The sequence below is a fragment of the Microcoleus sp. MOSTC5 genome (genome assembly GCF_036701825.1).
Classification (GTDB): Bacteria; Cyanobacteriota; Cyanobacteriia; order Cyanobacteriales; family Microcoleaceae; genus Microcoleus; species Microcoleus asticus.
Genome location: NZ_JAUBRK010000013.1, coordinates 1 through 115,343 on the forward strand (window position 1 = coordinate 1; position 115,343 = coordinate 115,343).

General features: G+C 43.6%; 93 protein-coding genes and 3 pseudogenes. 48 read left to right on the forward strand and 48 right to left on the reverse strand.

Features of this window, described 5'->3' with window-relative positions; genetic code table 11:
• Positions 1-428: hypothetical protein (locus QUA54_RS09125; protein ID WP_333414245.1), on the reverse strand; the 428-nt coding region annotated here is incomplete at its 3' end.
• A gap of 198 nt (positions 429-626) precedes the next feature.
• A complete protein-coding gene (locus QUA54_RS09130; RefSeq protein ID WP_333414246.1) occupies positions 627-755 on the reverse strand; it encodes a nucleotide-binding protein in 129 nt (42 codons plus the stop codon).
• Positions 756-826: 71 nt separating this feature from the next.
• On the opposite strand from QUA54_RS09130, the gene QUA54_RS09135 reads away from it, so the two are divergent.
• On the forward strand, positions 827-1,054 hold the full coding sequence (locus QUA54_RS09135) for a hypothetical protein (RefSeq protein ID WP_333414247.1): 228 nt from the start codon (positions 827-829) through the stop codon (positions 1,052-1,054).
• Positions 1,055-1,338: 284 nt separating this feature from the next.
• On the opposite strand, the gene bla is transcribed toward QUA54_RS09135, so the two are convergent.
• From bla to QUA54_RS09155, 4 genes are all read right to left on the reverse strand, one after another.
• On the reverse strand, positions 1,339-2,304 hold the full coding sequence (gene bla, locus QUA54_RS09140) for a class A beta-lactamase (RefSeq protein WP_333414248.1): 966 nt from the start codon (positions 2,302-2,304) through the stop codon (positions 1,339-1,341).
• A 554-nt stretch (positions 2,305-2,858) separates the two neighbouring features.
• Positions 2,859-3,953, reverse strand: coding sequence for a poly(ethylene terephthalate) hydrolase family protein (locus QUA54_RS09145; RefSeq protein WP_333414249.1), 1,095 nt, complete (start codon positions 3,951-3,953; stop codon positions 2,859-2,861).
• A 157-nt stretch (positions 3,954-4,110) separates the two neighbouring features.
• Entirely contained in the window at positions 4,111-5,607 is a 1,497-nt protein-coding gene (gene tnpC / locus QUA54_RS09150) for an IS66 family transposase (protein ID WP_333414250.1), read from the reverse strand.
• A gap of 938 nt (positions 5,608-6,545) precedes the next feature.
• The gene (locus QUA54_RS09155; protein WP_333414251.1) at positions 6,546-6,734 is read right to left on the reverse strand and encodes a hypothetical protein; all 189 of its coding nucleotides are present in this window, start codon (positions 6,732-6,734) and stop codon (positions 6,546-6,548) included.
• Between the two features lie 90 nt (positions 6,735-6,824).
• Here QUA54_RS09155 and QUA54_RS09160 point away from each other — a divergent pair, with 90 nt between their 5' ends.
• The 3 genes from QUA54_RS09160 (at position 6,825) to QUA54_RS09170 (ending at position 9,648) form a co-directional block, all read left to right on the forward strand.
• Entirely contained in the window at positions 6,825-7,016 is a 192-nt protein-coding gene (locus QUA54_RS09160) for a hypothetical protein (protein ID WP_333414252.1), read from the forward strand.
• Between the two features lie 150 nt (positions 7,017-7,166).
• Positions 7,167-7,871 (forward strand): thermonuclease family protein, encoded by a 705-nt coding sequence (locus QUA54_RS09165; RefSeq protein ID WP_333414253.1) that lies wholly within the window; start codon positions 7,167-7,169, stop codon positions 7,869-7,871.
• Positions 7,872-8,046: 175 nt separating this feature from the next.
• A complete protein-coding gene (locus tag QUA54_RS09170) occupies positions 8,047-9,648 on the forward strand; it encodes a leucine-rich repeat domain-containing protein (RefSeq protein ID WP_333414254.1) in 1,602 nt (533 codons plus the stop codon).
• A gap of 490 nt (positions 9,649-10,138) precedes the next feature.
• Here QUA54_RS09170 and QUA54_RS09175 read toward each other — a convergent pair whose 3' ends face one another.
• Positions 10,139-11,131, reverse strand: coding sequence for a DUF4339 domain-containing protein (locus QUA54_RS09175; protein WP_333414255.1), 993 nt, complete (start codon positions 11,129-11,131; stop codon positions 10,139-10,141).
• Positions 11,132-11,331: 200 nt separating this feature from the next.
• On the opposite strand from QUA54_RS09175, the gene QUA54_RS09180 reads away from it, so the two are divergent.
• Together QUA54_RS09180 and QUA54_RS09185 are read left to right on the forward strand one after the other, a co-directional pair.
• Positions 11,332-11,793 (forward strand): hypothetical protein, encoded by a 462-nt coding sequence (locus QUA54_RS09180; protein WP_333414256.1) that lies wholly within the window; start codon positions 11,332-11,334, stop codon positions 11,791-11,793.
• A 421-nt stretch (positions 11,794-12,214) separates the two neighbouring features.
• Positions 12,215-13,417, forward strand: a complete 1,203-nt coding sequence (locus tag QUA54_RS09185) for a leucine-rich repeat domain-containing protein (protein ID WP_333414257.1) — start codon at positions 12,215-12,217, stop codon at positions 13,415-13,417.
• A 96-nt stretch (positions 13,418-13,513) separates the two neighbouring features.
• Here the strand turns inward: QUA54_RS09185 and QUA54_RS09190 are convergent, their stop codons facing one another.
• Positions 13,514-13,693: a hypothetical protein gene (locus tag QUA54_RS09190; RefSeq protein WP_333414258.1), complete on the reverse strand. Its 180-nt coding sequence runs from the start codon at positions 13,691-13,693 to the stop codon at positions 13,514-13,516.
• Positions 13,694-13,927: 234 nt separating this feature from the next.
• Between QUA54_RS09190 and QUA54_RS09195 the strand changes: the two genes are divergently transcribed.
• The 4 genes from QUA54_RS09195 to QUA54_RS09210 all read left to right on the forward strand — a co-directional run bounded on the left by QUA54_RS09195 (position 13,928) and on the right by QUA54_RS09210 (position 16,044).
• Positions 13,928-14,176 carry a hypothetical protein gene (locus tag QUA54_RS09195; RefSeq protein WP_333414259.1) on the forward strand — a complete coding sequence of 83 codons (249 nt, stop codon included), beginning with the start codon at positions 13,928-13,930 and terminating at the stop codon, positions 14,174-14,176.
• 238 nt (positions 14,177-14,414) lie between these two features.
• Positions 14,415-14,714 (forward strand): hypothetical protein, encoded by a 300-nt coding sequence (locus QUA54_RS09200; protein WP_333414260.1) that lies wholly within the window; start codon positions 14,415-14,417, stop codon positions 14,712-14,714.
• 273 nt (positions 14,715-14,987) lie between these two features.
• Positions 14,988-15,659: a Cap15 family cyclic dinucleotide receptor domain-containing protein gene (locus QUA54_RS09205; protein WP_333414261.1), complete on the forward strand. Its 672-nt coding sequence runs from the start codon at positions 14,988-14,990 to the stop codon at positions 15,657-15,659.
• Between the two features lie 10 nt (positions 15,660-15,669).
• On the forward strand, positions 15,670-16,044 hold the full coding sequence (locus QUA54_RS09210) for a mCpol domain-containing protein (protein WP_333414262.1): 375 nt from the start codon (positions 15,670-15,672) through the stop codon (positions 16,042-16,044).
• Between the two features lie 384 nt (positions 16,045-16,428).
• Here QUA54_RS09210 and QUA54_RS09215 read toward each other — a convergent pair whose 3' ends face one another.
• The 14 genes from QUA54_RS09215 to brxE form a co-directional block, all read right to left on the reverse strand.
• Entirely contained in the window at positions 16,429-17,772 is a 1,344-nt protein-coding gene (locus QUA54_RS09215; protein WP_333414263.1) for a CBASS cGAMP synthase, read from the reverse strand.
• A gap of 4 nt (positions 17,773-17,776) precedes the next feature.
• A complete protein-coding gene (locus tag QUA54_RS09220; protein ID WP_333414264.1) occupies positions 17,777-18,799 on the reverse strand; it encodes a CBASS cGAMP-activated phospholipase in 1,023 nt (340 codons plus the stop codon).
• 848 nt (positions 18,800-19,647) lie between these two features.
• A complete protein-coding gene (locus QUA54_RS09225; RefSeq protein WP_333414265.1) occupies positions 19,648-21,195 on the reverse strand; it encodes an ApeA N-terminal domain 1-containing protein in 1,548 nt (515 codons plus the stop codon).
• Positions 21,196-21,596: 401 nt separating this feature from the next.
• A complete protein-coding gene (locus QUA54_RS09230) occupies positions 21,597-21,830 on the reverse strand; it encodes a hypothetical protein (protein WP_333414266.1) in 234 nt (77 codons plus the stop codon).
• Positions 21,831-22,605: 775 nt separating this feature from the next.
• Complete coding sequence (locus QUA54_RS34430) at positions 22,606-22,743, reverse strand: hypothetical protein (protein ID WP_445300764.1); 138 nt, start codon at positions 22,741-22,743, stop codon at positions 22,606-22,608.
• Positions 22,744-22,870: 127 nt separating this feature from the next.
• The gene (locus tag QUA54_RS09240; protein WP_333256721.1) at positions 22,871-23,074 is read right to left on the reverse strand and encodes a hypothetical protein; all 204 of its coding nucleotides are present in this window, start codon (positions 23,072-23,074) and stop codon (positions 22,871-22,873) included.
• The gene (locus QUA54_RS09245; RefSeq protein ID WP_333414267.1) at positions 23,067-25,190 is read right to left on the reverse strand and encodes a DEAD/DEAH box helicase; all 2,124 of its coding nucleotides are present in this window, start codon (positions 25,188-25,190) and stop codon (positions 23,067-23,069) included. Before QUA54_RS09245 ends, QUA54_RS09240 begins: the two co-directional genes overlap by 8 nt.
• A gap of 2 nt (positions 25,191-25,192) precedes the next feature.
• A complete protein-coding gene (gene brxD / locus QUA54_RS09250; protein ID WP_333414268.1) occupies positions 25,193-26,512 on the reverse strand; it encodes a BREX system ATP-binding protein BrxD in 1,320 nt (439 codons plus the stop codon).
• A 17-nt stretch (positions 26,513-26,529) separates the two neighbouring features.
• Positions 26,530-29,394, reverse strand: coding sequence for a BREX-6 system phosphatase PglZ (gene pglZ, locus QUA54_RS09255; protein WP_333414269.1), 2,865 nt, complete (start codon positions 29,392-29,394; stop codon positions 26,530-26,532).
• Positions 29,391-33,368 (reverse strand): BREX-6 system adenine-specific DNA-methyltransferase PglX, encoded by a 3,978-nt coding sequence (pglX, locus tag QUA54_RS09260; protein ID WP_333414270.1) that lies wholly within the window; start codon positions 33,366-33,368, stop codon positions 29,391-29,393. The genes pglZ and pglX overlap by 4 nt, the downstream gene beginning before the upstream one ends.
• Before the next feature lie 26 nt (positions 33,369-33,394).
• Positions 33,395-37,021, reverse strand: coding sequence for a BREX system P-loop protein BrxC (gene brxC / locus QUA54_RS09265; protein ID WP_333414271.1), 3,627 nt, complete (start codon positions 37,019-37,021; stop codon positions 33,395-33,397).
• Between the two features lie 43 nt (positions 37,022-37,064).
• Positions 37,065-37,703: a BREX protein BrxB domain-containing protein gene (locus tag QUA54_RS09270; RefSeq protein WP_333414272.1), complete on the reverse strand. Its 639-nt coding sequence runs from the start codon at positions 37,701-37,703 to the stop codon at positions 37,065-37,067.
• Positions 37,700-38,527, reverse strand: a complete 828-nt coding sequence (locus tag QUA54_RS09275; protein ID WP_333414273.1) for a BrxA family protein — start codon at positions 38,525-38,527, stop codon at positions 37,700-37,702. The genes QUA54_RS09270 and QUA54_RS09275 overlap by 4 nt, the downstream gene beginning before the upstream one ends.
• Positions 38,528-38,532: 5 nt before the next feature.
• Entirely contained in the window at positions 38,533-39,120 is a 588-nt protein-coding gene (gene brxE / locus QUA54_RS09280; protein ID WP_333414274.1) for a BREX-6 system BrxE protein, read from the reverse strand.
• A gap of 1,082 nt (positions 39,121-40,202) precedes the next feature.
• On the opposite strand from brxE, the gene QUA54_RS09285 reads away from it, so the two are divergent.
• Positions 40,203-40,904, forward strand: coding sequence for a site-specific integrase (locus tag QUA54_RS09285; RefSeq protein WP_333414275.1), 702 nt, complete (start codon positions 40,203-40,205; stop codon positions 40,902-40,904).
• A 49-nt stretch (positions 40,905-40,953) separates the two neighbouring features.
• The gene (locus QUA54_RS09290) at positions 40,954-41,997 is read left to right on the forward strand and encodes a GIY-YIG nuclease family protein (RefSeq protein WP_333414276.1); all 1,044 of its coding nucleotides are present in this window, start codon (positions 40,954-40,956) and stop codon (positions 41,995-41,997) included.
• 72 nt (positions 41,998-42,069) lie between these two features.
• Here the strand turns inward: QUA54_RS09290 and QUA54_RS09295 are convergent, their stop codons facing one another.
• The 5 genes from QUA54_RS09295 to QUA54_RS09315 form a co-directional block, all read right to left on the reverse strand.
• Positions 42,070-45,177 (reverse strand): hypothetical protein, encoded by a 3,108-nt coding sequence (locus QUA54_RS09295; protein ID WP_333414277.1) that lies wholly within the window; start codon positions 45,175-45,177, stop codon positions 42,070-42,072.
• A gap of 50 nt (positions 45,178-45,227) precedes the next feature.
• The gene (locus QUA54_RS09300) at positions 45,228-46,058 is read right to left on the reverse strand and encodes a hypothetical protein (protein WP_333414278.1); all 831 of its coding nucleotides are present in this window, start codon (positions 46,056-46,058) and stop codon (positions 45,228-45,230) included.
• Positions 46,059-46,086: 28 nt separating this feature from the next.
• The gene (locus QUA54_RS09305) at positions 46,087-46,296 is read right to left on the reverse strand and encodes a hypothetical protein (RefSeq protein WP_333414279.1); all 210 of its coding nucleotides are present in this window, start codon (positions 46,294-46,296) and stop codon (positions 46,087-46,089) included.
• 647 nt (positions 46,297-46,943) lie between these two features.
• Positions 46,944-47,678: a DUF72 domain-containing protein gene (locus tag QUA54_RS09310; RefSeq protein WP_333414280.1), complete on the reverse strand. Its 735-nt coding sequence runs from the start codon at positions 47,676-47,678 to the stop codon at positions 46,944-46,946.
• Between the two features lie 55 nt (positions 47,679-47,733).
• Positions 47,734-47,862 carry a hypothetical protein gene (locus QUA54_RS09315; RefSeq protein ID WP_333414281.1) on the reverse strand — a complete coding sequence of 43 codons (129 nt, stop codon included), beginning with the start codon at positions 47,860-47,862 and terminating at the stop codon, positions 47,734-47,736.
• Positions 47,863-47,985: 123 nt separating this feature from the next.
• Here QUA54_RS09315 and QUA54_RS09320 point away from each other — a divergent pair, with 123 nt between their 5' ends.
• From QUA54_RS09320 to QUA54_RS09360, 9 genes are all read left to right on the forward strand, one after another.
• The gene (locus QUA54_RS09320; protein WP_333414282.1) at positions 47,986-48,492 is read left to right on the forward strand and encodes a hypothetical protein; all 507 of its coding nucleotides are present in this window, start codon (positions 47,986-47,988) and stop codon (positions 48,490-48,492) included.
• On the forward strand, positions 48,470-49,210 hold the full coding sequence (locus tag QUA54_RS09325; RefSeq protein WP_333414283.1) for a hypothetical protein: 741 nt from the start codon (positions 48,470-48,472) through the stop codon (positions 49,208-49,210). Before QUA54_RS09320 ends, QUA54_RS09325 begins: the two co-directional genes overlap by 23 nt.
• A 352-nt stretch (positions 49,211-49,562) precedes the next feature.
• The gene (locus tag QUA54_RS09330) at positions 49,563-49,754 is read left to right on the forward strand and encodes a hypothetical protein (RefSeq protein ID WP_333414284.1); all 192 of its coding nucleotides are present in this window, start codon (positions 49,563-49,565) and stop codon (positions 49,752-49,754) included.
• A gap of 129 nt (positions 49,755-49,883) precedes the next feature.
• Positions 49,884-50,303, forward strand: a complete 420-nt coding sequence (locus QUA54_RS09335; protein WP_333414285.1) for a GFA family protein — start codon at positions 49,884-49,886, stop codon at positions 50,301-50,303.
• 377 nt (positions 50,304-50,680) lie between these two features.
• Entirely contained in the window at positions 50,681-51,124 is a 444-nt protein-coding gene (locus tag QUA54_RS09340) for a hypothetical protein (RefSeq protein WP_333414286.1), read from the forward strand.
• A 92-nt stretch (positions 51,125-51,216) separates the two neighbouring features.
• Complete coding sequence (locus QUA54_RS09345) at positions 51,217-52,176, forward strand: PD-(D/E)XK nuclease family protein (protein ID WP_333414287.1); 960 nt, start codon at positions 51,217-51,219, stop codon at positions 52,174-52,176.
• Positions 52,173-54,596: a hypothetical protein gene (locus QUA54_RS09350; protein ID WP_333414288.1), complete on the forward strand. Its 2,424-nt coding sequence runs from the start codon at positions 52,173-52,175 to the stop codon at positions 54,594-54,596. Before QUA54_RS09345 ends, QUA54_RS09350 begins: the two co-directional genes overlap by 4 nt.
• The gene (locus QUA54_RS09355) at positions 54,593-55,006 is read left to right on the forward strand and encodes a hypothetical protein (protein ID WP_333414289.1); all 414 of its coding nucleotides are present in this window, start codon (positions 54,593-54,595) and stop codon (positions 55,004-55,006) included. Before QUA54_RS09350 ends, QUA54_RS09355 begins: the two co-directional genes overlap by 4 nt.
• 3 nt (positions 55,007-55,009) lie before the next feature.
• Entirely contained in the window at positions 55,010-56,170 is a 1,161-nt protein-coding gene (locus QUA54_RS09360) for a hypothetical protein (protein WP_333414290.1), read from the forward strand.
• A gap of 241 nt (positions 56,171-56,411) precedes the next feature.
• Here QUA54_RS09360 and QUA54_RS09365 read toward each other — a convergent pair whose 3' ends face one another.
• Complete coding sequence (locus QUA54_RS09365) at positions 56,412-56,597, reverse strand: hypothetical protein (RefSeq protein WP_333414291.1); 186 nt, start codon at positions 56,595-56,597, stop codon at positions 56,412-56,414.
• A gap of 213 nt (positions 56,598-56,810) precedes the next feature.
• Between QUA54_RS09365 and QUA54_RS09370 the strand changes: the two genes are divergently transcribed.
• From QUA54_RS09370 to QUA54_RS09390, 5 genes are all read left to right on the forward strand, one after another.
• A complete protein-coding gene (locus QUA54_RS09370) occupies positions 56,811-57,155 on the forward strand; it encodes a hypothetical protein (RefSeq protein ID WP_333414292.1) in 345 nt (114 codons plus the stop codon).
• A 26-nt stretch (positions 57,156-57,181) separates the two neighbouring features.
• On the forward strand, positions 57,182-57,481 hold the full coding sequence (locus QUA54_RS09375) for a hypothetical protein (protein WP_333414293.1): 300 nt from the start codon (positions 57,182-57,184) through the stop codon (positions 57,479-57,481).
• Between the two features lie 73 nt (positions 57,482-57,554).
• Positions 57,555-57,908, forward strand: coding sequence for an HNH endonuclease (locus QUA54_RS09380; RefSeq protein ID WP_333414294.1), 354 nt, complete (start codon positions 57,555-57,557; stop codon positions 57,906-57,908).
• A gap of 21 nt (positions 57,909-57,929) precedes the next feature.
• Positions 57,930-59,804 carry a DUF5906 domain-containing protein gene (locus tag QUA54_RS09385; RefSeq protein WP_333414295.1) on the forward strand — a complete coding sequence of 625 codons (1,875 nt, stop codon included), beginning with the start codon at positions 57,930-57,932 and terminating at the stop codon, positions 59,802-59,804.
• A 297-nt stretch (positions 59,805-60,101) separates the two neighbouring features.
• Positions 60,102-61,493 (forward strand): hypothetical protein, encoded by a 1,392-nt coding sequence (locus QUA54_RS09390; protein WP_333414296.1) that lies wholly within the window; start codon positions 60,102-60,104, stop codon positions 61,491-61,493.
• A gap of 549 nt (positions 61,494-62,042) precedes the next feature.
• Here QUA54_RS09390 and QUA54_RS09395 read toward each other — a convergent pair.
• Positions 62,043-63,068: a hypothetical protein gene (locus QUA54_RS09395; RefSeq protein WP_333414297.1), complete on the reverse strand. Its 1,026-nt coding sequence runs from the start codon at positions 63,066-63,068 to the stop codon at positions 62,043-62,045.
• 491 nt (positions 63,069-63,559) lie between these two features.
• Between QUA54_RS09395 and QUA54_RS09400 the strand changes: the two genes are divergently transcribed.
• A complete protein-coding gene (locus QUA54_RS09400) occupies positions 63,560-63,772 on the forward strand; it encodes a hypothetical protein (protein ID WP_333414298.1) in 213 nt (70 codons plus the stop codon).
• Positions 63,773-63,885: 113 nt separating this feature from the next.
• Here QUA54_RS09400 and QUA54_RS09405 read toward each other — a convergent pair whose 3' ends face one another.
• Both QUA54_RS09405 and QUA54_RS09410 read right to left on the reverse strand, forming a co-directional pair.
• On the reverse strand, positions 63,886-64,449 hold the full coding sequence (locus QUA54_RS09405) for a thermonuclease family protein (RefSeq protein ID WP_333414299.1): 564 nt from the start codon (positions 64,447-64,449) through the stop codon (positions 63,886-63,888).
• Positions 64,450-64,563: 114 nt separating this feature from the next.
• Positions 64,564-65,832, reverse strand: a complete 1,269-nt coding sequence (locus QUA54_RS09410; RefSeq protein WP_333414300.1) for a transposase — start codon at positions 65,830-65,832, stop codon at positions 64,564-64,566.
• A gap of 429 nt (positions 65,833-66,261) precedes the next feature.
• Here QUA54_RS09410 and QUA54_RS09415 point away from each other — a divergent pair, with 429 nt between their 5' ends.
• From QUA54_RS09415 to dnaN, 5 genes are all read left to right on the forward strand, one after another.
• Positions 66,262-67,497 carry a hypothetical protein gene (locus QUA54_RS09415; RefSeq protein ID WP_333414301.1) on the forward strand — a complete coding sequence of 412 codons (1,236 nt, stop codon included), beginning with the start codon at positions 66,262-66,264 and terminating at the stop codon, positions 67,495-67,497.
• A gap of 214 nt (positions 67,498-67,711) precedes the next feature.
• Complete coding sequence (locus QUA54_RS09420) at positions 67,712-68,098, forward strand: hypothetical protein (RefSeq protein WP_333414302.1); 387 nt, start codon at positions 67,712-67,714, stop codon at positions 68,096-68,098.
• 86 nt (positions 68,099-68,184) lie between these two features.
• Positions 68,185-68,565, forward strand: a complete 381-nt coding sequence (locus QUA54_RS09425; RefSeq protein ID WP_333414303.1) for a hypothetical protein — start codon at positions 68,185-68,187, stop codon at positions 68,563-68,565.
• 268 nt (positions 68,566-68,833) lie between these two features.
• Positions 68,834-70,261 carry a DEAD/DEAH box helicase gene (locus QUA54_RS09430; RefSeq protein ID WP_333414304.1) on the forward strand — a complete coding sequence of 476 codons (1,428 nt, stop codon included), beginning with the start codon at positions 68,834-68,836 and terminating at the stop codon, positions 70,259-70,261.
• 398 nt (positions 70,262-70,659) lie between these two features.
• Complete coding sequence (gene dnaN / locus QUA54_RS09435; RefSeq protein ID WP_333414305.1) at positions 70,660-72,162, forward strand: DNA polymerase III subunit beta; 1,503 nt, start codon at positions 70,660-70,662, stop codon at positions 72,160-72,162.
• 236 nt (positions 72,163-72,398) lie between these two features.
• On the opposite strand, the gene QUA54_RS09440 is transcribed toward dnaN, so the two are convergent.
• Complete coding sequence (locus tag QUA54_RS09440; protein ID WP_333396543.1) at positions 72,399-73,235, reverse strand: SGNH/GDSL hydrolase family protein; 837 nt, start codon at positions 73,233-73,235, stop codon at positions 72,399-72,401.
• A 598-nt stretch (positions 73,236-73,833) separates the two neighbouring features.
• On the opposite strand from QUA54_RS09440, the gene dnaX reads away from it, so the two are divergent.
• Positions 73,834-75,249 (forward strand): DNA polymerase III subunit gamma/tau, encoded by a 1,416-nt coding sequence (gene dnaX, locus QUA54_RS09445; RefSeq protein WP_333414306.1) that lies wholly within the window; start codon positions 73,834-73,836, stop codon positions 75,247-75,249.
• Positions 75,246-76,202, forward strand: a complete 957-nt coding sequence (gene holA / locus QUA54_RS09450; protein ID WP_333414307.1) for a DNA polymerase III subunit delta — start codon at positions 75,246-75,248, stop codon at positions 76,200-76,202. Before dnaX ends, holA begins: the two co-directional genes overlap by 4 nt.
• A 253-nt stretch (positions 76,203-76,455) precedes the next feature.
• Here the strand turns inward: holA and QUA54_RS09455 are convergent, their stop codons facing one another.
• Positions 76,456-76,653 (reverse strand): hypothetical protein, encoded by a 198-nt coding sequence (locus QUA54_RS09455; protein ID WP_333340758.1) that lies wholly within the window; start codon positions 76,651-76,653, stop codon positions 76,456-76,458.
• Between the two features lie 3 nt (positions 76,654-76,656).
• Positions 76,657-76,782 (reverse strand): hypothetical protein, encoded by a 126-nt coding sequence (locus tag QUA54_RS09460; protein ID WP_015179671.1) that lies wholly within the window; start codon positions 76,780-76,782, stop codon positions 76,657-76,659.
• Positions 76,783-76,922: 140 nt separating this feature from the next.
• On the opposite strand from QUA54_RS09460, the gene QUA54_RS09465 reads away from it, so the two are divergent.
• Positions 76,923-77,369: a DUF6932 family protein gene (locus tag QUA54_RS09465; protein WP_333414308.1), complete on the forward strand. Its 447-nt coding sequence runs from the start codon at positions 76,923-76,925 to the stop codon at positions 77,367-77,369.
• The gene (locus QUA54_RS09470; RefSeq protein WP_333414309.1) at positions 77,366-77,899 is read left to right on the forward strand and encodes a helix-turn-helix transcriptional regulator; all 534 of its coding nucleotides are present in this window, start codon (positions 77,366-77,368) and stop codon (positions 77,897-77,899) included. Before QUA54_RS09465 ends, QUA54_RS09470 begins: the two co-directional genes overlap by 4 nt.
• Positions 77,900-78,233: 334 nt before the next feature.
• On the opposite strand, the gene QUA54_RS09475 is transcribed toward QUA54_RS09470, so the two are convergent.
• Positions 78,234-78,836 carry a hypothetical protein gene (locus QUA54_RS09475; RefSeq protein WP_333414310.1) on the reverse strand — a complete coding sequence of 201 codons (603 nt, stop codon included), beginning with the start codon at positions 78,834-78,836 and terminating at the stop codon, positions 78,234-78,236.
• Between the two features lie 508 nt (positions 78,837-79,344).
• On the opposite strand from QUA54_RS09475, the gene QUA54_RS09480 reads away from it, so the two are divergent.
• Positions 79,345-81,978 (forward strand): DEAD/DEAH box helicase, encoded by a 2,634-nt coding sequence (locus QUA54_RS09480; RefSeq protein ID WP_333414311.1) that lies wholly within the window; start codon positions 79,345-79,347, stop codon positions 81,976-81,978.
• Positions 81,979-82,205: 227 nt separating this feature from the next.
• Positions 82,206-83,387, forward strand: coding sequence for a hypothetical protein (locus tag QUA54_RS09485; RefSeq protein WP_333414312.1), 1,182 nt, complete (start codon positions 82,206-82,208; stop codon positions 83,385-83,387).
• A 12-nt stretch (positions 83,388-83,399) separates the two neighbouring features.
• On the opposite strand, the gene QUA54_RS09490 is transcribed toward QUA54_RS09485, so the two are convergent.
• Positions 83,400-84,467 carry a hypothetical protein gene (locus QUA54_RS09490; RefSeq protein ID WP_333414313.1) on the reverse strand — a complete coding sequence of 356 codons (1,068 nt, stop codon included), beginning with the start codon at positions 84,465-84,467 and terminating at the stop codon, positions 83,400-83,402.
• Between the two features lie 333 nt (positions 84,468-84,800).
• Between QUA54_RS09490 and QUA54_RS09495 the strand changes: the two genes are divergently transcribed.
• The 3 genes from QUA54_RS09495 (at position 84,801) to QUA54_RS09505 (ending at position 86,907) form a co-directional block, all read left to right on the forward strand.
• A complete protein-coding gene (locus tag QUA54_RS09495) occupies positions 84,801-85,232 on the forward strand; it encodes a helix-turn-helix transcriptional regulator (protein WP_333103620.1) in 432 nt (143 codons plus the stop codon).
• A 128-nt stretch (positions 85,233-85,360) separates the two neighbouring features.
• Positions 85,361-86,068, forward strand: a complete 708-nt coding sequence (locus QUA54_RS09500; protein WP_333414314.1) for a hypothetical protein — start codon at positions 85,361-85,363, stop codon at positions 86,066-86,068.
• A 161-nt stretch (positions 86,069-86,229) separates the two neighbouring features.
• Positions 86,230-86,907, forward strand: coding sequence for a response regulator transcription factor (locus tag QUA54_RS09505; RefSeq protein ID WP_333414315.1), 678 nt, complete (start codon positions 86,230-86,232; stop codon positions 86,905-86,907).
• 81 nt (positions 86,908-86,988) lie between these two features.
• Here QUA54_RS09505 and QUA54_RS09510 read toward each other — a convergent pair whose 3' ends face one another.
• Both QUA54_RS09510 and QUA54_RS09515 read right to left on the reverse strand, forming a co-directional pair.
• Entirely contained in the window at positions 86,989-88,152 is a 1,164-nt protein-coding gene (locus tag QUA54_RS09510; RefSeq protein WP_333414316.1) for a hybrid sensor histidine kinase/response regulator, read from the reverse strand.
• Positions 88,149-90,083: a type IV secretion system DNA-binding domain-containing protein gene (locus tag QUA54_RS09515; protein ID WP_333414317.1), complete on the reverse strand. Its 1,935-nt coding sequence runs from the start codon at positions 90,081-90,083 to the stop codon at positions 88,149-88,151. Before QUA54_RS09515 ends, QUA54_RS09510 begins: the two co-directional genes overlap by 4 nt.
• Before the next feature lie 82 nt (positions 90,084-90,165).
• Here QUA54_RS09515 and QUA54_RS09520 point away from each other — a divergent pair, with 82 nt between their 5' ends.
• Complete coding sequence (locus QUA54_RS09520; protein ID WP_333414318.1) at positions 90,166-91,230, forward strand: DUF5895 domain-containing protein; 1,065 nt, start codon at positions 90,166-90,168, stop codon at positions 91,228-91,230.
• Between the two features lie 3 nt (positions 91,231-91,233).
• On the opposite strand, the gene QUA54_RS09525 is transcribed toward QUA54_RS09520, so the two are convergent.
• The 6 genes from QUA54_RS09525 to QUA54_RS09550 all read right to left on the reverse strand — a co-directional run bounded on the left by QUA54_RS09525 (position 91,234) and on the right by QUA54_RS09550 (position 96,883).
• Complete coding sequence (locus QUA54_RS09525) at positions 91,234-91,872, reverse strand: hypothetical protein (protein ID WP_333414319.1); 639 nt, start codon at positions 91,870-91,872, stop codon at positions 91,234-91,236.
• 396 nt (positions 91,873-92,268) lie between these two features.
• On the reverse strand, positions 92,269-94,356 hold the full coding sequence (locus QUA54_RS09530; protein ID WP_333414320.1) for a hypothetical protein: 2,088 nt from the start codon (positions 94,354-94,356) through the stop codon (positions 92,269-92,271).
• A 333-nt stretch (positions 94,357-94,689) separates the two neighbouring features.
• A complete protein-coding gene (locus QUA54_RS09535) occupies positions 94,690-94,911 on the reverse strand; it encodes a hypothetical protein (protein WP_193976750.1) in 222 nt (73 codons plus the stop codon).
• A 411-nt stretch (positions 94,912-95,322) separates the two neighbouring features.
• Entirely contained in the window at positions 95,323-95,619 is a 297-nt protein-coding gene (locus QUA54_RS09540) for a type II toxin-antitoxin system RelE/ParE family toxin (RefSeq protein WP_333058482.1), read from the reverse strand.
• Positions 95,619-95,873: a type II toxin-antitoxin system ParD family antitoxin gene (locus QUA54_RS09545; protein ID WP_333058483.1), complete on the reverse strand. Its 255-nt coding sequence runs from the start codon at positions 95,871-95,873 to the stop codon at positions 95,619-95,621. The genes QUA54_RS09540 and QUA54_RS09545 overlap by 1 nt, the downstream gene beginning before the upstream one ends.
• Positions 95,874-96,205: 332 nt before the next feature.
• Positions 96,206-96,883, reverse strand: a complete 678-nt coding sequence (locus QUA54_RS09550; protein ID WP_333414321.1) for a hypothetical protein — start codon at positions 96,881-96,883, stop codon at positions 96,206-96,208.
• 713 nt (positions 96,884-97,596) lie between these two features.
• On the opposite strand from QUA54_RS09550, the gene QUA54_RS09555 reads away from it, so the two are divergent.
• Positions 97,597-99,453, forward strand: a complete 1,857-nt coding sequence (locus tag QUA54_RS09555; RefSeq protein ID WP_333414322.1) for a bifunctional 3'-5' exonuclease/DNA polymerase — start codon at positions 97,597-97,599, stop codon at positions 99,451-99,453.
• Between the two features lie 453 nt (positions 99,454-99,906).
• Here QUA54_RS09555 and QUA54_RS09560 read toward each other — a convergent pair.
• The 4 genes and pseudogenes from QUA54_RS09560 to QUA54_RS09575 all read right to left on the reverse strand — a co-directional run bounded on the left by QUA54_RS09560 (position 99,907) and on the right by QUA54_RS09575 (position 105,329).
• A pseudogene (locus QUA54_RS09560) lies at positions 99,907-100,857 on the reverse strand (IS630 family transposase).
• 82 nt (positions 100,858-100,939) lie between these two features.
• Positions 100,940-101,083, reverse strand: a pseudogene (locus QUA54_RS09565) (IS1 family transposase); the annotation flags it as partial.
• A 63-nt stretch (positions 101,084-101,146) separates the two neighbouring features.
• Positions 101,147-101,994: pseudogene (locus QUA54_RS09570) on the reverse strand (IS630 transposase-related protein).
• A gap of 620 nt (positions 101,995-102,614) precedes the next feature.
• Positions 102,615-105,329 carry a CHAT domain-containing protein gene (locus QUA54_RS09575; RefSeq protein ID WP_333414323.1) on the reverse strand — a complete coding sequence of 905 codons (2,715 nt, stop codon included), beginning with the start codon at positions 105,327-105,329 and terminating at the stop codon, positions 102,615-102,617.
• A 326-nt stretch (positions 105,330-105,655) separates the two neighbouring features.
• Between QUA54_RS09575 and QUA54_RS09580 the strand changes: the two genes are divergently transcribed.
• The 5 genes from QUA54_RS09580 to QUA54_RS09600 all read left to right on the forward strand — a co-directional run bounded on the left by QUA54_RS09580 (position 105,656) and on the right by QUA54_RS09600 (position 115,209).
• Positions 105,656-109,897: a two-partner secretion domain-containing protein gene (locus tag QUA54_RS09580; RefSeq protein WP_333414324.1), complete on the forward strand. Its 4,242-nt coding sequence runs from the start codon at positions 105,656-105,658 to the stop codon at positions 109,895-109,897.
• Positions 109,898-109,912: 15 nt separating this feature from the next.
• Positions 109,913-111,646 carry a ShlB/FhaC/HecB family hemolysin secretion/activation protein gene (locus tag QUA54_RS09585; RefSeq protein WP_333414325.1) on the forward strand — a complete coding sequence of 578 codons (1,734 nt, stop codon included), beginning with the start codon at positions 109,913-109,915 and terminating at the stop codon, positions 111,644-111,646.
• 497 nt (positions 111,647-112,143) lie between these two features.
• Entirely contained in the window at positions 112,144-112,932 is a 789-nt protein-coding gene (locus QUA54_RS09590) for a response regulator transcription factor (protein ID WP_333414326.1), read from the forward strand.
• A gap of 24 nt (positions 112,933-112,956) precedes the next feature.
• A complete protein-coding gene (locus tag QUA54_RS09595; RefSeq protein WP_333414327.1) occupies positions 112,957-114,906 on the forward strand; it encodes a CHASE2 domain-containing protein in 1,950 nt (649 codons plus the stop codon).
• Between the two features lie 84 nt (positions 114,907-114,990).
• Positions 114,991-115,209: a DUF2281 domain-containing protein gene (locus QUA54_RS09600; protein ID WP_333414328.1), complete on the forward strand. Its 219-nt coding sequence runs from the start codon at positions 114,991-114,993 to the stop codon at positions 115,207-115,209.
• Positions 115,210-115,343 lie beyond the last annotated feature (134 nt).

Consider the following 115,343-nt stretch of genomic DNA (forward strand, 5'->3'; position numbering starts at 1 on the left):
TCTCGCCGTTTGCTCCATTCAACAAAGGAACTGCTGCCTTTAGCAGCAGCAGTTTCAATAGTTTCGGCACTTACTCCTAACCGTTTTGCTAGGTCAGCAGCTTTCAGGGGGCGCAGTGTTATTTGGGGCTGTTCTGCTCCAAAGTTTTTGGGAGAAGTTTTATTGAATTGGCGTTGAATTTCTGCTGTTTCCAAAGCTGCGACTCGCCCATGTAAATCGGCAATTTCAGATCGCAGTTGGGCGAAAGTTTCCCTGGTTTCGGAAGCTACCGTTTCGGCCGAAAGCGCTGGGACTGCTTCAAAGAATTGCTTGATGATTTTGGCGAGCGCGGCACTTTCCGTTAGATACTGCTCTACCATGTAGTCGCGCAACTTTTGGTGGTAGTAGGGTGGCAAATAGCCCACAATTCTGATGTTCTTGGTTGCCATTGGCTCTGGTTCGGGATGGAAAAGATGCAGACCGGAGTATGCCCTTACTGTGCTTTAAAGGCATACTGTAAGCGACGCTATTTTTTCTAAAGTATGCCTGTGTGTGCTACTATAGCACAATCAATTCTTAGTATGGGTTTTAACGGGGTTGTCATCCGTCATATCTACTACTTTGAACGGCAAGGAACCCCGCGCTGCTCAATCCAACGCACTGCGGTTGAGGTCGCTGTCTACCAACAAAGCGGGCGCTTTGCTTTGCAAGTAAGCCGCCAAATGCAGCGCTGTGGTAGTCTTTTCGACTCCGCCCTTGAATGAGGCGACTGTCACGATCGTAGGTTTAATTTTGAGTTCATCAGCCTTATTTTACACTTTAAACATCTGAACGTCTAGACAACTGAATGTTTGAATGTTTAAATTTGCTCATTACTCATCCCGTTCAATCCAAGGAAAGTAGCCTGACTCACCGACTTCAAGCACCCGATAAAGAAGCCACGGTCAGATTTACCGTGGATATGTCCGAATCTCTGCACCGCAAACTGTCGATGTTGGCAGCCAGGACAGGGCGCAAGAAAGTGGATATTGTGAGGATGTTGTTGGAGGATGGGCTTAAGGAGGTTGAGGGGTAGGGACGATCGTCCTAACCCGCATCAAGGTAGCGGAAAACTTCTCCAAACCTTCGGAATCTCGTAGCGGGCTGGCGGCATAGTGGCTAGCACGCTAACCGTCCGCCCTATCAGAGAAACCTTACAAACCAGAGCAAAGAGAATGCGTTACTTTGTGTAGAAGGGCATTGGTGACTAAAAATGTGCTCAACGTCTAGTGGCATCAAAGGTTTAGAAATCATAAAAGTTTTTTATGAGTTCCACTATAAAAGAGAGCGATCGATCTTTAACACCTTCGCCTTCAGCAATTATTTGCTCCATTCGTCCCATGCTGCCTTCGCCACTTTTGCGATGACTTCCTCGCGTACCGCATCGTTTGCCCTAGAGTCTGAAACAAAAACAGAGATCGCCATATGCCGTCCGTTCGGGAGCGTCACAAGTCCAACATCATTGGTTGCAGGCGTCACTCCATTTACAGTAGACGAAGTACCCGTTTTGTGGGCTACAACCGTCCCATCAGGCAACAGTCCTTTAATGCGCTTTGGGCCTGTAGTTGTTTCTGTCATCAATTGCAGCAGTAAAGCTTGACTGGATTTTGAAAGCCCTTTTCCCTCGTGAAAGGTGCGCAACAAAACGACGGCAGCATCAGGTGTTGCATAGTTGCGGTACTTCACTGCTGTGCCTTGCGCCAGCTCCTTCTCCGTGTGAGCAACAACGATATCGTTTACGCCAAGACCGCGCAAATACTCAGTGACAACCCTTGGTTCACCAAGGAGTTTTAAGAGCACATCACAAGACGTACCGTCACTTTCAGAAACCATGTACTTTAATAGTTCAGCCAGACTGAATTCCATTCCCTGCGATGAATCGTCGAGAATCCGACTACCCTGGAGGATATCGCTGGCTTCTACACGAATTTTCTGGTCTAGCTTCAGTTTTCCTCGGTCTACTTGAGCCAGAAGGGCCATTGCAATAGGAAACTTGTAAACGCTTTGCATCGGAAATTGCTGATTTCCATTCAGAGTCACTGACTCTCCGGTTTCTAGAACTGTGGCTTTCACTCCAACACGCCCTAGAGCTGCTTGAGAAATTTGTTCGATCCGATCGCGTAATTCGTTTGTGCGCTCGGCGTTGGATATTGTGATACCGCTCGGTGCACTTGTCTCGTTGTTGGGGGTGTCTTCTCTATTACTGGAGTTAACGCTGGTGCAACCAAGAGTCAGTAAAAACAAGCAAAATGTGTAAAGCCAAGCTTTTTTAATTGTTGGAATCATGTCAATAGTTTTCGGTTAGGGTTAAGCCGTATTAAGGATATAAAAAGGGTAAATTAAAACTTCAATGTTATGAGAGCGGGTCATTTGTAGGCTCGAAAGGTAATAAACAGTGGATTGGGTGGCTAGAGATGGTTTGACCAAAGAAATTGTTGGGGTATATATTGGCAGCAGAGATGAGTTGGGAGCTAAAGAATTATGGAATTCTTTACCATCTGTTCCAGAGTCAATGTGCTGGCTCGTTACACAAATTTCTGACAGGTCTACTCGACAATTGTTCCGACCCAAATACACAAAAACCTAGCCAAAAATAGTGTCTTAACAAATTATATAGAAAGATTTTATAATACAATGCGACAAGGAATATCCATGTTAGGGAGAAAGTTCTCTGGTTTTCTCAAAAAATATCTAATTATATTGGGGCTATCTGGTATCTTACTCATAATTACAACGCATCCTTAACTTGTTGAAACCAGTCATAGTATCCTGACTGTGCAGCACTACCCCCAAAGGAATGTCCTGACTTTAATAACACGAAATTTTAGTCATCTCCGTAGCTATTTACTACCCGCCAGAGTAGCTTTCCGTTTTCTCCAACGATCACCAAGTCCTACAATACCAAACATTGCCAATCCTGCCATAGAAGATGGTTCTGGAACTGCAACGCTGGTGACGCTGACATTCGGATCGAGGCCATCACCTTGAGAGTAAATATAATCAAATGCAGCTCGATCTTTCAGCATATTTGCACGCAAAAACAGGGCGCTCCAACGGGCGCTCGTTTCAATCCCAACGGATCGAGTTAATGTAGCAGTATTGAGGTCGGGGTTCGCACCAGCAGGGTTATTAACATTGGTAATGCCGAAATGATTTGCGCCCGTAACAGCAATCAAAGTTTTGGGTGGTGTTTGAATTTGGTCAAAGGTGCTTTGAGATCGATCTGGAAGGGCGACACCATCGATATCGCCTTGAATCAACGCCACGGCAATGCCATCATTAGCGATAGGGACAAATTCATTTGAAATCGGATTGCGTAAGTTGGCTCCAAAAAATGCACCTGCTAATAGTTCTTTTGGGCGCGTAAATGGCTCTTGACACAAATACAATTCTGGGAGGCATTTATTACCAATCACTGATAGCCCCACTGCACCACCGAAAGAATGACCCAATAAACCAAGGCGCTGTGTATCGACAACAGACGAAATCGGAGAGGTGGTCTTTGTCTTTTCGATCGCCATTTGAGACAAAACCGCCCCAATTTGCGAAGTTTCTGCCAGCAAGCTAGGCGGTGAGTTGGGATTGATGGGCAAAGGGCGAAAATGGTTCGGAACGACTACGACAAAGCCGTACCGCGCCACCTGGCTAGCGTAATCTGAATAAAAGGATTTATCTACAAGCGCACCTTGCAATAAAAGTACAATGGGGAAAGAGTAATTACCCGAATTAATATCAGATAATTTAGGATAATAAATGTCGGCTAAATCGTTATTAGCAGATATCGTTGTACTGTAAAAGCTGGTTTCTTTAAATGGCGGTGAATAATCGATAGTTGCGGCGGAGGTTTTCCCACCAAATACCACAATAAAGGCAGCTATTATCCAAACAATTGATAAGTTTTTGGTAGATAATAAATAACGTTTATAATTGAGCATTAATTTTAGTTTAAGAGGGCGTACATAAGCTATCAAACAGTAACTGCTCACCGCAACTATCGTTGCGGTATCGCCAAGAGAGGCAAAATTTGAGAGCAGCCCCAATCAAGGCTGGATGAAAAGAGGTGGAATTACCAGCCTGAAATTAACAAATAGTTCAGTAAAACTGTAAACCCGGAGGACTGCGACCCGCCAAACAAAGCAACTGATAAAGTTGAGCGATGGCTTCTTGTCCTTGTAATCGTACTGTTTCCAAAAAACTAAACATTTGAGCCACTAACTGAGCGCCCCAATCACTACGCGCACCACCACTCACCTTCCGATGTACTACAACTGGACGCAAAGCTCGCTCGGCATCATTATTATCCGGTTTAACTTCTGGATAATCTAAAAAAGTGAACCACTCCGTCCAATGACGTTGAATCCGGTTGGCTAATCGTTGAGCATCGGCAGGCCAACCTTTAATAGGTGGATTAGTCAAAACAGCAAGCAATTTGGCTTCGAGTAAAAGACGTTCTGCCGCCATCACTTCTCGACTCAATTGACCAGCATGATACTCCCGATACAGAGTTCTAGCAGTGGTTAAAATCTCACCCACTGCTTCTGCTAACAGCCGATTACCCTCAAAACGACTGAGCGTGAGCGCTTCTAAGTCCCGTTCCAGGTGGGTCAAACATTTCTGTTTGGCTGCTGCTGACTGAGGGTTGTAAGCACTAAAACAATCGCTACTGAGAATACCTTCAAAGTTTTCTCCTAATAACTGCTTGAGTTCGGCACTACTGCGAGTGGGAGCTAATAGGAGTACACAAACCTTATCACTGGTAGCTACCCATAACCAATATTTGATGCCATCAATGCAGTAAGTGGTTTCATCAACACAACGCACTCCTGGTTGTTGCACGTAGGTAAGCCACTGCTGATAAATTGGCTGCAAGCATACTTTGAAGTAGCGCTGCATTTTGGCGAGAGAACCTTGAGAAATAGGAACTCCCAAGACGTGTTCCACGAAATATTCTTGTTTTCTCCAGGGTAAGTTACCACCATACCCCAGCCAACCAACTACGCTACACAATCTACCACCGTAGCTAAATCCTTCGATTACGCCTGGTGGTAGCTGAGAGTATCCTGACCAACCACAATCGGCACACTGGCATAACCGACGGCGGTATTCCCTGATTTCTACAGGTTGGTCTACCAACTCTGCTACTTGTTGCACTTTCCGGGCGGAGGCTGTAACTGGTTCTACTGCTGCTTGACACATCGGACAAGTTTCTAGTTCTAGCTCGATGATTTGGTCAGCCTGACCAAATCCATTGCGAGTCTTTCCTGGGTGGTCGTATTTTGGACCGCGTTTAAACCCTTTTTTTCGCTTGCTTTTGTCGCTCGGCTTTTTGAGTTGGTCTGCTGAGGGAGGAATGGAACTATTTGATGAGTCGCGGTTTTTTAGCTGATCTAACGCTTCTTTTAACTGTTCAATCTCCTGTTGCTGCTCTTCTATAAGCTGCTGTTTTTCGGTCAGTTTTCGTTGTTGCTGTTGAAGCTGCTGCTGTTGCTTGAGTAGCCATTCTCCCAAACACAAGACTGTGTGCGCCATTTTTTCTACTGCAATGGCTATCTCTACTGGTTGGCTGAAGAGTGTGGCTGTGTTGAGCATAGAAGCTACTATACTCTATTTTCTCCTCTTTGCCTCTATCCCTGGTTTGGCTTACTCCCTGTTTGAATTTATCTAGGCTCAAACCTCACCATTTGCAATACCGCAACGCAGTTGCGGTGAGCAGTTACATCAAACAAGAACGCAAGTCGGCGACGGCTGGTAAGTAAGGACTCAGGAACTATGTAAGCTGGATGAGAGGTGGCTCTTAGGAGTACCAAGCTATCTTTCCAAGAGTTTTGGAGTTTTAGCCGTTTAAAATCTTAGCGATTTACAGCTTTTGTGGCTTGTTTTGTGCTGCTAGTCTAGAAACACTGCCTTAAATGTACGATCCAGACCAATCGAGTAAAATCTACCTAAAGGTGTAAACTTAACTTTAACTTTAGTTAGATACGAAATATCGTTCATATTGCATGAGTTCGCTAAAGTGCTCTGTTGACTGTAGCAATTCCTAGCCAGGTGAGAAGTTAGATGGCTGATACTGATAAATCAGGCGTCAGATCCTCCGTCTGCTATATGCTAAATCCGTTGAATGACTTTATTCAGTCCAATTCCCAGCTACCATCGGTTAAAGGAGATGAGAGCGTCGCATAGAATCTGTTAATCAAGGACTTGATGAATGCAACTAGAAGATGAGTAGTATTTGGTTGCGCCTAATGCTCCAAAGCAGAAGCCAAATGTAGAAAATATCCTTGGCGTAGGAGCGAAGCGACTTGCAAGCTGGCATCTTGGCTATTCCCCTTGAGTCGCCAACGATCGCTCATAATGGAACGAAAGCGAGCAAAGTTTATTATCGTTGAATTTGGGCAAGCGCTCCCATTTAGCAAGAACAGCAGTACATAGCTCCTGTCGTTGTAATGTTTTTGCTTCGATTCAATTTACCAAAGCTATCAAGGTCAAGCAGATTGACATGGAATGTCCAGGGTGCAAGGGACTCACAATCATTCACGTCCGCGCTGTTCCGGGTGTCCACCAGCAATATGATGTGGAATGCCCCGTTTGCGGTGGCACTGGAGAGCTTCCAGACACCGCCGAATTCCCAAACCATTGCCCTGCTTGCGGCGAACCTGTCCGCGCTGGGGAGACGTGGTGCGATCGCCATAAACCAGCAGAGCAACTTGAGTAGGCATTAAACTCAGATAAGTGTCAAGAAAGAAGAATTATATTCTTTAGAAACTGATTTTGTAGCAAAAAGCTTCATAATTACTTTAGTTTTGCCAATGAATATTCCTCCCAATCAATCTAACAACCCGGCATTTGAGAGACAGAGTTGGTTTAGCAGCCGCAAAGCTCTGGAATATATTAGGTATTGTTTGAAAGCAGCCCGTCAAGACATCCGCATTGCTTCAGGATTTTTTACGATTCGCGGTTGGGGATTAATCCGACAATATACTACAAACAAAAATACGTAAATATTCAGACTTTTGAGTTGGCTTAAGCCGTAGTAAATGCGAAGTGTTGGGCAGTAAAAAACGGGAGAACTCGATCGCCCGAAGCCCGAAGCACCGCAGCAATTACAGCAATTGAGCACCTAGCAAACACTAAACGGAGTCTAGTAATTGATGTTCACTGCACCGATCGTCCCAGCAATTACGGCTCAAGTTTCCCAATTGCCAAACACTCAAGTTATTAATGCCCAAGTGCTTAGCATCGGAGACGGCGACACTCTCACGATCCGCAACGCCAACGGACAAAACATAACCGTCAGGTTGGCTTGCATTGACACGCCTGAAAGAAATCAACCGGGAGGAAAAGAGGCAGCGGATCGTCTTAGTGCGCTTCTTCCAAGAGGTACATCAGTAAAAGTTCTTCCCGTAGACAAAGACCAGTACGGGCGCACGGTTGGAGTCGTGTTCAGTGACAGAAATATTAATCTGCAATTGCTGAAAGAAGGGCAAGCGTGGGTCTACGAGGAGTACATCAGCAACTGTCGCACCAGCGCTCAACAATTGCGGCAAGCTCAGAGTTCGGCTCAGCAGCAACGTCTTGGGCTATGGAGTCAAACTAATCCTTGCCCTCCGTGGGATTATAGAAAAAATCAGTGTGGAGTAAAGCCCGCTGCTGCCCCCCAAAAATCTGCACCAACTCCACAAAGACCTGTACCCAATCAACAAACTAATTGTGACCCGAGTTACCCCGACGTGTGTATCCCCCCCGCACCACCTGATTTAAATTGCGGCGACATTCCTCACCGTCGCTTTCGCGTACTACAGCCAGATCCACATGGGTTTGATAGAGATAAGGACGGCATAGGTTGCGAGAGATAAAGGAAACCTGCCATTCCTATAAATGGATAGGCGGGGATACTCAATTTTCCCAGTCTAGGGCTTGAACCTGGTACGACTCGCTCAGGATACTGCCGTCTCCTAATTTTTGCTGGCTTTCTCCATCAAACAAAAATTATTGTCACAATAAAAAGAATTCTACCGAGAGACAAAAGAGATGAAGCAAGAGGAAGCAATGCGACGAATTGACAGGGTAGCCCAGAATAATTTGACGAAACTGGATTTGTCGGGATTAGACTTAGAGGAATTGCCGCCGGAAATTAGTAAATGTACGCAGCTTGAGACGTTAGTATTCGCGGCATACCAGCCAAACAAGTTTGAAGCAAGGAGATATTGGATAACTAAGTTTCCTGATGCTGTTCTTAAATTAACTAACTTAAAAATACTTAAGCTTAGTGACCATGAGATAACCGAAATCCCAGAGACGATCGGACAACTATCCAATCTAACAAAGCTTCACCTCGGTAACAATAAGATAACCAAAATTCCAGAAGCAATAGGGCAACTGTCACATCTGAAACTGCTTTACCTCGGTGACAATAAGATAACTAAAATTCCAGAGACACTCGGGGAACTATCCAATCTGACAAAGCTTTACCTCAATAAAAATCAGATTACCTTCATCCCAGAAACCATCGGGCAACTGTCACATCTGACACTGCTTGACCTCCATATCAATCAGATTACCGAAATCCCAGAGGCAATCAAGCACCTGGTCAATCTGACAGGGCTTGACCTTAGTTGGAATCAGATAATAAAAATCTCAGAGGCTGTTGGGCAACTATCCAATCTGACAAAGCTTTACCTCGGTAGCAATAAGATTACAAAAATTCCTGAAGCGATCGGGCAACTGTCCAATCTGACACGGCTTTGCCTCGGTAACAACCAGATTACCTCCATCCCAGAGGAGATCGGGCAACTGACGAATCTGACAGGGCTTTACCTCTATAACAATCAGATTACCTCCATCTCCCAGAAGATAGGGCAATTGTCCAATCTGACACTCCTTTACCTCGACAGCAATCAAATTACCTCCATCCCAGAGACTATAGGGCAACTGTCCAATCTGACAGTGCTTGACCTCCGCAACAATCAAATTACCTCCATCCCAGAGACTATAGGGCAACTGTCCAATCTGACACTGCTTGACCTCCGCAACAATCAGATTACCTCTATCCCAGAAACCATCGGGCAACTGTTGAATCTGACACATCTTTACTTCCGTAACAATCAGATTACCTCCATTCCAGCGGAATTCGGGCAACTGTCCAAGGTGAGATCGCTTGACCTCAGTAAGAATGAGATTGGCTCCATCCCAGAGGAACTCGGACAACTATCGAATCTGACACAGCTTTACCTCAATGAGAATCAGATAACTAAAATCCCAGAGGTTTTCGCGCAATTGTCGAATCTGAGATGGCTTGACCTTAGTGAAAATCAGATAACCAAAATCCCAGAGGCAATAGGGCAACTGTCCAATCTGAGAAAGCTTTACCTCAATAACAATCAGATAACTGAAATTCCAAAGGCACTCAGCCAACTGTCCAATCTGATCGAGGCTGACTTCGATAACAATCTAATTACTCACATCCTAGAGCCGATTAAGCTTGTATCATTGAGTACACAGGATTTCTTTAGCCAGAAAATTATTCCCCCAGAGTCACTTAAGGCTCAGTTTAATTGGCGAAAGGGTGAGTACCTTCACCCTTACCTTATGGAAAGTCTAGAAGGGTTCAACGAAGCGTGGGAAAAAGAGTAGGCACGATTTGCCCCACTTTGGATAACTAAGTTGGGAAATCTCCCAAAATATATTGGTATGAAGGTAGGTTAAGTGCAGACTCTCTAAGGTGTCTCAAGGGTGAGAGAGTCTGCGATCGTTGCAAATAGCTCAGGAAAATCAATTTCTTCATCTAGAATTTGAAACCCTTATAGCCATCAGGACATAAGCGTTTCCCCGCCTAACCTCCCCCTACAAACTCAAGTACCTCACCCTGCACCGAACGCTTTTTTTGGTAGGGATTAGAACAAGACCGACTAGGATCGCCGGACAATTAGAACAAAACCTAAAAGCACTCTAAACCTTTTTTAGACGGGAAATAGTGGTATACCCGCCCTGTCAGGGCAAAAATTGTAGAATTAGGTGCTGAGTGCTGGCACGGGTTGCGATTCTGGCAGAAGTGCGATCGGAACTCCTTCACTCAGGATGCTTTCAAATTTCTAATGTGTTCTACTTGGAAATCAAGGTCTATCTATTGTTGTGTAAGATATTTGGTTAGTTCTGAAACTTCACCAGCGCGTTGCCAGTCACCCTCTCCTCGCCTAACTTTTGTGCGAGCCGTAATTTTCTGAATTTCCCAGAGTTGCAATGCGGTGTACGGCCCCTCGGCTTTACCAGAGCGGAACACGTACCAGTTAGCAACTTCGGGGGCTGCTAGTCTCGCAGGTCGCATTCGAGTTGATCCAGCGTCGGCGCTCAGTTGGTTGAGGTCTTGTTCGATTGGATTTGGAGCGGGTAAGTTTGTGGCAGCAGGCGATCGCCTTTTTTGCTTTGCAACAGGTGCGGTGGAATCCTGCGAGCGCCTTTCTTGCTTGGCTGCCCGTCGCCGACGCGCCCATAGATCGTATTGATAAAGTAGAAGCACTGAAGCAACCCACAGCCAAAATACAATAAACCAAACATTTACCAGTGGCTCAAAACCTTGAGACAATACCTCGGTTATCGGTTGGTTGAATTTTGCGCCAGTCATAGCAGCACTAATAAGCGCTGCGACCGTATTTAAAACTTGATAAGTTACGGCGTTATCTATTTGGCTTTTTTCAATTCCCTCTGGGGCCGCCGCATAGAAAAGGAAAACCAGGCAAGTTAGAGTAATTATTGCTGCTACTAGGGAAGCAATAAGGGCGTTGATTCCTTCTCTCAAAGAGTCCCAGTTTGGTTTGTTCCATGCCTTAACTGGCTTGGTAGTGGCAAGTTTTCGGTGTAACTCTTGATGACCCAGAAAAGATTGAGGATACCGAGGCGCGGCCCAAAAGGAAATTCCTGTAAGACAATGATGGTAAACAGTCATCCACGCTGCTGAACCCGCCCAGCTTCCAAGTAACCAAAAAACAATGCCTCCACCTGACATCGGCATTAACTTCGCTAAAAAATTCGAGGTACTGCCATAGGTTACGGTTAGTGCGATCGTCCTCAAACATGAGATAGGATGAGGAAACCACGCGGGCCATGATGGAATTTTCATGAGTTTGCAGTTTTGATAGGGATATCAAGATTGTCTCAAGCTTTAGTCCCAAGTGGTGAATTCAACCTTCCAGGTCAGCGCCTGGGAGGTTGAACTATTTTGATACAATGGGTTAGCGAAAAACTAACTTACAACCGTAAGCTGTGGGCGGAGACAGCTTGGTCTTTCGGTCGCCACGTCGAATTACAAAAAATAAAATTATGAAATTTAAAGGGTTTGACAAACAGTCTAAAAAACTGAAAAAATACAACCAATTAGATAAGCGCTTCACAAGTGATGGCACTGAATTTACTATGGAAGATGTACCGGATAACGGGGTCATAATGATTATGGACGAAGTTATGTATTTTCCTGAAGGTGTATTAGCTGGCAAAATTTATTATCCAACATCTATAGAAGGTAAAATATTATATCCATCTGCCCCTTATTCTAAATGGCCAGAAATTTGTAGCTGCTATGGTGTTGAAATGCCTGATACTGCAACAGCGGGAGTTGAGGGAGAAGCAATTGGTTTTTGGGAGTGGGTATATCAAAAATGTCTGCCTGTTACTTTGTTAGATTGTCCTTGGGAAGTTCTTAGATTATTGTCTAAAAATGTTTTGGCAGCCTATCGTGTTCCTTTTACAAATAGAGCTAGAGAAAACAGAGACTTTAGAAAATAATTGAAGGGGTTTAAGGAAACCACGCGGGCCATGATGGAATTTTCATGAGTTTGCAGTTTTGATAGGGATAACAAGATTGTCTCAAGCTTTAGCCCCAAGTGGTTTGTTCAACCTTCTAGGTCAGTGCCTGGGAGGTTGAATTGTTACTCGCACCGCAAGAGTATGACAGTCCGAGCCCAGACAGTACCAGATGTGCGATTGTGTGAGTTATGGCAACCGTTCGATAGCTCAAAACCTAGAATTTAGCAGAAGACTTTCTCATTACTGACGAACCGACAACCGCAGGTATTTCAGTCATTATCACGTTAATTGAAGGATGCGGGATGCTCAGAAAGCTTGAGGTTAATCACCCTGACTTCTTCCTGACTTTACACTAAGTGAGCTACTGATTAAGATTGAAGCAAATACAAAAAGGGTGGTTATGTTCGATCGCGCTCAATGGTTTTTGGCTGGTATGTCGATCGCACTTTCAGTTCAGTTAAGTCAGCCAGTTGCAGCAGCCGTGCCCGTTGGCAAAACCGTACAAACAGCACAAACTAAGAGTAAGGAGGCTGCCCACAAAGCTTTCAAAGAAGGAGTACAACTATCCCAGCAAGCAACGGCGGAATCTTTAAAAGGTGCGATCGTAGCATTATCGGGAAATGCACTTGGAGCGAAGGCTGAAGAAACGCGATCGGGAAACAGAACATTTGCGGATTGGTGTCGCCAAAAACCTAATTTGAGTCCTGAAGCTAAACATACTGTTGAGGTGCTATTGCAGAAAGCGGGAACTACTGAGTGCGAGGCGGCCGATCGGAAACTTTCTCTTCTCACGGAACTAAAACTCTACAAAAATCAAATCAGTGACATCAAACCGCTAGCATCTTTGACTAAACTGACTGCGATCGAACTCTGGAACAATCAAATTAGCGATCTCAAACCCCTAGCATCCTTGACTACATTGACTCGGCTCTACCTCCACAACAATCAAATCAAGGACATCCAACCGCTATCATCCTTGACTAACCTGACCGATCTCTTCCTCTACAACAATCAAATCAAGGACATCCAACCCCTAGCATCCTTGACTCACCTGAGTAGGCTCAAACTCGAAAACAATCAAATCAGGGACATCCAACCGCTAGCATCCTTGACTCACCTGGCTGTTCTCGACCTCGACGAAAATCAAATCAGCGATATCAAACCGCTAGAATTTTTGACTAAACTGACTGAACTGGGGCTCACCAAAAATCAAATCAGCGACATCAAACCGTTAGCATCCTTGACTAAACTAAATTGGCTCTGGCTCATGAAAAATCACATCAGCGACATCAAACCACTAGCATCCTTGACTAACCTGACTGGGCTCGGCCTCGGCGAAAATCAAATCAACGACATTAAACTGCTAGCATCTTTGACTAACCTAATTCTTCTCGACCTCCTTAACAATCAAATCAGGGACATCAAACCGCTAGCATCTTTGACTAACCTGACTACTCTCTTCCTCGATAATAATCAAATCAACGACATCAAACCGCTAGCATCTTTGACTAACCTGACTTGGCTCGGCCTCAGCGGAAATCCAATCGCTCCCAAAACTTGCCCGCTCAAACCAGAGTCTATCTGTAAGTGGCCCAAAAATTAAATGCTAAAAATTTACAGTTCAAAAAATTAGAGGTACAAGATTATGACACTTATAGTTTCAGACAAACATAAAAATTTATAAAAGTCGATCGCCCAATCAAAACATCCCATCCAGCAACTCGGTAACGTCCTGTTGGTCGCGACCCCGGTTGTCATCGTAGATCATTAAAGTGTTGAGATTCTTGTGCCGACTGAGTTTCTGCACCTTCCGCACGTTTCCGTCTGTTGCATCCAGTGCCGCCGTGATAACACTGTGTCTGATGCGGTGAGGGAACATCTGCTACTGGCGTTGCTTAATCAGGGTATGAAAAAAATAACTTGAAAATCCCCAAGCTTTGTGGATACTGGTTTCCATGACTGGCATATTTAGCCTTTCATACCATAAATCAGCAACGCCTGGTTTTGGTCTAACTTTTTGTGTCACACTTACAATTACAAACTTGAGATTGGATCTGACTACAGACCAAATCCATATCCTCAGTTTGATTATTCATTTATCTTTTTTTTCAACATGAATATCCACAACAATCGGTCTGTTTTTAGCAAAACAACAGCAATTATATTTCTGTTGTTAAGTTGTCACACTTGTGCAGTATTACCTTTATTATTAAAGCCTTCAAGTCCAATAAATTCGGATAGGACTTCTGATAGTAAAAAATTTGATAAAGACAAGGATAAAGACAATGATAAAGACGATGATAAAGACGATGATAAAGACGATGATAAAGACGATGATAAAGACGATGATAAAGATGATTAGTATTGACTGAATTTATAAATGGTGAAACTTTAAGTTTGTACAAAAATGTAATTGTATATTTTCGACTTTTTAAATTGGGATATGTTAGTTTTTTGATGTTGCTTCAATGGTTACAGGGCTTAGGCGGGGAAATGTGATAACCCGCTAAAGCTGTAGCGATTTTCACCCCTAGGCCGGAAAATATAACAAGGCTGACAAAGTATCAGAAGAGCAACGCATTAAACCAACGAAACTACCTATGACAATTGGCAAGCTTGAACTCATCATCAAAATTAACGAACTCCCTACCAACGTAGAAACTAACAAAGACAACTGGAAAACATTTCAGCTTGACTGTGACGATCGGATAGTGTCCGTTACTGTTAAGCCAAAAATATGGAAGAAGCTTGAGGATGCTGCTGCCAACTATCCCATGTGGGTGGCTGCTATCGGTGGCAAGATGGGCGAATCAACATCTAACGGCTTTGTGCTATCAGACCCAAATATCCAAGTCTTTGAGAAAAAACCGAACGAACCTAAACCTGAAGCAGGACAGTGAGAGCAGTTGCAAGTCCAGGGTCAGAATATGACGGTATTCTGACCTCGCTTTCGCGGTTGCAAGTCAGGGATGGGGAAATACTATATTTGTGTAGTATAATATAGGATTAACGTTCCGATTGCGGGTTTGTAGACTATAGCTGGTACTTCAAGCCATTAAATAGCGTATCTCCGTGGCACACCCATCGTAAAAAAATAGCTGGTTGAGAACTAGCAATATTTGGTAGGAAGCACCAGCACTAGGTGCAAATTTATTTTGTAATATGGAGCTTATATGAACTATAAGGAACAAAATGCGATAATTATTACTTCATATATTGTTAGCATTTCAGCAAGCTTTATAATCACGAACTTTATTACCAACTTTTCTGGATTAGAGGTTGTGATCAGCCATCTAAATGTCCCTACTATCCTTATTTCTGGACTAGAGGTTGTGATCAGCCATCTAAATGTCCCTACTATCCTCACGTTGTGGTGGTTCTTTTACTTTAAATACGGCTGGACACTGCCTGGTATCAAGCGGATAATATTTCGTGTAAATCTTAATGGCACTTGGTTTGGGAGCTACAAATCATTAGACAGCAAAAATCAAGAAGCCAAAGGGGAAATAGGTATTAGAATTAAACAAGACTTTTTGACTATTAGCTTAAAATCCTTTACCGAAAAGTTCAATAATTACTCTTATAGTGAAGAAGTTAAGTATGAGGAAAAAAGTGATACATACGGAGTAGTTTATGTTTACTCCCAAAAAGAAAACAACATTTTAGACACATCCCAGAGAAACGGAACGAGTGAATTAATGTTAAAGAAGAGGGATGATACACTTTATCTTGAGGGAATATTTTGGACATCTCATGGAACCAAAGGCGAACTTTCTGTTAGAAGGATTACAGAAAAGCAGATAGATACGTTTAAGGAAACAAAAAGCATATTTGAATCTAAATAGAGGGAAATGAATGCAGTATATATATATAGATGGTGATGATATTGGTTTGAAAATTGAAAAAAGTTTCATGACAAATGATGAGGCTGAACTCAGAGTAGTTAATATTGAAGTTGATAGAGCCGTATCTACTATTTCAAGTCAGCTTAAAGATAGAGGTTTTGACATCATCTTTTGTGGAGCAGATGGAATAATATTCAAAAAGGATAAGATAGATATAGAACTATTGCAGGCATATATCAGTGGTCTGAGTTTTAGCATTAGATTCTCGGTCGGAATTGGGAACACATTGAGAGAAGCATTCTTGGCATTAAGATACGCAAAATCTAATGGCAAAAATGGTATAGCTATTTTAGAAGACGAGTTTAAATGGATAAAGAATGTATAACATGAGAACGTCATACAGTTAGATAAGATAGTAATCTCGTGTGTGCAACCAATACCTAAGAGCAAGTTTTGGTGACACTCGCTATTTATTAGAAAGTCTAAGAATTAAACACAATGATATGGGCTTAAATCAAAAGCCTGGAAATCAATTGGGTCAAGATATGGGGTTATTCTGAAACCGTTATAGTTAACTTTGCCGTGTCGGGTTAGGGTGTCTTACCTTTGTCTTACTCGTCTTGCCAACTGTTTTACATTGCGCCCTACTCTCTACAATCAGGTCTATTCCTTGGGGGGTGAAACTGAGCATGAACCTTTCATCGCCATGCGTCGCCTTTTTCTCAGAACCTGGATTGCAGGCAAAGCTTTGCGGAGGAAAATTTTAATTTTATACAATCCCCACCGGGATACGTCTCATACTTATAATGTGACCATGTTGACGAACGATACAGTCCATATAATGACACCCTTTGTAAGCTGAGCTTTCCTTGACTGTAGAGCCTATTCCAGCCTCATGACCAAGATCATTAGTTTTTTCTGCCTCATGACCTTCATTCCTCACTGTCCATTCAACCCTAGCTCCAGGAGGAAGCTTGTCATTATTGACTAAAGTGAATGTAATAGAGCAATTTTTAGGAACTGAACTGATTTGATTATAACCCGACCATTTATTTGTTTCGTTATAAATATGTTTTTTTCGTTCTGCTTTCACAAAAACATTTGGTGTAAAGGCTGAAAGGATTTTTGAGTCTTGCTTTGAATGGCAAAGCATTCGCACTTCTGATTCCGGCAAAGGGAAAAAATGCTTGTAAACATTGCTCCAAAGAGCAGCAGCTTCAACTTCCGTACTTGCTGCTACAGCTCTTGTAGCAAGGTCTCCGAACTTTTGCAGGTGGTCAATAAATTCTAAAAATCCCTGTTCTCCTAATCGCTCCGACAAAACCTCTTTAGTATTCACCGGGTTACACACTTTTTGATCATCCTTAAGTCGCGCCAAAATCAATTTCAATATCCCCGCTAATGCTTCATCTTCACTAGCAGTTTCGGAATTACTCAGTCTTCCGTAAGACTCCGCAACTAGAACCGTTAATAAAATAGCGGAAGGTCTTCCTTCTCCTTCTTTAATATTTAATATTACCCAAGCTTTAAGGTAGCGTATTAAACGCCGTACTTGGCTGCGGGTTTCTTTAGGTACCTGTTTTTTGAACCACAAGTAAATCAATTTTGGATCGCTGTCTTCCCAGTCATCATTTTGCGTTGCTAAAGCTCTGGCATCACGAGAGCTATCTAAATGATAGACAGGCACATCAATATGAAAATTTTCACCGTAATGAATACGATTGCATCGCATTTTAGGCAATGCCACTTTTTTTATGTCTGATTGCTCTTTTGCGTATTGTTCCAATTTCTCTTGAACCATTCTCTTGAGCTGTAGAGGGGTAAAATTACCATCCTCAGGTTGACCTGACCACTGAAAGTAAACCCCCAAGTCGATATCAAATTCTTCATTCTGCATAAGAGGCCGGAGCTGGGTTGCAAATTTATAAGAGCCTTGCAGCCAAGAATAGATCGGATAAGCACTGTTTTCTCTCAACTGTTCTTTGAGATATTCCGCTAAGTCGTTCCATCGTTTTTGTTGAGATTCTCTTTGTTCATCGGTCGGAATAATACGTCGGTGGAGTGTCTGCTTTTCGCTGTCATTGGTGAAAAATAAAGATGCGACAATTCCCATAATGCTATTCCTGGCTGAATTGGCTGCCGAAACGACCGTAATAGAAATGAGGTTCTTTTGGGATGTGTCTCAACATTTTCTGGAAGTGAGGAAGTGTAATTTTCTCACGCAATGTTGCATGGGCCAAGCCTTTAATAGTTGATTGGGCTGCTGAAGTTGCAACATCAAGTCCTAAGTCGCGTTCTTGGGATCTTGACTGAAGACAATCAATACGGACATAACGCTCTTGCAACTTGTGCCCTAACATGGATTCCGTTAATTTCTGCTGTGAGGATAGAATGACTGACATCAGCCGTGTGTCATAAAACCAACTCAAAATTCCCATGTTCTGACGGATACTATGTGAAAAGGAATATTGAGATGTTGTTGTGCCAATACTCAGAATAGAAATTTGTTTTGACGGTATGTTGAAGAAATATTCCGCTTCATGAAGGGCAATCAAATCTGGTGTGTTGGCGCAAAGTCCACCATCAGTAAACAATTCGTCTCCAACTTGGGCTAATGGAAAAAATGTTGGGGCTGCTGACGTTGCCAAAGCAACGTCATGAACTCTTACCCTATAATCTCGCTCAAAGTTTTTATGATGTGGTGTTTTGAAAACTTGGGGTTTGCCTTTGGTTAAATTAATTACTGGGATGACGACCGGATGCTTTAAATCACCAAGCAATGTCAAAGGATCGATCAATTCTTTCAACGCCTTGCACAAACCCTCTTGTTTATATTTGGAAGTAAAAAGGGCACGCCCCATGTCAATTACTTTGCCTACTGTCGATTGCGGATATGACCGCTCCGAAAAAATACTCTGTCCATTCTTCTCAAAGGCTTGCAAGATTTTTTTTGCAGGAACTTCTGATGCCAAACTGAGTGCAATAATGCCACCAATTGAAGTTCCGGCCAAAAGGTCAAAACATTGTGCAATTGGCTTTCCGGCTTTCTCTTCCAATTCACATAGAATAACGGCTTGGTAGAGTCCAAAATATCCTCCACCACTGAGAGAAAGGATTTGAAAATCGTTTAGTTGTTGCATTAACTGAATTTATTCCGAGATGAGTTGCCTTGTAAGGAACTTCTGAACTTACTTTTTTACTACCAATAGAGAACTCATAAATACTAACCTTTTGCTTAAAAAGTCAACAACTCTAAAATAGTGCGGATATCCGAACCCATCAGCATAGAAACTTCGGCTACATACCTTACACACCTGCATCGCAGGAGCATTGCGTTTTTCTCGCAGCCAATCGCACTATCCGGGAACTTCTTGACTAGGGTGGGTTGTGACAGTTGCTCAGGGTGCTCCGGGGGTAACGGCGCGGCTGGCAATTCATCCTGTACGTGGGGAATTTGGTGTTTCCCCGCCTAAACCCCTAGCGGGATTTTTTCGACGGGCTGTTAAATTTTTGCCGAAGTGAAAAAAACTTAGAAGACCGTCGGAAAATAGTCGCCTGCCCGTCCGGCTGAGGACATTTAACATCGTGTGTCACGCTTGACGCTATTTAATAACCTTAGTGGTTCCAGGCTCTGACTCAGGATAGCTAGATATGCTGAGCTAGCTTTTGGGTGTGATGTGTTAGGTATTTATAAAGCCACTTTGAGATACCTAACCTCACCCTGCAACCTGCACCCCCCTACCCTGCACCCTGAGCTGATTGCCTTTTTCGACCTCAAATCCCAAAATAAAAATTGTTTTTCGGGTTTAGCTCCGTATTCTGAGCTTGCTGTAATAGTTTTAAGCTCTGGTTCAGGAGAGAGAATTTTTCTTGTGCCACTTAGCTGTGCCAGTTTTGCTGTGTCACAGCTTCAATAGTTGTGCAAGTTCTAGCTCGGGATATGCGGTCATGCTAACGCACTAAACTAATTAGGTAAACGCCATTCTTTCTAATAATTTATGTTACGCTTAATTAGCTTCTTTATAGATTCATCAGTCAAACCTAACTCTCGTAACAAACAACACTGAATAATTACTTTTAAACTCTGAAAAAGATGAACTAATTCTTCTGGTTTAGCAGCTTTTTTGCTATGGTGAGTTAGTGCATTACGAGTGGTAATAGCTTTGCTAATAAAACTTTTTATGTTATCTGCTCCTCCTACAAAATTATCAGGTAATAAGTGTGTGATATCTTCTAAAATTTCTGTTAACCTAGTATGCAATGTAAATCTATTTAAATTAGAACTAACTTGTCCTTTTAAAGCCGCTCTAAAGTCATCACTAATACCATGTGGATTCTCACGATTTTTGGGTGGGAATTCTGCAATAACTTCTAAAAGATTTTTAGAAATACCTTCCTGGTATATTTTAGTTTGTTGATATTTACTTTCTTTATATTTATTTCCGTGATAAACTTCCAAAGCTTGAATCATATTAAGAAAACGATAATGTAGGTACAGATTAGGAGTGTACATTGTGACCATAAAAAGCTCAAAAACAGATTCATAGAGTTCCTTTTTATGAAGCCATTGTTTAAAAACTTCTCCTAATTCACCTTCTATGTCACTATAAAGGAATAACATCTCATACGGAAATATTTTTATTTCCGAACTATTTTCAGAGTTCCAAACAGAAAAGAGTATATTAACTTGTTTCTCTTTAATTCCTTTTTCAATAGAAGGCGATCCGTCATCCTTAAAAATTCGCCTCTCATAAGAAACATTTACATTTCCAGTTACAGCAGAGATTGACGAAGGCTTTGATATAGCAAAAGTTAAAAAGTCACGGAAATGAAGGATTACCTCAACGCACTTGTCTAGTGGTTCATTTTTTGGATTATGTAAAGTTAAAAACGTTTTTTGCTCAACACTACCCTTATAATAAGTTCTTCCAAAATATATATCAAAAGGATTAAGATATATTTGCGAAAAACTAATAGACAAATCTAGTGCTTTAAATTCACCCATAGGAATTGAGGAAGGTGGCTGATAGCTGAGCCATATTTTATTTTCCTTTCCAGACCACATGCCTTGAATACCAGACTTTCCAATCCATTCTTCTAAGTAAAAATATCGTACAGAAATAGAAGTAAATTTAATTTCTTGCTCATTCTTAAAGTGAATTTGACGAAAAAGATAAGCAGCTTGAAAGAAAAGATCGTGTCTATCGATAAGCTCAAAATTCAATAGTGAACCATAACACTTATACAAGGTAACTTCTTCATTGTTCTCTAACAGACCAAGAATAATAGTTTCTTCAGGCTTAATTAAATCAATGATAGTAGTTTCTTCTGTTGCTTTTAAATTTTCTGGAAGTAAGCTTTCACCTGCTGGCAGCAAGTCTTTTTCTTTACTTACTTCTTGAAAAGGTGAATCATAGAAAGAACCTAGTAGTTCTAATTTTACTCCCCCATTTGCTGAAAAGCTCAGTTTGCCTGGGACTACTACTTCTGGACTGTTTGGAAGCCACCATTTGCCTAAACTAATAAACTCTTCCATTATTTTTTACCAAGAAATATTATTAATTTTACGTCAGAGTTAATCATTAATATCAACAGATAAGCTACCGTTATACCCTCACTAATCGCCTAAACTGCATAGCTATTTGTCTAACACTAGATATGCTGGATAACACCTATACCTTTCATGATTACCAGTCAGATACGTTAGATATCCCCCTTATATCGGTCTTATTCAACCTTAACATATGTCACAATTTATTGCTTTGATGTGGCTTTGGCAGTTGCACTCAGTAGGAGGATATCATGTGATCGCAAAATCAAAGTATCGTGATGAAGCTGCTGTAGTGACTTTAAGCCCCAGGTTGAGAAATTGCCGTTCGCCCGTGTATCCGTTTATAGAAATGGTAATTTCTGATGAAGTTGTAGCGCTTACAAGTCCTAGGCTGGAAAAGTGTAGTATCCCCGCCTAGCTTTATTGTTCTGCTGGCGGTAAAACTCGATCCAACGAGCTAGAGTTTCAACGGTTACTCCGGCGCGGTTCGGGGATTTAATCGGTTTACCCGATCGCCCTTCACTCCGTTCACCGACTGCTGAAATTCTGCTCTCTACAGTTGCTGGCATTAAAAAGCGCGATCGAATAAAGCTTAACTTGTCCAGTGACTCACTGGACAAGTTGTAATTATCCTCTGACAGAAGCGCACCCGGTTGCGTTTTTACGGGGCTAAGGTTCTACCGCTTCTATAAAATGAGAAGTATTAGCTTCACGGAGAAACTGCTAGTTATGCAATGCTGTAGCGGAGCGATCGAGCGGCTTATACTGTAAAACAGAAATGGTAAAGATCCCGTAGCAAAGTTAGATGTTCGAGCAAACCTTTAGAAATATTGATGACGTTCTCAGAAAAGAGGCGGGCTGCACTACGGAGTTGGACTATACAGAGCAAACGTCTTGGCTATTGTTTCTGAAGTATCTGGATCTGTCCTTATGAATAGGAAAGTTAGAATAGCTCTAATAGTTACACTCCTAGTGACTTTTTTTATCCACTCTTGCGATAACGACTTTATTCATGTAAATAACCTTTATGAGTTACTTGGTATTACGCGCAATCCTACGGAGGTGTTGAAAGACATGAATCTCTTGAACGAAAATTTGTTGAAGATTAGCCGTAGTAACACGAAAGTGTGCAGCGATGAGGTAGAGAAATATAGACCCGAATTTAACAAGTTGAACGCGGAAATTCGTCGTTATCCTGTTTCATTTGTGGGTTTGTCGAGTCTTACAATACTATCTATGGAGTTAGGAGTATGTATGGTGTGTGACATCGACTATAGGGACGCTGTAAATAGCTGCAATAATATCAAACGGAAGATTCCGCTAATTGAGGAAGATTTAAAGAGAAATTGAGGAAGATATAAGAAGGAGGCTTAAATGTTAGTGGTGTAAGGCCTGTTAGTTGTTTGAAAAGTTGGAAAACCCGATCACCTGCACTGTCGCAGAACCCAAATCGATCGTCTCAGCTTGCGTACCGCGTCCCTTGCCGAAAATCCGCAAAGTCTTACTGGCTGGGTCAAAGTCGCGAATACTCAACTGACTGATTTCGTTTCGTCTCAGAGCATTACCCCAAAGCAGGCGCAACAAAGCATAATCACGCTTACCCCAACAAATTTGTGCGATCGCACTGTATGACGGTCAGCGAAGGAACGGGCTAATTTCTTCAGTCCCGTCTTGAACCAAGTGGCAGTTCAGTTGCCGGATGATGCCGAAACCAGGGGTCGGTTTCTTCATATTCATCGGGAAGTGCCACCCAGGTTTTGATGCCGTGCAGGATGGCTTCCAAGCTGCGCTCGTCGAATAATAAATAGAGTTTGCTGAAAAAACTATGGGGAAGCAAGATAAAAGTTAATTTTTGTTCAGTCACCGAATAAAGAAAATAATTGTAAAAATTGGAGGACTCCTACTAAATCTAGTAAGTAATTACTAATCATTTCTATAGAATAGATATCTGGTAAAGCTTGCTGGAATTTACTCAAACGATACTCTGGTAATTGAGACAGAATAAAGCGTTGAGTGGATGGATTTTTCCAAAAACTTGCATCACTCATCTGAGTGATTGCTAAACTTAGAGTACCAGAGCTAAGGCTATCACCTTCTATCTTGATCTTAAAGTTGTCTGAGACAATCTTCCAGTCATGGTAGAATTGAAGACCATACTTGAGGGTGTAGTTAATTTGTCCCCCAGCAAAAGTCCACCAAAGAATCCGGTCACCTTCTGTTTGGATGCTAGTTTGAGAATTGGCTAGAAAAGGTTTAAGCTCAGTTCGGTATTCGTCCAGTGCTGTTTGTGTTGTGGCATCAATATAGGAGATATTGTTTTCTGCGCGAAGAATTCTACCAATTTCCTGACAAAGTTCAAAGCCTAAAAGTTGAGGAGCAAAACCGCCCCAGCTTGGTTTTTTTCCACGAGGAGCGGGAACGACTCGTATTGTCCGTTCTTGATGGTTAATGTGCATAACCGTCCAAGCCCGACCGCTGAGAAGGAAAGAACTAATCTCTGCTACTAGCTTATCGACGAATGCTTGTTCTATAGTACCAATTGTGTAGCCTGCTGACGTTTGTACTTTGTAGAGAAGCGGGCTGCTGAAGACGGCATAAAGTTCCAGGAAATTCCTACGACCAAATACGCGCTCGGCTTTATCTCCCATTGATAGCAGCCCTCCAGCATGAAACAGAAAATCCTCCTGGATCATGTGTTTTATGAGAATTTCAAATTCTGAATGAGTAATGCCTGAAAAATCAGTCACAACTGATAACTGCTCCCAGCAACGTTCGGGGCTAATGGCACCAAACTGAAGGGTTAAGGCAAGTAACTGATGCACCAATACGGGCCATGCTCGCGTTTGGGTGGGGATAGGTTCTATCCAACCTTTTCTTGCTAGTTCGATAATAGCGATCGCCTGTAGCACCGTCTCCACACTTTCACAAAAAAAGGTTGTATTAGCTCGCTGACCTTCCCGCCGTCCGGTGCGTCCTAAACGCTGTAGAAATGATGAGACAGTAGAAGGAGCATTAGCTTGGAATACAAGGTCAAGGTCGCCTATATCAATGCCCAACTCTAGGGTAGAAGTACAGATAATGCTGGCATTGGTGTCTCTGTTGAAGCGTTCTTCTGCTTCGGTTCGTTCTTCTAGGGAAACAGAACTGTGGTGAACAAATACCTCAGTACCCCGGTTTAGCATCCGTTCAGCAATATCCTCAGCTAATGCCCGACTCTCACAAAAAAACAAGCTTTTTTTGCCGGCTGCGATTTGGCTGGCATTTTGGGCGATCGCTCCTAATGTATCTCGTAAATAAACGTGCAGATCCTTTTTAGAAGGAACTTTCGGAGGGTCTACGACACTGCTGGGGCGTTTTGAGGTTCCTTGAAGCCAGCACAGAATATCAGCAGGGTTGCCTACAGTAGCACTTAATCCAATGCGTTGCACGTCATTGGTGGTGTAACGTACTATTCGCTCGATTACAGACATTAGGTGAGCACCTCGGTCTGTCCCGGCTAAGGCATGAACTTCATCAATCACTATAGCTCGTAAGTCCTTAAAAAGTTTCGCTTCAGGAAATTTGGCAGATAAAAGCATTACTTCCAAAGATTCAGGAGTAGTCATCAAAACTGCGGCCGGTTCTTTGATAAAAGCGCGTTTATCAGAATCTTTGATATCTCCATGCCAAAGGAAGCGTCGCAACCCAACCATTTCGGTATAACGCCCTAACCGTTCTGCCTGATTATTTAGTAAGGCTTTGATGGGTGCAATATAAATTAAACCAACCCCCTCTGGTTCCTGTTCCATTAACTTAGCTAGTAAGGGAAAGATACAAGCTTCCGTTTTACCGCCAGCAGTGGGAGCCAAAATAATAGCATTCTTACCATCTAACAGTGCGTGTCCTGCTAATTCCTGAACTGGGCGCAAAGAAGACCAACCTAAACGAGCGACAATTGCTTCTTGCAGTCGGGGAGGGAAACGAGCAAAGGTAGAGGTCATAATTAAAATTCTATGGCTGCGTAGCCCTTAGCATCGGCGGGGTCTTCATCAAAGTAGGTATTACCTTGGTTAATTCTCTGCTCATCTTCATTCAAATCTTTGATTTCAAAACCCTCGGCAGTCATGGGGTTAAAATCTTCTTCATTAGCCACTAAATCAAGGACGTTGACGAACTGACGTAAGAATTGACGGGGAACAACACCCACATCTCCTTTAAAACCAGAAGTGACTTTGGCAACTAATTGTTCGATAAACTCTGAAGTAATTTTAGTAATCAGACGGTTTCGATTAGCCGTGGGGTAGATTTCTCGCAACTTGAGTGCGACTTCTTTGAGACGATTAGCGTCAAAGGGTTTTAGTTCTAGTTGGGGCTGACGAGGGTTGGCAAAGCCACCAGAGACAAGAAATTGGATGCGATCGCTCAAAGGTTCTAACCCAGCGACTCCCCGTTTAGTATCGAAAAACTCGGGTGTCCCAGTGAATATCCAAAGTAACCCTTTATAGCGATCGGCTGCATCACAAATTTGGCGAATTCCATTCAAAGATTTGCCTCTACTATCATGGCGCATTCGCAAGACTGTTTCGACTTCATCAATGACAATAACTAATCCTTTGTAGCCTGAAGCTTTGACGATTTCTAATACACCATGTAGGTAGTCTAGGGCATCTCTGCTACCAATATCACCTTTAATGCCGGCAACTTTCTTAGCGCTAGCTGCTACATTTTCGCTACCAGAAAGCCACGAAAGTAGGGCGCTGGCTTCGGCAATTTCACCTTTTTGTTTAAGGCTAAAAATGGTGCGGAGAACCCGTGCCATGTCTTCAGGTGCTTTTCCACCTGTTAGAGAGGCGAGTTCTTCTTCCATACGTTGCTGTACCTGGTCATCAAATTCATCACTGTTTTCGTTAGCACCGCCGGCAATGAGGGCATCTTCTACACGGGCTATCCAGCGATCGATGATATCACTTAAAGCACTTCTGGCGCAGGAGCTAGTGCCTAACTCTTGTACGACTTTGCGGTAAACATCATCGAATTTGTAGAACTGCAAGTCGTTATCAGACACAACTACAAAGCTAGTTGCAAATCCTTGTGCTTGGGCATCAAGAATGGCGAGACGGGACATAAAAGTTTTTCCGCAGCCGTAGCCACCACGTAGGAACTTAAAAACTCCTTCCCTATCTGCTGCTAACTTGAGTTGGCGATGAATTTCAGTGCGTTGCTTGTCAATGCCAACTGCAAAAATTTCTAAGCCTCGTTCTGGAACAACGCCAGAACGTAAACGCTCGAAAATATGCTCAATATCTCGTTCACTAATTGCCATAGTTATCGCCTTTTATTTTAATTTTGTTTGACATAGCGTTTCCCGTTACTGGTTGTTTCAATTATGACGGAGAAAGGAACTTTTTTAAGGTGTTCTTCAAATTCTACAGAGAAGCGCCGTACCTGTCTGGCTGAACCAAGCAGTTGGGTTAGCTCAATTTCTGTAATTGAGCTGTGTTGCTGGAGGTGAAGAAATACGTTCCGAATTGCCTCATCTTCAAAACTATCTTGCCAGTTTGTGCTGCGGCTTGACTCAGTAACAGGAGGAGAAGCGTTTTGGAGAGAACCGGATACATTGAAATAAGTTTGAGGGATGAGCGGTTCTACATCTTCAATGTTATCTGGATGAAAAACTTCAATCCGATTGCGCTCATCTCCCTGTCCTTTCAAGTCAAATAATACCTCAATCCAATCTCCACCAACCGGAATTTGAATTTGTTGATTTTTTACCTCAGCTCCGGGTGCATCTTTAATTATTACTTGAATATCGGGTCGTTCTGGTACACGCAAAGCAAGGTTAATTGTTTGAGCTGTTACAAAACTGAGAATGCCTTGGGCAACGGGCGCTGGTTTTACTCGCACTTGAATGCGGCTATGACCCATGATTTCTCGTTCTGGTTTAGCTTCAATTAGGTACTTAACCATCGCTAGATTAGATAAATAGCGATGGGATACTGTCAAGACAGGAATAACTCGCTCTTGCAGGCTATTTCCACCATGTACAAAAGTTGCACCTGGGTTGCCAGTGGCAAAAATTGCTGTGTCTTTACGGAATAGCAAATAACTATTTTGTCCTTCGTATTTAAGAGCATTTAGGGAAACAGATGTCATACCTTCTTCTGAGCGAGCTTCTGTAGCTAGAATGTAGCGCCGATTGGGATCTCGTTTACTACCATAAGGTTTTTCTTGGGTAGTTGGGTCTTGTAAAAGGAAGCCATGATCGGCAGTAAAAATGAATTCATTTACGCCAATACTTTTGAGTAAGTTCCAAGCTGATTTTATTTGTTGTAGCCAACTTTCAAAGGTGGCTAAGCCGACATTTGCTTCACCTGCATCGTCAATTTCTTTACTGTGAACAACAATCAGATTAGCATTGGAGTAACTTTTCTTTAAGCTGGCGGTGGAGCGAGCGCAAATTGTTGCTAAACTTATACTCTGTACTTTCCGGCGACCTGCACTAATATTATCAATGCTTTTATCGCTCATAGCCCGGACTCTTTCTTCGGGTTTTCGCACGGTATATTCGCCGGTTTTAAATCCTTTAAATCCTTCTCCATTTGCTAGGTAGAGTTTCCCGAATTGATGAACGGGGGCAAGAAGGTTCATACCAACAGCGGTGATAGTTGGAAGTTCGGCATAACGTCCTTTTAAATTAACAGTAGTGCCACTGCTTTCAAATTCTGTTATTAGTTCGGTTGCCATTTCATAGCGGAAAGCATCTATTAAAAAATAAGCGACTTTTTTGTTAGTTTGGGTAAGGGGATGAACCACTTGATCGTATAAGGTGCGCTGTTGTAAGTCGTCGTCCGGTAAAAAGCCTTCTCTGGTACAAAGAGTAGCGAAGTCTTGAGCTAAAGTATCTGCCCAATTGCGATATCCAGAACGTAGTTTATCACCAGCTTCTAGGAGTTGAGCAAAATGGGGTAAAGTAGGTTCTAAAAGTTTTAATCGTTGTTGTTCAAAACGCCGATGGGCTTTATCTACAGCGTAGGCAGATTGGGTGTAAAATTCTAGGGCTTCTCTAAGAGTATAAATATCTTTGAGCGATCGCCCATTTTTGTCAATCTCACAGCCCAAGGTTGCAGCATCTCGGATTAATGACCATTCTAAACGGCGGGTGCGATCGCGTTTTAGCCAAAATGAGGGGGTTTCCGTGCGAGAGTCTGACCACTGCATCGCTTTTTGCCATTCTCCGGTCAGAAGTGCTTGCACGGCACTTTCTAAAATGATACTTTCTTCGCGGTGGAATGTATCAATTTTTCCTAAATCTTCCGGGCCGATAGCATTAAGTTCAAGTTCTAAATGGGATTCGACAAGGGTAGCTTTGATCGCATAAGTTTCCGGGTGGCGTTGTCTTAGGTGATTAATTAATTGTTCGCAAACTTTCCGCAGGGGCTTAGATAATTGAGTCAGAGGCTTGAGTGTATCTAAAGAAGGAGAACGATTAAGATCGTTCACATATTCAACACACATTAACCAAGCGGCAAAGGCATCTCCTAAATCTATAAAAAATAAAGGTTTATTACCATGAAAAAATTGCAAAAACGCTTGATCTAATCCTGTGTGACGATAGAGATGTTGGGCGAGGGTATCAAGGGCGCTTGAATCAGAAATTTTTGATTGTAAAACTTTTCCTTCGCCTAAAAGACCGTCTAAAATCCATTCTAGGCTAAGGCTGTCTAGGTAGGCAGCAATTCCGCCTTGAGGTTTGGCTAGGCGGCTTTCTAACCAGACTTCAGCAGAGTTTAGGTCAGAAATGCCATTTTTCAGATAACCGTCAATTTCGGCGGGGGTGACGCGCCCGGTAGCAGCTTCGCGGATGAGGGTATCGAGAGCTTTGCGGAAGCGATAACCTGCGTGATACAGTTCTAAGATTGGGGTTTTGCGGACAGTTTCTTCGGTGTGACCGGGGAGATGAATGAGTAACGGTTCGGGGTCGAGTCCGTTTCCATAAGGTTCAAGGGCGAGTAGCATTTCTAGGTAGCTACCGCGAAAGGCGACGACGGGGGCAAAGAATTCCCCGCGAGAATAACGGGCAATTAAATCATCAACGTAGGTCTTATAGTAACCGTCTTTATCTAGCCAAACAACAATTCCTCGTTGACGTAATTCCCCTTTTACTTGTTCTTCTAAAACACTGGTAATTAAATTTAGTTCTGTCATTCTTCTTCTTCCTCCCATGAATTATCAATTTGGTTTAAGAGAGGCATATCATTATCATCATTTTCTTTTTTGCGTTTGCGTTCTCGGCGTTTTTCTTCTTTTTCGATTAATTTTTTAACTAATTTTGGGTTTTCTTGTTCAAACGTTTGACGATATTCATCGGAGTTTTGTTCATCAATAGTGAAGTCGGAAGAAATTTCATCTTTTAAGCGCAATTCCCATTCGTAGGCTTTGGCGGGATGGTATTTCCAAAAAACACCGTGGGCGACGGCGAGGGAGGGGTCTTTTTGACATTTTTCATCGACTCTGTTGGGGAAGTAACGGGCGGCTAAATGTGCCCAGTCGTAATCTTTTTTGCCTTGGGCGTTGCAGAGTTCTGACCACCATTTTTTGGGTTGCGCCCATTGGGGTTCTAGAAGCGACCAAAGAGCAGCACTGGTAATCATTACACCGTCATCTAAATCCATTTTGAAACGGGCATCGACTTCGCGGCTGCTGTCTTTGGGGTTGGCGGGGGGGGCGCCTTGTTCGGCGGTTTGACTTACGAGGTCGATAAATGTTTTTAGTTCGGCTTGGAGTTGTTGAATTTTACTGTAGCGTTCTTCGGCTTTGGTTTGGCTTTTTCTATCGCCTTGACTTCGGGCATCAATTAAGTCGCTGAGTTCGCCTTCGATGTGGTTTAATTCGGGCATGAGGTATTCTGCTAATAGGTCTTGCAAGGTGTTATATTGCCAGCGATGAATGCTGATGAAGGCGACAAAGTTTTTCTTGGTGGATGAGAGGGGAAAGTAAATGGGGCGGTTTTCATACATTCCCAGGTGAACGTCTTTAAAAAAGTTCGTTCTCAGCCATTCTCGCAGGGTTTTGTTTTTGGCAATGGTGGCGCCGTGTTGTTGCCAGGTTTCGTGGATAATTTGGCTGGCAGGATTTTTTAAACTGTCGTGTTCGGAGTAGTTGGAAAGATATAAAATTCCATGCGGAAGTACATCTTCTCCCACCTTTCCTTCTGCCCTCTGCCCTCTGCTCTCTGCCTTCTCAAAGCGCCCTAATGCTACACCAAGGGAATAGGATACAAAATTAGTAGCGGGGGGTTGTTCGTAGATGGGTTGATAGTCGGGTAAGGGAGTTCCGGGTTCTCTATCTACTGCTTTCTGCGCCCATTCTTGGGCATAGTTCCAAGCGGATGCACCAGGTTTTTTGAATTCTACTGAGGTTTCGCGGGCGGCTTCGTGTTCGGTGAAGACTTTATCGAGTTTGGCAAAGATTTCATCTGATGATTCGATAAGAAAAAGGGGAAGACGGTCAACATCACCTGGTTGAAAATTAACAGTTGGATTAAGAGAACCTAAAACCAGGTTAGCTGTTTTAGTATTTAAAGTACAAACAGTTGATGCAATATTTGTAGGGAAAACTGACGAACCAGAAACATCAAAAGCGCTACGAAAATGATGGACTCTACTCGAAAAATAAGCACCAATAGTGGAATATGATATTGCTCTCTTAAATTGGAATTCAGGACTCTGAGGAAACGCTTTATATCTAACAAAGAGAGTAACGCTTAGTTCTAGTGAGTTATGTAGCCATAATATTATATCGTGTAAAGGTTCTATCCATTGCTTACTTTTTGCGCCTTTAACATAAGGAACCCATTTAGAGGCTGGGGAAATAAATTCCTCATTTGATTTTAGTTGATAAATATTACTGCTAAATACTTCCCAAGGCTTTCTTAAAAAACGTGTGTTATCAGAAGTCCTGATTCCTAAACGGCTTTCCATCTGCTCATAAAGTTTTGGAGTGGCAGAATAGTGTTCGATAAATTCATCATCCCACCAGTAAATGAGGGGTTTTTCTTTGATGGCGTTGAAGCGATCGCACTCAAATTCAAATCTTTGTACTCCCACTAATAATCCTGCTATTTTTTGGCGTATTTCTTCTGCGGATCTAATTCGCTCATTTAAGTTAGTTGGTGTAATAGAAACAGCAAAATCTTTACTAGGAGGAGAATTTTGAATAATACTCATTGTGACTGGATTATCTTTCATTGAAGAGAACGCACCCCAAGAAAGATCCCCTAATAGCCGTAAATTATTCTGCTCTAAAATCCACTTTCTTAAATCACTAAATTGCTGAATAAACATCCAGTTTCGCATTGTTATCATTGCAGAAAATCCACTCTTTCTTAGAAACTGGAGCGAACGTTCTAAAAAAGCAGCAAATAAATCAGGTTTACCTTTTGAATAATGCTTAACTAAGTATTTAGCATCCACCATTTTGCTAGTTCCTTGATAAGGCGGATTACCAATTACCAAATCATAATAATTTTCCTGAATCATCCGAATAAACCGAATTCCCGCCGCCAATTGTTCTCCTCGCAACCGCAAACCCAAATCATCCCCATTGGTGCAACGTGACAAAAATTTCTCTAACTTTTCTAATAGAGAATCTTTCATTTTCTGGCTGCGACTAGCTAAGTCATTCGCTTCATCTTCAGCATAAACGGAGTCAAATAAACTACCTTGAATCGGCTTAACTAAACTCTGCTCATAGTTTAATATTGCTTCATCAACCGCCGTATCAACTTTCAGCAAACTCCCCAAATAATCCGCCCCTTTCAAAGCTTGAACAATTTGATTTGTCAATTTTTCCGGAATTCCTGTAGTTTCTGTTACCTCTCGCCGTAATTCTACTAAGGCCGGGTCGTTTTCCGGTAAAGAACCTAACTGAAGATTTGATGCAACTAAATTTAAAAAGCGCGGACTCGCTTCAGGACAAATCAAACGCGCTTTCAAAATTAACGCTGCTGCCGCAATTTGCACGGCGTTTGGGTCAATATCGATACCATAAAGATTATTCTCTAAAATCGATTCCACAATTGAAACCTCGTTCCAACTTTCCCCTCGGTGTCGCGCTTCCTCTCGATACATCGCAAACAACAACCCAAAAGCAATTACTAAAAAATGCCCCGAACCACAAGCGGGATCTAAAATTTTAATTTCTCGCACACTATCTGGCGCATACTCAACAGCATCATCCGTCAAAGGTTGCGGTACCCAATACTTCCAAAGTTCCTCACTTTCCGACTCAATTGGCATTAGCGCATCTAAACTTACCTCCCCTTTCTCGCGCTTTTCCCGCCATTCCTTGCGCCGAGTTTCCAAACGTTGTAACGTACCATCTGCTTCTACTTCCGCTGTCCAACCGCGCTTTTGACACATGGCCAGCCACATTTGCCCCAAACTATTATGCAGCAGCCATTCCACCATGTAACGCTCTGTAAACATCTGGGTTTTGCTGGCAATTTCGTGAGGTTCCACCTTTCCCCCACCATTCAATTTAGCATCCAGTGCTTCTCGTTCCGGGTCATTCCAATATTGGTAAACCCAACCCAGCGTAGTATCATCTAACCAAGCATCCTGTAATTCTGGTTGATTCAACGCTTCAATAACTGCCCGTAACGTACTCGCTGGAATTGGAAATAGTGCCGTTACTCCCACATCACCAAATAACCCCGGCAACTCCAACGCTAACTCATCATATAAAAGTTGCAGTAACGTCCCATACCCCTCGGTTTCATCCTTCAACAATTCCGGTGCAAAATCTCTAAATTCCCGATACCCAGAACTTTGCCAACCCCCCGTTATTACGGCTGGTTTAATAAGTTCATGCGCTTCCATTTGTTTAATCACAATCAGACGGTTTAAAAATGTCGCTGCTGCCAATTTTTCTGCTGTTTTTAGATAACGTTGGCGTACCTCATCTTTTTTCGCCTTAGTTTCGCTGCGAGACTGTTCATCTAACCACTGTTCCAAACGCTGACGTTTCATGTGTAGTTCTTCTGAAAGTCCCGCTGTCTTTAAAGGGATAGACAGCCGATACGCACTATCGATAGCATTATGAAAGTCGATAAGCAATCGTTCTCTCACACTGCGAATGGTATTGGATAATTTAGATTTAGCTTGAGGAGTAAGGTACATAAGTAAGACAGAAAAGATTAAGGTGTTTAGATAATGCGAATGCGAGTGTTTGGTTTAAGTTGCGCTAAGAGGCGTTCTTTAATTTGATTTGCTAAAGCTTCTATTTCCTCTGGCGTAGTTACTTCACGTCCACTCAGGTTAAGCTGTAGCTGAATTACCTGTTCATCTGTCACCTGAGATAAGGTATTATCCAAATAAGCGTTTGCCTCTTGTTCAGCAGTTTGCAATCGTAAAATTGCTGAATCTCGTAACTCTAATAAAGAGGGATAAAGCGAGTCTTGAGTTGTATCAGGAACGGCTTTGTGGATGGGACGCAGTACATAATCGCCTTGCTTTTCATTTAATTTAATAAACCCTTGGCGCTGTTTTATGCGACTGCGAATCGTTTCCGCTTGTTTGTCTTGCTGTTCAATTAAACTCAAACGCACCGCATTATAGTGCTGTTCAATCGCCTCTAAATGCGGTTTCAAACTGTTAATATCTCGCCAAGGTCGATCGCAATTTAGCTGATCTATCAAAGCATCAATTGCTGGCTTAACTTCTGCAATGCGGTCAATCTGCTGGAGTTGCGCCACTTGGTGATCCCGAATTTTAGCTGTTTTAGCTACGACTTCAATACCAGAATCGGATAAATCTGTCAAGGAGATTCCTAATTCTTGAATGCCATCTCGTAGGGCATCCAAATTTTTCTTAACAGTGATAACTGTATCTTCTACTTGACGAGATCGCATTGATTTCTCCAGCGCCTCCCGTAACTTTACCAAAGCTGGGGGCAAATCTGGACGGTTTGGCAAGCGATTGTAACGTTTCTCCAACTCTTGCAAGCGTTTTACCTGATTGGGAAACTGCTGAAAGACAGCATCAGCGATGGCATCATTTTCCCGATCGAGGTCAGTACCAAGGGAGTCCTTGAAAAACTTACAAATGGCAATTCTGTCACGCGGACTAATTTCCGTTTGATTCGGTGGTAATAAATCAGCGCGTTTGATATCCCGGTCTTTGGTAAACATATCCTTAGCACCCGGATCGCGCACCGAGGTGATTTCTGGGCCACTTTCCGGACGAATTCGCACCTTATTAGCCCGTAACAACCCTGCTAAACAAGCTTTAACCACATCTGCCGGATAACCGTAGGGTGGCCCCCCAAAATGCGCGAGTAGGGCGTTGCCAGGAATGCCATTTTGGTCTTGAATATATCGAGCAAGACGCGAGGGAACTTCTCCGCTACAAGTGGGAATATATTTACCTGCATCCAGTTCTAAAATACCCAATTCCGACCCCATAAACTTTTGAGAGGGCCCAGATAAATTCGGTTCAAGAAGTTGGGTTAATTCCCCAGGTGTAATCGCTACATCAACATAGCGGTTGTAGAGTTCTGGTAAAATACTTTCTCCTACCCGTTCTAGAACTGTAGTAAATGCTGTACCCCATTGTTGCTTATCGATCTGCCGCCCTCTAAAATAGAGTTCACCATCTAAAAAAGCTTGGGCGATCGTAGTTTGTACCTTTTTTTCTAAATTATCCCGCCGGGTGATTTCGTCAGACAATAATCGCTGTTTTTCTCCCGAAAGAGAGTGTCGGCGCGATTCGTACTTATTGACAATATGACGAGAACGTTCTAAATCTCGCGCTTGGGCGGCAACCAAATCGCTTAATTTACCGATCACCCAAATAATGCGATCGCGCAAATTAGCACTATCACTGTTTTGTATCCAAGTGCTAGAATTACGGTCTTCTTGATTAGTATAAAAATAGCGAAAATCAACAGTTAAGACAGCAGGATCGTTCAATCCTTGCAGGCGTTCATCTTGCCGTTGGCGACCATCACTATAAAAAGCAACCCAAGGAAAACCCTTATTTTTATAGCGAGGACGTTCCACACTACCGAGCAAAGTTTTCAGCTTCTCTGCCACAATTTGACTTAGAGCATCGGAGATAACACTGTAAGCATCCCGTTCTCGCTGCCATTCTTGTCCAGCAGAACTTTGAATCTTGTAGCCGAATTTATCAGAATAAGAAAGCAGTCCTAAATTCCGCAATTTTTCTAATGATTGTGTAATACTTGGCTCTTGATTACCCTGACCTAATTCAGAATAAAGACACTGACTAACTAATGTCGCTGTGGTTGGTTGCTGTTCCTGAATTAACTCCAAAAGTGATACAGTTTTTGCCACTTTTCTTGCCAGAGGATTGTTAATAACTTCTTCATGGTTAAATAACCGAGTTAAGGTATTTTGCAAATCAGCATCTAGGGCAGATTGCTGCACTTCATAAATACTGTTTAGCGTCACTAAAGCACCAAGCTGTCGTTCTCCTAACTTCTGCTCTCGAAACAATTCACCTAACAGTTGTAACAATCCGCGAATTGCATGATCGTCTCCTCTAGCACGAGTAGAACGAGTGCGGAGATTGGTCGTAATTTGCATCAGCAAATCAACGTATCCGGGAAGCATGGGATAGACTTCAAGAAAATCATCTTCAGTGATAGAATCGCATTTATAGCCGTATAATTTTAGGTCACTGCGGTGGTGTTGGAAGAGCGCTCGCAGCTCGGCTTCCTTTGAGACAGCTTTTTTCAATAACCTTTTGTGAACCACATCGCGAATATTAGTGGGTGCTAAATGAACCCGTAATTTCGGCGGAAAACGGTCTTTTAATTTACCAATACTGCTCTGATCTTCACTATCCTCAAGTTTTTGTTGTCCAGTTGCTAGTAACCAAACTCGCCCTTTTAATTTCTGTCCCAAATCTGAAACAAAGGATTGTAATTTCAGCATTCGGTTGTTATTCTGGTGGATATATTGGCTCACTTCATCCACCACGATAAAAACTGTTTTATCAGGGGCACGGCGATCGAGCATATTAATAATATCTTGAGTTGTTTCTGTGACTGATGTACCAATGCCTGTCTCAGAACCTGCACGACTATCAAACCAACTCATTGGGTCAATATAACGAGTAGGATTCATGGCGTACATAATTTCAGAAAAAGCTTCCTCTGCCAATTGGTCATTCTTTGCTGCTGACCAAGTTTGATTAAGTGTTGTTTCGGCACACATCAAAAAATCATCCCACTTGCCGTCTAACTCTAGTTTTAGTTCATGGTCTGCTACATAATGACTAATAGTGCAATAATCCAAACGAACTTGTATCTGACGCTTCACTGCTGAATGAATATGTTCATCATCCCGTGCTATTGCACCGATATCAAAAACTACTGCAATGGGGCTAATCTGACTGCATATCTTGTACCATAAGTCCCTAAATTCCTGAGAATTAGGTGAGTCATCCCGTGCCAAAAGCGCATCGGCTAACTTACGATTATCAGGTAAGACCATACCATCTAAGGCAAGCCCTAAAAGCTTAGCAAAACTCGATTTACCAGAACCATAAAAACCAGAAATCCAAGATGCTGGAAGTTCCGTTCCCTTTTTTTTCTCTAATTCTTCTGCTAGTGCTTTGAGTAACTTAACAAACTGTTCGTGAATTCCTGATTGCACGCGGCGATGACGCGGGTCATTTTCTGGATACCCGCCAGTAATGATATATTCAGAAACTTCTTCTAAAACTTTAGTGGGATCTTGCTCATGAAAATAAACAACAGGAGCAATATCACGGGTAATGTCAGCAGCAAAAATATCTTTAATTAGCATAACAACATTATTATTTCTCTAGTGATTACGACAGTAGTATTAATCAGGAGTAGATCCGAGGTCGATAGTCGCGGTCAGCAGGGAGTTCTCCCATAAAAGACAAAGCATTCAAATCTTTGCGGTCGCCGGGATAGAGCAGAACTACTGGCAAATTGCGTGTTTTACCATCAATATGTTTAAGAAGAGCTGACGAGCGAAAAAATGGATATAAAGCTCCAGCACGTCCTAAAAAAATTAAGGTACGATCGTTGTTTCCCAGATAATTATTGGCAAACTCATCAATCACTGCAATTACATCCTTAGCAACTCCTTCAGACCCCTCAACATAGAGAGCCATTTTATCTTTTAAATGGTTAAGTGCCCGCTCAGGGGATTTAGGATAAAGACGATGTTCAGTGCCAATCATGCTATCTAAAACTCGTTGCTCTTCTTTCTTAATTCGAGTTAAAAATAGATGTTGAAGAGAGATTGCTAATACATTCCACCCTTGACTTTTTAGGTCATCAGTTAACCAGCGAATGCGGGCGCGAAGTTTAAACTCATCACGAGGGGTATATTGCAAGATCGCAAATCGGTAATTCCGCATCGTGCTAATTTTGGGGCTATCTTTATCCAATAAATCATTGCGTAGTGCCTGTATAGCACTTTCTAAGGACGAACTTTCAAATAACAACCCTGTCATACTTCTTCCTCCCACTTCAAGCCTAAGATTTGAATCGCCCAGGATTTGAGGTCAGCGCAATGCCATCCAAACTCGTAAAGGTCGCCCATCCGATTAAAGGTAAGTCCTGGTAAGCGGCGCAACCGCTGTTCCAGAAAGTTCTCACTTAAACCCACTGATGTGAAATAAGGATTATTTAAAAGTGACCCTTCAAAAGACAGATGACGCAAAAAGTAGAGCCAGTAAGCCAGTGCTTCATCAGTTACCTTGGGATACTGGAGGCTGCGCGTACCGACGTTTTTCGAGCAAAGCCCTGCATCTGCCACAGCAGCAATTAAACCCGTTGCCATTCGTAAAGTTGTTGCTGCTGACCACTCACTCTCCAGCTTTTGAGTCACCCAACGGGCTACTATATCCCGGTCGATACTTGGATTGGATTGAAGACGACGCTGTTCTAAGAAGACACCTGTAAAAGTACGATACATGGGATCTGTTAGCTGCATATACCAGTGGCAGATATTTTGGCGAGTCGTTGGATCGGAGGGACACCAGTGACCAAGAACCTGTAGTGCGATCGGATAGGCATCGAAGCGATAGCTCAATTCGACCAGTAGACTGCGAACTCGTGCCATGCTTCTGCTACCAAACCAGCGTTCTTCAAACGCCACCACTGCTCTTTTTTCCTTGGGAATATTTATTCTTAAATGTTCCCAATAAACTCGACTTTCTTCCAAAGCCAAAGATGTACGCAGTAAACGGGTATGGAATTGCTCAACTTCTTTACCGTGTAATATGAAGTTGGCAGATACTTTGTTAAGAACTTGATGTTTAGTTATCCCAGCCATTGAATTTAGTTTTCCTTTAAACGGTAGAATGGCATGGGATAGCTGTCGGTTTGGGGTAGGGGTAAAAGCGCAGATGCTAACTTCTTAGCACGCTCGTCGAGTGCTATTAGCATTTCCCCTAAAACTTCCCGTCCGCTGGGTACAAGCTTAAATTCCACCTTTTGATTGGGAATCTCAATAGCTATTTTAAATTCAGCTTGAGAAAAAGGCTGATATATATCCACCGGAATTGGTAAAATGTCTCGTGGTTGTTCTCTATTGCGCTTATGAAAAGCCAGTCGCTCTGCTAATTGCTCATCCACAGAGAATCCCCAGAAAAATAATGTACAAACATGATCTGGTCTAGCCATTTCAGAGCGCTTGCGTCGGTCTAACGCGATCGCTGCCTGCCTTACTGTTTCTAAAGATGCCCATGAGTGGGTTTTAGGAAGCAGTCGCCGGAATAGGTCGCCACCACCGTATTCATCAATTAAGTCAGTACGCCACCAGTCAAGGCGTTTGGGGTCACAAGCTCCTTCACCAGCCCAGGCGACGACTATCTGGAGGGCAAGAATACTGTCAAGTGTGTCTTGGGGGATTCTCTCGGTAGGCATTAGTCTTGACGAACAATGGATGTTGGTGTAGTGGGTGTACTGCGTGTGATCGCTCACTATGGTTGAGCTTAACCTGGTTTGTAGCTTGATTGCTTACTGCCACTAGCCTAAACTCTACAGCATATTCACTATAAATATGGTGCACTAATTTAGTAGAGCGGGGCAAAAGAATGAAACTTTTTTCCAACGAGCTTCATAAAACAATAGTTAAAATTTAAACAAGAGGATACATCAATTAAAAAACTAGCCGAATTTTTATATCTAAGTAAAGTGGTTCTCAAAATATTAAAAAAACAACAAAACGCGGGTTATGTTCCGCCGCATCGGCAAGGTAAAAGTTAAAGCTGTGTTAATTACCGCACCAATTTATTAAGCTAAATAGTAGAAAAATATCTTAGTTGCACCATAGATGAGAATTTTGTTAAAATTGGATTTTTTAGCCACAAGCAATGTGTCAGCCATAGTAGAATATTTTTTGAAATAAGAAAACTTGTATCTGATGCCCGAAAAAAAACAATACTCAGTACCCAGTCGGCCACTGAAAGTTTGCAACTTTTGGCGTGTGAGTATTGAGAAAAAGCGAAAAATATCGACCCAAACAACCTCTTTTCTTGGCTAAAGTAAGCGTTTTACTGGGTTGACACTCAGACACACACGCTCAAAATATGGTAGTAGAGTCTACGATTTAGAACCTTTGTAGTTTATAAACCTGGAATAGGGTAGCGATCGCCCTCTCCTCAAACATTACGATATGCTTAGCCCCTAAAGTGTCGGAAAAACCCACACACCGCGTTTTTTCACACCACTCGCCTGTACCTCCTTTCCCTCATCGCCACAGACAGCCAATAATGCTTGGGCTGCTGCGCCTGCATTTATTCGGATGCCGGTGCAGCGATCGCGCTGTATGACACTCAGCGAAGGAACGGGCTAATTTTGTCCAGTCCCGTCTTCAACCCAGTGACGGATGCTGTGTATTCTAGCCATCGTGAGCTGGACTACCACGTTAAGAAATCCCCCCGACCGATGCAGTAATGCAGTAAGTATGCAAGACTTTGGAGCGTCGGGTCGAGTATACACCAAGCATGAAGATAGAGGGACACGGGCAGGCCAAGATATTCACCCAAGAGGAAATCGAACTTTTGTTCAACGAAGGTTTGCAAACCGATCGCGACCGCGCCCTCTTTGGAATTTGTCTCTACACCGCCTGCCGCATTGCCGAAGCGTGCAGCTTGAAAGTAATCGATGTTTTCACCCCAGCGAATGTCATCCGCTCCGAAATGATTATCCGCAAAGGTAACACCAAAGGTAAGCTCGGCACCCGCACTATCCCGATCATTCAAGAGTTGAGGCTGCTGTTAGAAACCTACAAACATCCCTCACACCCCTACCTATTCCCCAGCCGCCATCTCAATCACCGCTGGAAACACGCGAACCCGGAAGCCGCCTCTCACCTGTTCCAAGAAGCCTGCGAAAAAGTTGGCATCATCGGCGCTTCCACCCACAGCCTCAGAAGGTCGGCACTCACCCAGATGAGCAACGCGGGTATCCCATTGCGAATTATTCAAGAAATCAGCGGCCACCGCAACTTAGAGCAATTGCAGAAATACTTAGAAGTGCGGCCCGACCAAGTGCGCGGCGCCGTCTCTGCACTTTCTACCCTTTCCTACGTCAGGAAAAGCCCATATCCTGATATAGCACTCCCAACGCCAGAAAATCCGTTGCCCCCTCACCAACTGTCACAAGCCCAAGCAGACGACGCGGCCCAAGAAATTCCCGATTGGTGACGAGCAATTTTAGATTTTAGATTTTAGATTTTAGATTTTGGATGCAAGGATGAAAGTCACGCATCAAGAGCATCGAGTGCCGATCGCTTTCTTTCCCCCGGCAGAAGCCCTAACCCCTGGATTTGTTACAATTCTCGATTGTGTGGAGCGGGTGCATCTCCAAAACCGGCTCAAAGGAGAATTGTTGACAATGTGGCTAAAATTTGGTGTTGCTCTCAGTGGCGAACTGACGAGCATTGATGAGGTTGTGCGCGGAAAAACTAACCTCGCTTGTCTCTACTGCGGTGGCGGATTGACAGCAAAAAAGGGTTCGGTGAAAGAACATCACTTCGCTCACACCGAGGAAACTTGCAAGCCCGTGTCACAGCGGATTAAAACCAAAGCATTTCCCTCGCTGCCTCTCTACGATAATTTCACCATCCAGCTTAAGGGTGAGGAATTGGAGCAGTTGAAAGTGCTGTGGAAAGAGTACGGGGCCCAAAAGCGATCGATTCCCAAAGACTTGGTAAACTTTCGGTGGCAGTTGAAGGGATTGCTAGAGTCAGAGGGCGATCGCTCTTATCAGTTTACCGACTTGGGTAAAATCCCAGTGGGTGCTCTTCCCCTGGCGCTGTTCAACCAAGTCCAAGAACCGCTGCTGGTGTCGGAGCTGGCTTCATTGGAAGGCTCTGTAGAGATTGCTTTATCTGCGGGGTTATCCTGCTTAGAAGAACGGCGGGCTGATTTGCTGATTTATCGAGCACAGCTTCGTCGGATTTTGGTGAACTCGCTCTATTTTCTTGAGGTAAAAGCGGAGGGGAACTGCTTCTATAAGATTGGAATTACTACTCGATCGATCGAGGAACGCATCGCCGAAGTGCAGCGGGATGTGAGGGCGCATTACTCGGATGTGACTGTCAATTTGCTGGGACTTTGGGAACATCGGGGGAATGTGGAGCTGTACTTCAAACACCGATATCAACCGTTTAATTACCGGATTGGCAAGCTGACAGAGTATTTCGTGTTTCCGAACGTCAAGGCGGTGCTGCAAGATTTGTGTGAGATGAAACCCACAGTGCTGAGCGGTGTTACTGAGAGCCTCCAATTAAATTAGCATTGAAATTGTTAAGAAAAGTCGTTTAACTTTTTTTGCTTCAGATCGTGAATATAGGAACAATTATAAAAATTACAGTCCTCGCACCTCTAGTAAAATGCTCTCTACATCTTCGTTATACCAGGGAGCTTTTGTAATTTCCTGAAATAGAGATGATTGAACACCTTCAATCCGACGAACAGTTCGGAAAATTGCTGATAAGTTACGCCACCATTTTTTTTCTATAAAAAATGGTGGCAATTCATCAATCACTCGGGTCAAATAACTTGCTTTCAAACGAATAATAGCACTAAGTAAGTCCACCACTTCGGGTTCACTGTGTGGAATTTTAATTAGGTTGACGGCGGTAAGCAATTGATAGACCAAATAGTAAAGTTTTTCGGTATCCAGAGTTGGCTCTTCTGATTGGGCGATCGCTTTAAGAGCTTTGATCATCGGTTTTGCTGGAGCGCCATCAAACTGTTTTTGCTGAATCATGGTTTCGAGAGAGTGACCCAGCAACTCGACAACACCGACTGGCGTTTGACGATGCTCCTGCACCCAAGTTCCCACCAGTTCCCACAAAGAGCAAGCAATTGCGGGATTAGCAGCATAAGTAATTGTTTGGCAAATCTGGCTGAGGGTCTTTATATCCAAAGGTTCTCCATCTTTCCAAAGCCGAATAATCCAGCGCAAAGTGCGTTCTTGAATGCCAGGATAGGTAGCAGCAAGCTGCGGTATGACTCGCGGGATATTGAGGTATTTCAGTTGCCGTTCGTCCCAGTCTTTGCTGGCAGCTAGGGCAACGTGCTCGCGCTTGAGTAGGCTGGCTTGCAGGAGTCGCTCGACTGCTTCTGGGATATCTAGAGTCCGATAGTGCTGTATCAGCAACATCTGCGTGTCCTTATCAAGGGTGTCTAGCGGTGGATGTTGCGCGATGGGTTCAAAACGCAATAACCTCAACCTGTACTGGGTCTGTAATGCAGGCGCTAAGCATTCAAGACTGGATTCCAACAATTGTCGGGCAACCGCAGATTGGTCGGCCAGTCGATCTAATAATGGCAGAACAGTTTCTTGCAGCTCATCGGGGATGCTTATCTGAAGCTGTCGGGCAATCTCGTCTTGCTGCTGTGGGGAGAGCAAAGGCACAATTCGGTACTGGAAGTTTAGCAAACTTTTGCAGGTAGGAGGCAAGAGGGATGACAAATCTAGCCCTGTGAAAAAGACCGTAACAGACCTGGTTGCACCTGCAATTACCGCTGCTTCCAAAGCCGCAAAGATGCGGCTGAGTTGTTCGCCTGTTTGCTGTGGAGGTGCTAGGACACGCTCAAACAAAATTTGGAGTGTATCGGGACAAGCTGCGGCTAGTTGTCCGACGGCAGTGGCTTGGGTTTTATTCCAGCGTTTTGGAAAAGTCTGATCGAGAAAAGCCAGCCAGTCAGAAGTTTTTAAAGGTTTGAGAAAATCAACTACGAAAGCGATGATGGCAGACTCCAAGCTGGTATCGTTGGGAATTTCACGCTGCTGCAAAGTGTTTAGCAGTTCAGCTCGGTCTGTTCGGGGAACAGTCAGATGTTGGTGGATCTGCAATATTTGCACAGACATACGGTGTCCCGCCAGGAAGTAATGGTGTCTCAAGGCTGCAAGAATGCTTTGTGAGGGCTGTTTGGCAACGAGTGGCAGGCAGTGTTGCAGCAGCCAACCCATGACCAAAGCTCGGTCATCTTTACCGTTGTGGAGATTGGAGGCACGAGCAGCTACAGCATTTATGGCTCCTGGGAGGCGTTCTTCCAGTATCTCCCACCAACGGGCGATAGATAGGCTGAGGGTTTGTGCCGTGTTGGCGGCGGCGGTGTGATTAGCAGCAGTAAGCAGATGCAGCAAAGTATCCCAAGTGCCTAGGATCAGGTACTTAGGGGCAGAGGTGAGAGCTTGGTGGAGGCGCTTTTGATACGCATCACCGAGGCTGAGAGCGATTGGCAGGAGGTGATTTAGTGCATCGGGTTGCTGGCGGGCAGCAGCGGCATAGGCGATCGCGCCAAAAGTGCCGAGATTTTTGGTACCAAGCTGAGTAGCGAGTTCGGTAAAAGCAGATTCGGGTTCGACTATAGTGAGGTGCTGACGCAGGATGGGATACCAGTGGCTCTGCTGCCATAGGTTATCGGTGGATGCCAGTTGAGTAAGCCAGGGAGTGCGTTGGGCTTGGGCATAGTGGCGAGTTAGCCAGTAGGCAATTGCATATTCCAGAAGAGTTTGGTGGAAGAAGTGAATTCGGTTGGTTGGTAAGATTTCCAGTACACCTTCGCTGAGGAGATCTCCGTAGGCAGCAGCGTTGGAGTCTGTAAGGTCAATCGGCAGTTCGTCCGGAAAAAAGGACTCTACCAGGTTCGTAGTGGAGCGCTCAAACATAGACTGAGCGATGATCAGGCAGAATCTCTCCTTGGCAAGAGCGAGCGTAGACCTTCGACTGCTATCAGCGCGACTATAAACAACTTTTTCTTGCCAGTAGCGTTGGTACAGTTTGCTGATAGTGAGGTCGGGGGGGACGTGACCTTCCATGCCAAATAAATCGCAGAGCAACGCTAGGAGCAATGGATTTTGGATGATTTCAAGAAGCGATCGACTGTCAGCAGAAAGGTTCAAAATTGCTTCGGCAAACTGTTGTCCTCGTTCAGCAGACGTACCTAGGTGATGGGTAAAAAATTGGATTGCAGCCTGTCGTATTTCACTAGGGTTGAATTCTGGAACGCGATGGTGATCGACTTGTGCGGAGATACTGACCAACTTATCTCGGTTAAGAAATTCACTGTATTCATGGTCGCGACAGGTAAAAACAACGGTAGTACCTTGCTGCATTAGAGTACGGATAATTGGTACTAATTCGTTGACGATTTTTGGTGAAAGTATCAAGTCTAAAGTATCAACTAGAAGTACCCCTCGCCCGCAAGCTCGGTTAAGTTGTAATGCAATTTCTGTAACGGGTTTCTCGGTTTGGCTCAGAGCAAGACCAAGAGCAATTGATAAGGGAAAGTCCCCAAGAATCAGTTGACTGCATAAAATTAAACCAACCCAGCTTTCTTGGCTCTGGCTAAGATGGTCGTATATTTGCCCCAGAATCGTACTTTTCCCGTATCCTGCGGGAGCAATTAGGGGAATAGTACGTTCTAATTTGTCAGAAACACCCCGAACTATTGCAGGCAAATATTTGTTAGTAACAACCCTGCGATCTATTCGTTTTAATATCCTAGGATTTAGAGCCTGACGAGCTGCTTGAGATTGCTCATTAATAGTACCAAAGGAATACGGCGGGTCAAAGAATTTTTTTTTATAAATTCTTTGACCCGCCGATACAGCATAGTTTCTCGCGACAAAGGTCGGCAAATTGAAACATGATCGTCATCCATTGGAATAGGAGTTACACCTTTTATGCCAGGATTAGCGCTAGTTTCGTCCACAACCAGAAACCCAGAAGTTTTTTGCTTCTCACAGTAGACTTGTATGGGAATCTGACTGAGCCATTCGTGATTCCGATACACTTCATTCAGTTCGCGCAGGCGGGAATGATGCGCTTCTAGCTCGTCAACGCTAACAGAGGCTTGGAGAATTACACCAATATATTTAACCCAATTGGCTATATTAGAGCCGGAGTGAGGCGTGGACAAAAAAACAATACCTTTGGTTTGCTCGACAATTAGTTTCCATTCAGGAGTTCCATAATCCCAAGCATGGCGCAGCATTTGCTTGACCAGCAGCCCCCCTAAACTATGAGTAATGAAGATTAGGGGACGATCGCCAATTGCATGGGAGTCGAGAACGGCTAGGGTGTTGCTCGCCCGATCCACCAACGGCATGGTGTTGCCCTTCCATTTAAAGGGTTCTACTTCGTACCCCAACAACCAAATACCCATATCGGGTAATTCTTCTCCCAACCAAGTCGGCCAGAAGTTGTTATCATCGCGTTTCTCTGCGGGATGCCATGTCCCTCGCGCATCGCCACCGAGTCCGTGAACGAAAATAACATCACCAATCCGGTTGGCATTATCGCAGCCAGAGATAGCGATTAAACCTGTTGGGTTGCTCACAGATCGACTCCTATTTAAAAATGCTGAATTAGCCGTAAAACCTAGCTTCTAGCGCGGTCATCCGCTTCTCTAACTCCACCATCCGCTGACTCAAGGGCAAATCTTCTGTTGCACCCAAATACTGAACCAACGCCACTGTCAAAATCTCGGACTTAGTTGCGCCCACCCGATTAACGAACTCCGAAAGTTTTTCCGAGAGCGCGGGCGGGATTCTGGCTCCGATAAAAACGGTTGCCATAAGAAGGTACTCAACGCTTTTTTACAATGTTAGCAACTGTTTTCGGTTTTGTGAACATATAGGCATTGTCTTGCACAATACACCCTGAAAAATTTGATACGATAGGCAAAACTTTAGCATTCTACGCAATGGCTGGCGAACGAGCCGCTTCGGGACATCGCTCGCCCGCAATCCCCCCCTAGTCTGTACCGTCCGAAGTCGGCGTTGCTTAATCAGGGTATGAAAAAAATAAGTTGAAAATCCCGGAGCTTTGTGGATACTGGTTTCTCTGATTTGCATATTTAGCCCTTCATACCCTAAATCAGCAACGCCACAACTCGCTCTACACCATTAATCATAAACCTGCATCCATTTACTTTGTTAGCCTAAGTAAATCAGGAAAAAGTAGAAAAGTCAGAAAAGGTTTTTGGCTCACAACAGTTGTAGCGATCGCCAAACAAACGTATCGTTAGTGTAGTATCGCCGTTGGACTTCGTGACGGGAATGTACAAAACAAAACTCTCTGGAGCTGGCACAAAAGCTAGAAATATCGAGTTTATGCTGCCGAGTCGGACAACGAGCGCTTACAAGCAAACTCATTCAGGTTTAGGAACTACGAAGCGTTTTTGATTAATGCGCCTAAAAGAATGGTCAATCTTTGCCGCTCATTAAGTATTGTTTTCGACAAAGGTTTTTAAGCTAGAAGCGTTTCTCACTGCATTTCCGTCTCCGTCGTTGTTGAAGTACACGAACACACGGAGCCCCTGACTTTCCCACTCCTGGATGCGATCGGCCCACCACTGCAAATCATCATCCGAGTAGGAGCCGCCGTAGAGGTAGTTGGGGTCGGGGCCGTGGAGCCGCACATAGACGAAGGGCGCTGTTGCACGGAGGATACAAGGAAGGTGCGCCCCGCTCATCACGCAGTAAGCCGCTCCAAACCTTTCCAGCAGCGAAAATACCTCTTCCGTGTGCCAGCTTGGGTGTCGGAATTCGACAGCTACTTTGATCCAAGGGGGAACCTGTTCTAGAAAGTAAGCTAGGCGAGCCGAGTCACAACCGAACTGAGGAGAAAGCTGGACGAGCAGAATGCCCAATCGATCGCTCAAGCATTGAAGTCCCTCACTCATGCGTTCCAACCACTTTTCGGGCGAGTAAAGGCGCTTGGAGTGCGTTAGACCGCGGGGCGCTTTTACAGTCATCAGAAATCCTGGGGGGAGGCGCTGCTGCCAGCTAGCGAAGGTAGCATTTGGCGGCCAGCGGTAGTAGGTGCTGTTAACTTCGACGGTTTGATAGTGCTGGATGTAGCAATCGAGTCTGGAGCGAGGCGGTAGCTGGTGAGGATAAAGCACGCCTTCCCAATGGTCGTAACTCCAACCTGAAGTGCCGATGCGAACAATCATCGCCTTTTTACTCCACCAATAAGCGTGTGAATTTAAGTGTAGTCGGGCAGCATCGCTACCGCACTACTAACCGAACTCGCTTTGAGCCGGCAAAAGTCAAATGTTGGTAGTGGCACAACTTCAATGCCAGCGGTACGGACTCCAGCAAGCGGCGAAGCTGCATCGGAGCGGTAGGTTGCGACATTAGGTTAATGCTGGATAAGACCGATATAGGGGGTGGTATCCAGCCAAAGTGATGGATGACAGCCAAACTTTTCTTAGCTAAAATCAATAACAGATATAACTTGGCAAAATAGCGAGGTTGAGAGTGGAAACTTTTAAGTCTTTAAGTGAGCTTGGTGTTGCTCCTAATGTTGTTAGTCAGTACCAAATACTATGCCTTCCCGAAAACATTGAAAATCAGACAGAAACTACTCCATTAGCAGATTCAGGGGAATCCATCACCTTGAGCAAACTTCTTAAAGAAAAAGGTGTCAAGTGTGCCAACTCCTATGATCTCGGATTGAACACTAAAACTTCAGAGCGTAGGGGAGCAGATTTATGGCTTGGTAGTATTTGGATTCTAGACCATGCAGCATTACCCTTATTTATTGGTGTAGTAGGTCGCTTACTTGGAGAAAAGATTCAGAAAAAGCTAGATGCTGCCAATCAACTAAAAGCGTCTCAGGAGTCTGATGATTCCCAAGAAACAAAAGTTCATGCAGATATTAAAGTTATAGATGGAAAGCTCTCTGCTGAAATTAAATATAACGGTGATGCGGATACTTTTTTAAAGGTTATTAAGGGTCTTTATGATGAGCAACAATCCCCTTAAAAGCACCACGACAGACTTTGAAAGCCATGCGTCTGCTCTAGCAGAAGCATGGTTAATCCTAATGCAAGAGAAGCAATATCACGAGGCAAGCCGACTTTGCATTGACTTTCTAGAGAACTATAGCTCTGCATTTAAAGTACGCGCTCTTGAAATAGATGAAGATGGATATAACAAGCTACTTATTTTATTGGTCTTTTTTAAGGGTTTACATGAGGATGTTCAGTTATGCCAAATAATTAATGATAGAAACTGGTATGAGGATAATACAACTGTAGAACAAGTTTGGAGAAAGTTATGTGATTGCAGAGAACGGATTCAATTTTCATCACAATATTGTCAAAGTAAAGCTATTAATCGAGTTTTCTCGGATTTAGACGATTTAGAAGAGTTTTTCCGAGCTGTGTTTGGAAACGGCTGTTATCTTAGTCCTGGCATAATAGCCGATGCAAGTTTATGTAATATCTGCAATGAAGACTGTAGAGGTTGTTCTCACATAGCAGGTAGACTGTACAGTGGAAAGATTTGTTTTTATCAGCTAGTTAATCCACTAATTAATCACGTTGCTCTCGTAAAAATACCTAAAGATTTAAGATGTCGGATATGGAGTTGGCAAATTAAAGATAATGAAGATAAAAGTAGTAGAATTGATGCTGCACCTATCCTGACATTATTTAGCGTTGATAATTTCTTGCGAGATTCCGAAGCAGAATTGTCGTGAGAACTGAGCTTTACAGGGTTGCACATCTTCATATTTACTAAGAGCCGTTAGTCAGCGGTCGAACACTGCATGGCAGAGGACGGTCGAAAGCCTCTGGTGGATGCCAAATTTATCGGTCGCCGCTGCATTTCACCGTTAGATCGCTATGTATGTGACATAAGTTACAGGTTGTAATCGAATAAAGGCTAGTCATTGGAGGTTCTGATTGAAACTTCCAGAGATTGCAGGTACGACCAATGCTTGGAGAGCGAAGTGTGAGTGCGAGATTCGCAGTTTGAAACCTGATGCAAGCGATCGGATTCTATCCTTACAATTTAATGCGACCGCCCGCTCTTGTAGGTTGGGTTGAAGGATGAAACCCGATACTCATCACTGCTTCTCAATCTCAACCCCGATGCGATCGTCCAATCGAGTCATGCTTGGTTTCACCTTACCTAGCGATTCACAAGCCTTGACGTGGCAAGCTCAACTCAACCTAGGGCAACGGGCAATTGCACTTGAGGATATGCGGAAGAATTCAGCCTTTCCTCCAGAAAATACTTAATATACGGAACAATTCTACCTGTCCACTAAATTTAGAATGATATACAGAACGATTCTGACTGTCCATCTAGTTCTGGTGGATAGCTAGAATCGTTCAGCCTAATAATATTTAGACACTCGGAGAGAGCAGATGGATAAGCCCAGCATTCACGGTAGTTGCCTTTGCGGAACTGTGACCTTTGAAGTGAACCCACCGTTCCAGAAAATGGCTCATTGCTACTGCTCGCGGTGTCGCAAAGGCACGGGCACAGGCCACGCCACAAATCTAACCGTTGAGCCGAGCCAGTTCCGATGGCTTTCAGGGGAGGAAGGCATCACGCGTTACGACCTTCCCACAGCAACGAGCTTCAGCAAATGGTTTTGCAGTCATTGCGGGTGCCCAGTCCCGCGTCTAACGCGCAACGGCCTAATTGTGGTGATTCCAGCCGGCTCGCTGGATACAGCACCGCCTATGGCTCCGACCGATCGCATTTTCTGGGCATCGAGAGCGCCGTGGAGTTGTGCTAGCGGGGGGCTTCCAACCCACGCCGAGTATCCAGAGTCATGGTAGAGCAAGAACGTGCCTAAAAAGATCCTCCAGCCGTCGGCCCAGCTTGTGCGGAGCGATCGCTATGTATGCGACATGAACTACAGGTTGCAATCAAAATAAAAGCCGATCGTTGGAGGTTCTAATTGGAACTGAAGAGAGATTGCAGGTACGACCAATGCTTGGAGAGTAAAGTGTACCGCTAGATTTATAGTTTGAAATCTAATGCAAACGATCGCATTCTATCCTTAAACTTAGTCCTGTAGAGAGAGGAAAGTCTTAGAACTGCCTACTAAAACACGCTCGAATCGCCTGCCAATTTGAAGTATTTGAATTTTTTCACGAAAGCAGATGCGGAATGCTAGGGAATTTAAGCTGCAAACAATCAGAGAGGATTTGTTGTGAAATCTCGAAGACTGCAATCACGGTTCCGCGATCGCCACCAACACCTCATTTTTTGGGAAACTAAATCCAAACTAAAACCTCACCCCCCCATGCCCAAACTCCCCGAATGCCATCGCTGTCTCCTCTACGGCCGCAACCCACACCTCGTCTGTGCCGTCCATCCCGCAGGCCCCAACGGCGACACTTGCCCCGACTTTCGAGAAGACCCCAATGCTGAACCGGAGGAATTGTGGGAACCGGAAGGCGCGAGCTACTACAACGGCGAATTGATTCTGCAACCGAGGCAGCGGTGGACGCTAGAGCAGCAGTTAGAACTTTTGGATACCCACCCACTGTTTACTGGTCGGTGTCCCCGGTGTGAACGCCCGTTCCTCCAGTACGAAACGCCCCCGGTTCATTGGGATTGTTCGGCTTGCGGGTGGATGGATGATTCGGTTTGAGGCGATGGTCGCAGCAGTGTACAGTAAGAATAGGAAGTAACCGTACTATTCATTAACACAAGAGCTATTGATTAAAAAAGGGGGTATAAAAATTGAAAAATAACTGGTCGGTTAGTCGCGCTCAAGTCCTAAATACTTGTGAACGACAATATTACTTCGACTATCTTGCACCTGCTAGAATTAACAGCCGAGATACTACACTCAAGGAAATAGCCTTTTTAAAAAAGCTAACAAATATCCCTATGTGGCAGGGAAATATTTTTCATTCTGTAGTTGCTAACTCCCTCAAACGTATTCTACGGAGAGACTCTTTGCTATCTAAAACATGGCTTAGGAGTTTAAAAAATAAGATAGAGAAGGAATGGGCTTTTTCTGAGAGTAGAAGTTTTCGCGAGACTCCTCAGTTAATTGACAAGGCTGGTGGATTAGCACTGTTTGAGCATGAATATGACCTGGAACTTTCAGCTAAAAACTCTCAGGTAATACTCCAGTTTCTCGAAGCATTAGTTAACCGATTTACTGCTTGGGTAGAACAGACCGAACTTACAAAAGCAGTTCAAAGTGCAAAGCAAATCTGGATTGAACCTAATATTTACGGTTCTCACGCACCAGGTTTTGTAATTGATAATGTCCAAGTCATAGCTAAAGTAGATCTCGCCTTGGTTACTCCCGATAAAAAATTCACGATTTTCGATTGGAAAACAGGGAACCATTCATCAAAACTATCAGGGCGAAATTCGCAATCGGAATTCCAAATAAGTGTGTACCAACTTTGGCCTCACTTGACTTTAGAATATCCTTTAGAAAGTATTGAGGCTCACGTAGTTTATTTTGGAAGCGATCCGGTAAAGCATGAGACATTTAAAATGGATCTAGAACAACGGGAATATACGCTTTCCTCGATACGTCGTAGTATTGCTTACGTTCAGCGATTTAGCAATAATGATGGTGAAATAAAATTTAGCTTAGAAGATTTTGATTTTGCTAACTCTGTTAGAATTTGTCAGCAATGCCAGTTTAAAAAACTTTGCCAAAGAGTGCTTGAAGTATGAATAAAATAGAACCAACTAGACACCTTGCAGCAACACTATATCCCTTACTAGGTCTTGAAAAGACACGTTACCGCTTTCGTCTATTGAAAGTGCTAGAGCAAGTACCGCAAGATAATAATAAATCTATCAGAATCCAGCGGTGGGCTGATAGATTATGGCGTGAAGAATTGCGCTGCCCAGTTTATCCTACGACACGTTTTGATGGAACTGGATTTTTAATTCCTGATGGAAGTAGCCCTCCTGTAGGCCATACTGTGGAAATCACAGATGTGCCTGATAAGGTTTATCATATTGAAGTGACAGATAAAACCTTTGAAGTAACCATTGAAGAGGCTGTTGGAAGTGAGAGAGAGCTGGTCTGTCGAATGTTGGAAAGACCTTTTACAGATATTTTTCAGGCTTTTGAAGATAAATTTTGGCGCTCAGATTGGACATTATTTTTTCGTCAAGTTCCTGAAAACGAAGGAGTAGAAAGAGATATTATCAATGCTTACCGCGGACTAAAATTTGGTATTGTTTTATTGCAAGATGGCGGGATTCATTTGGCTGCTGATATACGAACGAAATACGTTAGCAAAAAATCTCTACAAGAGTATACGGAGGAGGAAAAGCAGAATATTTTACAGAAACACCTGGATTTAACCATTCGAGCTGATGAAAGGGCTTATTTTTTACGTGACAATAATGCTGTAAAAATTCCGTGTCGTTACACAGGGAATACAGATAAAACTATCAATGAGTATACTTTTAATTTGCCAGAAAAAACTATATACGAATACTATTGTTCCCGCTATCCAAATATCACAGTTCATCCCAAGGAAGCAGCAATTCTTGTACAAGACCGGGCAAAAGAAACATCTATAGCAGTACCTATTTCGCGTCTTTTTCCTATTTTTACAACAGAATATGAAGGAATTCGGAAATGCTCAATTCGTTCTCAGATGGCTCCAGACGAACGAGTCAATACTATCTCAACCTTCCTTAACGAACTGTCTGACGTGAAATATGAAGATATATCAGTTTCCATTCAGCAGTCTTACTTAAAAAAAGAAAGAACCATTTTTATTCCTCCGCGCTTAGAATTTGGAAAAGGTGAAATTCATAAGCCGTTTCCTAAAGGTTCAGTTCCTCCTAAGACAAATCAGCTCTTCGATAAGCTGATTATGGGTTGGGCATCAAGTAAGCTAGCAACACTTTATAGAAATGGAGCATACCACAATGAGCCGATTCCTAACTTAATTCTGTTATATCCATCAATACTTGAGAGGGACACTCGCGAGACTTTTGTGCGAGACTTACAGGATGAAATTAAACAACAGACAGGACAATCTCCTCAGATTGTCCAGCAACGAGCGTATCAAATTGGGCGCCACGAACGTAGGGGAAGCTCGTTGCTTCGTATGTTGGCAGAGGTACGATCGAGCAATTTTAAATCTTTAGCAATTATTGTTCTATGGGATAAGTTCTTAGAAACCGTACATGGTGAATTGAAGGAAGCCCTCAGCCCCGTTCTGTCCCAATGCGTGACTGAAAGAGTAGTTTGGAACATTGCAAGAAAACACAATTCTCAACTGGCTGCGAGTCAGTTACAGAATCTAGCTCTAGCGGTATCAACTGAAGCTGGTATCCAACCCTGGGTAATAGCAGATCCGTTACATCACGATTTGCACATTGGTATCGATTTGCTGTTTGGCAAAGTTGGATATCATTTTCTCTACGGAACAGGTGGAAGGCTAATCCAGCAACACTTCGGGAACTCTACCGTAAGAGGGCGAATGCACGAAGGTATCAAGAAGCCAGAGTTACGGAAGCGTCTTGAGGAAACTATTCGGTCTATCGTTCAAGATGGTCATCAAATTAAAAGCATTATTATTCATCGGGATGGTCGGTGGTGGCTTAGTGAAAGCTTAGCGCTCCAAGAAACAGTAGCACGTCTGAAAAAGGAGGGTATTTTACCAGAAGATTTTCGCTGTGCCGTCGTAGAAATTCGTAAGAGTCACTTACCTGTACGTTTGTTTACTGTGGTAGAGGAAAATAGCCGAGAATTTCTGCAAAATACGCTGTTTGGGACTTACTTGATTTTAGATTCACAAAGAATTATCCTAACCACTACAGGCAGACCTGGGGCCTGGGATAGTTCGCGCGGTAAAACAGCCAACAATTTGCTTTTGGAAGTGGTGGAAACCATTGGCAACTTCAACATCCAAGAGATTGCAGAAGATGCGTATTATCTTACACACCTAAATTGGAACGCGCCAAATATCGAGATTGCACTTCCAGTAACCATACGGTGGACGGATCTAGCTCTGCGCGAAACGTTCCATCCAGAAATTGAGGAGGAAGATGAAGAAGAGTTACAAGAAATTGAATCTGATGATTTGGATGATACAATCCTTAATAAGGAGGAAGCGAACTTATGAGCAAATTAGGGTTCGTATCTGGACATCTCGATCGCGAGCAGCAACTGCTCCGCGAACTGAACTCAGCTCTACTGGCGCTAGAGGCTGAAGCTTTGGGTAAAACTGCGGATTTAGGTTTTTCAGAGGAAGATGTATTGAGTAGCCGACAGATCCTTCACAATTTTGTCAGTCGTTTGGAAGCAGCACTAGGAGAAAGTAAAGCTACCCCGACAGATATTCAGGTGCTTATCTATCGGATAAAGAATCACAAGAAGCCTCTGGAAGACTGGCAACAGGATCTCAAAGAACTTGCTAACAGATTACAAACTTCCGAGCAACTAAGAGATGCAGATATGCCAATTTTAGAAGACATTCTCTCACTTTTAGATAGCGAGTTTGTTGAAGGTATCCAGCGCCTTTATTTCCGATAAACTATGGCAAATTTAGAGTATCTCAAAGCCAAGACGGCTGAATACGCAGTCGTCTTGGGTCGCATTGATAAAGAGCTTCAGGCTCTTGGAAATAAAAAAGTAAAACATCAATGGTTAATAAATTATCTCCAACAGAAGCTAAAAACTACACAAGCTCTTCACAAAAAGCTTCAATCGATTGTAAAAACTGGTTCTTCTAGACTGCTTCATAGAGCACTTCCGATTGTTCATGACATTGAATACTCTATATTGCTCTTTAACTACTATTATCTACCCGCGCTTCAGCAGGAAACTCAAGCTGATTTAGCTTTAAGAAAACTTCTTCTCCTAAGTGCAAAGCGATGCGGTCTTTTTTGGATCAAGGATATTACTGTAAATCAGAATGGACCACTTGCTACTCTTCCAAATCCACCGGAGGCTCCATGGATTTTTGCACCACCACAACTGGCAGTTTCCCTGTTGGAAATGCCAGGACTTTATCATGAGCTGGGACATGATGTTTTCCAGAAATTTAACGAAATTCCTGAGAATCTCGCTACCGAGATTTACTTATATTTCAATGAGTTGCGCCAGAAGTCTGGACCAATAACTCCTGAGCGAAAAATTGAACGTAATCAACAATTCGACCAAGCAGTACAATATTGGGATACAAACAGATTGAATGAAATTTTCTGTGACATTTTCGGCACTTTTGCTTGTGGAACAGCTCACTACATCTCATGTGTGGATATGGGGCTTCGGTCACGTCACAAGCCTTTCGATGTTGATTTTGGGGACGAACATCCACCTTTGTCAGCACGAGTATATGCTTGCTACAAAGCACTGACTCCTAACCAACACAACGAACAGAGTGTAATTACAATACGTCGTGCCTGGGAGAACTATACAAAAGATTATACTCAAGAATATGATTTCAACTTAATCTGTTCAGAGGCTTTATTAGACCGTCTAGTAAAAGTAGCTATTGATAATATTCAGAATTTTATGCCTAATTCCCATCGTTATGAAGTTTCGTTACCAGACAACGGTCAAATTCATGAAATTCCGCTAGATATCTCGCTAGAAGATATTCTAAATTGGGCAGCTCATATTCTACTGACTTGTCCAGAGTGCTACGAAGCTTGGGAAGCTAAAGCATTTAAAATATTGGGATTTTGTGATTAACATAGCTGTAGTTAAAGGCAGTTTTTTAAAATAGAACTTTTTGATAATTTCTAATTATACTTCTCGGAAAACTTAGTGTACAAGTGAATAGGTAAAGCCAAAATACGCACTGTTCGAGGACGCAATGTAAAGAAATACGTACCCCATCGCTACTCCCAGTCAGGCGAGCGAAATAGCGAAGTTGTCACAAAGGGCAAGATAGCACTTGAAATTTTTACCAGATAAGGGTTTGAAGTGGTTGCTATTTCATTCGAGAAGTCGCCCATCGCGATCGATAACCCGTTATCAGATCTGGTAGGGCACAGGCGATCGCCCGACGCAACTGTGCGAGAAGTTGGTGGCGGGGTGCGATCACTCCTAATAGTTTTTCAACCCCCAACCTTCCAACCACAGCCGAGATGGGGACAATCCCCCGCAGCGGTATCAAAAATTATCAGCCACGCAAAAACGCTCGTTCCACACCCCACTTGGAAGTGCAGCCGACTAATCCCCCAACAAACACCCAAAACGCGCCTTGAGGCCACACACTTAACACCGCAAACTCATGCGGCCAGGATTGCCACAAGCGAAACATGATTGCAGCGATGGTGGTTAGTAAGAATATTTTGCCTACAGTTGCTTCACCGATCGTCCAACCCCGATGGATTCCATGGCAACAGGCGACTATCAGTTGAACGAACAGCACCAAATTAAAGAAGATAGCGATGCTGCTGAGGATGTTGCTGTTGATATTTTGCAAGAAAGTGATGAAATCCATAGGGTTGATTTTTTAGGACAACTTCAGGATAGCAAGCTTAACAGAAGTTGTGTAGCCGCTGCTTTTCAAGTTTCCTCACCATCATCAGCCCAGGAGTCACAAACTAAAAAACCTAGGGGAGCGGGACTGTGTGCGATCGCCAAGCGAGTTTCTGCTGCTGTGTATTTGGTATGCTCTGACTTGGCGATCGCTCAAGAGTCAGACAAGCGTGAAATGATGGTGAGATAGGCACTAATAAATATGGAATGCAGAGAATGACTGACCCGCCCATCGAACCGCTGGATTTGCTAGATACCGACTGCGCCGACATCCTCGCCAGCAGCAGCTATCCCGCGTTAGAACTACAACTGGTTAGGTTTGGAGTGGACACCGCAGAAGCCCGCATCAAAACCAATTTCCTCACCCTGGTGCGCCAAAAACCTGAGACTCCAGAGGAATGGGCTATTTTAACCGAAGCATGGGAAGTGGCTTGCGAGTATAAGCCGAGCATTGAAGATTTTCGCTTATTGGCAGAATTCCTGTGGGAGAATCAAGAAAGCGTTGAAGTTGATTAGCTGCTGATAATTTTGAATTGAATTTACTTAACAGAGCGATCGCCATATTTTAAAAAGATGAGCTTTTACCGCTATGCCTAAACCAAAGAGGTATCCCGACAATTGGCAACAAATTGCGCTCTCGGTGAAAGAAAACGCTCTTTGGCGCTGTGCTAAGTGCCATCAACAATGCCTCCGACCCGGTAAACTCCGACCCGGTAAACAAAGCTTAACCAAGTCTGAACGGTGTGCTTTAACTTTGGCGGTGCACCACCGCAATCGGATACCGGAGGACAACCGCCCAGAGAACTTAATCGCTCTGTGTACCGCGTGTCACCTGTCGTATCACAACCGCGGTCAATCCAACGTATCGCCGGGGCAATTATCCTTGTTCCCCGATGATGGCCTTGACTGGGATATTATGGAGTGCTCTCTGGAATCGGTATGAAACGCTGAAGATTACGGGCAGATGTGGAAATTCGACAACGAAACCAAAACTTGGCGACTTTGGACTGGCAAGCATTGGGAACGTACCGATGACGGGAATTTTAGAACCCTGGTCAAAACCACCATCGATGCTAGAAATATTGAGTACAAAGGTTCGAGTTACATCACCGATGTACTAAGCCTCCTGACTGATGATTTGCGGGTCAAACACTGGGATATCTGGGATCGAAAACGCTACATCGCTTTCGAGGATTCGGTATGGGATAGCAACACCGGGGAAATCCTCAAACATTCTCCAGGTATGGGTTTTACCTCATACTTACCTTATCAATACAAGCCTTTGACGGGAACTGACTCGGATGCGATTGACACGCTCCGAAACAATTGCCCGAACACTTACCGATGGATGAATACGGCGATGCAGGGCGATCGCCAGAAAATCCTCAAACTATTGGCGATCGTCAACGGATTGCTCAAATTCCGCTTCTTCGACTTGCAGATGTTCGTTCACTTAATCGGAAAACCGGGGAGCGGCAAAGGTACGTTTATTCGACTACTTCAGAAAATAGTAGGGCGGGAGAATTGGAAGGGATGCAAGTTAAGGAGCATGGACGACGGTTCGACAATGGCTAGCATCATCGACAAGCAATTGGTAGCCTGTCCCGACGAACGCGCTGCTTCGGGTGTGGATGCGATACTATCCATGACTGGTGGCGATGCCGTCAGCTACCGGGAAGTGTACAAGCCGGCTTCTGATGCTTTCTTCTACGGCTTGTTGGTTGTGGGAAGCAACAACCCAATTTTTGTAGGCGATACTACGGGTTTAGACCGTCGCCTGTGCCTGGTTCACTTCGACAATCCATTACCCACGGTGATGCGAAATTCGAGAATTGAAGCGGGGATGGATGCAGAAATCTCTCAGCTTATTGCCGTAGCCCTCAACCTTTCTGACAGCACCGTCAGCGAACGCATTCAAGGACTGGGCAAGAATCAAATTGCCGAATTCAAACTCCAAGAATGGGATATGAAGCTGCAAACCAACAGCGTCGCGGCTCACTTCGACGATTGTTTGATTGTAGACCCGACTGCTTCCATACCGACGGGCAAACTCTACGAACACTACAAAAATTGGTGCGACTCCAATCTCAAAGCAGTTTCTCATATCAAGTATCCCAAGATGCTCTCGGAACTCTGCAACGATTATCTGGAACTCAGTGGCGTCAAGTGGAAACGCTCCGGGGGTCGCAGTTGGTTTGAAGGATTGAGGTTCCGCACCGAAGGGGAAACATCACCCACTCATTCTGATTCACTTTCGGCGCTTATCCCCCAGAATATCCCAAGTGATACGGGGTGCGATGGTGTTAATACGGGATTAGTAAGGGGTTTGGAATCCTTATCAGACGGGAATTACAGCCATTTACAGGGTTTAGAGTCTCAAAACTTTTCAGAAAACTTAGAATCTTCTTTCTCTCCGTTGACTGAGGAAACCCACATCACAAGTCATCAGTCAGAAATAATAGAAAAAGTAGGTTTGAACCCCACCAACCCCGTCGAAATATCAGAACTCTTACCAGACGGGAATTTAAGCCAACCGACAAACCCCTTGCCAACCCCGTCTCAACCCCTTCACACCCCGCATTCATCCGATGAATCCACTCTGTCAGTCGAACCAACCACCGACGGAATTGCCGCCACCCATGAAGAGCAGGTTCAAAGGTTGCAAGCGCGGATACTCCAAGCGATCGCGGATAAAAACCCCGCAGCCGCCAATGATGTCTATTGCCGCGTCCATGAATTGGGAGTCAAGGAAGCGGTTAAAGCGATGCTAAGCAACGATGAAAATGAGGATTTTAGACGGCTAGTTAAACTTTGGAAAAAAAGCAAAACTCAGCCTTAACCTAACCCCAAGATGGCTGTCTGAGTTTGGTGTAGACCCGCAATCTTGGTTTTCCCCGCCTAGCCTTAACAGTTTTAAGCCCTGGGTGAGGATATCAGCATATCCTGATGAGTCTATAGCAATTGTAGAAATTTAGATGTAATATTTCCCATGTCGGCATAACATTTCTGTTGAGTGCCTGCAAGCAGCCTTTGCAACTCCACTAATGTCTGTCCGTCTGCTCCAATACAGGTATTAGGTCACGCAAAATATTGCACTATGGGCTAAGCTGGTAGTCACTACCCTAATTCTTGAACTATGGATCTCTTCACACCTATCGTATCTCAAGAACTTCAACATCCTAACTTTCGTTTTATCACTAAACCAGGATTCTTTGACCCGGAAAGTGAAGTCTTGAAAAATTGGGCGGATGGTTTTGTTGATCGAGATGGTAAATTTGTCAAGGAGTTCCAGACAACGTTTAATTCATCATTTTGGGAATTGTATCTTTTTGCATTTTTTAAAGAGCTTAAATGTAAAGCAAATCTATCTCATTCATCTCCAGATTTTGTATTAACTTCTCCTTATGGCGAATTTATTGCTGAAGCGACTACAGCAAACCACCCTAAAGGTCATCGTCCTGAATGGGATAGAGATCAGGTCAGACCCGAAGAAGCCGAAATGGATGATATTTTAAGGTTATCTACGCTTCGACTATTACAAGCAGTTACTGAGAAATTTAAGAAATTCCAGAAATCATATTCAAAACTCACTCATGTTCAAAATAAGCCATTTGTAATATGCGTTAGCCCCTTCGATCAGCCATTCTTTTATCTTCAAGATTGTCTAGCTATTATTCGCGTTCTTTACGCCTATGACCGACCTTTGACAATTTCAGGCGATCAGGAAGGAGAATTGTTTGTTGTAGGGGAATCTCGAAAATATCAAGTACAGAAAAACCCCAATTCGGAAATTGATTTAGGCTTATTTACCAATGAAAATATGGCGGATGTAAGCGCCATTATTTTTAATAATCGAGCAACTATTTGCAAGGTTCGTGCCCTTGCTGGCGAAGGAAAATATCCAGTCATATTCTATGGATCTAGAGCAATTGAATCGGAGACTGAAACAGGAGTTGAACGTTTTTATGCAGAAAGACCAAATTATCAAGAAACATTGCTTGATGGTTGTCATGTTCTCTTTAATCCTTTTGCAAAACATCCTTTAGATCGAAAGCTTTTTGAGGGGAAAGAAATAGCAATTCATAATTATGACCCACAAACGCAGACCTATCAATTGAGAATCCCGAATGGATTCCTTTATCAACGAGTCTGTATGTCGATCAGTGGTAAAACTGAAGAAGCTCTCAACAATTACCAAGCTGCTACCCTTAGCACAAAAATCTATGAACAATTACCTCCCGAAATCTGGCCAGAGGATAAATTATATGAGGTTGGACAAAATGAATTATTCTCCGAAAATCACATGGGGCATTATCGTGGCTGGACTATCCTAGTTTCTCTGGATTCAACCGATCAAGATTGGAGTGCTTTAGCAGTAAATACTCTCTGTTACAGTTATCCCAACTTCAGGGAAGCTTACGGTGATGACAGTATAGCAGCAATACTACTAGGAGAATGGTTGGCAACAAAGGAAGAAGCGTACACTGCTATTAAATATAAAATTGACGAAATCTTTGAACAAGCCTGAATTGACAATACTATTTTACAATTTTTCTAGCAATAGCTGGAATCGAATCATGGACAAGAAGCCTGGGTTAATCGTATTGTATTATCACCTCTATAAAGTTAGCACCAGGGGAAAATCAACGTATCCCCCCTAGACTCGTAGCGGGATTTTTTTGACGGGCTGTTAAGTCTTTGTCTAAGTGAAAAAATGTAGAAGACCGTCGGAAAAATAGCCGGCACCCCGCTAACTATTGACAACAACAAAAACCGTGTGTCACGCGCTTGAAACTACTTAGCGTTACTTCAAGTTCCGATCGCTCTGGCTGACGCTACTCTGGAATATACCCGCCAACTCGATAAAAGACTTGAACCGCGTGACACATAGCAAAAAGCTACTACTCAAGACGATAGCCCAGTTGACACCACAAGTGATGAACCGCGTGACACATCAGATAACATCATTTTTCCCGGTGTAGCTGTAGCACTTTTAAGCCCTGGGTCAGGATAGGGATTTTTTCTGATAAAGTTTTAGTAGGTGCAAGCCTAGGATGGAATTACAAACGCTTCTGACTTACCTGTAAGGAAGTTGATAGAAAGGGCAAACAGCATCTACTTGTATTTCAGAATGAATCATTACTTCTCCCTGCCAAGTCATATACTGAGAACCAGGAATCTCCAAAATCAAATCTGCATTTGCATTATGACGGTGGAATTTAATATCTGGTGTTTTCTTAGAAAACTCATTCTCAAAGAATAGAAGTGGCAGTTTACTGATGCGTTCTGCAATTGACTCTATATTATATTGGGAGGCGGTATCATTAACAGCGACATCGCGAGGCAGTTTTATTTTGTGAAAGTGACGAACAGTTCTGGCTATTGCAGCCCTCAAATGATCACCAACTCGGTAGAGATTTGCAAAGTGATAACGTAGGTCACGATTTAAAGAAATAGCGGTTATACCCCCGGGATGAATTTCACAATCAGGACCTATATGCCCATTAGGTTGCATCCCCTCTAGAAAATACCCAATAATGCGATCATTTTTAGGGAAAGTTTGAATACTTGTCTCTACAGTACGTGCAACTATGCCACGTCCCCTTGAGTACATCATTATAGGACGCAATTGACTACCATTGTGTTTAATCTTATTAACAATAGGAGCAAAGGATTCTCTGTAGTCATTGATTGCATTCCGAAAATCCTTATAAGCAGGGTGTCCGACCTTATCCAACCAACGGTCTGAATGTTTTTCGTGAACCTTGCTATCATATGGATGAATAACTTTAAGAACACAATAGCAATCATCAATGTGAGATTGTAAGGCGTGTAGTAATTCTTTTTGTAAATCAGGCAACTTCTTTAAAGGATAATCTAAATTTCCATCAGCATTAAACAAAGCCGTAGAAATCCGATCTATTTCATCTAGAACAGCATTGAAAGACTGTATTACTTTCTGTATTGAGTTACTATAGATTGAGAACGGATGCCGTTGGGTATGATCTTTATGATAGGTAAAGCTTTCATTGAGAAGTTTTAAACAATTAAATGCTTTAGGCTGCAAGTTGCCATCTCTATGTGTTTTACGTTCGAGGTTCATAGGAGCATAAGTGAGTCAGGTTGTATTACAAGTGTAACACATTGAGTTTGATTAAGGACTGCTAAAGCCTCGGCGCTAATGTCAATATGTCCCAAAAGTATGGGAGTAACTTGTCATTGACCTCTTTTCTGCTGCCAATTGCTTAGTTTTGGGGGTGAATTATTGAAATCGCATTATACATCTTTTGCCTGTATGCTGACCTTGCTGTAGCGGTTACAAGCTCTAGGCGGGGAAAGTGTTGTACATAACTTCTTCTGTTTACAATAATCCTGCTTGACGCTGGTTCCCGGCAACTGCCACACTCCCCGCTTAGTTTTAGGCTCCGGCTCTCGGCTTTCGTAGCATCCCTTCAAGGGCGCTCGAAGTCAGGAATTTTCCTGTTTCATAAACGCAACGGTTTTCGGTTTTATAATTGGTGTAGTGATGCAATGGATAAGTTAAACTGTATCCAGTGTAATGGTGTACCAATTAAATGAAAGAGTTATTAACTAATGGAAGACAATAAGATTTCTCAATTCATTCAAGCGCTTGCATTCTTCGAGCTAGAGTTAGAAGAAATGACCGGGAAGCCCGGTTATGAAGATAGAAGAGGCAAAGTGATTGCGGTAAGGAAAAAAGGCGATACATCGCGGATACTGTGCGCTTATTCCACCTATGACGAACTGTTAGACTGGGCAAAACAACAATTTAAACATCCTAGTTAACGCTTTGGCTGAGGATAATTTCACACTCTTTCACCACCCTTGGGAAGCCGCCACACTTCCTGCTATTTCGATCGCCCCACACAACCTTGGTGTATACCCATCGTTGGCGCACATCAACTCTGATTCTGTTTGCGATAATCCCAAGGACGCTGGCCACCACCAGGAAACCGCCACACTCCCAGCTTTTGCGATCGCCCCATCTCCTCTGCGATATCGAACGCGCTGCGGTTGTGGCAATTGCTGCTGTACTGTTTGTAGTGATACGCCATACCCGCTTTGAGCATTTCCTCTTGCACCGATTGTTCGCCATCCCGTGTATCGAAGAGGACTTCAGCCACAGTGCGGTTGTACTTGTCCCGATCCATTTCCACAACGATGACTTTGTTGGAGGCTTTGGCGATTAGGGAACGCAAATAATCTCGCGATTCGATACCCAGCGGTTGTTTGGCTTCCGGCGCATCGATGCCGCACAGTCGGAGCTTTTGTTCGCGATTGTCACACTTAACCCGAAAAGTATCGCCATCGTACACCGAACCATCAACCACTTGGCAGCGCAGGGATTCGGTTTCGCTGGGGCGCTTGGCTAGTTTGGGTTTGTCGTTGTCGGGTTGGTGGAAGTGAAACCAAATCAAACCTGCGATGGCTAACAGGGGTAAGGCGTTGAGGAACTTATGCATTTATTGATTCCCAAACGCTTTTTCTATTGCAGAATATGCCAATTGTCGGTCAATCCACTTCTGGCAATCTTTAAAGGATTTGGCATCTTTAATCAATAGCTGGCAAAAGTATAGTCATTTATAGACATGGGAGGCTTCAAGTCCCTCCCCCTTCACTTTTACTTTGAGCGGATTAACCCGCCTCGGCTGAACTACGCAGCTCCCTATCCCATTGCTGAACGCATTTGGGATTGCTTTTCTGAGGATGTTATACGAAGCGTTGATATCAGAATTGATTAATTGACCAATTGATGTTTTGTACAAACCTCGCTTGATACGCTTACCAGTAAACACAGGCTCTTTTTCGGTTTTTCCATAAACAGGAATTGGGTCTAAACCTAAAAAACTGGAGCGGGATGTGTAGGATTCTTCCTGCACAATTACTTCGATTCCAACCAGTCGAGCTTTGTATTCTAACATTTCAATTAATCGAGAGTGAGGAATACTAACAAAGTTTTGGTTGGTTTGCGAACCGAGAGCAATTTCAGTTTTCCACTGTGCATTCCTGCCAATTACTAGCGTCCCAATTTTTTTTGTATTTAAAATGGCAACAATCAGGCGACTGGCATGATGCAAGTAATTATCAACTTTTTGGTTGCGACAACGAGTTAAGCGCTGAATCCGGGGTGAAGTTTTGCGGTTCCCTTTTAACTGGGATTGTAATCGTGAAGAGCGTTTGTTGTAGAACTGGTTAATCGATTTCAATGGTCGCCCGTTAATCAACAAAGGGATAAATCCCGGTTGATTTGAAGTTAACGCCACTAAATTGTCCAGTCCCAAATCAATACTAGCTATATAATTAGCGTTGCTGATGGTGGACTCCGGTTCATCATAAATCACCTCAATTACATAAGAATCGCATTTCGGAACCAACCTAACTTGACAAATTTTGTCAGGGCTGATTTTAGTTTTAATTGAGAGTTCAGTGCCGGAAAGTTTAATTATTCCGCTTCTCAACTGCTTGCTACTAATCGCCTGAATTGTGTAGACGAGAAGGTTTCGCCCTTTAAGTTTATCTTTGTACTTGGGTAATTTTGGGCGACCAGTGAATTTAGAAGAGTCGGTTTTGTAAGCTTTAACAGCTTCAAAAAATGACTTCCAATTCTTATCTAGCACCATCAAAATTTGCTGACTAACTTTGGCGGGTAAAGCCTTATATGATTCATGAGATTTCATCAATCGATTCATCTCGTTGTAACCGACATAACCCCATCCGTAAATAAAGTTCTGACGGATGACATAGTTAGCGGCATTGTACAGATTCTTGGATTTGAAGGCTAGTTGGTCAATTTCGGCGAAACGAGGTTCTGTTGATTTAATGATATGCCTTTCTGCTAGCTGCATCTGAGACTTCCATTTTTTGAGTTGTACTTATTCCTTGTTTGGCGCACTCATAGCAATATGATACCATTGTTGTCTATAATTGCCTACAAACTCAATAAAGTTTTACAATACACCAATTGTCTGACTTGTGACGGGAATGTCTAAGGAAATGTTGTCCTAGGAATTACTCTTGTAGCCAAGCAGTCAAATGGTCAATTGTCTCTATGGCAGCAGCAATTTTTTCGGGAGTAGGTATCTTTGCTCTTGAGTTTTCCATATCGCAATATTAGACAACAGGGGAGGTACTTAGCAAGACTTCAAAAAAATTTAAGCCGAAATAAAGCACAAACTCGTTCGGAGTTGATATTAAACCACAAAAAGTTAAGGGATTAAGCGCGAGAAGATATCCCCTAACGGGAGAAGTTGAAAACAATTAGCTTCTCAAAGGTTATGGACTCTAACACGACTTTAATTGGCTTCTCAAATACTTGCTCTAAACCTGACAACGCTCCCCCCAGTGAAGTCAAAGAAGTGGTAGCGGTAATTTTTCCTTTTCTCACTCCGCCTCCTTTCGCTCAACTTCCCTTTAAAGTAGGCGATATCGTCAAATCTGGCAACCATTACGGCACGATAACAGCCCTCCATCAAACCGATAGACCTGTAATAATTACTTGGGATGCTAGTAACAACGAAGATAGTTTTTCCTGGAATTATACCTTAGATGAAATTCGGGTGCTTAAAATATCCCTTGTGCCTCTGTTTATTCCTCAAAAAACTACTGGAGAACTTCCCGCTTGCACAACAATCGTACTAGCTAATTCGCAACAACTACAATTCAGTAACCCCACTACTTTCCAAGTAGAATCGCTCACTGAACATCACATTCTCATATTTACTCTTGACCACTATTATCTCTTTCCCATCAACTTGTTCCCTGGCTACCCAACAAGTTGTGCCATAGATGTTTTTACACCCGAACAATTAGAAGCCAGTCGCTTTTTGTCTTTCAATGACCTAAAAATTAGGGCTAAGACCCATTTATTTTTTGAAGTCCCCGACAATTTCTTAGAAATTGTCCTACCAATTCAAAAGCACCAAATCAAAGAGAAATTGACTAAACAATTGAGTACAGAAAGTTATCACATTCTCGACTTTGATATTGCTTGGGAAGAAGCCTGGGAATATTGCCTTAAACATTTAGCTAAGAAACATGGATGGAGTGGTTTTCGAGAGGGCGATTGCCTCGAACAACGCCGAAATCAACTGGAACAAAGGGGAATAGTTATTAGTTTGAATATTCAGGCACTACGCCCATTTCAAATTCAATGGGACAGTGGAGAAATTCAAAGCTACAGCTTGACTGAACTCAAAAGTTTAGGCATTACTCATATCCCAACTCTTATTAAATTATCGCCCAATGTTGCTTACCAAGTTAGCGAAGACGGCTCTTACTTTAAAGCTTGGATTGGTTTCCGTACTAAAGCGTTAGCTAAGGCTTGGCTAATAGTTATTAAAAAGCTAGTTGGTCGCCTTAGCTACCTAATTGATTGCCAAATTCCAGAACTTCAACATACAGGTTCTAAATACGAGTATGTTGTAGAAACTCCCCGACATAAAACTTTAAAGAAGCGCTTAGAAGCTCTGCGGGAAGTGGCTGAACTTGATTTAGAAAAGATGCCAAAATGATGGGAATTGGGAAGAAAATTGGCTATTCTGTAACCAATGTAACTGCGATTAAAAACTCTGTGACCAATCCGGAAGATAAATCGCCTAGCGGCGAAAAATGTTGACTTTCTCTACTTATAAATACCAACAACAAGGAGCAATCCGAGAAAGTCAGGGTTTACTACACCACTTCAATTAAAAGTGCTGACGAGCTAAAAGTTAGAAGATGAAAAAGATGAAAGAAATCAATATTTGGTCTGGATGCAGCATCGGAATTGGGGCAGCATTAACTAATCCCACAGAGTTAGCTTTTAGAAAAGGAAAACTCAAGAATCACTACCCAGTTGAGTTCAATGGCAAGGTTTTCCGTGATGCTGAAGCTGCTTATCAAAATCACAAATTTGGACATTTGCAACAAGATATGACAATAATGACAGAAATTATTGTTGCGAAACTTCAACAACATCCACGATTATTAAAAACAATCGCAAAATATGGTGGAGTTGCTTGGCTTGAACAATGCAATCACATTGTTGGTGTGCGCGGCTCTCGTTGGGAAGGTCTAGGCAGAAAAAGCAATTTCATTCAATGCTTGATTTCAGCTTATATCTTGGTGTGTTAGTAAGAAGCAATTGCATTCTTCACAAAGACTCAAGGAGTAATCTTTGAGTCTTTTACTGGCTATCCAAAAATTTGAGGAATTTTACCATGAACAAAATAGTAATGATTTCTGGCAGTCGTTCCATCCAGGAATTGCCATCAGAGGCTCATACATCTCTCAATCGCATCATTGAACTAGGGTTTGAAGTCAGAGTCGGTGATGCGCCTGGAGTTGATAGCTTAGTTCAGCAATACTTGCGGTCTAAGAACTACGAGAAAGTTTTGGTTTACTATGCCTTGTTTAGCGGCAATGGCAAACCCAGAAATACTTCTGGTTATACAGTTGTTGGTATTAGCGGAAACTATAGCGCTCGCGACATCGAAATGTGTTCGCATTGTGACTACGGATTAGCCATTTGGGATGGACATAGTATTGGCACAACAGTGAATATCAAACGAGTTAAGAAAACCAAAGTTATTATTGTTTAACAACTAACAACAGCAGCAAAATCAGCTCAGAATTATCATAAAATTCAGAGCTGATTTTTAATTAAACAATACTTCGTACAACTTTTGTTATTAATGACATAATCAGAGTTTTAGGTAAGTTCCACTAAGGAAAAATCAACCATTCTAGCCATTTTTTCTGAAAATAGGAACTATTGTTATAAGTCAATTTTGATTTGAATGTTCCTCCATACTCCCCCTCAAGCTAGCGCTTATTAGGATGCGATCGAATTAGCATTACTGTACACTAATGATTCAAACTTTACTAGAACGACCGCAGGAATTTACACAATTTCCCTTCACGCTCAAACCGCAACAGCAGCAAGCCCTCGACAAATTGAGAACCTTTCTAACCACTACCGAGTCATTCTTCTTGCTGTGCGGCTATGCAGGAACTGGAAAATCCACAATCGTCTTTCAAATTATCCAAGAACTCTTGAGTCAAAGCAAACGCATTGCCCTCACAGCACCTACTAACAAAGCAGTCGGCATCCTCAGAAAAATGGCAGCGTCTCAAGGCATTTTCGGAGTAGATTTTATGACAATACACCAACTTTTAGGATTAGGCCTGGTCAGAAAAGAACAAGAAAAAGCTTTGTCACAGACAAGTTCGAGCAGCCTTCACCTCTACGATATCATCTTCCTCGACGAATGTTCGATGGTCGGAAGCGAATTGTGGAAATGGATAGAACGCAATTTTGAACGCACATTCTTCAATCACCGCAAGCTAATTTTAATGGGCGACCCCGCTCAACTCAATCCTGTAGGAGAAAAGAAGTCGCCTGCTTTCAGCATTACCAATAAAGCTGTACTGACCCAAGTTGTCAGGCAAGCAGGGGAAAGCCCTGTACTCGATTTCATAACAGAATGCCGCTCTTTTGTCAATAGCAAAGCCGACATATTTTTGCCGCATTCCAAATACAAGAAAGGAGACAAGTCAAACGGTGCATTCAAAGTCAAATCAGAAACGCTGCTACAATATGCCGTCAAAACGATCGATCGAGAATTTGGTCAAAATCCCGATCGCTTCAGAATTCTGTGCTGGACTAACAAACGAGTCAAATACTACAATCAGCTTATCAGAAAGCAAGTCTACGGTCAAGCTGCACCCAGATTTGTACCAGGAGAAAGGCTAATTACCAAAAAACCCGTCATGGCACCCGATGGGAAAACCGTAATTTTGCCGACTTCAACGGAATTTACCGTCAAGGAAGTTGAAATTAACCAGCACGGAGGCTATCGAGTTTGGCTGCTAAAAATTGTGACTGATGACGGTTTATTTCGGCAAATCTTTGTCCTGCACGAGTCGGAAAATAAGCGCTACCAGGCTGAACTTAAAGAAAAGCTAAAGAGTGCTAAACGCAATGGATTTCTTTGGAGAAAATATTACTGGTTCAAAGATGACTTGTTTGCTGAAATTGACAATTGCTTTGCTCTGACAATTCACAATTCCCAAGGCAGCACTTTTGATGAAGTTGGCATTGACGGAAGCGACCTTTTCAGCAGATTGTTAATCGGCAAAGATTTGAGCCGTCAACAGAAACTTAAAGAGTACCATCGACTTTATTATGTCGGTGCAAGCCGCTGCCGATATCGGATATTATTTGTTGCCCCCAATGACTCGTACTCAAACAATAAAATTCTCAAGTACAATGTAAACTTCTCAAGTACAATGTAAAGTCCTCAACTAATAGGTAAAGTCCTCAAGTAACAGGCACAGACTTTTGTTAAAAACAGTCAGTAATGCTCAACTTTCAGAAATTGTTTCCATCGGGACTTACGCTGCATTCCTTCTATTTTTACACTTTTGTAGTAGTAACGTAACGTGTGCCATCAGCGCTCTACAAGTAGAGTTTGTGCGTAAGTCCTATTTATAAAATAAGAAGAAAGAGAAGATGTAACTTATAAATTTTTGTGAATCATTTAGGATTGCTATATTCTCTTTCCCATTATCCTTCCCATTATCCTTCCCATTATCCTTTCCCTTATCTTTCCCCTTTCTCACTCCCTTTCTCAGGCACCATAACAAGTGCTGCTACCGCAGCGGCCAATCGCACCCCTGACACCAGGCTAATTATGGCAAAATCTCGACTAACAGGAACACCGCCTCAAGAGGAAAATTTGGAGAGAAGAGTTAAGAAAAAACGCTCGACTGCCACAGCACATAATTCTGCAAAAACTGTGAAGAAATCAGTCAAACCAACAACTGAAACTGACTCGGTTTGCGAACCCTCAACAATCTCTCCACAAGAAGTAGAAGCCTTGCAAACTTGCACGAGTTTTGCAGAACTTCCAGCAGTCGATTCTTCTTCTCTAGAAACATTCTCAAATGAGGCAATATTGCCTTCCCCTTCTCCTCTCCCATCAGCTATTGAAGTTGCCTGCAATTCAAGAGAATTCAACGATTATATACAAGCCCTGAAAGGCATCATTCCCAGCAATAGCAGCCATCCCATTTTGTCCAATATTTTGATTGAAGCTGATGCAGAAACTCAACATTTGCATCTGACTGCTTACAACTTAGAATTTGGAATGCAAGTGAGCTTTGGTGCGAATGTCAATCAATCTGGAAAGCTTACCCTCCCCGCACCCATACTTGCTGACATTCTGGGAAAATTTCCTAACGGCAGCCTCACCTTAAAGAGTTCTTCTGAAATTATTAAAGGAAGCCACGTTCCATCAGTCAGTGCCACTCTGAGTGCGTCAAGAAGCAAGCACGCCATTCGCGGGCTAGCTGCGGACGAATTTCCGGCTATCCCCAGCGTTCAACAGAAACTTGTAACGCTTCCTGCTAGCGTATTAATTTCTGTCCTAAAAGCTAGCTTATTTGCTGTAAGTTCTGAGGAAAACAAACGCATTTTAACAGGAGGGAATTTTCAACTCAGTCACGACGCAGACAGAGGACTCGATCAACTGAGAGTGTGGACGACAGATGGGCATCGGGTAGCAATGGTTTTAGGATTGAACGAAAGCAGCAATTCCCATCTTTTGAGCAGTCAAGTAGTTAATTTTACTGTCCCTGCTAAGGTACTCCGGTTATTGGAGCGTTCTTTGAATTCTGCTGACAAAGTTACGATTTACTATGAAGGTTTGCCAGAGCAACCTAGTAATTTTGTCGCATTCGAGTGGAATAATTGGCGGTTGACCACGAAGTTGCTAGAAGGGCAATATCCGATTTGTGACCAAATTATCGCTCCCTATCGACATCAATTTAGCCATCAAGTGGTGGTTGAGAGGCTGAGCTTTTTAAAAGCCTTAGAGAGGTTAGCTTCTCACAGCGACAAGTCTCACCTAACAGCTATTTTAGAATTCGATTTAGATGCCCAACAATTGCGAGCATCACTCAACAATACTCTCAGTTCAGGAACTGAGACAGTTGATGCTAAATTCTGGGGCTGTGAGTTTTGTCTCAAGTGCGACATCCGCTATTTGATTGATACAGCCAAAGCGATTTCCAGCTCAGATTTGCGGGTGTTAATGGCAACTCCTACCGCTCCCCTACTGATTGCACCGTTTGGAACGCCTGCATCGGGTACAGAGGCTTTAGAGTGCGAATATATTGTCGCTCCGCAAGAATAGTTGAAAGGTGGGGTGGGGCATCTAAATTTTATGCTCTCCCCTACCGCAATCGTATAGCCAAAACTACGCAGAGTGTTCGTATATGGTGTAATAGGAGGCAAACCCCCGATAAACAGCCCCGTCTTTGGTGTTGCGTAAATTATATATAAATCCTACAGATTATGAAGTGCTGTATCATCAGTTTGACCGACCTCATGCCGTTCCTGTGGCGATCGCCCGGAAAGCCTAAAAATGGTTTACCGAAGCGTCCCAAATTCAGATCTAATCATCCCGCTCTCCTGCACAAGAGCAAATGCTGCTTCCCCCAAAATCCGGTGTGCGGCAGTCGTAGGATGAATGCCATCCCAAAACAAAAATCGATCGGGACTACCGCAAACACCTCCTCCCGATAAACACGCACCCGTCACATTTGTCAAGCCATATTTAGCCGGGTTTGCGATCGCTTCCCGATAAAGCGCATTAGCATCCAGAGTCGCAATCTTTAAGCCAGAATGCTGTTGATTTAATATCTTAACCGTTCGCCTCAAACCCTGATTGTGTGCTTGTGTTAATGCAGTGAGCCTTGCAGAATTAGCGCCTGTTCGCGTCGCCGGTAACTGCCCCAAATCTGGTAAATTTGCCAACAGGATATTTTTGGCACCCACACCAGCAAGAGACGCGAGCGCCTTCGCCACATTTTCAACGGGAATATTCGCATTATTTACCCCCTGCAAATAGTCATTCGCACCCGCCCACAGTACATACACCGCATGAGGATTTGCCTGTTTTTGGGAGTTAGTCCATGACTGAACTTGAGCTAACAAACCAGGGACAAGGCTATTGCGATCGCTCCCCGTTGTTGCACCTCCATAAGCAAAATTAGTGACTCGTTCGGGCGGCAATTTCAGGCGCTCGGCAAGATACTCTACCCAAACTTTACCATTCGAGTAACGCCCTTGAAAGTAAGTCGAACGAGGCGGATATTGACCCCCACTCGCTCGAAACACCGTTCCCATATCCGAAAGGCTGTCCCCAAATACATAGAGTTGATTGACAGCCTCAGAACTTTGAGCCGATAGGATGAGTGCAACCATAAAAGATAAAAGCGCAAGAATTACTGCAAAAAACTTTTTTTTCAACATTGTTAAAAGTTTTAAATAAGTATTTAATTTTAATTTAGATTGAGCATTTTTTTGCCCTATATGTACGTGATAGCGAAGGAAATAGCGATTAATTAATTAATCACAAAACAAACTCAATTTCTTACCTCATACATTATGTTTTTTAATATAAAATATTATTTTTGACCAATAATTACTAATTTTTCCTCCGATTTTTGCAGTTTGCAAGGTATAAATCAACCAATTGTAATTACCCGATTCGCCATTCGCTATTTGTAATTAAAGCTCGCAATAAAAGATTGCAAATTAACAATTACGACTTGTTCAGTGGAAGGAACCTCTACAGATTGTAATTGTTGCGAATGGCGACTTAACAATTACGAATTATTTTGATACTTTTCTAATGGTATCTAGCTCATAGCGCTGTGGAGGGGACGTAACCGTACATATTTTGGGTAATTACCCCATAAAGTTAGGCAAGAGTCGAACAACCGGACGATCGATCGAACTGCTGCTGGATAATGCCTCCCCTATCGGGGAATAGTTACCAGAAGTATTCTAACGACTCAAAATGTACCAACCACTGCACCTCAAATACCGCCCCAAAAACCTACAAGAATTAGTGGGTCAAGACACCATCAAAACAACCTTGACCAATGCCATCACCTCCGACAAAATTGCTCAAGCTTACCTATTCACTGGCCCCAGAGGAACAGGCAAAACTTCAACCGCTCGCATTCTTGCTAAATCCCTCAATTGTTTGAATAGCAAAAAGCTAACCGCCACTCCTTGCGGGGAATGTTCAAGCTGCAAAACCATTGACTCCTGTTCAAGCTTAGACGTAACTGAAATCGATGCTGCCTCTCACAATGGCGTGGATGATGCCAGAGAATTAATACAACACAGCAACTTTGCCCCAGCGATGAGCCGTTACCGCATTTGGATTTTAGACGAGTGCCACCAACTCAGTACCAGCGCTCAAAATGCTCTCCTCAAATGCCTTGAAGAACCTCCGGCTCATGTGGTATTTATTCTCTGTACGACTGAAGCACATAAAGTCCTGCCGACAATTATCTCCCGCTGCCAAACTTTTAACTTCCGAGCCTTGTCAGTTGATGCTATTGTCGGACAATTGCACAAAATTAGCTCCGCTGAATCTATTGAGATCGCAAGTGAGGCCATGCGGGCGATCGCTCGCACCTGCGACGGAGGGTTAAGAGATGCCTTGCAATTACTCTCTCAGCTTTCACTGCTAAACTCAGAGATTACCCTAACTCAAGTTGCCGAAGTATCTGGCAGTATCAGCGAGCAAGAGTCGATCGCCCTTCTCAAAGCCATTCATTCTGGCGATACCTTAAGCGTACTGCAATCTTCGAGAACGCTCATTGACAGCGGCAAAACCCCCAAACTGATTCTCAGCAGCTTGCTAGCAGCAATGAGAGATTTGCTCATTGTCAAATCAACGCGCCACTGCCAGAATTTAATTGCAGGGCCAGTAGGCTACTCACAACTGCGCTCGCTCGCTCTTCATCTCGATTTTGAAACAATTGATGCGGCTTGTACACAATTGCAAAAATCAGAATTTCAATTGAGAACTAGCACCAATGCTGCTACCTGGTTAGAAGTCTGCCTGCTGAACTTGATGCTGTCTTGCAAACCCGCTGCCCCCGAAACGCGGTTGCCGGCAACTTCCCAATCTAATCAGCCTGACAAATTTGATAAAAGTCCTCAAAAAATAGAGGCAGATTCTCCTGACTTTGAGACAACTTGGGCGCAAGTAGTAGCAGCAGCGAAACCAGGCAATCGTAGCCTCTTAAACCGCGCTCAAATTGCCGAACTTTCTGCTGATTCATGTGTGTTAGCAGTAGAAAGAAAGTACGCGAACAAGTTTCAGAGTCACCTTGAATCCGTGCAGCGGATTGTTACTAAAGCTTTAGGCCGCTCTGTTACTGTCACTGTCAAACAACAGGAGGAGTTAGCAGCATGATTAGCATCCTAATTGGGAATGATACCTACGCAATTGAACGAGAAATTGAAAAGTTTAAGACTCAAACTCATCCTCTCTGGCGAGATTTCAACATCCATCGGTTTGATGCTTCTTCCCTGGATATAGCTATTTCTGCGGCTGCTTCAGTTCCTTTTGGTGTCGGAAGTAAACTTATCGTAGTTGAGAATTGTGATTTCAAGCAATTTGGGGAGACGGGGCTAGAACTACTGCAAATCTTGCCCCATTTACCCGCTACAACGCACTTAGTTTTCACTGCTGCTGTTATCGACAAACGGCTCAAGGTAGTCAAGCATTTATTGCTGTTTGGTAAACTTAAGGAGTTTACTCTCATTCCTCCTTGGCGTACTGATTTAATTGAAAATGCGATCGCTGCTACTGCTAAACAGATGAATCTCTCAATTGCCAGAGATACTGTCAGTTATCTAGCGGTAGCGATTGGTAACGATTCTGCTAGAAGAGTTAGTGAACTGGAGAAATTAGCCATTTATGCTGCGGGCGATCGCATTACCAAAGAAGCTGCTAAAATCCTCGTTCCAGCTACCACAGCCAACTGTTTTCAACTGGCAGAAGCTCTTTTAAAAGGTCAAGCAGTGGCGGCAATTAAGGTGCTTGATGAATTGCTATCTCGGGCAGAGTTTTCTTTAGCAATTATTGCTACTCTTCAAACTCAGTTTAAAACTTGGCTGTGGGTAAAAGCTACTCTGGATTCCGGCGGCAAACTTTCTGATAGCGAAATTGCTAGTATGTGCGGAATTAGTAACCCCAAACGGCTGTATTTCCTCAAGCAAGAGGTTAAGGAAGTATCTGCGAACTTCTTAAGTCGATCGCTCTCCATTTTGTTTGATTTAGAAATTGCTCTCAAAACAGGAGATAAGCCTGACTCGATGTTGCCTGCTTTGCTCAGCATCACTCAACTCACTCACCTTAAATAACAGGAAAGCGCTGCCGAGTTAATTCGGCAGCCTTTCATTAACGGCGTTGTTAAAAAAGCTGTTGTTTCATTACTCATCCAAGTTTTTTTTTAACATTTTTGGCGTAATATAATGTACAATAATTTCAGATTTGTTGCCAAATTTTACTGGAACTAAAGTCTAAGAGAGTCGCTTGCATCGAGCGGACTAAATAAAGTTTTGCTCGCTTTCCGCTTACCATATTTTTTCTGTAAGGTAATTTCGTCAATGCGAGTTACAACCGACCCAGCAGGTGGAGTTGTATTGTTGGCCCGGATGCTTGGTGCAAGTCGTAGCTGTATGATGTGACGTTGCCAAATACATCTGTCATCGATTTGACCTGTTCCAAGGCATCATAAACTACTGATTGACTGTTACCTTGGGAGGTTCTGATAGCGACGATTAGGCCCTCCGAATCCTCGTCGTATTCCATCGTTTAGGTGTGAGTTTGACCGTTGAGTCTAAATGTAGTTGTGGCGACTTCTATTTGACCGTATTGAGTCGGAATATTCGGAACATTCGGTGTCGAATTAGACCTGAAAGTTAACTCAAAACCCTGCATCGCACCAGTCGCTTCTGTTACAACTTATTAATTATCACTCATAGCGATGGCTTTTTGCCTGCATATTCAGGTATGCTGAGGAAATCAATAGCTATAAAAACCGACAATAAAATTGTGTTAAAATGTAAAGGTGTGAGGGCATGATTCCCGAATTTGATGAGAACGGCAACTTGCCACCAGGAGTGTATTGGGCCGAATGGGAAGAATTCAAAGATCGCTTTGGAATAACACCACTTCGTACTCGCATGATAGATGGTTTGCAAATGGCAATGGAGCAGCTAAAGGCAGCAGGATGCAGAACAATTTACATCAATGGTAGTTTTATTACTAGCAAACTAGCTCCTCAAGATTTTGATGCTTGTTGGGATAGAGAAGAGGTTGATATGAATTATCTGAAAATTCATGCTCCTCGACTGAGAAATTATGCAGATAGAGCCGCACAGAAAGCTCTTTATCGCGGTGAAATCTTTCCGTCCGACCAGCCAGTCGGTAGTTACGATCTAACTTCCTATGAATTATTTCAACGGGACAGAGAGCTGCATCCTAAAGGAATTATTGCTATAGATTTAGTAAGGTGGTCGCCATGATTAGAAATAAAAAGCAATATGAGTATACCCAAGAGTTAGCGAAAAGATGTGAATCTACGCTAGCCCAGTATGACGCCCAAGATGAAGAGGTGAAAAAGAACGATCCTTGGTGGTTAGTGATGCGTGAATCTATCCAAAGTCATCTGGATACTTTTAGGGCAGAAATAGCTGAGTATGAAAGATTGGTGGAGTGCGATCGCACTCAAGACCTCAAAATTGAAGTAGATTCGATTTTAGAGCTGCCAAGAGTCTTAATTAAAGCTCGAATTGCTGCGAAAATGACTCAAAAAGAACTTGCGGATAGACTGGGGCTGGAAGAAAATCGAATTAAGCAATACGAAGACTCAGATTATCAATGTGCGAGTTGGGTGGAAATTATCGATATTACTGAAGCTTTAGCGGTTGAGCTGAAAACAGCTAGTTTTGTGGTGGATTTTCAGGAGATGGAAGGGAGGAAAAGTTCTCTGGCTGAGTTTGTAGAACGACAGCGAAAGCAGTTAGAATTTAAAGCTCAGAGAGTCGAAAAATAGTCATTATTTATTGTCCAATACGGTTCATTTAAGACAGTCCGTTCAGTAAAACGATGTGAAAAACAGACGGGATTGCTTTCCTACCCTTCACCGAACGCCTTCGGCGAACGGATCGCGAAAGCTAACGCGAAGACGCTCGCAATGACAAAAACAGTTAACCCAAGCGTATTGAGTTATTGTCTAGATATCGCAGCAGTTTTTGAGGGTACAATCGCACTCTCATCTCTATTTGTATAAACTTCCGAGCCGCAATAAACTTACCCACTCTCAACATTATTACACTTCTCAGTGAAAATCAGTTAACCGATCTACTCAAAAAACGTTTAATAACAGCTCATCTTTCCTGCATCATCCAAACGAGAAAGCCCAAGATTTGCTCAACAGGAGGTAGTGGATAATCTGTAAGGTCAATGGACGCGCATTGCTCTTCTAGTTTAAGAAACCGCCAAACTGTACCGCTAGTTACCGTTCCGTAAATCGTCGATATCGGCTGTTGCTTTTGTTGATTAAAGCGTTGAGCTGCAACCATTTCTGCAAGGCATTGCCCTAGAGCCAGTTTAAGGTCTTCTTTTTTGGCTTCCACCAATACAACCGCAGGGGCTTTAATGTAGAGTTGTTCCGGGGAACGACTCAGGAGAAAGTCAACATAGCCTGTGAGTTCAGCCTCCGGTTCTACATTGAATTCCTCGCCGGAAAAAACGCTAATCAGTCCTTGAAGCTGGCGTTTTACTTCTAGTAACACAGGATTGATAATCCCCTCAGAACGAGCTTTTTCGCTACTCACCGCGATCGCCCAGGGAATCGTTTCTTTAAGAGTATCCTGTAGTAAAACACTAGGAGTCACTGGGAGGATTTCTGGTAAAAAACGCGCTCCTTCAATGATTGTGAGATGAAAATCTTCTACAGCTTTGCTGAGAGTGAATTTACTGTAAGGCATAGGTTTATTATCCTTAATTGGATACTATAACACTTCTGAGTTAAATGAGGTAAGTCTGGTAATTGGTAAAGTGTACTGTACTAATTATATAGCCAGTCTAAATAAGTTGTGAAAAAAACAAGTTTTAAACGAACCGCGAAGACGCGAAGCACGCGAAGGTCGGAAAGAGAACAGAGTTTCACGACTCCTGCAAGACTCACTATAGTGCCTCACGAGGCGGGGCGATCGCGCAGTGAGGTGGAAGTCTACCGATTTGTTGGTTCCTGAACCAAAACCCATAATTGCTACCAAAATCAGTCCGACTCCCAGTTTTTTTATTAGGCTTTGCTTAATCAGGGTATGAAAAAAATAATTTAAAAATTCAGAAGCTTTGTGATACTGGTTTCTATGATTTGCATATTTAGTCTTTCATACCGTAAATCAGCAACGCCTTTTATTAATTTCCTCTCTCGTTCTTTTTCCTACCTATCGGTAGTAAAAGAGAAAAGATTCATTCATAGAGTGACCAATGCCTCCCAATTATATCAACCTTCTTTCCCAACTAATAGCCAGACATGATTTTCACCCAAATAACTTTCCAGAAGCAAGCCATTTGCAGCCAACTGCAACAGCCGATTTGTGTGAGTTTTTAGGCGAAGAGGTTATTTATCAGACAATCGCGACTGCTACAACTCCTAAGCTCTACAAAATTCCGCAAGACTTGCCGCCTTCAATAATTTCTGCTTTGCACAGCCAAGGCATTCAACAGCTTTATTCGCACCAAATTAAAACACTCAAAGCCGTGCGCCAAGGCAAAGATGTCATCCTCAGCACAGCAACAGCTTCTGGCAAATCTTTAAGTGCGTACTTGCCTATTTTAGAGGGCATTCTCCAACATCAATTTACTGCACTCTCTATTTATGGCTTGAAAGCTTTAACAGCCGACCAAAGTCAAAAACTTGCCGATTTGCTCCAACTGATTCCTGAGCCTGCGCGCCCGCGCCTTGCCCTTCTAACTGGAGATACTCCTCCCAAAACCCGAGAACAATTATTAGCTGCAAATCCCAGCATAATCAGCGCCACACCAGAGTTAATTCACTATGCGCTGAAAGGCGTTCACTGGAGTCAGCCTTGGCAGCATTTTTTAAGTCGCCTCCGCTATATTGTCCTAGATGAAGCTCACACTTTTAACGGAGTTTACGGAGCTAACATGGCTAGCTTAATTCGCCGCTTAAAATTGGCAGTAGACGAGCGCGGAGGTTGTTCTCACAAACTGCAATTCCTGATATTGAGTGCTACCGTTGGCAATCCCGTTAAATTAGCGAAGTTACTATCTGGTAGAAGTCGAAAGCGAAATATCAATAAACCCGAGCGGTTAGTTTGGATTAACTCTAGCGGAGCTGCTGTCCCAGAACGGCAATTAATTGTTACTAAACCGACTCATGATGCTAATTCCGATGTTGCTCGCATCATTATGTTTTTGTTGCAGCAAGGGCAAAGCGGAATTTGCTTCGGTAACGGCCGACAAGCAATTAAGAACTTGTGGGCCACTTTTAAGCAAGAAGCTGTAACTCAAACTAACTCGGGAATTGAGTCGCAAGTAGCAATTTTCTACGGCAGTTTAACAAGCGAGCGCCGCATGGAAATTATTAACTCTTTGCAGTCAGGAACAGTTAAGTGTATCCTCAGCACTAGCGCTCTCGAAGCAGGAATTGATTTGCCTCAACTTGACTTTGCTATTATTAGGGGATGGCCGGGAAGCTTGCAAGCTTTTAGGCAGAGGGCTGGCAGGGCCGGTCGCACAAACTCCGGTTTAATTGTCTTTATTCCTATTGCACAATCACCTTTGGATAACTATTTTGCCGATCGCCCTGAATTGTTGGTGTCAGCCGAATCTGAATTGGTGAGCTTTAATGCGAATTATCCCATAGATATTGCCAAACATTTGATGTGCGCGGCTGTCGAAACAGGCATTCCGGCCAATAAGCTCAAGCACTACTTTGGCAAGAGCGCTCCTCAAATTGCAACGGCTTTAATTGAGCAAGGTGTTCTTCACAGAAGCCGGGATAAATTATGGGCTAAGGGCTTTCCCCATAAAGATGTAAACTTTCGAGGGGGAACGGGTTCTAGCACGATACAACTGGTGGATGCGGAGACTCAAGAAGAGATTGAAGTCCTCAGTGCGGAGATTGCTTATCGAGAGGTATTTCCTGGTGCTATTTACCGCACGCAAAACTCAGACGGCTGTTTGGTGACTTATACTTCGCGCTCGCTCTTGAATGGCAAAGCTATTTTGCAAAACACCCCTGAAACTCGACTGTTTACTGTAGCGATTAGCCACACTCATACCAGCCTCAAGCAGAATTTGAGTTTGCCTCAACAAATCCCGTTGGTCATTCCAGAAGTTGAAGGAAATGTTCAAACCAATTCAACGGATAGTAAGGCAATTCCAGCTCAAGCTATTCTGGAACTGGTTTGGGGAGAAATTAGCCAACTCGTCACTGGTTATCAATTATTAACTCGCAATTACGAGTTAACTTGTCTCAATAGAAAGTGTGTCAATTACAGAGAGCATTTACCAAAATGTACTGCCTGTCCTGTTTGTGGCAAGAGAACTCGCTCTGCTGAGCTAACATCGGTTCTTAATGAGGTAAACTTTGAGCAACCTTACGAAATCAAATTTGCGACTCCTGTACTGCAAATTAGTTTTAATTCCCCGGTTGAATGTTATCTGCAACAGGTAGTAACAGCTACTCGCCAGGAATTGCTTCAGTCTCAACAGCCGATTCCTCCCGGATATCAGCAGTTGTGGGAGTCCCCCGCGAATTTGTTGGCTATTCACAGTTTCGGCCATCAAATTTTAGCAGCTTTACCTCTGACTATTTTGGCTTCACCTAATGATGTGAATTTTCTGGTAGAGAAGAGAGGTGCAAATGACTATGCAGGACTCTTTTACGATTTAGCCGAAGGGGGTTCGGGAACCTCGGAAGCTATTTTTCGTTCTCTCCCTCAATTAGCTCATGCGGCTGCTGAGTTAGCCCGCAGTTGTTCTTGCAGTTCTGGCTGTCCTAAATGTTTGATTCAGTCGGGATGCCCTGATGGTAACAAAGCTTTACTCAAGCAGGTGGGGCTGCTGCTATGCGAAGCATTTTCTACTCCTTAAATATCAAAAAATTGGTGGAATAGACGGCTGAGAAATGGGAATGGGGAGAGAGAAATAGGGAAAATGGGAGTGGGGAATAGAGTGTAGCTTTTTTCAAACAAAAAAGCTACGCTCTATTCCCCATTTGTTTTTACTGTTTTCATTAAACAAGACGCTGCTTGCATCAACATAGAATTGTGCGAACCGCTACTGCGGTTTTTAGGGGTGCATTTTTCAGACTTGTACTCATGAAAAACAAGCTTGTCTTGCCAATCATTGACTCCAAAACTAGAGAGTCAACGCTGTTACATTTCAGAAAGCAACCCTATAAACCAAAGAAAAAGCAAGCTTTAATTCCTAACCTCAAACGAGATTTAAAGCATGGCTGGCTTTTAACAATTCTCGCACAAATAGACCGATGTTTATGGGGAAGGTGGGATTATTGGGCTTTGTGTCAAGCTGTCCCCGCTCATGCCTGGATGCGGTGGAAGATGGAGCCAATGCTAGCCATTCTGGAGAACAGAAAACCAGAAATTTTACCCAAATTTGTAATTGAGGAAACTTTGCCAGCAGAACCGATTCCCCAAATCGAATGGCAGCATTCTCCTACCGCAGAAGCCATGTTAGATAATAGCCTCAATTGCATTCCTCAACATGGAGAATGGAAAACTTGGTCAGCTTGGGACTATTTGGAGTTTTTCTTGGACTGGGTTTTGTTCGCATTCGGACATCCAGCTTACAAGATGTTACCCAAAGAACCGGCCGGCTGTGAAGGTGCATCAATGCGTCTTTATCAGATGTTTGACCTGTCAATTCTCATGCTGTATCCTGAAGATTACATGGGCCGGCTGCTACCCCAAATTTGCGGAAAGACTGCTCAAAAAAGTTCAGGATTTTATCCGACACCCTTAGTTTTGTGTCAGTTCATATCTAAGTTAGTCAGTGGTGATAAAACAGAGCGAATTTCCAGCTTCAATGAACCTGCGTGCGGTACGGGTGCTTTAATGTTAACACAGTCGAATTACTGTCTGAGCGGTATCGGTCAAGATATAGACCCTACTCTATTAAAATGCGCTTTGTTTCAGTTTTATCTGTTTTCACCTTGGCTGGCTGTTCCGATTTGGTGGTTGGGTCAAACTGATTTGCTCCTTGGCAATACTTTAAGTAGCGATCGACCCCAATCAATGAACGCCACTTATTGGTACAATGAGTGGTTTGAGCCTGTCGAGTCTCAGGCTAAAAATCATACTGATTGTCCAGTCGAACATGAAATAAGTTCAGGAGAAAGCTCAGAAGTTATTGACTTGAATGATCAGACATCAATTCACTCAAATCCAGTAATTCAAGAAGTTGTTAAGGGCAAACGCCGATCCAGAAAAACGACAACATCTCCTCACCAATTTACGCTGTTTAATTTGGACGATTTTTAGCCCAATACGTACCTAATTCTCACTTGTGGCGGCGGGCGTAATGTTATGAGTAGGCTGGACTTCAGAAGCAAAACTGATTGTAGAAGCTGCTGCTTTGAGGACTTGTTCCGCCCAATCTGCTACAGCCAGCCCTTGAGTTTTAGCCGCATCTTGAATCTGGGCTTGTAGGTGTATCGGGAGCTGTAGAGTTAAGGTAAAAGTATCTCGTTGGGCTCGTTTTGCCTTTTTGACTAACTCTGGCTCGATCCATCGATCGAGCCACAATTTACATTTAGATCCTCGTTCGTTACCATCTTTCTCAATAAAGCTTAGTTTGCCTAGCTTTTGACAATAAAAACTGTGAGGGTCGTCTTGAACAGGCTCAAAACTGCAATGATAGCAATTCCAGCAGCTTCGGCATTGAGTTGCTGTCTGACTGGATGTTGCTCCCAATCCCTCAGCATTCTCTTGAGTGGCTGCTGAAATCTCACGGTTTGACGATGGATGATTGGCCCAGAGAGTTCGTTGGTTTTTGGAACTGTTCTCGTTGTTAGACTTATTCCTCGAATTTTTTTTCTGGTGTTCTTCAACAACTCGGGCAACGTGAAAAGCCGTAAGTTTGCCGTTAGGAGCAGTAGAAACGGCTTGGGCCCAAGCCCTAGGCTGCTCTTGGGAGGGTAGTGCTGTTAGAGGGCGAACTTGGCGCTCATTGGCGGGAAGGATTTGTGCGCCATGGCGCACATTTTCATAGACGGTTGCCGCTTCAATCAGTTGGTAGGCCCAGCGACGAGACATTTCCCACCGATTAGTGCAATAGTCTTCAAAAGTCGAGAAGTCTTGTCGGTAGAGACGCCGATCCCGGATCTGGCGCAAAGCTTGCCCTATTTCCCAGAAAGCTTTCAAGCTCCGTTCGACTTTCGCTTCCAAGCTGCTTAATTCTAATGCTTCAGCATCAGTGAGCGTACTGCTGTGGGCAGACAAATCTTTAGCGTCGGCTTTGTTTAGGTGGCAGTCCTGTGCAACTCTCGCAGGGAGTTCAGCGCTGCGAACAACAGAGAAGTTATGTGCATCAGAACCGCGAACTGTTTTGGAGGTTGACATTGATGTTCCGTCCGTCTTGCGCGGTGCAAGATTAAGTATTGCATAATGCAAGAGTAGTTGCGTAATCGATTAAGGCTTTGATGGCTCAAATTTTGTAGAAAAGGGGTAAAATACAGCAGGGGCAGTCAAAAATGCGATCGTCAAAAAATTGCTCAAACCTTGCAAATACAAGGACTTTACCGTTAAATAGATGTATAGTGCCAGGTAATTTATCTGATCCGAGGTAATTTATCTGATTCTCGAAAGATCCTGTCTCAATCCCTCCCGTAGCGAAGAGGTTTCTATGTTACAAAAAGTAAAATAGTGTACTGTAATAGCGTCAGGTAAGTACTTGTGACTGTTAGCTCTGTGTCTTCTCTTATACTCGATCGCCAAAAGCGGCTGACTCAGTTGATCGAGCTGCTGCTGAAAGAAGGCTGGACTCAAAGCGCTTTAGCGTCCGCTATCGGAGTAGATTTTTCAACAATATATCGGTGGTTAAAAGGAAAAACGATACCCGAATCCGATTCTAAGAACTTTCGGCAACTGGCAAAGTTAAGCGGTGGCAGTACCAAGACTCTGCAACTTTATTTGGATGGAGAAATATCCCTATCAGTTTATCAACGCGGTTTGGATGAGGTGGCGATCGGTCAAGTGAGTGGCAGCAAGAGGATAGGCTCTGAAAAAATTAAAAAAGAAGTTTTAGCAAAGATTTATTCCCTCGATCCAGATGATATTGCCGATATCATTTCTTCATCAGTAGCATTTTTAGCCAAACTTGTATAGTTGGTAACAAGCAGCCTGCACCCTTACGGTTTTCAGTTGAGAAGCCGGAAAAATCACTGTCTCATTTCCCACTCCCCCCCTGACTTCTGGCGATCGCCGCTATTGCTCAGCCTTTTATAATCTGAGCAATGTACCTCCTTACTCTATCCGACCTCAATCAAACTATTCATACTAGCCCAGTACAAGAGCCACCTCTTGTTCCTTCCTATCTGCAAGAACGCTTGCAACTGCTTGTCAAGCAAATTTTAATGGGATTACCTGTCGAGCCAATTCTCAACAGTCACCCCCAGTTCCAGCAGTGGGTTTTCCAGCTCAAAGAACTATCGCCATCACTGTTTTTACCGCAGCGAAAACTGTTTGTTGACATTCCACTTCAAACAAAACTAGACCGAACAAAAAGGGGAGTGACAGAAGAAAATTCTTCCCCTTCTCCTCTTAAAGTGATACAAGTCCGTACAAATGTGGGTTTAGTCAAAGGAACACCCAGACTATTTGAGTGGGCGATTCGCCATCCTGTACTGACTTGGCAAGACCGAGTTAAGTTATGGGTAGCTGCCGAATTCTTCGAGATCGAGCCTCACAAGCTACAACTGATTATTTTGGCACTGCACCCGACTCAACAAGCAGAAAAAGTTCTGTTTGCCTGGGACAGCAAGCAACACCGACACACTCAAAATTGGCTTTTGACTACCATTGAACGAGAGAGAAAACAAACAGTTATCAAGCTCAATGGTCATCTAACACCTCAACCGAAGGAAGTAGCAACAGCTATCAATTTGGATGAAGTCAATTTGGATGAAATCAATTTGGATGAAGTCAACGAAGTGTCGATATAATCTGTTTACATTTTATTGCCATCCTCCTATCGAGAGATATCCACCCTATTGCCGACGCAATCGCCCAAAAATTAATACTTTTCTTCTCTCCATAGGAGGATGGCACTCTTTAATATGAGAAAAAACAATAGGTATGGATAAATGTAGTAGGAATGTTAGCCGTGACTGCAACTACCGCCACCCAACCAAAAACAAGCCAACTAAAAACCATCCTGATAGTTGAAGATGACCCGATGATGCAGCTCGGTCTACAGCATATCCTCAATCGCCAACCCCATTTAACAGTTGTCGCACAAGCTGTTAACGGCAACGAAGCCGTCAGTGCTGCACTGCAACACCAACCAGACATCGCCCTGATGGACATTGACTTACCCGGAATCGACGGTATTGCAGCCGCGCAGCAAATCAGAGCCGCACTGCCGCATACTCGCATCCTGATGCTCACCCACCACAGCAATCCAACTCAGGTAATGGCGGCTTTGTCAAGCGGCGCTCACGGCTACTGCGTTAAAGGCACTAACGCAGAACAACTTCTAGCAGCGATTACGACTGTGCAAGAAGGTGGCAGTTACCTAGACCCTAAGATTGCCGACTGCGTGCTGCAAAATCTCAAAACGCCACTGCCCGAAAGCTATGCGAATGACGACATCAAGCTGACAGAACGGGAAATGCAGGTTTTGCAGCAGCTAGTTGAGGGTAAAAGCAATAAACAAATCGCCGCTGGGCTAGGCATGAGCGTCCACACCGCCAAAGGTCATGTAGAGATGATTATAGCTAAATTTGAAGCGAGCGATCGCACCCAGGCAGCAGTTAAAGCATTGCGCTTGGGGCTGGCTTAACCTTTGGAATGCAACTTCTAATTGTTCTAAAAAAAGTGGTTCGTGAAGCCCAGCCATCGCGTAGCAAATTATGACATCTTGTCAATCTTCAAACTTTGGCAATGTCAACCAAAACCTCGCTCCTTTTCCCAATTTGCTATCAACGCCAATCTCTCCGCCGTGAGCCTCAACAATTTGCCTGCAAATGAAAAGTCCCAATCCCAATCCTTGTCTTAAACTAACTCCAACTCCCCTCGTATAAGGCTCGAATAATCTTGCACATTGTTCGGGCGAAATTCCGGCCCCATTATCTGCAACCGTACAGCGAACCATCTCACCTTCCTTTTTAGCTTCTACAGTCAAAATAAACCCAGACTGATTGTATTTAACAGCATTGTCGATCAGATTGCCAAACACCCGCCATAGCTGCTGGGCATCAGCATTGACTAAAGGCAAATCTGCTGCAAAAAGCTGCTTAACCTTGACTCGATGCTGGCTGAGAATTGGTAATCTTTCAATAAGAATATTTTGGACTAAAGTGGGCAGCGACAGCGGCTTCATGGCTAAAGAAGCACTTTTCACATCAAACTGTTGTGTTGCTGTTAGTGACTCAATCAACTGGAGTTGGCGCGAACAACTTTGCACCATAACCTCCACAGTCCGCCTATCAATAACAATGTTGCTGCCAGCATCATTGAGGCGACTTCGCAGCAGCAGCGACATTCCTGATAGAGGCGATCGCAAATCGTGCGAAACAGCGTGCAACAGCATTCTTAAATTGGCTTCTGCTTGCTGTCTTTCTTGAATTTCCTGGCTAAGCTGAACATTTTGTGTAGCCAATTGCACGTTAGCGCAGCGAAGTTGCTGCTGTAAACGCTGCATTTTAAGTTGGGCAGATACCCGCGCTAACACTTCAACAGGCTCAAAAGGTTTTATAATGTAGTCAGCACCGCCCGCCTCAAACCCTTTTACTTTGTCAAATACGTCATCTAAAGCGCTGATAAAAATTATAGGGATATCACAAGTAGCTTCAGATGCTTTAAGTTGACGACAAACTTCATAACCATCCATACCGGGCATTTTTATGTCTAGCAAAATCAAGTCTGGCGCTTGCAACTCTACTGCTTTTAAAGCTCGCTGTCCACTAATCAACTTCCTGACTTTGTAACCGTTTTCAATTAGCACTTGAGAAAGTAGTTGAATGTTAGCGGGAATATCGTCAACAATCAAAATGTCAGCCAAAAATTGTTTAGTTTGCTCCATCATCTATCGCCACCAAAGGACAGAGTTTTGAGTTTTTTCCGAATATTGCCAACCGCTATTTTCCCAGCCGCGCTGTTCGCACCAGCAGCATTAACAGGCGACTTAACATCAGCCACAGTCACGGGTTCTTCTGGATCGTTCGGATGTGGCAGCAATTGGTAAGCGAATCGAATCCGCTGATCCAGCTCTTCATCTATATTGAGCAGTTTACCCGTCTGCTGCTCGACTGACAAAGCTTTTGCCCGCTTTTCAAGCTGCGGTCTGATGCTGCTGTCCCACAGTTGTTCAGACTCTTTAGCTCGCTTTATGTCGCCGGGCCGCACCGGAATCTTGAGAGGGTAGGGAAATAAAGCTTCCGTCCCCGTTGCGTAGGCCGGTGAAGTGATGACGCACTTGCCTTGAGGAAACCTCAGAATTTCGTCAGGACTAATCAGCGGTTTCTTTTGCAACTGTTCGCTCCAGTTGACAGAACGGCTCGTTTGCTGCCCCGTCGAGCTGCCGGTCGATCGATTTTTTACCAGCACTTCCACTTCCCCGTACCGCTTAGAATATTTCTCGGCTGTCTCAAAATCGCCGGGGTTGAAGAGGACATGAGTTGACAGAGCACTGGCGATCGCAGCCCCTTTTTTATCCCCATAGAGATTATAGAGTTGATTGAGCGATTGAATGCCAACAATCGGTACGCCACCAGCAGAACGATATTCGTTAGCCCACTGATCCATTCTGTCGAACTTGAGAGACGGAAACTCGTCTAAGCAGTACAAAAATGGGTCAGAACGTACCCGACTCAAATTAGACACCACACATAAGTGAATAGCAGCAGCTAACAGCGGCCCCACTACAGTGCGTCTTTGGTCATCTAATTTGAAAATAATGCACTTTTTGCCTTCTAAAGCAATTGGAATGGTGCTGCGACCAATAAATGCCCGCAACAAATCTTTTTGAATGAAACTGGAGTAGGTTGCCTCTGCGGTTGCCTTGATGCCCGCCACTGTTTTTTCAGCATCTTTTGAACTTAATAACTGCGAAAAACTAGAGGCAATCCACCTATCCATTTTGAGGGGATGACCGTCGGGTCGGTGAACGGCGTGGTCGATGCGCTTGACCAAATCAGGCAGTTGAATAATTGCGTACACAAAAGCTAAATCCGGGTAAGGACTGCTTTTTGCCAACTGCACTAAACCCTTCGCCATCAACTCGCCTGCTTTCTCAAAAAACTCATTGCCTTTACTCTCCCCTGGACTAGCATTTCGAGCAATAACTTGTCCAATTTCTGCTGCCATTACTGCATCTTGTGCATCTCTCATAAAATCCAGAGGATTGATAGTGCCGCTGTAAGCTTCCCCTGGCGCAAACACTTGCACATCGTAGCCATAGCGCACTGCAAGGGGTGCAAGCACTTTCATCTGGTCTCCTTTTTTGTCGTAAATAATGGCAGGAAAACCTTGCTGGAATGCACTTTCAACCATCCGGTCAATGACGCTGAATGTTTTGCCAGAACCCGGAGCACCAATGACTAAAGTTCCGCGTTCTGCGTGGGGAAACCAAACCGTCGGATTTGCACCTAATAGCGTTTGCAATCGAGCACTCAATCCCTGACAACCTTTAAACCAATAAGTCGGCGTACCGCTCCACAAAGTAACGGGCTGCCGTTTTTTTTCTTTCATTTGCTTGAGGGCAGAGCCTGTGGCTGCCAATTTTTCAGCCGTCCCGCAGAGCCGCCCGGAGGTAATTTTACCTTTCCCGTTTCCAACTAATTTGGAAGCAATAAGTAAGCCTGCCATTAGCCCTAACATTGCCAGTCCCTCTGGCTTCATAAACTGACCCAACAACCCGCCAAAATCTATGCTAGTTAACGAACGTTTAGGAGGTTGAACGGCCATTGGTATCAAGGTAGCTTTGTTAATTTTAGGCAAAAATTGCAAATTGTTCATTTTTTTTACCTCTTAAAAAACTAAATGTTTCCGATAGCGGCTATCGCCTCAAGGGGGAGACCATGACAAAAATAGGTAAACAATGGTAAGAAGCAATAACGCGAAATCTCCCAGTAAGACAGTACAGAATTCTAGTGGAAACTCCAACAGGCAAAAGAACAAGAGTGCTGATTATTACGAGATAGATCCGGAGCTATTCAACAGTGATTACAACCAAACTCGCAAGCCCTCTTTGCCCTACGGAATCGTGATTAACGATAACCCAGCAGGTATTTTGCTTCCGAACGACCAGCTTGTCAAAGCGGAATGGCACGTAATGCCTAATGTTGAGGAATTGACAACGGTCGAACTAAGCGAAGAAGTGACAGGCTTACTGCTCCAAAAAGCGAGAATGTTGGTATTAGCTTTTGTGCCTGAGTACATCCGCTACAAAGATATTGAAGAAAATGGAGAATTAGCAGGTAGTTTTATTGGGCTTTACGACGAATATCGCGATTCCCTCGATAAAAAGACGCAGGAAGTGTGTTCCGAACACGCTCTCATCTTTCTAAATCCCAAAAACCAACCTCTGCATCAGGTACCGATTGTCGTCCGCTTCAAGAATGTAGCTCTCTGGAGCTTTAAGAGCGCTAGAGAAGAATTTTACCGCAATTTGGAACGGGCATTTGCTGATTGCTTTGGGAGAGATTACAGCGGTAAAAATGACAAGTGGCGCTCTTTGGGAGTGTTGAATGTCGAGTTTAGAGCTCTCAAAGAAGGGGAAGGCAAAAATAAATCGTTTTGCTGTAAAACTCACAGCATTACTCAGCCAACTGATGCTAATTTTCATAAGCTATTTCTCGGTCAAAAACCACAAAAGAAATTGATTTGGGGACTGCACAATAACATTGCTGGCTTCATTGACGCTAGCGATGCCCAGTTGCCAGCTATAGCTGCTGGTGCGGAACCTGAAGTCCAGGCGTTGCCAGAAAGCGTAACTAACCGCAAAAATCGAGGTAAATTGTCGCCCCCTCGCAAAATTGCACAAGTTGAAGGAGGAACCGACTCAGAATTAGAGGAGTTAGATGAATTTTCCGAGGCGGCTGAGGTTGAAGTTGAGGTTGATTCAGAAGAAGATTTTGACTTCGATGAACCTGCCCACTACTAAACACTAACCATCTTTGAAAAGCTGGCTGTCAGCAAGTTGATAGGTAAGGCCGTCGTAGCAAAATTGAAGCTGGCGGCGGCCTTGTTTGGAAAGCTGATTCACTCCTAGACAAGGCAAACCCTCGTGCGAGGAACTGTCAGCCTTAAACAAAGGAGTTTTCGGCGGTTTATGGGGGTCGAGATAAGCTGTAAATACTTCTGTTGGCATTTGACTTGAATCATTAGGAATTAAGTAGCCAACATAAAGGCAGCCTTTTGTACCGCACAGAGTGGAATTATTGAAATCATAAAGGTTCAGCCGTCCTACCGAGCCATTAACTTGCCACACTCGCATTCTCTTAATTGCTTCCGCAGCAGCACTTTGCCCAGCCGCTACTTTGAGTTCTGGAAGGCTGCTGTGTTCCTTTACAATTAGGGTTAAAGTTTCTTTTGGAGTGACTCGCAAAGCTTGTTGCCAAGAAGCTGGTGCAGTTGTTGCTGAACTAGAATTTGTGCAAGCAACTGTCCCCAATAATAGCGACAGGGCGGTAAAAACTGTCAAACCAATGCGAAACCAGTAACCAAGTTGATTTAACCAAACCGGGGGGTTGACAATCTTTTGGGTGCCTGCTGTTTGTTGCTTAACTCTATTTTGTTTAACCATTTGTTACTCCACTCCTACAAAATACAAGAAAAAACAGGACACTAAAGCCGAAGAAAAAGACAATAAAAGAGAGATTGTTTGGCTGAGCTAAGCTGTTGTATGTCTAAATCTTACAGTCAATTTTTATGACTGACTTCGGGGAATACAAAACGACTCTACAATTTATATCCTGAACAGCTTAGAAGTCATATCTAATCAGTTGACATCGAAATTATTATCTCTCTCTTCTCTTTCTCTGTGTCCTCTGTGCCCTCTGTGGTTTAATCATTCCGATACCACCAATTTTGATATCAATGCCATAAAATTAATGGTTTCAACAATTAAAAACGTCCTGGTTGTAGAGAATGTTGTTACAGTTGTTAATAACTTGCTTTTCCACCACCTCTTTCCCCTGGTTCAATGGGAGAGTGCAGCCGTGCCAAAACTAATTGCTAGTCCCAAACCGATTAGAATCATAAAAAGTTGCTGCTTTCGCTTGTAAAAAAGTCGAATTAAGAACCACATTCCCATCAAAAAAGAGCTAATGAACAGCGCAACCTTAATACTCCCACTAGCATTTAAAGTAATGCCGGAGCCGACCGAGTTGCTGATGCCATTGCTGTCACCAGAATTAGCTTGGCAATTACCAGTGGTCTTGTGGTTATAAAGCTCTCGAACTTTTTCTCCGTACTGTTTGAGAGAGTAGCCGCCTAAAATGTTGGAATAGCTGGCATCAATTTTACTGCCAAAACCCCCAAAGTGTTTTTGCGCTACTCGCTCAATTAAGCGATCGCCCTTGAAGACCTGCCCAGTTTTAGGGTCAATTTCCTGTTGGCTGCTGACTAAGTTCTCAGCTAGAGAGTTTTGCAAGACTTTATCCTGAACAGCAGGAGGAAAATATTGGAAGAGTTCCTCTCTTGTAGGTTTTTGGCCTTTGTTGACGTTCAGGATAAAGTTAGCCCCCCCTGGAATTGAGCTGACAGCACGCTGCACGTCTTCCCGGTAACTCATCAATTGATAGCGACCGATCGCCCGCCCGCAGTTGCGAGATCCTTCGGTACAAACCATCTCGCCAATGGCTTCGTAGTCGGCACTGGCTGCACTTTCCAAATTGGTGATTCCTTCGGAAAGCTTTGCTAACGCCTCCCCTAATGAAGCTACATCCACACCGTTAACGTAAGTTGCGGGGCGCGCGCACTCTCGCTTGGATTCAGGTAGAGGCTGAGTTGGTAAAGGGTTTTCTTTAGTTTGATTTGAACTCAGCGGCTTTGAAGGTTTTGTTTCAGAGGCGACGCCTTTTGAACGCGAAATACTGTTAGAAGAACCGCCCTCTAATCGACCGACAAATATCGGCGAATTAACGCTGTAACTGAGAAACGGAACTGGGCCAATAATGTAAGGCGATTTGCCGCAGGGCAAACTAAACCTGAAGTACAGAGCCGTGTCAACAGTATCGCTGGTCTCTGACGGCTCCATTACCACTACTTTAAACACTTCCCCAAAAGGATGCCGGCCCGTCGGTTCCCAACCGCTCAAACAGCCAGAACCACCTCGCACTTCCTGATATTTGCCGCTAATCCACTGCTTGCCTTCTAGTGGCCCTGTGGCGCGGCGACCGACGTTTTCCATGTCGTCGAATTCGATATAAGCGCAATCTTTCTCGCAGGCTACCGCAAATCCTTCTACATCAGAACCAGAAATTGTGTTATTGCGCTTGCTCTCGTACCGACTGTAAATCATGTCAATTCGCATGATTGTGCTGCCAATAGACGCAATAGGAACCGGAAAATTAGAAAGCGGGACTTGACTCAGCAGCGGAATATTGCTGATGAGTTCCTCTGACCAGCCAGAGAACTGTTCTAAATTTACGCTATTAAGGTTAGGGATTTGGGCTAGCGCAAACTCAGATAGGTCAATTTGGTTAAGTTTTGCCTGCGCTAGTTGCGGTACTTGTTTTACAGCTTGACCAATTGGTAATTGGTTGATGTTAGAGTTCACTCCGGCTATTTGAGAAGATAAAGAAGCAATTGGAGGAACATCGCTCAATTGAAATTGGCTAAGATTCGGAACAATTTCAGCCAAGTGACCGACAGTTTGCTTACCAGCTAAGGGAAATGCTGACAAGCTGATATTTTCTAAATTGATATCCCCTAGTGCCAATTGTTCAATTGCTTGCAAAGAAAGAATTTCAGGTTTTACATCGTTAATGTCCCCCAGCTTCAAGATATTGTCAACAGAAGTGCCGGCTTGCCAGCTTCGACCGCCAGAACTTCCAGAACTAGCAACGGCGGGCAGGGAACTAAAGGTAATCTGGCTCCAATCTGGCTGCAAAACTCTAGATTGTTCTTTTTCCCAAATTTTAGTAGGTAAGGAACTGGCGCTAGCAATTGATGGAAAGCTTAAGAAAGTAATGCAGATGAAAGCAAAAATTAGGCAGAGTGTACTGGCAGCTATTAAGGCAGAGCCTATCTGGCTTGATTTTTTTAACTGCTTTGGACTGTTCATGGGAATCCTATTGATGTTACTCACATTAGGTAAAAAAAGCTGCTCTATTCTTTCTAATTTGGAAAAACTTTAAACGGTTTTTAAAACATTACGAAAAATAGAGCAGTATTGCAGAAATAACCCATCAGCTAAATCTCCCTCTCCCCCTCTCCCCTCTCTCCCTCTCTCCCTCTCTACCTTTCTCCCTCTTTTCCTCTCCATTTTAGGAATTACCCAAAAACCCGCTATTTCTATGTAATTCCGTCATTTTAGGTTGAGCATGAGAACGAGAAACTGGTTTTTTTAGGTTGATAGTGCGTCCAGGACTGCATTTCTCCATCTTCGCTTTTTTCTTTAATCAAGCTCCAGTTCCAACTGTGGATTCGGGCGGACTGCTGAATCTGTCCAAGGAGTATCTGCTAGGTTAGACAAGTCATACACATTTTCTTGGTAAGCGTTGTCAAAATTACCTTGGCGAACTTCTTTAGATGACGAGTAACCGACAGTCAAATCGGGTGCCGATTCGTAACCGGAGTTGTTATAGCCGGAATTAGGTTCAATCGATGAATTCTGCATGGTTTTTCTTAGTTTATGTGGTCAATAATTCCAATTTAAATCGCATCGCGTTCCTGCAACTTCATTCCTGTGAGCGATTTCGTTCAGTAAAAATTACCCCCTCTAAATGGAGGGGGTGGCTTTAGGAAGGTTGCCTAACGGCTCTCAGCACTGGGCAATGCTACGAAGTCGAGAAAAATGTCTTTAAGAAAGTTAAGAGAGGTGACAAAGTGCGATCATCGCGCACTAAAATCTTTGGTTTTGCAGTTATCGCGGTGTAATAGGTAGAATTCTAAACACAGAGCGGGTTTCATCTACTGAAATTAATGCCCCTCACTCAATTTGTGACTCGAATTTACGCAACACTTCCACAACCAAACTCTCTATATTGGCAGGCAGTACGTCTTGAATACGCACTTGAATTACAAGGAGTTAGCCGCGACTGAAAATGTCTTCAATGTCCCGTGAACCGTGCAGAACACGAATTACATCTATTCCATTTTCAATTTCCCGATAGAACACCACATAATTGCCGATCGGAAAGCTGTGCAACCCAGCTAACAGTTCCTCACGCCTTCTGCCCAATCCTGGATTACGTGCCAAGGTTTGCAGTTTTCCCTCAACGCGATCTAAAAACTCGTCAGCCCGATCTAAACTATCATCAGCGATGTAGTCCCAAATATCTAGCAAATCCAGTTCAGCGCGTGGGCGTTTAACGATCGTGGCCATTACTGCGGTTTCCTCCGCCGACGCTGCCGCGCTTTTGCCTTGATTGCTGGCATATCCAAGGGAGTTGCCTCACCGCTGTCTAGCCCTAGCTGAATCTCCTGTCGCAATTCCTGCAAGCGAGTTTGCTGGAATTGTTCCCGTTCTTTCAACAGGCGCAACCCTTCACGGATCACCTCGCTGGCAGAATAATATAGTCCGCTTGAGACTTTCTCTTGGACATACTGCTCTAACTCCGGTGTCAAAGACACGTTCATGCCTGAGTCCTCCTGTAATTTGGGCTATTCCATTTTGGCTTTAATAACAGGGAATAGCAATCGTTGTTATTATTGTACTAAAAAACTAGCTCTTGTGTACAAGCGAGCTGAGAAATTATTAAAGTAACTCTCGCGATCGATCTAAATGAACTAATCATGCCCCAAGTGGGTTTCCAACTAAGCCGATAAAAATCAAAACAGTCAATTACAAGCCTGTAAAAATGTCTTTTAAGAGGGAGTAGGAACTAAAAGCTAAAGAATCCCCATGCTTAAGAAAGGGGATATGACGCAGATTGGGATGCCTTCAAAGCTACCAAATTCCTTCCGCATTTTTATTTTAAATTTTTCATTATGTCCAAGCAAATCACTTGGTTGGGTGCGAGAACACCTCCGACTTTGATTACTTGCAGCTCTCCGGTTTCGTGGGGATATTGTGCTTTAACTTGGGCAATTGCTGCATCTAAACTAGATGCCTGAGCAATATACACCTTCTCAAGAGCACTTAGTACCCAAATAGGTTTGGGCCACTTATGTCGAGGTTGAAGAATTGAATAGTGAATCACTTGACCAGTATACTGAACAATTTCCTCGATCGCAGTTTCCGAACAAAACTCCCCCAATTCTGACTCAATACATTGTTTGAGTTCTTTCGCAGGAATCTGCTCAAAAACTGATTCTAAGAGCATTAATGCCGGTCTTGTCTGCTCTAATTGAGTGTGTTCCTGCACGACTAATGACTCTACGAAATGACTGACCTGGTTGATGATTGAGTCAAAATCTAGCTCCATCAATAAATGACCTAAATACTCCCTTAACAAATTTCTTAGCTTTTCATCAGAGATATTCATACCGCCGGTTTTCAGATAAACTGAAGGTTTATTACCCAAATTCCGACCGCAGCCAACTTCTCCATTAGCTGCATCTTCTGCTTCTATCAGTTCCATCAAGCGCGGATAACGGGTTGTATCATCTATTGTGGATTGCGGCTGGGAGGGAATTGAGTTACTCATAAAAAAGCTCGGTAAGTGGGAAACTCAGTTACATTATAGTCATAATCTTTAAATTTAAATTCAAACAAAATTTTCCCATCCACCTTCCTCTAAAAAATTTTTTTAAAATCTAATCGTTCCGAATTAAAGTCGCACTTAACAGTGCTGCATCGGTGAAGTTCATACATCTGAGTTCACCGTTATGAAAAAACTGCTCGCTATCGCTCTAACAAGCATTTTGCTTTTAATGGCAACAGACGCTAACGCAGTCGTCTGTAAAAAGATTACAGATGGCAAACCAGGTTTCGACTTTTTAGGTGGCACTTGGGATAGCCAAAACAACTGTTACCGACTCTAAAGTTGGCAACTATTTTAAATCAAAACCAGGCAACTACTGGTTTTTTTTAGACCAACCGCCATCCTTTATGTCTCTTACCTTATTCCTAAAGTTCAGGACTTAAATTGATTTACCAAAAACCGACTTATAACTCAATACGCTTGGGTTAGCGCTTTCAGATGAATTTCATTTCACGGATTTTTTGGAATTCCCGACTTGTGAAAGGAAGTCAAATTGTTGTGAACCCAAGCCTATTGACTTAAAACTCGTATACTTCCCAAATAAAACCCATTATCCTCAAGCTACCTAATCTCGAATACCGGCTTAAAAACAGTAAAACTTCGTGCATTATTGACAGAAAGATAGCCTTTTATTTTTTTTAGAAAAGCAAGTAATTATGAAACCTACTCCGCTAAACCAGCAGAAACAATCAACCGCTATTCCAACTTCTTTGACGCCCGAGAAACTTAAAATAGCTCAGTTCCCAGTTACACTTAAAACCCCTTACCAACTGATCGATACTGCTTTCAATCTTGAAACAGCCCTTCAACCATTCCAACAAGCAAAAATTATCGGTATAGACTGCGAAACGACAGGGCTTGACCCATATCAAGCCAAAATTAGATTGTTACAAATTGCCATTCCTGACCATCCAGTAATCATTGTAGATTTATGGGCAATTGAACCGAGTTCCCTCGAACCATTACGCTTGCTTCTAGCCAGTCCTGCACTGAAGGTAGGTCACAACCTCAAATTTGAATGGCAAATGCTCACTTTTGCCGGACTGGAACCATCCAAACCCTTTTTCGATACCTATTTGGCTTACCGAGTGCTGACGGCGGGACTAAAACGCCATTTGTCCCTAGAGGCTGTCACTGAGAATTTGTTGAAAGTAAAGCTAGACAAAACGCAGCAAGTTAGCGATTGGTCGGGAAACTTAACACTCGCTCAACTGCAATATGCTGCTACCGATGCTGCAATCTTACTCCCGCTGGCTGCTGCTCTGCAACAAAAATTGAAAGCTTCTAAGCTTTGCAAAACTGCTTTACTAGAGTTTGCCTGTCTGCCTGCGGTGGCTTCTATGGAACTCAACGGAATGCTTTTAGATAGAGAACAGTGGAGAGTTTTGGGAGTGAAGCTCTGTCATCAACGCGACTCTCTTTTAAAACAAATTAATTCGCAACTCCATCGACCTAACCCTCACCAACAAATCTCTCTGCTGCCGGAATTTACGGATACAATTAATCCTCGCTCTCCCAAGCAAGTTCTAGCGGCTTTGCAAGAAAAAGGCATTCCTGTTACTTCCACTAACTCTCAACATTTAATTCCTTTGCAAGGCGAGTATCCTGTGATTCAAACACTGTTAGAGTACCGCAGCTTATCTACTCGTATCGACACTTTTACTCTGGGTTTGCCAGAACACATTCATCCGATTACAGGGCGCATCCATCCCAATTGGTTTCAGATTGGTGCTAGATCAGGACGGTTTAGTTGTCGAGAACCGAATTTAACGAATATCCCCAGAGATAAGGAAACCCGACAGTGTTTTAAAGTAGAACCCGGTTGTGTCCTGCTGAAAGCCGATTACAGCCAGATTGAACTGCGGATTATGGCGAAGGTTTCGGGCGATCGCACGATGGTGAAAGCCTACTCTCAAGGGGAAGATTTGCACTCTCTGACCGCTTCTTTGGTGCTGGCAAAACCCTTATCGGAAATTACTCTCCAAGACAGACAGCTCGGTAAAATTATTAACTTCGGTTTAATTTATGGCATGGGAGCACAGAAATTTAAGAATATGGCTCAAGCAGAGCATGGAGTCACTTTAACCCTGCAACAAGCTTCACACTTTCGTAAGAAATTCTTTGAATCCTACACAGGTATCAAACGATTTCACGCCAAAGTTCGGAAGGCCTGGAGCCGAGGTATCCGAGAAAGTCGCACAGTCTTAGGCAGAAGGAGATTATGGTCAAAAGATACTAAACCGCTGCTTAATGAAATGCTAAATAACCCAATTCAAGGGATGAGTGCTGACATTACTAAACTCGCTCTTGCTCTACTTTTTCTGCCTCTGAGCAGCACTGGTGGTAAACTGATTTGTGTCGTTCACGATGAAATTTTAATAGAGTGTCCTCTTGAAGAAGTGAGGCCAGTTAAAGCCTTGCTTAAAAAATGTATGGTGAGAGCTGGGAATAAGTTTCTCTCTCCGATTCCTTGCGAGGTAGAAATTAAGGTAATGGAAAGTTGGGGAGGGTGAGAGATTAACGGGGAAAGAGTGGGGAGTGGGAGTAGGGAGAAACCGCACCGCAGCCATAGCCATTGCTGTGAAATTTCCACTTCCTCACCACTCTCCTAACAGTCGCAGCACGATTCCTCCCTAACCTCCCACCCGTAAACAACGGTAGTCCTGCATAGTCAGTATAATTATGAGTTTTATTTGATAGATAAAGTGGCGTTATACTCATGAATAAAATACCAAAGAGCTACCGATATGATTGGAAAGTATTTTAGAGAATGAAAGACTTTTTATCGCCAATTGATATATTCTTGGTCTCATGGTAAGTAAGTCGGTGGGAAAGTTTACAACTATGTAACAAAAAATTAAGTGGCGCGCTCGGAGCTAAATTTAATTCGTTTTGTACGATAGTTTCCTTTTTTCCCTCTAGCTTCTACTCCATTAATTACGGCATAAGCGAGCTCTAATTCATCCTCAAACAAATGTCGCAGCTAGCTCGTCTTTTTTGATATGTTGCCACTCCAATTCTATCGGATTCATTTCTGAACAATATTTGGGTAAAAATAAGATATATAGACCCTGGCTTTCCCATTTCGACCATAATTGTTGAACTTCCTGACATTTATGTATCGGGCCATTATCCTGTACTATTACTCTGATTCGTTTACTCTCAGAGGCTTCTAGGGCTTCTGATTCCATCATTCTGATATAAGCTTTTCGATCTACACCGCCAATTACCAAACCGTAAACAAAGCTGATTTCATGTTGCAGAAGCCCTACAATACTTAATCTACGACCACGCCTCTTCGTTTGTTCGAGCCTTTTTTGTTGACGAAAGTTTGTAATAAGTGTAACCAGGTTCGCTTGGGAGCTCAAAATCCTGATTCATCTAAATATTTTAAGTCGATTTCTCCCGCAGCAGCAGCCAGTTCCAGCATATCTAAGTCGGCTTGTTTAACGGGAGCGTGCTACGATTTCTTGTTTTCCTTTGTGGCTCTTCCTCGCTCGTTTCCAAATAAACCCTTTTTTTTTAGTATTCGTCTTAATCGATCCGGACTTAGTTTAATAGAACGCTCTTTTTCTAATTTCTGGGCTAATTGAACGCTGTTGTAAGTACGTGGTTCATTTTTGAGGCATTCTGTTAAAAACTCTATGTCTTCTTCTTTCCACTTCGGTTTTCCCCCTCTACCTGGTAATTCCCAAAGCCCTTCCATACCTAAATGCAGCCATTTATGTAAAACCTCTCTCACAGTTTGTGGAGTCCAATTAAAATGAGCCGCTATTTTTTCAACCTACGGGCCATGTGCATTTAATCTAATTATTTCTGCGGGCGTCTTTGACTTTTTGTGGAACATCCGTAGTTCTCAGTTTTAATAGGGTTTTATCTTGCTCTTGACTGAGAAATACCCTTAATCTAGCGCCCATATATTGAGTTACCTCAGTAGACGTATTCTCTATGTTTACTTATTTTAACATACTTTGGTTTTTTCTCACCGACTTACTTATTATTAAATTTTTCTATATAGTTTGTCTGACCAGTATCCTTTCCAACGGCTCTATGTCTTTTTTGAGGAAAAACTATCCCATAAGCACTCCAAAAGTCTGTATAGCTTACAGCACATTGACGATATACCGCTGGCAAAAAATCCCAATTTTCTCGAGCATTAGTTTGATCTATTTTGCCAATATAGTCGTTTTAAATAAGAGTGAGACACTAAACACTACAATAATCACGAATAATCTCATCCAGAGATGTGCCTATAGGTGCATACATTCGGGTTCTCTTTAAAGCACTAAAATCATGCTCAATATCATTGAGATCGGGAGAGTATGTCGGTAAAAACAATACTTGATGACCTGTTGCTTCCACTAATTATCGAGTCACCGCCTTTCTCTGAATTGGCGAATTGTCCATAATTAAGACTGAAGGGATTTTTAATGACGGTAATAAATATTTTAATAACCATCCTTCAAACCCTTCTGCATTCAGACTTCCTATAAATACCATTGGGGCAATTAAATCTTTTTCTTTTTTTCTTCTTCCCGCCACCAAATTCTCTTTTCTTACCCGCTTTCGGAGTCGCTCCCCATAGATTTTTCTCCCTCTTTTTGACCACCCGTAAATTATCGCCTGAATTTATTCAAATCCTGACTCATCAATAAATACAAGACTTTTGCTTCCATGTATCAAGATTAACTCTCGCAAGTCTCTATAGTATTTTATTCTAGCTTCTCTGTTTCTTTCTCGGTAACGTAGTTCTTTTTTTTTCGAGTAATTTTCATTTCTTTAAGAGCATAAGATATGGCACTTGCTCTTACCCCAAACTTCTTGGCTCTGTCGATTAATCTGGTATCTGAATTCTCTTTTACATCCTTTTCTAAGGCTTGCCAATCTAGTTTTCTCTTACACCTTTTTACCTGTGTGGCTCTAAGGTCGGTCCGCCCCAGCCACCGATATATCGTTGCCCTCCTTACCTGAAAAAGTCCGGCCGCTTGAGCGATACGACCACCATTTTCTACATAATCCACTACTCTTTTTCTCAAATCAATACTGTAAGACATTTTCCTAGTGGCTTCACTATTTTTATTCATTTTACCTCATTTTTAAATAGTCTCATACTTATTTGAAACGAGTATATATACTCCTACAATTTCTTTGGAAAACACATCAATTGCCAACAAAATCCGCTGCTTATTACCCTTATATTCTACAAATGAGCACATCTCATCACATTAAATTATTAGCTTTCCTTTTTTTTTACTTCACTTTTACTTGCCTCTTGACGGTTCCCAACTTTTTGTTAACATAGTATTGTAGCCAGCTTTCTGAAACCCCCGTCCCCTAAAAATTACAGCCCGAGATATCTTTTTTAATAAAAGTTTATTTATCAACTTTCTTGTTTCTTAGGAAATCGGCTGATGTCTGGGATCAATTACAAATCCTCTAGCACAAGCTCCATATTTAAAACTTTGTTTACCATTGTAAGTGGAACCATTTTTTACAATATATTGAGAAGCGCATGTGGGATATTTAATAAGCGAAAACTTAAGGCAGGTTGAATAAGTAAATTCTAACAAATATTCCTGAATATGCAGGACTACCCGTTTTTGTTGGGCTACTAATATGAGATAAAGCTACTTTTTGTTGCTGACAATTACAGCAAAAACAACCTAATTCCGCTCTATAGCCAGTTACCGATAAGGATAAAGGAGGCCCATTTAGCGGGGTGTATATTCTTGTTTTGATTAATCAGCGCCTTCTGTGCTTCCTTTAGGGCTTCTGCTTTGCTCATTTGCGATCGCAAGTTATCGTAAAACTTAGCGACTAATTCTTGTGTAAAAGCATCGTCAACGTACCAAAGAGAAGCCAAAGCACTTCTGACGCCTGCTTGCACCGTAATGCCAGCCATACCTAGGGTAGCACGGTCATCTCCTATACCGGTTTGACAAGCCGTGAGTGCGAGCAACTCCACTGGTTCTGTACCTTTGCTAAAACGGCGAATATCACTCTCTAGCTGAGTAATTGTAATCTTCTCATTATTACCCGTCACTAAAAAGCTATCTTCTGGAATAGTGCCAAATTGACCGTGAGTGGCAATGTGAATAATCGGGTAAACCGTTTGTTTAAGTTCTTGCTCTAAACTCTCAGGAGTAAATTGTTCGTCCAAGAGTTTCTTGCTACCTGGAAATAGCTGGACAACTCGATCGACTTCATTAGTGACATTTGCCAAAGGCTTAAATTCTTCACCATCAACGGTAGCCGCTTCGGTTAGCCCCAAAGCTAAAGTCCGCAGACTTTGAAAGTTTAGGGATTTAGGGGAGGTCAAACGCAACCCAGGAGTCGTAGCAATGGCGTATTTCTGAACTAGAAATTCTTCACCATCGTGGAGTGCAGCCATCGGTACGCTGCGTAATAACCCATCTTGGATGAAAACGAGAGTTTTGATTTTTGTTGGGTCTAAATCAGAGGCGAAAGGGCGAATCAGCGAGTTATATAGATTTTGTGCTGGTGTTAAAAAAGCGTCAGTAGGATCGTAAAATTTCTGAACTTCTATACGAAAATTTTTGATTTGTTCTATAAGTCTTTTACTATCGTCGATCCAGACTAGCCGTTTAAATCTTCTTTTAGTATTTGGCTTGGCTTTCTGGTCAGAGTTGGGTAAACTCACCACAATCGCCGTTCGATCTTCCAAAATTATCGAACTAAAGACAGCAGTGTCTTCTCTTTCTAAGTCATCAACTCGTTCCGGCTCAAAAACGGTAAAGACACACTCATTGCCGAAGTAATTTTGCAATTCTGCTAGTTTCAAAGAATCGATCGTGTTGAGTGCAGAATCGAGTTCCTTTTGGTACTCTTGACTTGCAATGGGTAGCAATTGGGCACGCTCTAGCTTTAACTGAGCAAACTCACGGTAGAGAGGAGTAATCGTATCCCGAAAACTAAATTGCAAGTCTCGCTGGGTAATTAACAGATTGTCTCGAATACCTCCCTCACCTTCTAAAATTGCGATCGCGCGTTCGTAAGCAGCAATTGCCTCAGATTCTTTCCCCTGCGCCTTAAATATTCGTCCCGCCTGCCACTCCCACAAATAAAGACTATCTTTAGCAAGTAAGTTTTGGTCTGCTGCCAATCTTGCCTGTTTGGTAAAATCTAAGGCTTTATTGTAGTCTTTGCGGCATTCATAGAGATGACTGAGTTTACCTAAAGCAAATGATTCGGAACGAGAATCTTTAATGCTTCGAGCAATAAAAACAGCTTTTTGCAGGAGTTCCTCTGCTTGTAATTCGTTGAGTTTTCGCGACCGACATTGAGATTGAAATGAAGTATAATTAATAGAATCAACAGGTTGTTCTATTTCGGCTAGATCGATTGCTGCATAAACTTTATTGGGAGAATCGGAGATGCTATTAAGTAGGATTAGAGCTTCTTGCAATACTTGCTCTGCTTTATTAGTGCGATCGGGTAAGTTTGAATATTTTGGGCGGTAATAAAGTTGAATCAAATTGAGAAGCGATCGCATTTGACTGGCTCGATCGTTTTGATTGCGGGTTAGTTCGAGACTGCGATCGAAATAACCTAAAGCTTTTGTGTAATCAGAAGTAGCTTTTTTGATGAATTCATTAGCCTTATTTTCTGCATTTCTGAACTTAGCAGAATCAGCACGCTGCTCGTTCAGTTGAGCTTTACTAAAGTAAGCATTACCGAGACTATTAAGCACTGAGGCGCGATAAACTGGGGGGTTAATCTCCCGGACAATCTTTAAGCTAGCCTCTAGAGTTTCAATGGATCGATCGTACTTTCCCAGTCGGCGATACGCTTCTCCCAAACTTCCCAAAGCCGCCGCTTCTCCCTGGCGATCGCTAAATTTTTGGGCAATTTGCAAAGCACTTCCTTCACTTTTAAGGCAAATTTCATCAGCCTCAGAAGCACCGCATAAAAGCGCGATCGCTTCTCTATTTTGCCCCAAACGGCTGTAGGTTTGAGCGAGTTCTGTGAGTAACCGTCCCACCTTTACGAAATCTCCAAAGGAGTGATAGTTGGCGATCGCACCTTTCCAATAATCGATCGCTGAGCCGAATTGACCGATTTGTTGATAAGCTATGGCTAGTTTTTCTCGAACGATCGCCTCATTAGCGCGATCTTTAGTGCTTTGATAGGCGGTTAAGGCGCTTTGCCAAAATGCGATCGCTCCTTGCACGTCTCCTATTTTATATCGTTCAATTCCTTGTTGTACGAGCTGGCTGGGATTGGGAGACTGTGCTGTTGCTACTTCTGGCCATCTTAGTTGTAAAGGATTAAAAGAAACATGACTTAGCCCCAGGCAAATGGTGAGGCTGGTTAGGAATAAAATTACCAGCAAGTGGCGGACACAGAATCGGTGGTGTCGGCTTGGCATAGTAGTGATATGGTAGGTTCTGTTGAAGATTTTAGACAAAGCTTTACTCACCTCTTGCAGCATTCTCGATTTTGCTACCTAACCCGCCCGGAGTTTAAACTCCGGGCTAATAGCTTAAGTCCACTTAAGTGGACTGAAATCCACCTACACTCAATATTTAGTCCTCTTGAGCGAGGACTTTCGCTGTTAGCCAGGGACTTAAGTCCCTGGCGGGTTAGGTGAACGCCTGACTTCATATCGACATTGATTATTGTTAATCAAGCTAACATTTCCCGATCGCGTGATTATAATGCTCGCAAGGAAACTCCAGTAATAGATTTCTTAACATGATGGCTCAAAGCTGGTTCGATCGATGTTGGCAGTGGCAGATTGGGGGTTGTGTTGCCATATTTGGGACACTCTGTGCGATGGGGGGCGATCGGGTTAATGCTCAAATCGTGCCTGACAATACACTGGGGGCTGAAAGTTCTGTCGTTGCACCCAATGTCAATATACGGGGTATTCCCAGCGATCGGATAGATGGTGGAGCAACTCGCGGCGCTAACCTGTTCCACAGTTTTCAGGACTTTAATGTGGGGAAAGGCAGGGGGGCTTATTTTGCCAATCCCACGGGAATAGAGAACATTTTAACTCGCGTCACGGGCGACAATCCTTCTAATATTTTGGGCAGGTTAGGGGTTTTGGGTGAGGCAAACTTGTTTTTGCTCAATCCGAACGGGATTGTATTTGGCCCGAATGCGACTTTGGATATTCAGGGGTCATTTGTGGCGACAACAGCCGATCGCGTACAGTTAGGTGATACTGGCTATTTCAGTGCCGCACAACCCCAAACAAGCAGTTTGCTTTCTATCAGTCCGGGAGCTTTGTTTTTTAATGCAGTTGCCACTCAACCGAGTTCGATTATTAACCGGGGAAATTTAGCAACACCGAAAAATCTTACCCTATCGGCGGGCAATCTGGACTTGCAGGGACAGTTAAAAGCTGGGGGAGATTTAACGTTACAGGCGCAAGATACTGTGAAAGTGCGCGATAGTGTGACGACTCCATTCCTAGCTAATTCAGGTGGAAATCTAACAATTATTGGCAATCGAGGGATTGATATTTTAACGTTGAATTATCCAATACAAACACCGTTTATCAGTGGAGGTAATCTCAGTTTAATCGGTGATGGTGTTATTTCTCTTGATGCTCGCTTTAGTAGTGGTGGCAGTTTTTCAATTCAAAGTTTATCGGGGGGATTGGCAAATTTTGTCAGCTTATATGACCCAATTATCAGCAGTAATGGCGATGTGGATGTAGCGGCTAACTATACAGGAGCATCGTTGTTAGTCGAAAGCAAGGGGAATATTCGCATTCAGGGTGATATTAATATTACTGGCCCGGATACTAACACTTTGCCAGCCGGGCAAGATACTGCCACTTTGAGTGCGAGTTCGGCATTAATTCTGCGATCTGGGCAGAGTTTTTTGGCCTATGGGGGTGTTAATTCTGGGGCAGTGCCTAATGCTAGCAATGGACTTGTGCCTCCGGGAATTACGCTGGGTGGAAATGTAACTTTACAGCCTGGGGGAATAGTTAATTTATTGGCAGCATCGGGGAATGTGAGTACGCGAGGGATCGTCACCAATGGAGGCGCGATCGATGTTAACAGTGCCGAGTCAATTACCACTAACGGGCAAAATCTGAGTACCAAGAATGGCGACGATTTTGAAGCGTACTTGAAAGATCGTTCTACATACACTGGTTCTGGACAACCCGCTCTTGGAGGAGGGGCAATTAGCCTATTGGCTGCCAACGGCAACATCACCACTGGCAATTTAAACTCTTACTCGTTCTCGGTTTTGAACGCAGCCTCTGAGGGGGGCGACATTCGCCTCATCGCCTCCAACGGCAGCATTACCACTGGCCCTTTGCGCTCTTTCTCGTTCTCTGATTCTGGCAATGCAGTTCAGGGGGGCGCGATTTCCTTAACTGCCGCCAATGACATCAATATCACTGGCGATTTGATCTCTGACTCGTCCTCTGGTTATGGCAATGCAGTTCAGGGGGGCGCGATTTCCTTAACTGCTGCCAACGGCAGCATTACCACTGGCGATTTGTACTCTGACTCGTCCTCTGGTTATGGCAATGCGAGTCAGGGGGGCGCGATTTCCTTAACTGCTGCCAACGGCAGCATTACCACTGGCGATTTGTACTCTGACTCGTACTCTGGTTATGGCAATGCGAGTCAGGGGGGCGCGATTTCCTTAACTGCTGTCAACGGCAGCATTACCACTGGCGAATTGAACTCTGCCTCGTTCTCTCAGGGTTCTGGCGATGCAGGTCAGGGGGGCGCGATTTCCTTAACTGCTGCCAACGGCAGCATTACCACTGGCGCTTTGGGCTCTTACTCGGACTCTAATTCTGGCAATGCGAGTCAGGGGGGCGCGATTTCCTTAACTGCTGCCAATAACATCTCGATCGAGGGCGATTTGTACTCTTTCTCTTACTCTAATTCAGCCACAGCAGGTGAGGGAGGCGCGATTTTCCTCATCGCTAGAAGTGGGGATATTGTAGGAATTCCCCTTGAATCCTACGACAAAGTTCGCTCCCCAGTCCTTGGCTCCTTTTCTATATCTGAGCGAGGAACCGCAGGAAATGGCGGGAAAGTTACCCTAGAGGCGAAAAACAACGTAAGTAATCTAGAAATCTTAACTCTATCTTCTGACTCACAATCTGGAGCAGTTCAGGTAACAGGTCTGAGAGATTTATTGCTCGCGGATACTAACATTCTGACGAGCAAGCAGGTGACTATACGAGGTCCATTTGCAAGTGGTCGTGAATTCCTCACCTTGAATGTTGATGGAAACGGTCGATCGGGCAATGTTGATGTCTCCAGCTTAGGGAATCTCACATTCAACAACAGTTCCATTCAAAGTGACACCAAAGGCAGCGATCGAGCTGGAAATGTAACCGTAAACAGCCCGGGTTTAGTCACATTCAATAATAGTTTTATTAGGAGCAACACTAGCAGCGCAGGTGCCGCAGGCAGTATAGGTATCGAAGCCGGTCAAGGAATTACGCTTGTCGGTGGTACCGAACTTTCCACCTCAACCACAGGCAGTGGGAATGCGGGAGACATTACCCTAGACACCTCCACCTTAACCGTTGCCAGGGGAGCCCAAGTTTTTGCCAGAACGAGTGGGAGCGGCAATAGCGGTACAATTACGGCCAATGCCTCGACTGCCATGAACCTGGGCCTTGGTGTGGAAGATTTTTCCCCAGTTCTCTCTGTCGAAACCAGCAGCGCCGGTCAACCTGGAAGCATTATTGTCAATACCCCCAGCTTAACCCTCTCCAGCACCGCCCGGATCACTGCCACCGCCACCAATACCGCCACCAATCCACTGGGGGGCGGTAGTATCTCCTTAAATGCCTCCACTATGGATTTAGCCGGAGTCGTGGGCGTCTTTGCCGAAACTCAAGGACAAACCCCCGCCGGGACTTTAACCCTAAAACCCTATGGGAATCAATCCACCCTCAACCTCGCCTTAGCGCCCCAATCTTTAGCGTCTGCGTCTACTTCTGGTACTGGTAGAGGAGGAAACCTGATAGTACAAGCACCAGAAGCCATCACCATTCGCGGCGAGGGTCAACTTGCGGTTCAAACCACAGGTGATGGTGCTGCGGGAGAGTTGAGAATTGACACGCAACGACTCACCATTGCTGACGGTGCGACTGTATCAGCATCCACCTCCTCACAAAAGCCAGAAGGCACGGGCGGCAGTATCACCATCAACGCCCCGGAATCCTTCAACCTCGATCGAGCCAGTTTGCGCGCCCAGTCAACAGGCGCAGCACCTGCTGGGAATATCGCGATTAATACCGGCCGACTCACCGCCAATAATGGGACGATCGCAACTTCCGCCGATCGATCTTCCGGGGGAAGTATCAAGATTACAGCTTCTAATATTCGCCTATCGGGCAACAGTGACATCACCAGCAGGGTTAACTCAGGTGCAGGCGGTGGTGGCAACATTAACCTGAAAGCTGGCGACATCATCGCTTTCGACGACAGCGATATCCTCGCTTTTGCCGGCGAGGGCAGAGGTGGAAATATCACCCTCGACACTAGAGTCTTTTTCGGCGAAAGCTACCGTAGCGTACCTCGCAGCACCGATCCTGCTACCCTCAACGGCAATAACCGAGTCGATATTAACGCCACTGGTAATCTTGCTTCTGGAACGATCGTCCTACCCGATACCACATTCATCCAAAACAGTCTCACCGAGTTACCGGACGATCGGATTGACACCGACAGCCTTCTGGCCTCTAGCTGCATTGTCCGCCGCTCACGACCAACTAGGGGAAGTTTTACCGTCACGGGTACTGGTGGCTTACAAGAGCGCCCCGGAGATGTCCAAATGTCCGACTTTCCCACAGTAGACATAGAAACTTTACCCAGTGAGGGCACATTCTCAAATACCAACCCCAATCGTTCTTGGCAAAAAGGCGACCCAATTGTAGAACCCCAAGGCGTGTATCGACTGCCGAATGGGAAACTTGTTATGAGTCGAGAATGTCCTTAATTCACTAACAAAAATATGTACCCAATCTTCAGGTGGGTTGCCATTTCAAGCTCAAGCATCGCGACATCAACTTGTTTTACCCTCAGTGCGATCGCCCAATCCGCACCGCCACCAGGTGTCACCATTCCCCCTAACGCACCAGACGCGATCGAACAAACGATTCCCAATCCCTCTTTTACACCCCGTCCTCTCCCCGATGAAACGCCTTCACCACCACCCGAACCTGAACTGCAAACTCCCCCAATTCAAGAGTCACCTGAAGTTACTCCCCCGTCGGGCGATCGCTTTTTTATCAACAAAATAGAAGTGCTGGGAAACACTGTCTTGCAGGACGAAATTGCCAAATTAATTCAGCCTTACGAGAACCGTTCGGTCACGTTTGAAGAGTTGCTCGAACTGCGATGGGCGATTATTCAACTCTATATTAAAAACGGCTACATTACCTCTGGAGCCTTCCTGCCCAACAATCAAGACCTCAGCAGCGGTACAGTCAAAATTCAAGTCGTAGAGGGCGAACTCGATCGGATTGAAATCGGTGGGTTAAATCGATTGCGAGAAGGATACGTGCGATCGCGCCTCGAACTTGCCACCTCTACCCCCTTAAACCAGCAACGCTTAGAAGAAGCTTTGCAACTGTTGCAACTCGATCCGCTTATCGAAAGGGTAAATGCCGAGTTAACCGCAGGTAGCACTCCGGGCCGCAATATCTTGCGAATCAATCTCAAAGAAGCGCCTGCTTTTCACAGTGCGATCGCACTGGAAAACAACCAATCTCCCAGCATTGGTTCAGTCCAAGGCAGCGTACAAGTCAGTCATGATAATCTGTTGGGATTTGGCGATCGTTTAGCAGCCCAATACGGTCGTACTGAAGGACTCGACCTCTACGACATCAACTATACTATCCCCGTGAATCCTCGTAACGGTGCCCTTAACCTCCGCTATAACAATGGTAATAGCCGAATTATTGAACGAGAGTTCCGGGATATCGGTATTAGAAGCGAAACTCAAACCTATTCCCTCAATTTCCGCCAGCCCATTACCAGAACACCAACCCGTGAATTTGCATTAAGCTTAGGTTTAGATCGGCGTCGCAGCCAAACGTATATCCTCGACGATATGCCCTTTTCCTTCACAGAAGGTCCTGAAAAAGGCGAATCTAAAGTTACCGTAATTCGGTTTTCTCAAGATTGGGTCGATCGGGGCAGAAGACGAGTTTTAGCCGCCCGTTCTCAATTCAGTCTGGGGATAGATGCCTTTGATGCAACTGTCAACAACACTGGCACTGACGGGCGATTCTTTTCCTGGTTGGGACAATTTCAGTGGGTGCAGCAGTTATCATCCAGAAATGTGCTAGCAGCGCGAATTGATGCTCAGCTAACTCCAGATTCTTTGCTATCTTTAGAACGCTTCAGTATTGGTGGAGTCGATACAGTTCGCGGCTACCGACAAAACCAACTCGTTGCCGACAATGGCATCCTGGGTTCAGTTGAAGTTCGCATTCCCCTCGCGTCAGACCCCAGCGTACTTCAGTTAGCGCCTTCTTTTGAAATCGGAACGGTCTGGAATAACCAAGATCCTGACCCCGATCCAGCTACAATTGCCAGTTTAGGACTGGGTTTGCGCTGGCAGATTGCCCCCGATTTATCGTTGCGCTTAGACTACGGCCTCCCCTTAATTTCAGTTGGCGATCGGGGAAACTCGTTGCAAGATAAGGGCATCTACTTTTCAGTACGCTATCAGCCGTTTTGAAGCAGGCTGTAGAAGTTTACTAAGCCAATTGCAGATTTGTGCGATCGAATTTGCACAATTGTGCAATATATTATCTAGCTGATTTCTATATCATATAAAATGAAATTAATTTCATCACTTATAGCAGGAGTCAAGAGTCAGAAGTGGAAAGCTTGCCCAATAAAGGTTTCATTTTTCAAGACTGCCCGCAACTGGTGTGGCGGTTGCTATAAATCGACGATTTGTCTGACTCATATGATGTCCGGCAAATCAACCATTATATGTCAATACGGTTCAGTTAATGTTTCTTTGTCATTGCGAGCTTTGGGCGAAGCATAAGCCCTTCGGGCAAGCTTCGCCAACGCAGTATCTATTTTTCACATAGTTTTGTCTCTATGACTATCTTATCTGAACCGTATTGCATTATATGTTCGTAGTAAGGACTTCAGTCCTTATCCGTTTACCAATTACCAATTATACTAAATCCGGGTTATCTATCCCCTTTATAAATCCTCCGTTTGAAGTCAGAGTCTTTGGGATTGCTTCACTTCGTTCGCAATGACAATAACGGGGTGGTAAACCCGGATTTGGTATTACCAATTACCAATTACCAATTACCAATTACGGTTTCAACGATGAGCCAAGATTTACCAGAACAAGGGACACTCAAAATACTTGTAGTGGATGACCACGAACTAATCTTAAGCGGAACGATCGACTTGCTGAAACGGCAGTACCCACAAGCCGAAATCCTTACCGCTAAAACAACCCAGAATGCTCTGCAACAGGTCGAAGCATTTGAGCCTGACCTCGTTATTATGGATCTTTCCCTACCAGAAACCTTCGGGCACACTGCCGAAATCAATCGAGGCATAAAAAGCCTGGGAACTTTAATGAAAAACTATCCCACCCTAAATTTGGTCGTGCAAAGCAGTTATGTCAAGGCACTGGTGCGGCTTAAACCAGACATCGATGCTCATGAAGGAGGGTTTACCGTAGCTGACAAAGGACTTTCCAGCCAGGAGATGTTGAAGCGGATTGACTTGGCACTCAAAGCAGTTACTCATACCAAAGATTTGAAAATGCCGCCAGGGGAAGTCAAGCCAGAGTGGCTTGAGGTACTCAATCTCGCTTTTGAAGAAGAATTGGAAGATAAAGTCATTGCCGATCGCATGAACGTATCTCTCAGAACGATACGCCACTACTGGACAAAAGTTCAAGACGTTTTAGGCGTTTACCCGGAAGATGGCAAAAGTCTCCGCATTCAAACGGAAAAACGAGCTAGAGAAGAGGGGTTTATTGATTGACCGATTTGGTTAAGGAAGAAACTATTGTTACCCACTATTTCGAGCAAAATTAGAAAAGAATTTACCATCTGGTCTGTAGGAACACTACCAGGAATTGTTGCTATAGGGCTGATTGTACTCGTTCGTTTGAGTGGAGCGCTACAATTGATAGAATGGGTAACTTTCGACTCGTTTCTCCGTCTGCAACCATCCGAACCGATCGACCAACGAATTGTCATTGTGGGAATTGATGAAGCCGATATCCAACGTATAAGAAATTACCCCATACCCGATCGCGAAATTGCCAAACTGTTAAGAACTTTGCAGAAGTACCAGCCCAGAGTTATCGGTCTTGATATTGTTAAAGATCTACCCGTTGAACCCGGTCATGCCGAACTGGTTGCAACTTTTAAAGATATCAAAAATCTGATTGTGGTGGAAAAAGTCTTACCCGTTGCTATCAAGCCACCCCCCGAATTACCCCCAGAACAAATCGGTTTTGTAGATGTCCTTTCCGATGATGACGGCAAGGTCAGGCGTGCTTTACTGGGAGCGAAGAGACCTAAAGACGATAAAAAATATGTCTTTTCCCTGCCTTTGCGACTGGCAGAAACCTATCTCAAAGCTGAAGGAATTAAACTTAGCAATGGCATTCGCGATCGCAAGGCGATGCGGTTTGGTTCGACTGAACTTCCTCGCTTTTTGCCCTATTCTGGAGGCTACGCGGGAAGTGATGATTTTGGCGTTCAGCTACTCCTCAATTATCGCAACGGTCGGGAACGATTTCGCACGCTATCCCTTCAAGATATTAACGATATTGAAGCCACCAAAGGTAATCCTAATGTGCTGCGCGATACCTTTGGCGATCGCATTGTTCTAATTGGGGTAACTGCTCCTAGTATTAAAGACTTTATTAATACTTCTGCGATCTCTAATTTACAACCGCCTGGGAAAATTTATGGCGTAGAATTTCATGCCCATGTTGCCAGCCAAATCGTCAGTGCAGTTCTCGATGGACGACCCGTTTTAAAAACCTGGTCGCAGAGTTGGGAATATCTTTGGATTGTCGCTTGGGGCGTTTTAGCTATTTATCTGGGTCGGCTGACTCAATCTCCATTAAAAAACCTCGTGTATGTTGCCGCTGCCAGTCTTGGGTTAGTTGGAATTAGTTATGCCTTCATCGTCGGGGGATGGTGGATTCCCGCAGCACCAGCTTTATTAGTTTTGGTCATTAATGGTGCAATCTTGAACACTTTCTATCAATACGATCGATTTTTGAGGTTTCAGATTGAGATCCGCCAACACACCATTGAACGGACATTTGTTCTAATTCATAATGGTCCTCTGCAAACACTAGCCAATATTTTGAGGCACGTTCAAGACCAAGATTTAGAAGCAAATCGATTGCTCGAAGAACTGAAAAATCTGAACTGGGAAATCAGAGAAGTCGGCGAATACCTAAAACTAGAAGCCCTCGATAGAAAGGAAAGTCTCCGTCTAGGCAGCGGTCTAATCCTAGACTTAAATATCCCAATTCGCGACCTACTCTATGAAGTCTACAGCCATACACTCCAGCGCAACTTTCCTTCCTTTAAAACGCTCAAAGTTAAAGCTTATTCGTTCGAGCCAATTGAAGAGCAATACTTAAGCATGGAACAAAAGCGAGAACTCTGCCAATTTCTGGAAGAAGCACTGTGCAATGTCGGAAAACACGCTAAAAAATTGACCCGTCTTAGTGCTACAGGCAAGCAAAATGAAGGCTGGTACACCCTAAGCATTAAAGATAATGGATCTAGCATTTGCTCTTCCTTTGAAGGTCGAGGCACAAAGCAGTGTCTAAATCTAGCGAAAAAATTAAAAGGAAAATTTAAGCGAACCTGTCTCGGAGAGAAAGGAACTTTGTGTGAGTTAACTTGGCCAATTGCGGGGAGAAACTGGAATTTTGCTAGTATAGCACGTAACTTCAAAACCAAGATTTTGAAAGGTAGGAGTTAGACCTCTCGTTAAAAAAGTGAAATTGGATTAATTGAAAACATATATATGTTGAGCTAAAACCCTAATAGGAGGACACTGTGAGCATTGAACAAGCCTTACTGGAGCAAATCCGATTCCTCACCCCACCCAAAGCAGCAACAGGAAGTCCTGGACTTTGCAGCCTTCCTCCGGCAGCGATTGCCTGGCGTCTCGAAAAAGAAGCGTATACCCGGATTGCGTAAAGGAAAGGCCTATTGGATGGCAGACGACTTTGATGTTCCGCTTCCAGGTGAAGACGAAGACTTACCGCCTACCGCCTACTAAATCGAGTTCGCGATCGCGTTAGCTTCTACGAGCATTTTGCCCGGATGTTGGGGATGAGCATCGACAAGAATAGTTTTTGCGATCGCCGACTTATTCAGCAAGTCCTACTTACCCATTGCAGAGTTGTGCAATGA

Coding starts and splice junctions, on each gene's coding strand:
- QUA54_RS09205 (WP_333414261.1), top strand. CDS start 14,988: ATGAACTATAAGGAACAAAATGCGATAATTATTACTTCATATATTGTT.
- QUA54_RS09380 (WP_333414294.1), top strand. CDS start 57,555: ATGCCTAAACCAAAGAGGTATCCCGACAATTGGCAACAAATTGCGCTC.
- QUA54_RS09160 (WP_333414252.1), top strand. CDS start 6,825: ATGAATATTCCTCCCAATCAATCTAACAACCCGGCATTTGAGAGACAG.
- QUA54_RS09430 (WP_333414304.1), top strand. CDS start 68,834: ATGATTCAAACTTTACTAGAACGACCGCAGGAATTTACACAATTTCCC.
- QUA54_RS09220 (WP_333414264.1), bottom strand. CDS start 18,799: ATGCAACAACTAAACGATTTTCAAATCCTTTCTCTCAGTGGTGGAGGA.
- holA (WP_333414307.1), top strand. CDS start 75,246: ATGATTAGCATCCTAATTGGGAATGATACCTACGCAATTGAACGAGAA.
- QUA54_RS09180 (WP_333414256.1), top strand. CDS start 11,332: ATGAAATTTAAAGGGTTTGACAAACAGTCTAAAAAACTGAAAAAATAC.
- QUA54_RS09550 (WP_333414321.1), bottom strand. CDS start 96,883: ATGAGTAACTCAATTCCCTCCCAGCCGCAATCCACAATAGATGATACA.
- QUA54_RS09350 (WP_333414288.1), top strand. CDS start 52,173: ATGAATAAAATAGAACCAACTAGACACCTTGCAGCAACACTATATCCC.
- QUA54_RS09175 (WP_333414255.1), bottom strand. CDS start 11,131: ATGAAAATTCCATCATGGCCCGCGTGGTTTCCTCATCCTATCTCATGT.
- QUA54_RS09510 (WP_333414316.1), bottom strand. CDS start 88,152: ATGATGGAGCAAACTAAACAATTTTTGGCTGACATTTTGATTGTTGAC.
- QUA54_RS09425 (WP_333414303.1), top strand. CDS start 68,185: ATGAACAAAATAGTAATGATTTCTGGCAGTCGTTCCATCCAGGAATTG.
- QUA54_RS09405 (WP_333414299.1), bottom strand. CDS start 64,449: ATGCATAAGTTCCTCAACGCCTTACCCCTGTTAGCCATCGCAGGTTTG.
- QUA54_RS09305 (WP_333414279.1), bottom strand. CDS start 46,296: ATGGCAACCGTTTTTATCGGAGCCAGAATCCCGCCCGCGCTCTCGGAA.
- QUA54_RS09540 (WP_333058482.1), bottom strand. CDS start 95,619: ATGGCCACGATCGTTAAACGCCCACGCGCTGAACTGGATTTGCTAGAT.
- QUA54_RS09475 (WP_333414310.1), bottom strand. CDS start 78,836: ATGCCTTACAGTAAATTCACTCTCAGCAAAGCTGTAGAAGATTTTCAT.
- brxD (WP_333414268.1), bottom strand. CDS start 26,512: ATGGCAATTAGTGAACGAGATATTGAGCATATTTTCGAGCGTTTACGT.
- QUA54_RS09585 (WP_333414325.1), top strand. CDS start 109,913: ATGTACCCAATCTTCAGGTGGGTTGCCATTTCAAGCTCAAGCATCGCG.
- QUA54_RS09555 (WP_333414322.1), top strand. CDS start 97,597: ATGAAACCTACTCCGCTAAACCAGCAGAAACAATCAACCGCTATTCCA.
- QUA54_RS09480 (WP_333414311.1), top strand. CDS start 79,345: ATGCCTCCCAATTATATCAACCTTCTTTCCCAACTAATAGCCAGACAT.
- QUA54_RS09285 (WP_333414275.1), top strand. CDS start 40,203: ATGAAGATAGAGGGACACGGGCAGGCCAAGATATTCACCCAAGAGGAA.
- QUA54_RS09400 (WP_333414298.1), top strand. CDS start 63,560: ATGGAAGACAATAAGATTTCTCAATTCATTCAAGCGCTTGCATTCTTC.
- QUA54_RS09315 (WP_333414281.1), bottom strand. CDS start 47,862: ATGTCGCAACCTACCGCTCCGATGCAGCTTCGCCGCTTGCTGGAGTCC.
- QUA54_RS09470 (WP_333414309.1), top strand. CDS start 77,366: ATGATTAGAAATAAAAAGCAATATGAGTATACCCAAGAGTTAGCGAAA.
- QUA54_RS09355 (WP_333414289.1), top strand. CDS start 54,593: ATGAGCAAATTAGGGTTCGTATCTGGACATCTCGATCGCGAGCAGCAA.
- QUA54_RS09485 (WP_333414312.1), top strand. CDS start 82,206: ATGAAAAACAAGCTTGTCTTGCCAATCATTGACTCCAAAACTAGAGAG.
- QUA54_RS09290 (WP_333414276.1), top strand. CDS start 40,954: ATGAAAGTCACGCATCAAGAGCATCGAGTGCCGATCGCTTTCTTTCCC.
- QUA54_RS09460 (WP_015179671.1), bottom strand. CDS start 76,782: ATGCAGGGTTTTGAGTTAACTTTCAGGTCTAATTCGACACCGAATGTT.
- QUA54_RS09225 (WP_333414265.1), bottom strand. CDS start 21,195: ATGGAAGAGTTTATTAGTTTAGGCAAATGGTGGCTTCCAAACAGTCCA.
- QUA54_RS09465 (WP_333414308.1), top strand. CDS start 76,923: ATGATTCCCGAATTTGATGAGAACGGCAACTTGCCACCAGGAGTGTAT.
- QUA54_RS09325 (WP_333414283.1), top strand. CDS start 48,470: ATGATGAGCAACAATCCCCTTAAAAGCACCACGACAGACTTTGAAAGC.
- QUA54_RS09245 (WP_333414267.1), bottom strand. CDS start 25,190: ATGACCTCTACCTTTGCTCGTTTCCCTCCCCGACTGCAAGAAGCAATT.
- pglX (WP_333414270.1), bottom strand. CDS start 33,368: ATGTACCTTACTCCTCAAGCTAAATCTAAATTATCCAATACCATTCGC.
- QUA54_RS09275 (WP_333414273.1), bottom strand. CDS start 38,527: ATGGCTGGGATAACTAAACATCAAGTTCTTAACAAAGTATCTGCCAAC.
- QUA54_RS09530 (WP_333414320.1), bottom strand. CDS start 94,356: ATGAACAGTCCAAAGCAGTTAAAAAAATCAAGCCAGATAGGCTCTGCC.
- brxE (WP_333414274.1), bottom strand. CDS start 39,120: ATGCCTACCGAGAGAATCCCCCAAGACACACTTGACAGTATTCTTGCC.
- QUA54_RS09440 (WP_333396543.1), bottom strand. CDS start 73,235: ATGGTTGCACTCATCCTATCGGCTCAAAGTTCTGAGGCTGTCAATCAA.
- QUA54_RS09155 (WP_333414251.1), bottom strand. CDS start 6,734: ATGCCTACTCAAGTTGCTCTGCTGGTTTATGGCGATCGCACCACGTCT.
- QUA54_RS09515 (WP_333414317.1), bottom strand. CDS start 90,083: ATGAACAATTTGCAATTTTTGCCTAAAATTAACAAAGCTACCTTGATA.
- QUA54_RS09310 (WP_333414280.1), bottom strand. CDS start 47,678: ATGATTGTTCGCATCGGCACTTCAGGTTGGAGTTACGACCATTGGGAA.
- QUA54_RS09210 (WP_333414262.1), top strand. CDS start 15,670: ATGCAGTATATATATATAGATGGTGATGATATTGGTTTGAAAATTGAA.
- QUA54_RS09520 (WP_333414318.1), top strand. CDS start 90,166: ATGGTAAGAAGCAATAACGCGAAATCTCCCAGTAAGACAGTACAGAAT.
- QUA54_RS09410 (WP_333414300.1), bottom strand. CDS start 65,832: ATGCAGCTAGCAGAAAGGCATATCATTAAATCAACAGAACCTCGTTTC.
- QUA54_RS09215 (WP_333414263.1), bottom strand. CDS start 17,772: ATGGGAATTGTCGCATCTTTATTTTTCACCAATGACAGCGAAAAGCAG.
- QUA54_RS09370 (WP_333414292.1), top strand. CDS start 56,811: ATGGATTCCATGGCAACAGGCGACTATCAGTTGAACGAACAGCACCAA.
- QUA54_RS09455 (WP_333340758.1), bottom strand. CDS start 76,653: ATGGAATACGACGAGGATTCGGAGGGCCTAATCGTCGCTATCAGAACC.
- QUA54_RS09200 (WP_333414260.1), top strand. CDS start 14,415: ATGACAATTGGCAAGCTTGAACTCATCATCAAAATTAACGAACTCCCT.
- QUA54_RS09270 (WP_333414272.1), bottom strand. CDS start 37,703: ATGACAGGGTTGTTATTTGAAAGTTCGTCCTTAGAAAGTGCTATACAG.
- QUA54_RS09490 (WP_333414313.1), bottom strand. CDS start 84,467: ATGTCAACCTCCAAAACAGTTCGCGGTTCTGATGCACATAACTTCTCT.
- QUA54_RS09420 (WP_333414302.1), top strand. CDS start 67,712: ATGAAAGAAATCAATATTTGGTCTGGATGCAGCATCGGAATTGGGGCA.
- pglZ (WP_333414269.1), bottom strand. CDS start 29,394: ATGACAGAACTAAATTTAATTACCAGTGTTTTAGAAGAACAAGTAAAA.
- QUA54_RS09185 (WP_333414257.1), top strand. CDS start 12,215: ATGTTCGATCGCGCTCAATGGTTTTTGGCTGGTATGTCGATCGCACTT.
- brxC (WP_333414271.1), bottom strand. CDS start 37,021: ATGCTAATTAAAGATATTTTTGCTGCTGACATTACCCGTGATATTGCT.
- QUA54_RS09525 (WP_333414319.1), bottom strand. CDS start 91,872: ATGGTTAAACAAAATAGAGTTAAGCAACAAACAGCAGGCACCCAAAAG.
- QUA54_RS09395 (WP_333414297.1), bottom strand. CDS start 63,068: ATGAACCTCGAACGTAAAACACATAGAGATGGCAACTTGCAGCCTAAA.
- QUA54_RS09360 (WP_333414290.1), top strand. CDS start 55,010: ATGGCAAATTTAGAGTATCTCAAAGCCAAGACGGCTGAATACGCAGTC.
- QUA54_RS09190 (WP_333414258.1), bottom strand. CDS start 13,693: ATGTTCCCTCACCGCATCAGACACAGTGTTATCACGGCGGCACTGGAT.
- QUA54_RS09170 (WP_333414254.1), top strand. CDS start 8,047: ATGAAGCAAGAGGAAGCAATGCGACGAATTGACAGGGTAGCCCAGAAT.
- QUA54_RS09575 (WP_333414323.1), bottom strand. CDS start 105,329: ATGCCAAGCCGACACCACCGATTCTGTGTCCGCCACTTGCTGGTAATT.
- QUA54_RS09385 (WP_333414295.1), top strand. CDS start 57,930: ATGTGGAAATTCGACAACGAAACCAAAACTTGGCGACTTTGGACTGGC.
- QUA54_RS09335 (WP_333414285.1), top strand. CDS start 49,884: ATGGATAAGCCCAGCATTCACGGTAGTTGCCTTTGCGGAACTGTGACC.
- QUA54_RS09375 (WP_333414293.1), top strand. CDS start 57,182: ATGACTGACCCGCCCATCGAACCGCTGGATTTGCTAGATACCGACTGC.
- dnaN (WP_333414305.1), top strand. CDS start 70,660: ATGGCAAAATCTCGACTAACAGGAACACCGCCTCAAGAGGAAAATTTG.
- QUA54_RS09165 (WP_333414253.1), top strand. CDS start 7,167: ATGTTCACTGCACCGATCGTCCCAGCAATTACGGCTCAAGTTTCCCAA.
- QUA54_RS09330 (WP_333414284.1), top strand. CDS start 49,563: ATGAAACCCGATACTCATCACTGCTTCTCAATCTCAACCCCGATGCGA.
- QUA54_RS09390 (WP_333414296.1), top strand. CDS start 60,102: ATGGATCTCTTCACACCTATCGTATCTCAAGAACTTCAACATCCTAAC.
- QUA54_RS09135 (WP_333414247.1), top strand. CDS start 827: ATGTTTGAATGTTTAAATTTGCTCATTACTCATCCCGTTCAATCCAAG.
- QUA54_RS09545 (WP_333058483.1), bottom strand. CDS start 95,873: ATGAACGTGTCTTTGACACCGGAGTTAGAGCAGTATGTCCAAGAGAAA.
- bla (WP_333414248.1), bottom strand. CDS start 2,304: ATGATTCCAACAATTAAAAAAGCTTGGCTTTACACATTTTGCTTGTTT.
- QUA54_RS09415 (WP_333414301.1), top strand. CDS start 66,262: ATGGACTCTAACACGACTTTAATTGGCTTCTCAAATACTTGCTCTAAA.
- QUA54_RS09535 (WP_193976750.1), bottom strand. CDS start 94,911: ATGCAGAATTCATCGATTGAACCTAATTCCGGCTATAACAACTCCGGT.
- tnpC (WP_333414250.1), bottom strand. CDS start 5,607: ATGCTCAACACAGCCACACTCTTCAGCCAACCAGTAGAGATAGCCATT.
- dnaX (WP_333414306.1), top strand. CDS start 73,834: ATGTACCAACCACTGCACCTCAAATACCGCCCCAAAAACCTACAAGAA.
- QUA54_RS09145 (WP_333414249.1), bottom strand. CDS start 3,953: ATGCTCAATTATAAACGTTATTTATTATCTACCAAAAACTTATCAATT.
- QUA54_RS09500 (WP_333414314.1), top strand. CDS start 85,361: ATGTACCTCCTTACTCTATCCGACCTCAATCAAACTATTCATACTAGC.
- QUA54_RS09195 (WP_333414259.1), top strand. CDS start 13,928: ATGAATATCCACAACAATCGGTCTGTTTTTAGCAAAACAACAGCAATT.
- QUA54_RS09580 (WP_333414324.1), top strand. CDS start 105,656: ATGATGGCTCAAAGCTGGTTCGATCGATGTTGGCAGTGGCAGATTGGG.